Source organism: Christiangramia sp. OXR-203 (assembly GCF_034372165.1).
Classification (GTDB): Bacteria; Bacteroidota; Bacteroidia; order Flavobacteriales; family Flavobacteriaceae; genus Christiangramia.
Map to the genome: position 1 here is coordinate 2,017,774 of NZ_CP139698.1, position 115,343 is coordinate 2,133,116.

The 115,343-nt window shown below is 38.0% G+C and carries 128 protein-coding genes and 2 pseudogenes (2 of these 130 only partly in view); 46 read left to right on the top strand and 84 right to left on the bottom strand.

The genetic code is table 11. The features are described 5' to 3' along the window. Both T8I65_RS09200 and T8I65_RS09205 read left to right on the top strand, forming a co-directional pair. Positions 1–175: the 3' end of a phosphatase PAP2 family protein gene (locus T8I65_RS09200; protein WP_011709106.1), read on the top strand. Its footprint begins 413 nt before the window's first position; the window shows 175 of its 588 coding nt (coding positions 414–588); its start codon lies beyond the left edge, outside the window; the stop codon is at positions 173–175. Between the two features lie 4 nt (positions 176–179). Continuing rightward, complete coding sequence (locus T8I65_RS09205; protein ID WP_011709105.1) at positions 180–386, top strand: hypothetical protein; 207 nt, start codon at positions 180–182, stop codon at positions 384–386. Between the two features lie 271 nt (positions 387–657). Here the strand turns inward: T8I65_RS09205 and T8I65_RS09210 are convergent, their stop codons facing one another. The 66 genes and pseudogenes from T8I65_RS09210 to T8I65_RS09535 all read right to left on the bottom strand — a co-directional run bounded on the left by T8I65_RS09210 (position 658) and on the right by T8I65_RS09535 (position 57,620). Beyond that, positions 658–1,149, bottom strand: coding sequence for an asparaginase domain-containing protein (locus T8I65_RS09210; RefSeq protein ID WP_011709103.1), 492 nt, complete (start codon positions 1,147–1,149; stop codon positions 658–660). A 447-nt stretch (positions 1,150–1,596) separates the two neighbouring features. Next, positions 1,597–2,418, bottom strand: coding sequence for a universal stress protein (locus T8I65_RS09215; protein WP_011709101.1), 822 nt, complete (start codon positions 2,416–2,418; stop codon positions 1,597–1,599). Positions 2,419–2,475: 57 nt separating this feature from the next. Then, positions 2,476–2,832: an STAS/SEC14 domain-containing protein gene (locus T8I65_RS09220; RefSeq protein ID WP_011709100.1), complete on the bottom strand. Its 357-nt coding sequence runs from the start codon at positions 2,830–2,832 to the stop codon at positions 2,476–2,478. 18 nt (positions 2,833–2,850) lie between these two features. Then, positions 2,851–3,027 carry a hypothetical protein gene (locus T8I65_RS09225; protein WP_008615607.1) on the bottom strand — a complete coding sequence of 59 codons (177 nt, stop codon included), beginning with the start codon at positions 3,025–3,027 and terminating at the stop codon, positions 2,851–2,853. A 9-nt stretch (positions 3,028–3,036) separates the two neighbouring features. Next, entirely contained in the window at positions 3,037–4,353 is a 1,317-nt protein-coding gene (locus tag T8I65_RS09230) for an APC family permease (protein WP_011709099.1), read from the bottom strand. Positions 4,354–4,371: 18 nt separating this feature from the next. Continuing rightward, positions 4,372–4,557: a hypothetical protein gene (locus tag T8I65_RS09235; protein ID WP_011709098.1), complete on the bottom strand. Its 186-nt coding sequence runs from the start codon at positions 4,555–4,557 to the stop codon at positions 4,372–4,374. Positions 4,558–4,560: 3 nt separating this feature from the next. Then, positions 4,561–5,559, bottom strand: coding sequence for a sodium:calcium antiporter (locus tag T8I65_RS09240; RefSeq protein ID WP_011709097.1), 999 nt, complete (start codon positions 5,557–5,559; stop codon positions 4,561–4,563). 2 nt (positions 5,560–5,561) lie between these two features. After that, entirely contained in the window at positions 5,562–6,242 is a 681-nt protein-coding gene (locus T8I65_RS09245; protein WP_041250265.1) for a lipoprotein signal peptidase, read from the bottom strand. A 48-nt stretch (positions 6,243–6,290) separates the two neighbouring features. Next, positions 6,291–7,091 carry a cation transporter gene (locus tag T8I65_RS09250; RefSeq protein WP_011709095.1) on the bottom strand — a complete coding sequence of 267 codons (801 nt, stop codon included), beginning with the start codon at positions 7,089–7,091 and terminating at the stop codon, positions 6,291–6,293. Between the two features lies 1 nt (position 7,092). Beyond that, on the bottom strand, positions 7,093–8,442 hold the full coding sequence (gene nhaA, locus T8I65_RS09255; protein WP_011709094.1) for a Na+/H+ antiporter NhaA: 1,350 nt from the start codon (positions 8,440–8,442) through the stop codon (positions 7,093–7,095). 97 nt (positions 8,443–8,539) lie between these two features. Further along, a complete protein-coding gene (gene lpdA / locus T8I65_RS09260) occupies positions 8,540–9,943 on the bottom strand; it encodes a dihydrolipoyl dehydrogenase (protein WP_011709093.1) in 1,404 nt (467 codons plus the stop codon). Between the two features lie 89 nt (positions 9,944–10,032). Further along, positions 10,033–10,461 carry a Fur family transcriptional regulator gene (locus tag T8I65_RS09265; protein ID WP_011709092.1) on the bottom strand — a complete coding sequence of 143 codons (429 nt, stop codon included), beginning with the start codon at positions 10,459–10,461 and terminating at the stop codon, positions 10,033–10,035. A gap of 46 nt (positions 10,462–10,507) precedes the next feature. Next, positions 10,508–13,060: a heavy metal translocating P-type ATPase gene (locus T8I65_RS09270; protein WP_011709091.1), complete on the bottom strand. Its 2,553-nt coding sequence runs from the start codon at positions 13,058–13,060 to the stop codon at positions 10,508–10,510. 1 nt (position 13,061) lies between these two features. Continuing rightward, positions 13,062–13,502 (bottom strand): MgtC/SapB family protein, encoded by a 441-nt coding sequence (locus tag T8I65_RS09275; protein WP_322300393.1) that lies wholly within the window; start codon positions 13,500–13,502, stop codon positions 13,062–13,064. 6 nt (positions 13,503–13,508) lie between these two features. Further along, positions 13,509–14,399 (bottom strand): bestrophin family protein, encoded by an 891-nt coding sequence (locus T8I65_RS09280; RefSeq protein WP_011709089.1) that lies wholly within the window; start codon positions 14,397–14,399, stop codon positions 13,509–13,511. 57 nt (positions 14,400–14,456) lie between these two features. Further along, positions 14,457–14,522: a zinc-ribbon domain-containing protein gene (locus T8I65_RS15765; RefSeq protein ID WP_416173215.1), complete on the bottom strand. Its 66-nt coding sequence runs from the start codon at positions 14,520–14,522 to the stop codon at positions 14,457–14,459. Positions 14,523–14,716: 194 nt separating this feature from the next. Next, entirely contained in the window at positions 14,717–15,478 is a 762-nt protein-coding gene (locus tag T8I65_RS09285) for a helix-turn-helix domain-containing protein (protein ID WP_011709087.1), read from the bottom strand. Positions 15,479–15,536: 58 nt separating this feature from the next. Next, positions 15,537–15,629, bottom strand: a complete 93-nt coding sequence (locus T8I65_RS09290) for an SHOCT domain-containing protein (RefSeq protein ID WP_011709086.1) — start codon at positions 15,627–15,629, stop codon at positions 15,537–15,539. A gap of 156 nt (positions 15,630–15,785) precedes the next feature. Beyond that, on the bottom strand, positions 15,786–15,962 hold the full coding sequence (locus tag T8I65_RS09295) for an STAS/SEC14 domain-containing protein (RefSeq protein WP_373284026.1): 177 nt from the start codon (positions 15,960–15,962) through the stop codon (positions 15,786–15,788). Between the two features lie 255 nt (positions 15,963–16,217). Then, positions 16,218–16,760 carry a hypothetical protein gene (locus tag T8I65_RS09300; RefSeq protein WP_011709083.1) on the bottom strand — a complete coding sequence of 181 codons (543 nt, stop codon included), beginning with the start codon at positions 16,758–16,760 and terminating at the stop codon, positions 16,218–16,220. Further along, entirely contained in the window at positions 16,760–17,056 is a 297-nt protein-coding gene (locus tag T8I65_RS09305) for an SHOCT domain-containing protein (protein WP_011709082.1), read from the bottom strand. The genes T8I65_RS09300 and T8I65_RS09305 overlap by 1 nt, the downstream gene beginning before the upstream one ends. After that, positions 17,032–17,391, bottom strand: coding sequence for an STAS/SEC14 domain-containing protein (locus T8I65_RS09310; RefSeq protein ID WP_011709081.1), 360 nt, complete (start codon positions 17,389–17,391; stop codon positions 17,032–17,034). The genes T8I65_RS09305 and T8I65_RS09310 overlap by 25 nt, the downstream gene beginning before the upstream one ends. A gap of 26 nt (positions 17,392–17,417) precedes the next feature. Next, positions 17,418–17,840, bottom strand: a complete 423-nt coding sequence (locus T8I65_RS09315) for a Fur family transcriptional regulator (protein WP_008613756.1) — start codon at positions 17,838–17,840, stop codon at positions 17,418–17,420. Positions 17,841–17,855: 15 nt separating this feature from the next. Continuing rightward, entirely contained in the window at positions 17,856–18,194 is a 339-nt protein-coding gene (locus T8I65_RS09320; protein ID WP_008613762.1) for a P-II family nitrogen regulator, read from the bottom strand. A 96-nt stretch (positions 18,195–18,290) separates the two neighbouring features. Beyond that, positions 18,291–19,529, bottom strand: coding sequence for an efflux RND transporter periplasmic adaptor subunit (locus T8I65_RS09325; RefSeq protein ID WP_011709080.1), 1,239 nt, complete (start codon positions 19,527–19,529; stop codon positions 18,291–18,293). A 22-nt stretch (positions 19,530–19,551) separates the two neighbouring features. Continuing rightward, on the bottom strand, positions 19,552–23,985 hold the full coding sequence (locus tag T8I65_RS09330; RefSeq protein WP_011709079.1) for a CusA/CzcA family heavy metal efflux RND transporter: 4,434 nt from the start codon (positions 23,983–23,985) through the stop codon (positions 19,552–19,554). A 138-nt stretch (positions 23,986–24,123) separates the two neighbouring features. Next, complete coding sequence (locus T8I65_RS09335) at positions 24,124–24,450, bottom strand: DUF6660 family protein (protein WP_041250263.1); 327 nt, start codon at positions 24,448–24,450, stop codon at positions 24,124–24,126. A 169-nt stretch (positions 24,451–24,619) separates the two neighbouring features. Next, entirely contained in the window at positions 24,620–27,367 is a 2,748-nt protein-coding gene (locus T8I65_RS09340; protein ID WP_322300394.1) for a heavy metal translocating P-type ATPase, read from the bottom strand. 156 nt (positions 27,368–27,523) lie between these two features. Next, positions 27,524–27,844 carry a four-helix bundle copper-binding protein gene (locus T8I65_RS09345; RefSeq protein WP_083645398.1) on the bottom strand — a complete coding sequence of 107 codons (321 nt, stop codon included), beginning with the start codon at positions 27,842–27,844 and terminating at the stop codon, positions 27,524–27,526. A 115-nt stretch (positions 27,845–27,959) separates the two neighbouring features. After that, the gene (locus tag T8I65_RS09350) at positions 27,960–28,964 is read right to left on the bottom strand and encodes a potassium channel family protein (RefSeq protein WP_322300395.1); all 1,005 of its coding nucleotides are present in this window, start codon (positions 28,962–28,964) and stop codon (positions 27,960–27,962) included. 149 nt (positions 28,965–29,113) lie between these two features. Next, positions 29,114–29,371 (bottom strand): hypothetical protein, encoded by a 258-nt coding sequence (locus T8I65_RS09355; RefSeq protein WP_322300396.1) that lies wholly within the window; start codon positions 29,369–29,371, stop codon positions 29,114–29,116. After that, positions 29,305–29,775, bottom strand: coding sequence for a hypothetical protein (locus T8I65_RS09360; RefSeq protein WP_322300397.1), 471 nt, complete (start codon positions 29,773–29,775; stop codon positions 29,305–29,307). The genes T8I65_RS09355 and T8I65_RS09360 overlap by 67 nt, the downstream gene beginning before the upstream one ends. 154 nt (positions 29,776–29,929) lie before the next feature. Continuing rightward, positions 29,930–30,115, bottom strand: a complete 186-nt coding sequence (locus T8I65_RS09365; RefSeq protein WP_241552028.1) for a hypothetical protein — start codon at positions 30,113–30,115, stop codon at positions 29,930–29,932. A 199-nt stretch (positions 30,116–30,314) separates the two neighbouring features. After that, entirely contained in the window at positions 30,315–30,701 is a 387-nt protein-coding gene (locus tag T8I65_RS09370) for a DUF302 domain-containing protein (protein ID WP_241552027.1), read from the bottom strand. Continuing rightward, positions 30,698–30,895: an SHOCT domain-containing protein gene (locus T8I65_RS09375; RefSeq protein WP_241552026.1), complete on the bottom strand. Its 198-nt coding sequence runs from the start codon at positions 30,893–30,895 to the stop codon at positions 30,698–30,700. Before T8I65_RS09375 ends, T8I65_RS09370 begins: the two co-directional genes overlap by 4 nt. A gap of 11 nt (positions 30,896–30,906) precedes the next feature. Beyond that, the gene (locus tag T8I65_RS09380) at positions 30,907–31,512 is read right to left on the bottom strand and encodes a hypothetical protein (protein WP_322300398.1); all 606 of its coding nucleotides are present in this window, start codon (positions 31,510–31,512) and stop codon (positions 30,907–30,909) included. Between the two features lie 83 nt (positions 31,513–31,595). Next, entirely contained in the window at positions 31,596–32,732 is a 1,137-nt protein-coding gene (locus T8I65_RS09385; RefSeq protein WP_322300399.1) for a multicopper oxidase family protein, read from the bottom strand. 15 nt (positions 32,733–32,747) lie between these two features. Then, complete coding sequence (locus T8I65_RS09390; RefSeq protein WP_241552023.1) at positions 32,748–33,278, bottom strand: multicopper oxidase domain-containing protein; 531 nt, start codon at positions 33,276–33,278, stop codon at positions 32,748–32,750. 110 nt (positions 33,279–33,388) lie between these two features. Continuing rightward, positions 33,389–34,695, bottom strand: a pseudogene (locus T8I65_RS15770) (APC family permease). A 335-nt stretch (positions 34,696–35,030) separates the two neighbouring features. After that, positions 35,031–35,525, bottom strand: coding sequence for a DUF305 domain-containing protein (locus T8I65_RS09405; RefSeq protein WP_322300402.1), 495 nt, complete (start codon positions 35,523–35,525; stop codon positions 35,031–35,033). 32 nt (positions 35,526–35,557) lie between these two features. Further along, positions 35,558–36,103 carry a DUF3347 domain-containing protein gene (locus tag T8I65_RS09410; RefSeq protein ID WP_322300403.1) on the bottom strand — a complete coding sequence of 182 codons (546 nt, stop codon included), beginning with the start codon at positions 36,101–36,103 and terminating at the stop codon, positions 35,558–35,560. A 901-nt stretch (positions 36,104–37,004) separates the two neighbouring features. Further along, a complete protein-coding gene (locus tag T8I65_RS09415) occupies positions 37,005–37,190 on the bottom strand; it encodes a hypothetical protein (protein WP_236995810.1) in 186 nt (61 codons plus the stop codon). 370 nt (positions 37,191–37,560) lie between these two features. Beyond that, entirely contained in the window at positions 37,561–38,799 is a 1,239-nt protein-coding gene (locus T8I65_RS09420) for an MFS transporter (RefSeq protein WP_322300404.1), read from the bottom strand. After that, a complete protein-coding gene (locus T8I65_RS09425) occupies positions 38,800–40,902 on the bottom strand; it encodes a copper-translocating P-type ATPase (RefSeq protein WP_322300405.1) in 2,103 nt (700 codons plus the stop codon). It lies immediately after the preceding gene. Between the two features lie 18 nt (positions 40,903–40,920). Next, entirely contained in the window at positions 40,921–41,214 is a 294-nt protein-coding gene (locus T8I65_RS09430) for a hypothetical protein (RefSeq protein WP_015266947.1), read from the bottom strand. A 7-nt stretch (positions 41,215–41,221) separates the two neighbouring features. After that, positions 41,222–41,866, bottom strand: a complete 645-nt coding sequence (locus T8I65_RS09435) for a hypothetical protein (RefSeq protein WP_241552017.1) — start codon at positions 41,864–41,866, stop codon at positions 41,222–41,224. Then, a complete protein-coding gene (locus T8I65_RS09440) occupies positions 41,863–42,756 on the bottom strand; it encodes a ribose-phosphate pyrophosphokinase (RefSeq protein WP_026754852.1) in 894 nt (297 codons plus the stop codon). Before T8I65_RS09440 ends, T8I65_RS09435 begins: the two co-directional genes overlap by 4 nt. A 10-nt stretch (positions 42,757–42,766) precedes the next feature. Beyond that, positions 42,767–44,269, bottom strand: coding sequence for a thymidine phosphorylase family protein (locus T8I65_RS09445; protein WP_083645385.1), 1,503 nt, complete (start codon positions 44,267–44,269; stop codon positions 42,767–42,769). A 28-nt stretch (positions 44,270–44,297) separates the two neighbouring features. Further along, positions 44,298–45,674: an MBL fold metallo-hydrolase gene (locus tag T8I65_RS09450; protein WP_322300406.1), complete on the bottom strand. Its 1,377-nt coding sequence runs from the start codon at positions 45,672–45,674 to the stop codon at positions 44,298–44,300. Positions 45,675–45,688: 14 nt separating this feature from the next. Next, positions 45,689–45,943: a hypothetical protein gene (locus tag T8I65_RS09455; protein ID WP_322300407.1), complete on the bottom strand. Its 255-nt coding sequence runs from the start codon at positions 45,941–45,943 to the stop codon at positions 45,689–45,691. A 59-nt stretch (positions 45,944–46,002) separates the two neighbouring features. Further along, positions 46,003–46,845, bottom strand: coding sequence for a restriction endonuclease (locus tag T8I65_RS09460; RefSeq protein WP_083645382.1), 843 nt, complete (start codon positions 46,843–46,845; stop codon positions 46,003–46,005). 2 nt (positions 46,846–46,847) lie between these two features. Continuing rightward, positions 46,848–47,678, bottom strand: a complete 831-nt coding sequence (locus tag T8I65_RS09465; RefSeq protein ID WP_156284544.1) for a universal stress protein — start codon at positions 47,676–47,678, stop codon at positions 46,848–46,850. 67 nt (positions 47,679–47,745) lie between these two features. Next, the gene (locus T8I65_RS09470) at positions 47,746–48,804 is read right to left on the bottom strand and encodes a class I fructose-bisphosphate aldolase (protein WP_156284546.1); all 1,059 of its coding nucleotides are present in this window, start codon (positions 48,802–48,804) and stop codon (positions 47,746–47,748) included. An 11-nt stretch (positions 48,805–48,815) separates the two neighbouring features. Beyond that, the gene (locus T8I65_RS09475) at positions 48,816–49,829 is read right to left on the bottom strand and encodes a type II glyceraldehyde-3-phosphate dehydrogenase (protein WP_241552014.1); all 1,014 of its coding nucleotides are present in this window, start codon (positions 49,827–49,829) and stop codon (positions 48,816–48,818) included. A gap of 19 nt (positions 49,830–49,848) precedes the next feature. Beyond that, positions 49,849–51,204 carry an APC family permease gene (locus T8I65_RS09480; protein ID WP_241552013.1) on the bottom strand — a complete coding sequence of 452 codons (1,356 nt, stop codon included), beginning with the start codon at positions 51,202–51,204 and terminating at the stop codon, positions 49,849–49,851. A 7-nt stretch (positions 51,205–51,211) separates the two neighbouring features. Further along, a complete protein-coding gene (locus T8I65_RS09485) occupies positions 51,212–52,567 on the bottom strand; it encodes an NAD(P)/FAD-dependent oxidoreductase (protein WP_241552012.1) in 1,356 nt (451 codons plus the stop codon). After that, complete coding sequence (locus tag T8I65_RS09490; protein WP_322300408.1) at positions 52,564–53,025, bottom strand: universal stress protein; 462 nt, start codon at positions 53,023–53,025, stop codon at positions 52,564–52,566. Before T8I65_RS09490 ends, T8I65_RS09485 begins: the two co-directional genes overlap by 4 nt. 12 nt (positions 53,026–53,037) lie before the next feature. Then, a complete protein-coding gene (locus T8I65_RS09495) occupies positions 53,038–53,748 on the bottom strand; it encodes a lycopene cyclase domain-containing protein (protein WP_241552010.1) in 711 nt (236 codons plus the stop codon). 4 nt (positions 53,749–53,752) lie between these two features. Then, positions 53,753–54,553 carry a helix-turn-helix domain-containing protein gene (locus T8I65_RS09500; protein ID WP_241552009.1) on the bottom strand — a complete coding sequence of 267 codons (801 nt, stop codon included), beginning with the start codon at positions 54,551–54,553 and terminating at the stop codon, positions 53,753–53,755. Positions 54,554–54,642: 89 nt separating this feature from the next. Next, entirely contained in the window at positions 54,643–54,918 is a 276-nt protein-coding gene (locus T8I65_RS09505; RefSeq protein ID WP_156284558.1) for a DUF5676 family membrane protein, read from the bottom strand. Between the two features lie 18 nt (positions 54,919–54,936). After that, positions 54,937–55,155 carry an SHOCT domain-containing protein gene (locus T8I65_RS09510; RefSeq protein WP_156284560.1) on the bottom strand — a complete coding sequence of 73 codons (219 nt, stop codon included), beginning with the start codon at positions 55,153–55,155 and terminating at the stop codon, positions 54,937–54,939. 24 nt (positions 55,156–55,179) lie between these two features. Continuing rightward, positions 55,180–55,386, bottom strand: coding sequence for a heavy-metal-associated domain-containing protein (locus tag T8I65_RS09515; protein ID WP_241552008.1), 207 nt, complete (start codon positions 55,384–55,386; stop codon positions 55,180–55,182). After that, on the bottom strand, positions 55,383–55,631 hold the full coding sequence (locus T8I65_RS09520) for a hypothetical protein (RefSeq protein WP_241552007.1): 249 nt from the start codon (positions 55,629–55,631) through the stop codon (positions 55,383–55,385). The genes T8I65_RS09515 and T8I65_RS09520 overlap by 4 nt, the downstream gene beginning before the upstream one ends. 34 nt (positions 55,632–55,665) lie before the next feature. After that, positions 55,666–56,265 (bottom strand): WG repeat-containing protein, encoded by a 600-nt coding sequence (locus T8I65_RS09525; protein WP_241552006.1) that lies wholly within the window; start codon positions 56,263–56,265, stop codon positions 55,666–55,668. A gap of 171 nt (positions 56,266–56,436) precedes the next feature. After that, positions 56,437–57,018 (bottom strand): helix-turn-helix domain-containing protein, encoded by a 582-nt coding sequence (locus T8I65_RS09530; RefSeq protein WP_241552005.1) that lies wholly within the window; start codon positions 57,016–57,018, stop codon positions 56,437–56,439. Positions 57,019–57,197: 179 nt separating this feature from the next. Beyond that, positions 57,198–57,620, bottom strand: coding sequence for an HYC_CC_PP family protein (locus T8I65_RS09535; RefSeq protein ID WP_322300409.1), 423 nt, complete (start codon positions 57,618–57,620; stop codon positions 57,198–57,200). A gap of 279 nt (positions 57,621–57,899) precedes the next feature. Between T8I65_RS09535 and T8I65_RS09540 the strand changes: the two genes are divergently transcribed. The 37 genes and pseudogenes from T8I65_RS09540 to T8I65_RS09720 all read left to right on the top strand — a co-directional run bounded on the left by T8I65_RS09540 (position 57,900) and on the right by T8I65_RS09720 (position 92,082). After that, positions 57,900–58,316 carry an HYC_CC_PP family protein gene (locus T8I65_RS09540; protein ID WP_416173196.1) on the top strand — a complete coding sequence of 139 codons (417 nt, stop codon included), beginning with the start codon at positions 57,900–57,902 and terminating at the stop codon, positions 58,314–58,316. Positions 58,317–58,421: 105 nt separating this feature from the next. Continuing rightward, positions 58,422–62,174: an efflux RND transporter permease subunit gene (locus tag T8I65_RS09545; RefSeq protein ID WP_322300410.1), complete on the top strand. Its 3,753-nt coding sequence runs from the start codon at positions 58,422–58,424 to the stop codon at positions 62,172–62,174. Then, positions 62,171–63,388: a TolC family protein gene (locus tag T8I65_RS09550; RefSeq protein ID WP_322300411.1), complete on the top strand. Its 1,218-nt coding sequence runs from the start codon at positions 62,171–62,173 to the stop codon at positions 63,386–63,388. Before T8I65_RS09545 ends, T8I65_RS09550 begins: the two co-directional genes overlap by 4 nt. Before the next feature lie 71 nt (positions 63,389–63,459). Further along, entirely contained in the window at positions 63,460–65,832 is a 2,373-nt protein-coding gene (locus T8I65_RS09555) for a multicopper oxidase domain-containing protein (protein WP_322300412.1), read from the top strand. 3 nt (positions 65,833–65,835) lie between these two features. After that, complete coding sequence (locus T8I65_RS09560) at positions 65,836–67,143, top strand: APC family permease (RefSeq protein WP_322300413.1); 1,308 nt, start codon at positions 65,836–65,838, stop codon at positions 67,141–67,143. A gap of 33 nt (positions 67,144–67,176) precedes the next feature. Then, positions 67,177–67,737: a hypothetical protein gene (locus tag T8I65_RS09565; protein WP_322300414.1), complete on the top strand. Its 561-nt coding sequence runs from the start codon at positions 67,177–67,179 to the stop codon at positions 67,735–67,737. A gap of 160 nt (positions 67,738–67,897) precedes the next feature. Continuing rightward, positions 67,898–67,987: an SHOCT domain-containing protein gene (locus T8I65_RS09570; protein ID WP_322302793.1), complete on the top strand. Its 90-nt coding sequence runs from the start codon at positions 67,898–67,900 to the stop codon at positions 67,985–67,987. A gap of 4 nt (positions 67,988–67,991) precedes the next feature. Continuing rightward, positions 67,992–68,381, top strand: coding sequence for a DUF302 domain-containing protein (locus T8I65_RS09575; protein ID WP_322300415.1), 390 nt, complete (start codon positions 67,992–67,994; stop codon positions 68,379–68,381). A gap of 7 nt (positions 68,382–68,388) precedes the next feature. Then, on the top strand, positions 68,389–68,862 hold the full coding sequence (locus T8I65_RS09580) for a DUF302 domain-containing protein (RefSeq protein ID WP_241551996.1): 474 nt from the start codon (positions 68,389–68,391) through the stop codon (positions 68,860–68,862). A gap of 23 nt (positions 68,863–68,885) precedes the next feature. Further along, positions 68,886–69,422 carry a DUF3347 domain-containing protein gene (locus T8I65_RS09585; protein WP_241551995.1) on the top strand — a complete coding sequence of 179 codons (537 nt, stop codon included), beginning with the start codon at positions 68,886–68,888 and terminating at the stop codon, positions 69,420–69,422. 17 nt (positions 69,423–69,439) lie between these two features. Next, positions 69,440–70,054: a DUF3347 domain-containing protein gene (locus tag T8I65_RS09590; RefSeq protein ID WP_241551994.1), complete on the top strand. Its 615-nt coding sequence runs from the start codon at positions 69,440–69,442 to the stop codon at positions 70,052–70,054. Beyond that, complete coding sequence (locus T8I65_RS09595; RefSeq protein WP_241551993.1) at positions 70,055–70,507, top strand: heme-binding domain-containing protein; 453 nt, start codon at positions 70,055–70,057, stop codon at positions 70,505–70,507. It abuts the gene before it with no gap. Positions 70,508–70,530: 23 nt separating this feature from the next. Continuing rightward, positions 70,531–71,091, top strand: a complete 561-nt coding sequence (locus T8I65_RS09600; RefSeq protein WP_241551992.1) for a DUF3347 domain-containing protein — start codon at positions 70,531–70,533, stop codon at positions 71,089–71,091. A gap of 637 nt (positions 71,092–71,728) precedes the next feature. After that, complete coding sequence (locus T8I65_RS09605; protein ID WP_241551991.1) at positions 71,729–72,376, top strand: DUF2231 domain-containing protein; 648 nt, start codon at positions 71,729–71,731, stop codon at positions 72,374–72,376. 22 nt (positions 72,377–72,398) lie between these two features. Then, positions 72,399–73,904 carry an FMN-binding glutamate synthase family protein gene (locus T8I65_RS09610; RefSeq protein WP_241551990.1) on the top strand — a complete coding sequence of 502 codons (1,506 nt, stop codon included), beginning with the start codon at positions 72,399–72,401 and terminating at the stop codon, positions 73,902–73,904. Beyond that, complete coding sequence (locus tag T8I65_RS09615; protein ID WP_241551989.1) at positions 73,901–74,449, top strand: ion channel; 549 nt, start codon at positions 73,901–73,903, stop codon at positions 74,447–74,449. The genes T8I65_RS09610 and T8I65_RS09615 overlap by 4 nt, the downstream gene beginning before the upstream one ends. Positions 74,450–74,467: 18 nt before the next feature. Next, positions 74,468–74,950, top strand: a complete 483-nt coding sequence (locus T8I65_RS09620; RefSeq protein ID WP_322300416.1) for a nuclear transport factor 2 family protein — start codon at positions 74,468–74,470, stop codon at positions 74,948–74,950. Positions 74,951–74,956: 6 nt separating this feature from the next. After that, the gene (locus T8I65_RS09625; RefSeq protein WP_241551987.1) at positions 74,957–75,511 is read left to right on the top strand and encodes a DUF2911 domain-containing protein; all 555 of its coding nucleotides are present in this window, start codon (positions 74,957–74,959) and stop codon (positions 75,509–75,511) included. Positions 75,512–75,551: 40 nt separating this feature from the next. After that, complete coding sequence (locus T8I65_RS09630; RefSeq protein ID WP_322300417.1) at positions 75,552–76,259, top strand: PepSY domain-containing protein; 708 nt, start codon at positions 75,552–75,554, stop codon at positions 76,257–76,259. Positions 76,260–76,283: 24 nt separating this feature from the next. After that, positions 76,284–76,781, top strand: coding sequence for a DUF305 domain-containing protein (locus T8I65_RS09635; protein WP_241551985.1), 498 nt, complete (start codon positions 76,284–76,286; stop codon positions 76,779–76,781). A 31-nt stretch (positions 76,782–76,812) separates the two neighbouring features. After that, on the top strand, positions 76,813–78,624 hold the full coding sequence (locus T8I65_RS09640; RefSeq protein WP_241551984.1) for an efflux RND transporter periplasmic adaptor subunit: 1,812 nt from the start codon (positions 76,813–76,815) through the stop codon (positions 78,622–78,624). A 243-nt stretch (positions 78,625–78,867) separates the two neighbouring features. After that, on the top strand, positions 78,868–79,434 hold the full coding sequence (locus T8I65_RS09645; protein WP_241551983.1) for a helix-turn-helix domain-containing protein: 567 nt from the start codon (positions 78,868–78,870) through the stop codon (positions 79,432–79,434). Between the two features lie 122 nt (positions 79,435–79,556). After that, positions 79,557–79,928 carry an ArsR/SmtB family transcription factor gene (locus T8I65_RS09650; protein WP_008610939.1) on the top strand — a complete coding sequence of 124 codons (372 nt, stop codon included), beginning with the start codon at positions 79,557–79,559 and terminating at the stop codon, positions 79,926–79,928. A gap of 12 nt (positions 79,929–79,940) precedes the next feature. Continuing rightward, the gene (gene merTP / locus T8I65_RS09655) at positions 79,941–80,564 is read left to right on the top strand and encodes a mercuric transport protein MerTP (protein WP_241551982.1); all 624 of its coding nucleotides are present in this window, start codon (positions 79,941–79,943) and stop codon (positions 80,562–80,564) included. Further along, entirely contained in the window at positions 80,565–81,911 is a 1,347-nt protein-coding gene (locus T8I65_RS09660; protein ID WP_322300418.1) for an NAD(P)/FAD-dependent oxidoreductase, read from the top strand. It abuts the gene before it with no gap. A gap of 9 nt (positions 81,912–81,920) precedes the next feature. Next, a complete protein-coding gene (locus T8I65_RS09665) occupies positions 81,921–82,145 on the top strand; it encodes a GDCCVxC domain-containing (seleno)protein (RefSeq protein ID WP_147864582.1) in 225 nt (74 codons plus the stop codon). 25 nt (positions 82,146–82,170) lie between these two features. Next, complete coding sequence (locus T8I65_RS09670) at positions 82,171–82,551, top strand: metal-sensitive transcriptional regulator (protein ID WP_256946172.1); 381 nt, start codon at positions 82,171–82,173, stop codon at positions 82,549–82,551. Positions 82,552–82,665: 114 nt separating this feature from the next. After that, the gene (locus T8I65_RS09675; protein WP_241551979.1) at positions 82,666–82,938 is read left to right on the top strand and encodes a thioredoxin family protein; all 273 of its coding nucleotides are present in this window, start codon (positions 82,666–82,668) and stop codon (positions 82,936–82,938) included. Positions 82,939–82,940: 2 nt separating this feature from the next. Next, positions 82,941–83,555: a mercuric transporter MerT family protein gene (locus T8I65_RS09680; RefSeq protein WP_241551978.1), complete on the top strand. Its 615-nt coding sequence runs from the start codon at positions 82,941–82,943 to the stop codon at positions 83,553–83,555. Between the two features lie 229 nt (positions 83,556–83,784). Continuing rightward, on the top strand, positions 83,785–84,351 hold the full coding sequence (locus T8I65_RS09685; protein WP_241551977.1) for a helix-turn-helix domain-containing protein: 567 nt from the start codon (positions 83,785–83,787) through the stop codon (positions 84,349–84,351). A 79-nt stretch (positions 84,352–84,430) separates the two neighbouring features. After that, positions 84,431–84,751 (top strand): four-helix bundle copper-binding protein, encoded by a 321-nt coding sequence (locus T8I65_RS09690; protein WP_241551976.1) that lies wholly within the window; start codon positions 84,431–84,433, stop codon positions 84,749–84,751. 172 nt (positions 84,752–84,923) lie between these two features. Continuing rightward, positions 84,924–87,182, top strand: coding sequence for a heavy metal translocating P-type ATPase (locus T8I65_RS09695; protein ID WP_322300419.1), 2,259 nt, complete (start codon positions 84,924–84,926; stop codon positions 87,180–87,182). 20 nt (positions 87,183–87,202) lie between these two features. Further along, complete coding sequence (locus T8I65_RS09700) at positions 87,203–87,415, top strand: heavy-metal-associated domain-containing protein (protein ID WP_147864577.1); 213 nt, start codon at positions 87,203–87,205, stop codon at positions 87,413–87,415. Positions 87,416–87,429: 14 nt separating this feature from the next. Next, a pseudogene (locus T8I65_RS09705) lies at positions 87,430–88,208 on the top strand (zinc-dependent peptidase). Positions 88,209–88,431: 223 nt separating this feature from the next. After that, positions 88,432–88,806 (top strand): hypothetical protein, encoded by a 375-nt coding sequence (locus tag T8I65_RS09710; RefSeq protein ID WP_086047670.1) that lies wholly within the window; start codon positions 88,432–88,434, stop codon positions 88,804–88,806. 93 nt (positions 88,807–88,899) lie between these two features. Further along, complete coding sequence (locus T8I65_RS09715; RefSeq protein WP_322300420.1) at positions 88,900–89,760, top strand: DUF3347 domain-containing protein; 861 nt, start codon at positions 88,900–88,902, stop codon at positions 89,758–89,760. A gap of 30 nt (positions 89,761–89,790) precedes the next feature. Further along, positions 89,791–92,082, top strand: a complete 2,292-nt coding sequence (locus T8I65_RS09720; protein ID WP_241551973.1) for a multicopper oxidase family protein — start codon at positions 89,791–89,793, stop codon at positions 92,080–92,082. A 582-nt stretch (positions 92,083–92,664) separates the two neighbouring features. Here T8I65_RS09720 and T8I65_RS09725 read toward each other — a convergent pair. From T8I65_RS09725 to T8I65_RS09760, 8 genes are all read right to left on the bottom strand, one after another. Further along, complete coding sequence (locus T8I65_RS09725) at positions 92,665–92,964, bottom strand: hypothetical protein (RefSeq protein WP_083645358.1); 300 nt, start codon at positions 92,962–92,964, stop codon at positions 92,665–92,667. 103 nt (positions 92,965–93,067) lie between these two features. Next, positions 93,068–93,316 (bottom strand): hypothetical protein, encoded by a 249-nt coding sequence (locus T8I65_RS09730; protein WP_083645357.1) that lies wholly within the window; start codon positions 93,314–93,316, stop codon positions 93,068–93,070. 287 nt (positions 93,317–93,603) lie between these two features. Continuing rightward, positions 93,604–93,924 carry a four-helix bundle copper-binding protein gene (locus tag T8I65_RS09735; RefSeq protein WP_083645356.1) on the bottom strand — a complete coding sequence of 107 codons (321 nt, stop codon included), beginning with the start codon at positions 93,922–93,924 and terminating at the stop codon, positions 93,604–93,606. 114 nt (positions 93,925–94,038) lie between these two features. Beyond that, complete coding sequence (locus T8I65_RS09740; protein ID WP_083645355.1) at positions 94,039–95,046, bottom strand: potassium channel family protein; 1,008 nt, start codon at positions 95,044–95,046, stop codon at positions 94,039–94,041. A 250-nt stretch (positions 95,047–95,296) separates the two neighbouring features. After that, positions 95,297–96,628: a phage integrase SAM-like domain-containing protein gene (locus T8I65_RS09745; RefSeq protein WP_322300421.1), complete on the bottom strand. Its 1,332-nt coding sequence runs from the start codon at positions 96,626–96,628 to the stop codon at positions 95,297–95,299. A 294-nt stretch (positions 96,629–96,922) separates the two neighbouring features. Next, on the bottom strand, positions 96,923–99,136 hold the full coding sequence (locus T8I65_RS09750) for a xanthine dehydrogenase family protein molybdopterin-binding subunit (protein WP_322300422.1): 2,214 nt from the start codon (positions 99,134–99,136) through the stop codon (positions 96,923–96,925). 1 nt (position 99,137) lies between these two features. Next, positions 99,138–100,124, bottom strand: a complete 987-nt coding sequence (locus tag T8I65_RS09755) for a xanthine dehydrogenase family protein subunit M (protein ID WP_322300423.1) — start codon at positions 100,122–100,124, stop codon at positions 99,138–99,140. A 3-nt stretch (positions 100,125–100,127) separates the two neighbouring features. Next, positions 100,128–100,574, bottom strand: a complete 447-nt coding sequence (locus tag T8I65_RS09760) for a (2Fe-2S)-binding protein (RefSeq protein ID WP_322300424.1) — start codon at positions 100,572–100,574, stop codon at positions 100,128–100,130. A 356-nt stretch (positions 100,575–100,930) separates the two neighbouring features. Between T8I65_RS09760 and T8I65_RS09765 the strand changes: the two genes are divergently transcribed. Further along, positions 100,931–101,923, top strand: coding sequence for a TerC family protein (locus T8I65_RS09765; protein WP_322300425.1), 993 nt, complete (start codon positions 100,931–100,933; stop codon positions 101,921–101,923). A gap of 4 nt (positions 101,924–101,927) precedes the next feature. Continuing rightward, positions 101,928–102,881, top strand: coding sequence for an aldo/keto reductase (locus T8I65_RS09770; RefSeq protein WP_322300426.1), 954 nt, complete (start codon positions 101,928–101,930; stop codon positions 102,879–102,881). A 1-nt stretch (position 102,882) separates the two neighbouring features. On the opposite strand, the gene hisS is transcribed toward T8I65_RS09770, so the two are convergent. After that, positions 102,883–104,253, bottom strand: a complete 1,371-nt coding sequence (gene hisS / locus T8I65_RS09775; RefSeq protein WP_322300427.1) for a histidine--tRNA ligase — start codon at positions 104,251–104,253, stop codon at positions 102,883–102,885. Positions 104,254–104,388: 135 nt separating this feature from the next. On the opposite strand from hisS, the gene T8I65_RS09780 reads away from it, so the two are divergent. Then, complete coding sequence (locus T8I65_RS09780; protein ID WP_322300428.1) at positions 104,389–105,624, top strand: ABC transporter permease; 1,236 nt, start codon at positions 104,389–104,391, stop codon at positions 105,622–105,624. Positions 105,625–105,626: 2 nt separating this feature from the next. On the opposite strand, the gene T8I65_RS09785 is transcribed toward T8I65_RS09780, so the two are convergent. The 4 genes from T8I65_RS09785 to rpsF form a co-directional block, all read right to left on the bottom strand. Continuing rightward, positions 105,627–106,106, bottom strand: coding sequence for a DUF6495 family protein (locus T8I65_RS09785; RefSeq protein WP_322300429.1), 480 nt, complete (start codon positions 106,104–106,106; stop codon positions 105,627–105,629). 63 nt (positions 106,107–106,169) lie between these two features. Continuing rightward, positions 106,170–106,619 (bottom strand): 50S ribosomal protein L9, encoded by a 450-nt coding sequence (rplI, locus tag T8I65_RS09790; RefSeq protein WP_322300430.1) that lies wholly within the window; start codon positions 106,617–106,619, stop codon positions 106,170–106,172. 12 nt (positions 106,620–106,631) lie between these two features. Then, positions 106,632–106,931, bottom strand: coding sequence for a 30S ribosomal protein S18 (gene rpsR / locus T8I65_RS09795; RefSeq protein ID WP_026916063.1), 300 nt, complete (start codon positions 106,929–106,931; stop codon positions 106,632–106,634). A gap of 2 nt (positions 106,932–106,933) precedes the next feature. After that, positions 106,934–107,272 (bottom strand): 30S ribosomal protein S6, encoded by a 339-nt coding sequence (gene rpsF / locus T8I65_RS09800; RefSeq protein ID WP_322300431.1) that lies wholly within the window; start codon positions 107,270–107,272, stop codon positions 106,934–106,936. 146 nt (positions 107,273–107,418) lie between these two features. Here rpsF and T8I65_RS09805 point away from each other — a divergent pair, with 146 nt between their 5' ends. Beyond that, a complete protein-coding gene (locus T8I65_RS09805; protein WP_322300432.1) occupies positions 107,419–108,147 on the top strand; it encodes a LytTR family DNA-binding domain-containing protein in 729 nt (242 codons plus the stop codon). 52 nt (positions 108,148–108,199) lie between these two features. Here the strand turns inward: T8I65_RS09805 and priA are convergent, their stop codons facing one another. The 5 genes from priA to nadC all read right to left on the bottom strand — a co-directional run bounded on the left by priA (position 108,200) and on the right by nadC (position 113,580). Next, entirely contained in the window at positions 108,200–110,653 is a 2,454-nt protein-coding gene (gene priA / locus T8I65_RS09810; protein ID WP_322300433.1) for a replication restart helicase PriA, read from the bottom strand. 129 nt (positions 110,654–110,782) lie between these two features. Further along, positions 110,783–111,208, bottom strand: a complete 426-nt coding sequence (locus T8I65_RS09815) for a DUF2147 domain-containing protein (protein ID WP_322300434.1) — start codon at positions 111,206–111,208, stop codon at positions 110,783–110,785. Between the two features lies 1 nt (position 111,209). Further along, positions 111,210–111,770 (bottom strand): chalcone isomerase family protein, encoded by a 561-nt coding sequence (locus T8I65_RS09820; protein ID WP_322300435.1) that lies wholly within the window; start codon positions 111,768–111,770, stop codon positions 111,210–111,212. A 26-nt stretch (positions 111,771–111,796) separates the two neighbouring features. Continuing rightward, positions 111,797–112,720, bottom strand: a complete 924-nt coding sequence (locus tag T8I65_RS09825; RefSeq protein ID WP_322300436.1) for a YihY/virulence factor BrkB family protein — start codon at positions 112,718–112,720, stop codon at positions 111,797–111,799. A 2-nt stretch (positions 112,721–112,722) separates the two neighbouring features. After that, the gene (gene nadC / locus T8I65_RS09830; protein ID WP_322300437.1) at positions 112,723–113,580 is read right to left on the bottom strand and encodes a carboxylating nicotinate-nucleotide diphosphorylase; all 858 of its coding nucleotides are present in this window, start codon (positions 113,578–113,580) and stop codon (positions 112,723–112,725) included. Positions 113,581–113,631: 51 nt separating this feature from the next. Between nadC and rlmH the strand changes: the two genes are divergently transcribed. The 3 genes from rlmH to T8I65_RS09845 form a co-directional block, all read left to right on the top strand. After that, a complete protein-coding gene (gene rlmH, locus T8I65_RS09835) occupies positions 113,632–114,105 on the top strand; it encodes a 23S rRNA (pseudouridine(1915)-N(3))-methyltransferase RlmH (RefSeq protein WP_322300438.1) in 474 nt (157 codons plus the stop codon). Between the two features lie 8 nt (positions 114,106–114,113). Continuing rightward, positions 114,114–114,686 (top strand): non-canonical purine NTP diphosphatase, encoded by a 573-nt coding sequence (locus tag T8I65_RS09840; RefSeq protein ID WP_322302794.1) that lies wholly within the window; start codon positions 114,114–114,116, stop codon positions 114,684–114,686. 173 nt (positions 114,687–114,859) lie between these two features. After that, on the top strand, positions 114,860–115,343 hold the 5' end (the start) of the coding sequence (locus T8I65_RS09845) for a DEAD/DEAH box helicase (RefSeq protein ID WP_322300439.1). Its footprint extends 1,304 nt past the window's final position; only the first 484 of its 1,788 coding nucleotides appear in the window; the start codon lies at positions 114,860–114,862; the stop codon falls past the right edge of the window.

Here is a 115,343-nt window from a genome sequence, read left to right on the forward strand (position 1 = left end):
AGCCGCAAGTCGTATAGATTCCAAGAAACATGATATCCTGGATGTTCTTGCCGGAACAGCAATTGGTTTGGGAAGCAACTTAGTCTTCACGACAGAGTATCAACAGGAGCACATGGAATTAACTTATGATAATTTTGAAGGGAATCATTTGATCGGCTTTAAATACAAATTTTAGAAGTATGAATAAAATTGAAACATCTATTTCCACAACAAATAGAAGAAACTTTATTAAAAATGCCGTGCTGGCATCTTTAGGTTTTTCAATTTTATCTAGCTGTAATACAGAAGAACTATTTTGTAAACAAGAGGCTGTGGAAGGTATTATACCCGATCCAAATGATTATTTAAGCTTACCCCCTGGATTTTCTTATAAAATAATATCATAATCTTTGAACAGGTAATAAATCATATATAGGCATAATGCAATGGCAACCCCATAAGTAATAATGTACTGGAGAATAAGTGGATCGGTTAAATTTTCAATAGGCAAAAATCCCCCGGTGGCATTGTAAGCGATGTACAGGAGGCCGAGAATTATATATCTGTGGAAACTAAGGTGCTTAAGATTAATGTTTGCAATGGTAGCAATAACTACAATAAAAGTATCTATCAGCAGGTAAAAAAAGGTGGTCCAATGTATTGAGGTGCCGAACATTTTTATTCATTTTTAGGCTCAAACTTGTTTGATTCCAGATTTTTGGTAACATTGCTCCAATGAAAAATCCTGCCATTCATAACCACATAAACATCAGGTTTTAAAAATTGTAAAGCGCAGATTGCATAGCCTAAATTGAATGAAGCATCGGTGTTTGCAGATGATCCTAAAATAAAGGAGCCGACAAGGACGATAGTCTTTTTAAGTTCTTCCTTTCCAAAATAAGTCGCGGTATCTTCCATAGTAAAAGTCCCATGGGTTATTAAAATTTTTTCTGCATTGGAAGCTTTTATTTTTTTTAACAAAAAATTCCTGTCTTCATCGGTAATTGATCGGCTATCCTTAGAAAATGCCCTTTCGATAATATAGGGAAACGAGACATTGGCCAGGTCAAGAAATTCTCTAATCGCTATTTCGCTTTGCTCTGTTTTATTTTCTGGGTTTTCATAATCCAAGCCTTCAATGGTTCCTCCTGTTGTAATAATATGTATCATAATTTTATTTTTTATAGAAATTAATGTTTATGGATATTCCCTTTTAACACAAAAAAGTAAAGCAGAAAAGCAGCTATGATCAGAAGGACAAGCGCGATAATCCCCTTCACCTTATCTTTTTTTGTGATTTTGTTCTTAGATGGTTTCTGAACTTTTTTCTTTCTTCTATTTCTTCTATTTTGGGACATTACATTTTGTTATACTATTTCCAATCCATTTTCTGTAAACGGATTGCTTTTAGGACGGCCTATAAAGCTACGCCAACATTGGCAAATACGGTGTGAAAAAAGCACTTATGACTTAAAGCCGAATGGCAGAGTTATAATGTAACAACAGCTGCCTAGTTTTTCTAAAAACATGCCCTTTTGGAAATTTGTTTAATTTCCAGAAAATAACTTCATAGGACTTATAAAATCTGATATAATTCATTAAAAGCGGGCACTACCATTATTTTAAAATAAGTACAGGAATTTCTGATTTGAAAATCATTTTCCTTCTCAGCCCCAGTTCAGTTAGTTTTTCTATAAAGTCATGTTTCCTGTAAAGTAGCGCCAAAATATCTATGATATTATCTTTCAAAAAACCGGTTATTTTATCTTCGGTTTTCCCTTCGGAAAAAAGATGAACAGAAATATTCTGCAGATTAAAAAACTCCTCATAATAGTTTTTAATCTCCTGTTCATTAATAACTTCATCTTTAATTTTGGAAAAATGAAATATAAAAAGGCGTGCGTTAAATGCCTTTAATAGATTAGCCAGAACCTTTAGTTCCCTATCAGGTTTCAGATTATCTGAATCCAGCGCCAGACAAACTCTTTTTAAATCAAAAGTTTCTAAATCTTCCGGTACTACCAGCACAGGGCAGGGTACATCCTTGCTCACTTTTTCACTGGTAGTTCCTGCGAGGTAACCTTCTACCTCACCTGCACCTTCTGTCCCCATAATTATCAAACTGGCTTTTTCTTCTGTTGCTAGTTGATAAATTATATCTGAAGGTCTTCCTGGGGCTACCATACTCTTATATTTTATTGTCGCCAGACGTGGAAAATTTTCGAGAAATTCCAGCATTTTTTCTTTGTACAATTTCTGATAAGAACTAAAATTGTCGGGAACCGGATAAACTATAGCCCCATATCCGGCATATTGATAACCTTCAGAATAGGCATGAACAAAGATAATTTCTGAATTTAAAGATTCGGCCACCTTTGCGGCATACTCAACTCCAATTTTGGAACTTTGACTAAAATCAATCGGTACTATTATTTTCATGGTTTTTTAATTTTAATTATACATTCAGTTTTTCAATTAATTATTTAAATAAAAGGTTTATTGTTTAATCCACTTTTTGGCAATTTCCTTTTCCTCTAAGTCAAAATATTTTACTTCAGCATTGGTAAAAGGTTTCATGAATTTTGTAATCCAGTCCTGCCATTTTTTGTTGCCCACCATCGCGATTTTCTCATAATCTTTTGCATGGGCAGTATCCATTTTTAGATCTTCCCACAGGCCTGGAAAATCCCAGCCGGTAAAATTCTCCATTTCAAAATACCAGCGTACGTTTAATCCTTTGTCCAAAATAGCATGAATAAGGGGATGTACCTTCTCAATATCCATCTCGGTTAAATCTCCCGATGCTCTGGTTGCAATAATATTATCTCCTGAAATCTCAATAATTTGTAACATATCTATTTTTATTAATTATTAACCGCCTAAATCGTAAAACCATTCTTCAGCTTTCATAATTCCTTCTTTTATGGCATTTCCCTTAGTATAATTCTTTTCTATAACCAGACTTTTAGCAATTTCCAGGGCTTTTTCCTTCACTGCAGGATGGAGGCCATCCAAACTGGTTTTAAATTCTTCAAAGGTCCATTCCATAGCTTCATTTTAATGGTTGAACAGTTCTTTTTCTTTTTCGGGATCTATCTCATTCTTTGACTTTTTGTCCAAAAAATAATCCAGTACGATGCCCACTATAATTGCTCCCACAAAAGCAACATACACCTGCCAGTTAAACTGAACTACCAGAGACAGGCTAATAATTATGGCCAAAATGGGTAGGATAGGTACTTTCCCTATGGAAAGGGGAACTTTAAAAGGTCTTTCTTTGTCAGGTGCTTTATAACGCAAAACGATGAGTGCAATATTCACAGCTACAAAAACGAGTAACGCCCCTAAAGAGGACATTCCTGCGACAATTTTAATATCTCCCAATAATAAAAATGCCGCTACCGCAGCCATAACCACCAGTGTAGTTACCCAGGGTACTTTCTGCGCATTGGTCTTGGTCATAAATTTTGGAAGCTCGCCCACGCTTGCCATACCGAAAAGCAACCTGCTAATGGAAATAATGCCACTAAAAGCCGCATTAGCCGTAGCAAAAAGTGCCGCAACTGCCAGGGCTACGGGCAACCAGGAATTTAAATTTGAAGCGGCCAGCGACAATGGGGAATCTACCTTTGCTATTTCTGCGGGGTCACTTATATTGAGTACCGTAAAAGATATTAGTAGGTATATAATTGTGGTAAACACCATTGTCAATAAAAATGCCCTCGGAATAGTCTTGCCCGGATTTTTTACCTCGGAACCCAATGCTGCCATATGCTCAAAGCCGGTATAAACAAAAAATAAGGTAGCAGTCGCTGCCAGGGTGCCGGAAAAGGACTCCACTTTAAAAAATTCTGATTTTGGTGGTCCTGTTTCCAAAAGTCCGACCGCAATAAGAATAAACAATCCCAATAGCTGAATACTGACCATAATGATATTGGCGGTAGATGATTTTTTGATGCCCGTAATGCTTATCAATGCAAGAATCAGTAGCACAGCATAGCTAACCAGTAAGGAAGGGATGTTAAAAAACGTATTGAAATACCCTGAAAAAGCAAGTAGCACCGCGGCGATGGTGGCCGAACTGTGAAATGCAATCGTCCAACCTGTTAGAAAAGATGGAATGTCGATTTTTGGAAAAGCTTTCCGTACAAAAATGAATTCTGCACCGGCATTAGGATAGGTAGAGGACAGCTCTGCATACGACATTGCCGAGACACTGGCCGCAATGGCGGCAAAAATAAAACTCAACCAAAGGTCTGTTCCCGCCTGTCCAGCGGCTGCACCAATTACAGTATATATTCCAGCACCAACAATGGTACCTACACCATAAAAAGTAAGGCGAAGAGTACCCAGAGATTTTTTTAATTCTGCCATAATACTATTAGTAATATATTATCCATTTCTATCTAAATTCCTTTTTTCCATCTCTGCCTTTACGATACCACGCTCAATAGCCTCTTCTTTTGAACAATTTTTGTTCAAATAGAAATCTCTTGCATAATTTAATGCTACTGCTCTAATATTTTCATCCAGCACATTTAGCCTCTCCTGGTAATCCTTAAATAAGTCCTCCTTCATTTTTTAAAATAGTTTTAGAACAAAAAACACCATAGTTAAGAGATATACAATATACGCTGCATCGAAAACGAATATCTGCCATCTGCTGAACCCGTGAAGCTCCTTGCTTTGATGAACAAATACCGAATATAAAAGCGGCATCAGTCCTACAAAAGCCAGGTTGACCCAAAACAACTGGAAATCTTCGATAGGTGTTGTTACCAATGCCAAAGGAAAAAATGCTATCGTCATGGTAACAGCATTATCGGCAATTACGCTCGTGGTGCCCGCGGTCACTTCACCTCCTTTTACCACACTCCATGTTTTAAATATTTCTGGGGCAGTCGTCATTATTCCGGTAATAAACAGCCCTCCAACAATTTCGGAAATGTTCAACACCGAAACAATATTTTCCGTAGCCTTAACAATAAAAAAAGCACCCACGGCTATTGCCATAGCTCCGGCTACTGATAACCACACTTTCTTCTTATCCCACTCCACACTTTCCCCTTTTTTCCTGCCTTTTATAATGGCACGCATTAAAAAAGCCGCATAGGCCGCCAGCATAATCCACCCATCAATGGGTTGTAACCCACGCCAGGCTTTTGGAAGGGTTAGTATAGCTACCAAAGCAATGATTGCCAGATAGGGGATGGACAATACCGAGACAGAACGTTTGTTCAGGGCCAGCAGGTTGGTATCTAAATGTTTTTGATGTTCCTTATTGTTTTTAAATTGTTTTCTGGAAGCGAAATAGGCGATGGTTACCATGAGTGGGATGGAAATTATATTGGAACCAAGCAAATTTCCTAATCCGATATCAGATACTCCCCGGGCAGCACTTGTAATATTTATCGCCACTTCCGGGCTCGCTGTTACAATAGCTAGGAAAGCTGCTCCTGCAGAAGCTGTAAGCCCCCATTGCTTACGCAGCATTTTCAAAGGTGTTAGGAGTTGATCAGCACCCCAATGTGCGGCCCAAGCTGCCAATCCCAATACTACTACCCAGAGCCAAACGTTCATAACTAATCGATTTTTATAATTGTCCTGTTACTTTCAGTATATTTCAACTTTTTCTTATCCGATATTTTCTGGTCTTTTTTTTGTTGGCTTTGAAAGATCAGGAGTAAAATCACTCCCGTGCTAATCCAAACATCTGCGGTATTGAATACAGGGTCGAAAAAAGTAAATTCATTGCCTCCCCATAATGGCAACCATTCCGGAAGCCTTGTATCAATAATAGGGAAGTACCACATATCCACCACATTGCCATTTAAAAATCCCGCATAACCACCGCCTGAGGGGAATATTTCTGCAATGTTGCGAAGTGCGGGATCACTTTTTTCAAAAAACAGTCCGTAAAATGCACCGTCAATCAAATTGCCCAATGCACCTGCGTATATAAATGCGGCACAGATTATAAAGACTTTTGCATATCCTTCACGTATCATCTTTTTGATATAAAAGGTCCCCCAAATAATGGCTGCTAAGCGAAATAGTATTAAAATAAATTTGGCCACATATCCCTCCCCAAATTTAAAGCCCCAGGCCATTCCGGAATTTTCCAAAAAATGCAAGCGAAACCAATCCAAGCCAAACACGTAGTACTCCTCGCCATAATAAAAATGGGTCTTCACATAAATCTTTATGGCTTGGTCTATTGCCAACAACAGTAAAATCAATAATGCTACATTTCTTTTATTCATAATCATTATGTTGTTAGCAATACATATTGTGTCGATCACATATTTAAATTATTTCGAAATTTTCAATATCCTTATGGCGCCTCGCATTACAAAAGTGAACACGATTCCACCAATGATCAAATCTGGCCATTTGCTATCCAGAAAATAGACCAAAACACCGGCCAGTATCACCCCACCGTTGACGATGATATCATTCGACGTAAAAATGGCACTGGCCTGCATATGCGCCTCCTTACTTTTGGCCTTATTTATCAACCAAAGCGAAATAAGGTTACCCAGAAGGGCGAAAATGGAAACAATGATCATCAATTGGAAAATTGGTGTTTCACTACTGGTAAAAAACCTTCTTAATACCTCTGCAAAACCAAGTGTTGCCAAGGCCATCTGAAAATACCCGCTGAATTTTGCCACCTTCTTTTTTCTGGAAATGGCACCACCTACTGCAAATAAACTTAGCGCATATACTATCGAATCTGCCAGCATATCCAACGAATCTGCAATAAGGCCCATAGAAGAAGAAATCCACCCCGTGGTCATTTCGATAATGAAAAAGCCGAAATTTATCCCGAGGACCCACCAAAGGATTGTTTTCTGTTTGGATTGGTCTTCTATTTCAGGAGGCTCGGCTTCTTCTGTCCCTTGGAAGGAATCCCCAAGGTTTAAACCGGCTATTGATGTTTGTATATCTTCGATTCCATTCACATGATATACTTCCAATTTCCTGTTGGGAATATCAAAATCCAAATATTTCACTTGTGTATAAGCCTCCAACTTCATCCGGATCATCTGTTCTTCTGAAGGACAGTCCATTTGACTTACTATAAAGGTACTTTTGTTCATTTCTCCCATATCACTTAACTATATTTTTCCTTCCTTTATTGGAAGTTAATAAGAGAATTACCGCACCGCCAATAGCTGCAAGTAACGAAGCTATCAAAATACTTATTTTCGAAATTTTAATCAATTCCTGATCATTAAATGCGAGATTGGTAATAAAAAGGGACATGGTAAAGCCAATTCCCGCAATCATACCAATTCCAATTATATGTTTCCAGTTTAGTGTAATATGTAATTCGGAAACTCCAAGTTTTTGCCCAATCAATGTAAAAATACCAATCCCTGTTACTTTACCAATTGCTAATCCCAAAAGGATCCCCAGCCCCAAAGAACCGGAAACAACCTCAATTAAATTTACATCGAGCTTTACTCCCGCATTCGCGACTGCAAAAATTGGAATGATAAAGAAAGCATTGAAATCAACAAGGGAATTTTCCAGTTTGAGCAAAGGAGGCCTTGAATTCTCAGTATCTGTTTTAATGGCTTTTAAAATTATTTGTTGTTTTTTATCCTGAAGGGGATTTAATTTTTCCAGCTCTGTTTTCTCAAGATTAGTAACGTTTGTGGCAGTCCTTTCTTTTAATATTTTACTGTCTAATTTGGGCACTATTGGAATGGTAATGGCAAAAAGTACCCCCGCAATAGTTGGATGGATCCCCGAATTAAGGAAGCAATACCATAAGATGATCCCAATAATAATATACCAAATCAAATTTTTGACCCCAGTCCAATTCATTAATAATAATAACCCAAATGCCCCCATGCCCGATCCAAGGTATATCCAGCTCAACTCGTTGCTATAAAACAATGCTATCACCAATATGGCCCCTATATCGTCAGCAATAGCGAGGGCTATTAAAAATGTTTTTAACTGCCTGGGGACATTTTTCCCCAGTAGGCCAATAATCCCTAGTGAATATGCGATATCGGTAGCCATAGGGATGCCCCAACCCTTTATATTTTCAGTGCCTAAATTTAGGCTAATAAAAATGAGGGCCGGAACTGCCATACCACCTAAAGCTGCCAACAAGGGGGCTGAGGCTTTTTTAATTGAAGATAATTCCCCCACCATAACCTCCCTCTTCAATTCAAGGCCGGCAACCAAAAAGAAAATTGCCATTAGGCCATCATTGATCCATTCTTCAATTGTTAGCCCAAAACTAAGATGCTCGGAAAATTCAAAAAGCAATTCATCGCCAAGAAAATGATGATAGGCACCTGCCCACTGTGAATTAGCTAAAAGAAGGGCAACTATAGTAGCAATTATTAAAAAAATCCCCCCAGCTGTTTCCCTGTCGAGGAACTTTGTTGCCGTTTCCCTGATATACCCAATAGTGGATTGATTTCGAACTGATTGCCCCATTTGATCTTATCTATTTTTTGAGTTAATTATTTAAACCTTAATATTTCAAAAAGCTCAGTAGCGTCTTAATTTTTAAGAACTTACTGTTAGGTCAACTTTAAATATGTAATGCCCTATCATCTGTAGCGGCCAGACACGCCTCTTTAAAGGTCTCTGAAAATGTGGGATGCCCGTGTGACATTCTTGCAATGTCTTCAGCAGATGCCCTAAATTCCATTGCTACCACCGCTTCGGTATAACTGTCTGCAATGCGAGGGCCTATCATATGCACGCCCAGTATCTCATCGGTCTGCTTATCTGCGATTACCTTTATAAAACCATCGGTATCCATACTTATCTTTGCCCGTGCGTTTGCCTTATAGGGGAAAGACCCTATTTTTATATTTTTATTGGCCTTTTTCAATTCTTCTTCCGTCAAGCCTACGCCGGCGACCTCGGGCTGGGTGTACACGATATTTGGGATGAGCGAATAATTAATATATGGCTTTTGACCAACAATAGTTTCGGCTACAAAAACGCCTTCTTCACTTGCTTTATGGGCAAGCATCGCCCCCCTGATTACATCCCCAATGGCATATATTCCTTTGACATTGGTTTCGAGATTCTCATCTACGATTATCTGTCCTTTTTCATTGATTTCCACTTCTATGTTTTCAAGTCCTAAATTTGCGGTGTACGGTTTTCGCCCAATGGCCATAAGGCAGTAATCGCCATCTAAACTCATTTCTTCTTTATCGGAAAGGTTTTCCGCTTTCAACACCACTTTGTTGTCCGTTGCTGTTGCATTCGTCACCTTATGTTTTAAATAGAATTCAATTCCCTGTTTTCTTAGGGAACGGTGCAATTGATGTCCCAATGCACCATCCATAGTGGCGATGAGGCTATCAAAATATTCTACTATAGAAACCTTTGAACCCAGGCGGGCGAATACGGAACCTATCTCCACACCGATAACGCCACCGCCAACGACCATTAAATGCTTGGGGATTTCCCGTAGGGCAAGGGCTTCGGTAGAAGAGATGATGCGCTTTTTGTCGATTTTAATATTGGGCAATGAAGCGGGTTTGGACCCTGTGGCAATGATGATTTTATCGGTTGCTATGGTTTCCGTTTTATCTTCGCCCTTAATTACAATCGTATTTTTATCCTTGATGGTGCCGTGGCCTTCATAAACGGCAACCTTGTTCTTTTTCATCAAATAGTCAACACCATTGATAATTTCCTGTACCACGTCCTGAACCCTTTGGTTCATTTTTAGGATATCGACATTGGCCTCTTTTACGTTGATCCCAAATTTTTCGAATTGATGCTTGAGCTTGTAATTATGTTCAGAGGCTTCCAACCAGGCTTTTGACGGGATACAGCCCACATTAAGACAGGTTCCTCCCAGGGTGCTATACCTTTCAACTATAGCCACTTTTAAACCTAATTGGGCACAACGGATTGCACCTACATACCCGCCCGGGCCAGATCCTATTATAGTTACATCAAATTTTTCCATATTCACATTTTTTTAAGTTAGTTACGGTGGAAAAAACCTTAAGCTTGACCATTGGGGGCTGGGATTCAGGCTTAAGGCACTTCCACCTATTATTTTTTACTACAATTTTTACATATCCCTTTTAATACCAGGTTCACATCGTTCACCTCATAATGGTCTGGCAAACTCTCTTCCGATATTTTATTTGGTAAACAGATTGTTTTCTTACAATCGGTACAATGAAAGTGCATATGTAAATCTGTACTGTGTTTAACATTGGTGTTTTCATCAGAAAGCGCATATTTTGCAAAAGCAGTTCCATCGTCAATTTGGTGCACCATGCTTTTTTTCTCAAAGAGCTTTATCGTCCTGTAGAAAGTGGTCTTATTGGCCGTTTTGATATTTTTATTGATAAAGACTTTTTGCATTTCATTTAAACTTACTGCATAAGTTTTCCTTTTGAGGTATTTGTATATCTTCGACCGCATTTGAGTAGGTCGAATACCGTGATTTGTTAATATTTTTTCCGTTTTTGTCATTTAATATTCTTTCAAAAAAGCTGGATTCTTCTAAGTCCCAATTTTTCTAATCTTTTTTATAAGCCAAAAGGCGTAGCGCATTGGCCACGACCACCAAGGTAGACCCCTCGTGAAATGCCACGGCTATCCCTATGTTTGCCCAGCTCAAAATGGTGGCCGGTATCAGCAGTGCCACAACCCCAAGGCTTACCCAAAGGTTCTGCTTGATAATAGCTTTTGCTTTTCTACTCAAGCCAATAGCAAAAGGCAGGGTTTCCAACTTGTCGGCCATTAGGGCAACATCCGCCGTTTCCAAGGCCACATCGCTTCCAGCCGCTCCCATTGCTATGCCCACGGTACTGTTCGCCATTGCGGGTGCATCGTTTACCCCGTCGCCTACCATTGCCACCTTGGATTCCTTTTCCTTTAGCTCTTTTATGGCATCCACTTTTTCCTCTGGTAACAAGCTCCCCCAAGCATCGGTCAATCCTATTTCTTTCGCCACGGCATCGGCAACCTTTTGGTTGTCACCAGTAAGCATAATCATTCGTTTGATACCGATTTCCTTTAATTTTTTGAGGGTTTCCTTGGCAGCTTCGCGAGGGGTATCCATTAGGGCAATAACACCTATATATTCTTGGTTTTTCCGAATAAGCATCGTAGTATTTCCCCCACCTTCGAGGTCACGGACTTTCGTTATTATCTCTTCGGAAGGGGTGCTCTCATCAAGCCCTTCGTACAGGTCGAGGTTACCGACATAGATTTTGTCATTGCCCAATGACGCTTTTATACCTTTGCCAAGCACGGCTTCCAAATCGGTTGCATCAGGTATTTCCTCGCCTTCCATCCGCTCCTTTCCATCGCGAACTACAGCTTTTGCCAGGGGATGATCACTCAAACTTTCCACAGCTACTGCAATTTTGAGAAGTTCATTTTCTGAAATATCCCCAAGTGGTACTACTTGCGTAAGTTTTGGCTTTCCTTCGGTCAGGGTACCCGTCTTGTCAAAGGCGAGCGCGGTAATAACCCCCAAGTCTTCCAAAGGACGACCCCCTTTGATAAGTACCCCGCCACGGGCCGCTCGTGCAACACCGCTCAATACCGCACTCGGGGTCGAAATCGCAAGGGCACAGGGACTGGCAGCTACCAATACGGCCATAGCCCTATAAAAGCTGGCACTAAACGGTTCATCGATGACCAGAAAAGCAAAGAGCAACAACACTACCAATACCAGTACGGAAGGCACAAAATATCTTTCAAATTTATCGGTAAGCAACTGGGTGGGCGATTTTTGGGTCTGGGCCTCGTTCACCAATTTTACCAATCGGGACAGTGTAGAGTCCTTTGCCTCTTTGATTACCTTTATTTCAAGCGTATTGTTGCCATTGATAGTCCCGGAAAAAACGCGGTTTTCGTCCTTTATATCATCGTCTGCCGAATAATCCTTACTCGTATCTTCCACAGGAATTTTATCCACCGGTACGCTTTCCCCTGTGATGGGGGCTTGGTTGACACTACTTTTACCATCGACCACAACGCCATCGGCAGATATTTTACTGTTTGGCTTAACTACAATAATATCGCCTTTATTCAACTTTTCAATACCAACTTCTTTGGTCTTTCCATCTTTTTTTAGCAAGGCCGTTTTCGGTGCTAAATCTGCCAGTGCCGCAATAGATTTTCGGGCTTTCTCCATCGCATAATGTTCAAGAGCGTGCCCGAGGCTGAACAGGAACAGTAACAAGGCACCTTCCGCCCAAGCGCCCAAAGCAGCGGCACCGATGGCGGCGACCAACATTAAAAAGTCGATTTCAAAACCACCTTTGGCCACTGTCTGTATGGCCTCTTTCGCGGTAAAATAACCTCCAAAAAAGTAGGCGCCTATGTAGAGGGACAAGCTGACCCAATCCGGTATCGAGTCCACGTAGGACAATCCGAAACCTATTCCGAGAAGGGCACCGCAAATGATGGCAAAAATAAGTTCGGTGTTTTTTCCAAAAACACCACCGTGGGCGTGGGAATGTTCTTCCCCGGCCCCGTGGCTTTCACCTTCCATATGATTCTGGACTTCGTTATCTTTATGCTTTTGTTCTTCTTTGCCCTTTGCCTTTTTTTTATTTAAATTTTGAGGATTCTTTTCCGCAGGTTCAAAGCCTTTATTCTCAGCAGAGGAGCTTTTATTAACTTTTATGTTTTCTTTTTCTAACTTTGCACTTATTTCATCAAAACTGGTCTCACGCTTATCATATTCTAAACGGATCATTCCTCCCGCATTGGCGGAAGCTTCCAAAACGCCTTTGATATTCAGCAGACTCTTTTCTATAGTCCTTGCATGCCGGGTATGTCTAATCCCCTCAACCTCTATAAGCAAATGTCCATATTTCTCGGTAATTTCAGCCCCGGTTCTTTCTGCCAATGATTGAATTCGGTCAATAGAGATAATGTCCGGATCATAATGAAAGCACAATTGTGGAACCGTATCTTCCTGATCATCTTTTATATGCACTTTTTCAAGACCTTCTTTGGCTTCTAATTCCTCAATAAGTCTTTGTACACAGGTATCTTTTTCATTTGGCACCTGAGGTAGCAGTACCGGAATTTTAAGTTGTAATTTTTTCATTTTAGGTATTGTTTGTTTTATATTTTTTCAAAAAAGGGAAATGATGTGAAACCAATAATAGAATAAGAAAAGCGGATGTAACACTTCCAATGAGGTACATACCAAACCCAATTGATATACCAACCGCGGCAGTGGCCCAAATTGTAGCTGCGGTAGTCAAACCGGAAATTAAATTTTTCGCGCTATCCCTAAAAATAATTCCTGCACCAAGGAACCCAATACCGGAAACAATATTGGCGACAATGCGGGTTTGGTCAGTTACTTCAATATGAGTATTGATTATTGTAATTAATGCGGCCCCAAGGCAAACGGCTGCATACGTTCTAATTCCTGCCGCATTTCCGTCAATTTCCCTATCGAGTCCTATCAGGACACCTAGTAAAAGAGCGACAAATAATCTCGGTATCAGTGTTATTTCAGTTTGAAAATCCATTGTATTCATCTTGTATTATAAAATATAATAATCTGTTGGCTCTTTCTTTACAGGAACATCTGTTTCACCTATCATTTGTTTAATGTTTATTTCTATCGTTTCGGCCAAATCAGTCATGGGTGTATCCAAAGGGTCGTTTTCAAAGGGATCCTGCATGAGTATGGATGTTTTTTCAATGGCAATGAAAATGACTGGTATAATAAATGTTATAGCGATTTCAACTGCTATATTTTTATCGTCCAATCCAAAAGGCAACATTGTAGCAAAAACGTAGATGATCAAATGAATCAATAAGCTGTGTGCTTTGGGGAAGACAGTATTTTTTATACGTTCGCATTTGCCCATTGAATCACATAACCTGGCTATAGTACTGTCTATCTGTACCTGCTGAAAATCATTGACCATACCAATTTCTTTTGCCTTTAACAAAGTTTCAGAGTGTTGTGACAATAAAGCATTAGGAATATTAAATGCTTTAATCCCATAGGATTCTGAGTATACCTTAACCCGAGTGGAAAAGGGTAGTTTCCTCAACGATTCCCCTAGGGCATAGCACCAGATTACCTGACGATCGGTCATCTCTTTCACCATCTTTTGATAGCCTCCTTGACCCCTTGCAAAAAAAGACACACACTGCCTGACCAGTGTTCTGGAATCATTGACAATAGCCCCCCAAATAATACGGGCTTCCCACCACCGTTCATAGGCTTGATTGGTTCGAAAACCCAAAAGTAGAGCCACCGCAGTACCAAAAACGCCGGTTATTGCAATTGGAATAGAGATTTTTGACAAAAAACCATATTGGTCCATATAGCCAACCAGAATTGAATAACTACCGATAAATATCAGGTCAAATTTTATGGTTTTCAAGAAGTCAAAAATTGATATCCGCTTATTTAAGAGCATATTTAAAAATTATTTAAGTCCGTTCAATAAGTTGTTTGCTTATTCTCATAATGTAAACTATACTTCATTGCTACATTTAGAACAAAATTTTGCATCCATAGGTATTGGTTCTTGACAACTTATGCATTTTACTTTACCTAAAGGCTCGCCACAATGTTGTCAAAAAGAAGCATTTTCAGGATTGTTTTTGCCGCATTTTGTACATCTCACAACAACCTTGGGTTCATTAAATCTTGGGGCATTATTTTTACGTTGATGCTTGTTGGAATGATGACCATAATTTCCTCTTAATAAATGTTTTAAAAATCCCATATTGTTTAGTTTAAGTATGTTTCCATATATTCCAACGCCTCGGGCATATCCAACTCGCGGGTTCCGTTCCCGGTTCTGATAAAGAAATGCGAACGATCGCCCAAATTCAAATACACAGGTTTTTGTGATTTGTGAACCCTTACATAACAGATATCCTTTTCTTCAAATTGGTGAAAAGACACTTTAACCAAAGTGCAAAAATGGGTACCCAACTTGAGGGACACCAATTGCATTATATATTGCTCAAACCCGTCCTTGCCAGGTTTTTTTAAAGTACCATAATCCTGTTCCAGCCCCAGAATACTACCTTCATCATCAATTCCGATAATTAAATGCCCTCCTTGGGTGTTCATAAACCCGGCAATTGTTTTTGCTATTACGTCTTCCAAAGCCTTATTCGGTTTAAACTGCCTCAAATCCCATCTCAAGGTAGATTTAAATTCTACTTGCTGGTTTTCTCCTGCCGCAATCAGCTCTCTGATCTCCTCCAGCTTATCTCTTCTTCCGGTCAATTGAAATATTCTTTGCCTGACCATAAACATAAGCGACAAGGCAATGCCCAGCAGTCCAAATAGCAATTTGATTATGGCTTGATCCAAATCCCATACTCTAAATTCCTGCTGATATGAAGCAAGCAGGTATTTCCACCATTCGCCATTATCTCCCTGCATGTCATACATGTGGAGTGAAATAGCCAGGGGCTGTATTATAAATAAGCCAAGGGCTAATCCAATGAATATAAAAACAAATACTTTCCGTTTTTTCATTTTTACCTTCTTTTATATGCCATAGGTGCCATCGGCTTCGATACCTGTGGCCTTATAACTACTTCTTCTTATCCTGAAGGACTTTCTTCTTTTGTTCAAATTCCTCATCGCTTATCTCGTCCCGGGCGTATCGATCTCTCAGGGCTTCCATAGCCTTATCTTTCCGTCTGTTTTGTCCCGGCGTGGGGTAAGGAATTAAGAATATCCAAAAGATAAGGATTATCCAAAGCCCCCACCATATCCAGTGCATTCCCCCAAAATATCAGTCGTCCATCATAATCTTTCTGTTTAAATTTATTTAACTTTTTTAATGATTTCCTTTCTCCATCCATTCCTTGGCCAAATCTTTTTCTTCAGGGCTAAAGAATTTAATATGTGCCTTTGTAAAGGGTATCAAAACTTCCGTAAACTGTTCCTTCCATTTTGTATTTCCCACCAATGCAACCTTTTTAACGCGTTCTTCGTTCGGAAGTTTCAGTTCAATGCCCTTCCAATACGCACTTGCGGTCCACCCCTCAAAATTTTACATTATTAGTAATAAGCGAAAAATGATAAGACGGAAATATTTATATATCACATCTATCTCCCTAATTGCGGTACAAATTTTGTACGGCAGGAGGATATTTTATTTACACTTATTACATCTCCCCAGCGCTATTTTAATAAGGCACTACTGGAAGAGGATGGGATTCTATTTATACTTTTTCATCTTTCTATGTTATTTTGAATTAAATGGCATTCACTCTTTCTTTAAAATAAGCTGGGCAAATTTTATTTCTATGGATCCTTCAAGTCCAGGAACCACTTGATTTAAGCTTGGGCTTATAGTTTTCTCTATAAATCCACCGGCACTTAAAAGACAGGAAAATGTAGGACCTTGGGGGATGTGGGTCAATGTCGCTTTAAAGTAGTTTTGCACTTCTTTATTAGGAAGCCTGATCGTTACCAACCAATTAAAATCAATTGGTTCATGTGGGCGCAAAAGGAAATCCTCAACCGGGACCTTCCCGGTAAATCTTATCCATATAGGTGCTTGAGTACTTTTAAGATAGGTGGCTAGCTGTGGATTATTTGTGTCTATAGTTCTCAAATTTATGGAACCCGTAATTTCTTTACTTGTGTAATCAAAAAACATGGAAAGTTGATGGCTTTCCGCCTTAAATGCCTTGCCATCTATATTAGCTTTTATAAGGATATGCCCCTCCCGTGTACTGTATATAGTTTGGGTATGCAGGATAGGAGCCAGCATTAAAAAAAATATAGTTAGTTGTCCTTTTCCCATTATTTTTCCTGCCTAATTTTTTTCTGGTCCTTTGGTTCATTTTTATTTTGAAGAATATTTACCCGGTGTTTATATTCTTCCTCGCTTATTTCGCCCCGTGCAAAACGCTCCCTTAGAATTTCCATTGCTCCGTCTTTTTTCCGTTTTTGTCCAGGGGTGGGGTAAGGAATTAAAAATATCCAAAAGATAAGAATTATCCAAAGTCCCCACCATATCCAGTGCATTCCCCCAAAATTCCAGTTGTCCATCATAATCTTTCTATTTAACTTTTTTAATGATTTCCTTTCTCCATCCATTCCTTGGCCAAATCTTTTTCTTCAGGGCTAAAGCATTTAATATGTGCCCTTGTAAAGGGTATCAAAACTTCCGTAAATTGCTCTTGCCATTTTGTATTTCCCACCAATGCAACCTTTTTAACGCGTTCTTCATTCGGAAGTTTCAGTTCAATGCCCTCCCAATACGCACTTGCGGTCCACCCCTCAAAATTTTCCATTTCAATATACCAGTACACTTTATGGTTTGACTGTATATGGTTTTTTAATTGAGATATCAAATTGTCATAATCGGTAGCATCCAATCTATTTTGAGCTACCATATATACCTTGCTTTCTTTCTTATAAATTTTCATCATTGTTCCAATTTTTTAAATCAAAAAACTTAATCCAAGTCATTGCTACATTTCTCACAGACTCCCTTGGCCACCAGATTGATATCCTCTGCCACATAGCCTTCGGGCAGGTTTATCTGAGGGATTTTGTGCTCTGTAAGGCACACGGTTTCCCCGCAACTATTGCAATGAAAATGTAAGTGAAGGTCGTTTCCCACCTCACATTCACAATTGTCTTCGCACAGGGCATATTTAATGATGCCGGTGCCATCCTCAATTTGATGCACGATTCCTTTTTCTTCAAATGTCTTCATAGTACGGAAAAGCGTACTCCTTTCCGAGCTTTCGAAATCCTTTCCAAGGTCGCCTAAGCTAACGGCCACATTCAGTTGTGCCAGCCGTCTATAGGTCATCAAGCGCATTGCCGTAGGGCGGATGCCTTTGCTTTCCAACTTTTTTACTATTTTTTCCATTTGCTATAAAAGTATTTAGGGGTCGTAACGCTTTATGGATTCCCCGGTTTTTATCTGGAAGGCATCTTCAATATCGGAAAGATAAATTATTCCGTCACCGGGTTCAGTTGTTTTTGCATTCTCAAGGATAATATCTATTGCTGATTGTGCTTCTTCGTTTTGACATACCAGTTCTAACTTTACAACCGGACTGTCTGTTACACGGAAATCTAAAGAAGGTGATGCGCCTTTTGCTTTAAAAGCCCCGGTACCTTCCCCCTGGGAAAGCGTCATACTTTTGAATCCACTTTCACTAAGGGATTCTATCACTTTTTGAACTCGTTTCGGTTTTATAAATGCTTTTATTTCTTTCATTGCTGTAATATTAATTTTAGTATTAAGGATGAACCCTCTGGAATTTTAATTAAGACAAACATTTAACAGAGAGTCCATCCATCTAATTTTTTTAATTTAATGACCATGGGAAGTCTGGCTTTTCTGCATTTCAGAAACCAGATAATAGGCATTATTATAGGCAACCAACGTACCTTCAGGCAGAGGCTCCAGCAGTTTAATTTCAACCCAACCATCTTCATTTATTCCCGTTCTAACCTGCACTGGTTTCAATTCCCATTCGGTTTCACCATCTTCCTGGTGTTTTTGGGCCGTAAAGATGTAGGGATTTCCTTCTTCTTCAATTATTGCTTCTTCCGGTAAGGCAGGAACAGCTTCTTCACCGGTCCTGATTTTTCCGTTTATATACATCCCCGGAATTAGAAAATCTTCTTTATTATCGATTTCTGCATGCACATGTACCGCTTTGGGGTTTTGTTCAAATTGTTTCCCCACTGAATAAATTTCCCCGGTTAAATTACTGCCTGGAACCGATTCCAGTGTAAACGCAATCTTTTGGCCTTCTTTCACCTTATAAATATCTTTTTCAAAAACCATTAGATCGGCATGCACATGTTCATTATCAACTACCATAAACATACTGGTCTGAGGGTCTACATATTGTCCTACCTGTACCAGTACTTTTTCAATATAACCTCCAATTGGGCTTACTACCGGAATATATTCATATAATTCACCGTCTCTAACCTGGGAAGCATTTAGGTTTAACTGCCGTAACTGTGATTCATACCCCCGCACTTCACCTTGTACAGACTGGTAATCTGATTGGGTTTGTTGAAAAGATTTTCCAGATCCTACCTCTGCTTCATATAAACGTTTCTGTCTTTCAAATTCCTTTTCCAAAAATTGCATCCTACTATATGCATTAATATAATCAGACTGCATTCTGGTTAAATTTGGGTGAGAAAGATAAGCCAACACCTGACCTTTATTTACCTTATCCCCCTCAATAACCTTTATAGAAGTTATATTACCGCCTAAAATTGCCGTAACGGTAGCTTCATATTGTGGCGGCACTTCTAACTGGCCATTGGCTTCCACAATACCGGACAAAGCTTTTTTAGGCAAGGTATCTACTTTAATCCCCAGACTATTGAATTTCATTTCTGAAAGATGTACCGAACGCATCCCTCCTTCTTCTTCATCTCCTTCCTCACCGTGATTTTCACCTTCTTCGGTATTAGTAGTTGCAGTTTCACTGGAAGCATCTTCCCCTGCCGCAGGATTTTCTTTACATCCAAAGAATATGCTGAGCGTTAAGGCAAGCATTAGAATATTTATTGATCTTGTATTCATATCGATTTTCTTATTTTAATTTTTAATTTGAATTCTTAAGGTAATATTCCAGTTGGTAACGGCTGTCGAGATAATCGTTAAAAGCACTCCAGGCATTTACCTCGATTCTAATGGCATCTCTTATATTTTGGAGAAATGTCACATAATCGATAGCGCCTTCCTTAAAGGCCAGCACTGATCCATCTTGTTGCTCTTTAGCCAAGGGAAGCGCTTCATCCTTATAATAATTCCATGAATTTCTCCATTTGATGAATTCTTCCCGCATATTTTTATAGGCGGTTTCCAATTCGAGTTTATCCTGGTAAAAATTTTGCTCTGCAATCTTTCGATTCACTTTTGCTTCCTGAGTACGGCCTAATTCAGGCCCAAAGAATAACGGAATTTGAATTCCTATTTGATATTGGAAGAAACCCGATTGCCCGGCTATTTCCTGCCTACCGTACTGACCCTGAAATTTGGGCAAAAATTCAGATTTTCGTTCTCTGGTAACCGCTTTGGCAACATCTATCCTTTGTTCCGAAACCTGTAGCAACGGATGATTTTCAAGCGACTCTACCAGAAAGTTTAAAGGTTTGTCTAAAGTTTCAACAGGCAAATCTGGTACATCATAAATCGTATCACTAACAAACCATAGGTTTAAACGCTGTATTGATTTCAGGTAATTTCGGTATGACTGTTCCAGCTGTATTTTAACCTCGTTCGCCTGGTTGGAGGTAGCAAGATATTCCAGTTTAGAGGTAGCTTCTGTCTCATACCGGATTCTTGCAGCCCTTTCAATATCTTCAAAAATTGAATCCATTTTTCTATATACCTGATACGCCTTTTTAGTTGTATAAACAGATGTCCAGGCCCTGCTTACTTCACGTTCAATTTCAATAGTAGATAGCTCTAAGGCATTTTCAGCAAGTGCCACCCTTTCTTTCTGTAATTTCAAACGGGGAGCTATTCCAAAAACATCTATGCCTTGTTGTTGAACACCAATTTGGGTATAGATCCCATCAGAACCATTTCCTACCTCTTCTTTTCCTGTAAAGATTTGGGTATTCCCAAAATCATAAGCGGTTTTACGCAATACTTCCTCACTTTCAATTTCAAGTTGGGCAGCTTTTAATTGTGGAAAGTTTTGGATTGCCATTTCTTTAGCCTCTTCCAAACTAATAGTTTGTAAAGAATCCTGTATTGGATTTTCCGATGACATTTCATCAGATTGTGCATTTACGGAAAAGGTTCCGCCTAACATCAATCCAATTATCAAAATTGTGGCTAAAGATCGTGAATTGGAAGAACCAAGCTTGTTCTGTTCCTTTTTCTCTCGTCTCTTCTCTACAAATGTATAAAGGACAGGAAGAACAACCAGAGTAAGTAAGGTAGCTGTAAGCATGCCTCCAATAACAACCGTAGCAAGGGGTCGTTGTACTTCAGCTCCTGCTGACGATGAAAAAGCCATCGGCAGAAATCCAAAAATATCTGTTGTTGCTGTTAACATAATAGGTCGTATTCGTTCTTTGGTTCCTGTAAAAATTCTATCTTTTATACTGGTTACCCCTTCTTCTTTTAAGGAATTAAACCTGTTAATAAGCACCAGCCCGTTTAAAACGGCAACCCCAAACAATACAATGAAGCCTACACCAGCTGAAATACTAAACGGCATATCTCTTAACCAAAGAGCAAATATTCCTCCAATAGCCGCCAGTGGAATGGCTATATAGATCATAATTGATTGGGAAAAAGATTGGAGTGCAAAGTACAGAAGCACGAATATCAGAAATAGAGCGATGGGCACTACTATTTGTAAACGCCCTTTTGCTCTTTGAAGGTTTTCAAACTCCCCACCATAAGTAATGTAATATCCTGGAGGTAAATCTAACTCTTCATCCAATTTTTGCTGGATGTCATTTACCACAGATTCCACATCCCTCCCGCGGGCATTAACTCCCACATAGGTTCTTCTAAAGGTGTTATCCCTGGAAATTTGCATAGGACCCGGTACATAACTAATATCAGCTACTTCCTTAATCGGAACCTGGGTTCCATCCGGCAGATCTATATAGAGGGTACGTAAATCATCAATGCTTTGGCGGTGCGCCTCATCAAAACGTATAACCATATCAAACCGCTTTTCCCCTTCAAAGATCACTCCGGCCGTTCCTCCGGCAAAAGCTGCACTTATATAATCGTTAATCTTTTCAATGTCCAATCCATATTGCGCAATTTTTTTACGATTAAACCGCACCGTCATTTGTGGAAGACCAGATGTTCGTTCAGGGTTCACATCTCCTACGCCCGGTATAGTCTGTATTATTTCAGCCATTTTATCAGCTTTTTCAGCAAGAAGGTCTAAATCTTCACCATATAATTTTACCGCAACATCTTCCCTGACCCCGGTAAGCAGTTCATTAAAACGAAGCTCTACAGGCTGGCTAAAAACCAGGTTGACTCCCGTAAGTTCTTCATTAAGTTTCTCTTTGATCTTTTCTATCAATTCCTCTTTAGAACTTGCCGAAGTCCAATTATCCATATCCTTCTCTAATACAATAAACATATCGGCAATATCCATAGGCATTGGATCAGTAGGGATATCGGCAACCCCAATCCTCGCTACGGCGGTTTCTACTTCCGGGAAATTCTCAAGAAGGATATCTTCTATTTTTGTGGAAACATCAATTGCTTCACTCAAACCACTTCCAGGTCTTATTAAAGCCTGCATGGCGATATCCCCTTCATCAAGTTGAGGGACAAATTCCCCTCCCATTCTGGAAAAGATAAAACCGGCTACTATAAGTAAGACAACCGCAGACCCCAATACTATAAACTTCAATCTTAAAGCTCCTTTTAATAAAGGCATGTATCCTTTTTGAATCCCTCCAATAATTTTATCACTAACTTTTTCCAGCCAGCGTTCAAACTTTCCAAACCAGTTCTTTTTATTCTGAATTGGTTTCATAAATAAAGCAGACATCATAGGGACATAGGTAAGGCATAAGAAAATAGCACCTATCATAGCAAAACCAAAAGTAAATGCCATTGGCCGAAACATTTTCCCTTCTACCCCCGTAAGAAAAAGAATGGGCGCAAATACGATAAGAATGATAATTTGTCCAAAAAAGGCCGAACCCATCATCGTACTTCCGGCATCATAGGCTACTTCATCCATTTTAGCCTTATTAAATTTTATTTTGCCGGAACGCATCCGTTTTTGTATTTCATATACCGTACCCTCAATGATGATCACAGCACCGTCTATAATAATTCCAAAGTCAATAGCTCCCAAACTCATTAGATTGGCCCAGACATTAAATTGCTTCATTAATATAAAAGCAAAAAGAAGTGATAAAGGAATGGTCGTAGCGGTTATAAGTCCACCTCTTAAGCTACCTAATAGTATCACCAGGGCAAAAATCACGATTAAAGCACCTTCCAGAAGATTCTGGGTCACGGTACTCGTAGTTCTTTCAATTAAAACACTTCTGTCAAGGAAGGGTTCTATTGATAAACCTTCAGGCAAAGATTGTTCTACCGTCTCCATACGATCCTGAACATTTGCAATTACTTTATTAGGATTTGCACCTTTCAACATGAGCACCATACCGCCAACAGCTTCACGGCCATCCTGGGTAAAAGCACCATAGCGTACCTGGCTACCAAACTGGACCTCTTCAGCTGCATCTCCAATTGTTACAGGCACTCCATTTTCATTCTTGATAACAATAGATTTTATATCATCTAGTGACCTGATTAAACCCTCACCACGGATAAAATTGGCCATATTATTTTTTTCTATATATGCACCGCCTGTATTAACATTATTTTTTTGCAGGGCATCGAAGACTTGGGAAATAGAAACGTTTAACGCATTCAGTTTTTCGGGATTAATGGCAATTTCATATTGTTTTATAGAGCCCCCAAATGAATTTACCTCTACTACACCTTCGACGAGGGTCATTTGACGCTTTACGATCCAATCCTGGATGGTACGCAATTCCGTAGGGGAATAAACAGTGTCATACTCTTTTTGTGGCTTTATCGTATATTGATAAATCTCACCCAAGCCTGTAGTAATGGGTCCCATAGCGGGACTTCCAAATTTTTCAGGTATTTGGTCCCTGACTTCGTTTAGTTTTTCCTGAACCAGTTGACGGGGTTTGTAAATGCCCATATCGTCCTCAAAAACAATTGTAACCACGGAAAGGCCAAATCGGGAAACAGATCGTATTTCCGTAACCCCAGGTAAATTACCCATCGAAAGTTCAACGGGATAGGTTACAAACTGTTCAATATCTTCAGTGGCAAGATTTGGTGACTGGGTGATCACCTGAACCTGATTGTTAGTAATATCTGGTACCGATCCCAGGTTTACGGTGGACATGGACCAAATACCCATTCCTATAAGCGCTAAGGTAAGTAGCCCAATAATAAATTTATTATTAATGGAAAATGCGATTATCTTATTAATCATATAAATAAAAATTTAATTCAGTTAAAATTCTTGATAATAATTTTGTGCCTAACAAAATCTATCAATAGGACCAAGGATCTAGTATGAGAACCAGGATTTGGTCAAAAAAGAATATAATTATCCTTTAAAAAAACTGAATTAAACTTTTGGGGGATCTAAAAAGGAAAGAATAGGTTCTTCCACTGAGCTGTCAAAATAGACAAAGGCTTTTGATGGAATTTCCTTAATCAAAGCCTTGAAATTTGAAGAACCGAAATCTACCGTATGCACATGGCAGCAATGACAACTACAAAAAGGAGGGCATAAATCTACTACTTTATCATGAGAATGGTCGATATCTAAATTCTGAGCAGCAACCACTGTAACTTCTGAATCAGCAATCACTTGTGAAGTATCACTATCATTACAGGCTAATAAGTTAAGCCCGAATATATACAGAGATAATATGACAGCGATAATTTTCACACTACAAAGATAAAAAAAAATCAATGCACAGATTGTGCAAAAGACAAGTGCGTATATTGAATCAAGGATTTTTATATGGTTTAATATGTTACTAAAATTTTTCGATATCCTATTTTCGTATAACTAAAATAATCCGTGTGTCTCTCACTAGAATTAGATTAAATATATTCTACAACAATTTTGCTCCTCTTAACCTCAAGGCATTGGCAATAACTGAAACCGAGCTAAAACTCATGGCCAGAGCCGCGATCATAGGAGAAAGTAATAACCCAAAGAATGGATATAATACACCCGCAGCAATTGGCACACCCAGGGTGTTATAAATAAGAGCAAAAAACAGGTTCTCTTTAATATTCCGCATTACTTTTTCGCTGAGTTTGATTGCCTTAAGCACTCCTTTTAAATCTCCTTTTACCAGAGTGACCTCGGCACTTTCAATCGCTACATCGGTTCCTGTACCCATAGCGATGCCAATATCCGCCTGTGCTAGTGCAGGTGCATCATTAATACCATCTCCAGCCATGGCCACTTTTTTACCTTCCGCCTGGAGTTTTTTTACTTCCTCCATTTTATTCTGCGGGATCATACCCGCTTTAAAATCAGCCAGGTTTAATTCCTTTGCCACGGCTGAAGCTGTTTTCTCATTATCTCCGGTAAGCATGATCACCTTAATACCTTCATTTTGAAGTTCGAATAATGCTTCCCTGCTGGTTTTTTTTATCTTATCTGAAATGGTTACAAATCCTACAATACTTGAATCTATTGCCAGATATGAAACTGTTTTCCCTTTTTCCTGTTCCGCAGTAACCTGATTATTTATTTCTTCTGAAATTTCAGCATTTTTAGCCTGCATTAATTTTTCATTTCCAAGCGCCAGTTGTTTTCCTTCAAAATTGGCCGTAACTCCTTTCCCGGTAACCGAATTAAATTCTGAAGCTTCGCCATATTTAATTTTTTCCGATTTCGCATAATTAACAGTTGCATTAGCCAGCGGATGTTCACTTTGTGCATTTACAGAAGCGATAAGGCGGGTGAGCTCCTTTTCAGAATATTCTGAAGAAACCGAAACAACTTTTTCTACGGAAGGTTTACCCTCGGTGATAGTTCCTGTTTTATCTATTATAAGCACATCGATCTTGTTCATTTCTTCCAGCGCACGGGCGTTCTTAATCAAAACCCCGTTTTTTGCACCTTTACCAACTCCTACCATCACAGACATGGGTGTAGCCAGACCTAAAGCACAGGGACAGGCAATGATCAATACCGCAATAGCATTTACAAGCGCATAAACATAGGCAGGATCGGGGCCATAGATTGCCCATACAGTAAAGGTTACTACAGAAATAATTACCACGATAGGCACAAAATAGGCTGAGATTCTATCAGCCAGTTTTTGGATAGGCGCCCGTGACCTGCTGGCATCATTTACCATTTTTATGATTTGCGCAAGCAGCGTTTCATTTCCTACTTTTTCAGCAGTCATGGTGAAACTTTGATTGCCATTTATGGTACCAGAATTTACTTTATCGCCTTCCTGTTTATCTACAGGAATCGGTTCCCCTGTGATCATGGATTCATCGATACTGGATTTGCCTTTTTTGATGATCCCGTCTACCGGGATTTTATCGCCGGGCTTTACTCTTAGAACATCCCCTTTCTGAATCTTATCTACGGAAATTGTTTCTTCTAACCCATCAACCACTCTTACAGCCTTATTCGGTGCCAGCTTTAGTAATTCCTTTATAGCTGAATTAGTTCTGCTGTGAGCACGTGCTTCCAGAACCTGTCCCATTAAAACCAAAGTGAGTATTACGGTGGCGGCTTCAAAATAAACATGTACGGTTCCCATTTCCGTCTTAAACTGATCAGGAAAAAAATTGGGGAATAGCATACCAAACACACTGAATATCCAGGCTACCCCCGCTCCAATACCTATAAGGGTAAACATATTCAGGTTCCATGTTTTAATGGACCTGTAAGCACGTTCAAAAAACATCCAGGTTGCATAAAAAACCACCGGCAGGGAAAGTCCGAACTGTATCCAGTTCCAAATCTTCATATCTGCCAGGTCATACAGTGGATTATCGGGAATCATTTCAGACATCGCTATCAGGAAAATAGGAAGTGTAAATGCTACTGCGATCCAGAATTTCTTCAAAAGTGTATTATAACCTTTTTCCTCAGCAGACTTCTGTGGTTCTTTGGGAACCAAATCCATCCCGCAAATAGGACAATCTCCTGGTTCATCTTTTATTATTTCAGGATGCATGGGACAGGTATATTCATCCCCTCCTGAAGAAGGAGAACTCAAATCCATTTGCTCCACCAGATCCATTCCGCAGACCGGGCAATCGCCAGGTTTATCATAAGTTTTTTCTCCTTCGCAATGCATGGGACAATACCATGTGCCGGTTCCTTTACGTTTTGGTGTTTTATCTTCAGACTGATGCTTATGTTTTGCTTGTTTCTCCCCGGGGAGCATGATATGATAATTTCCTCCGTGCTCTTGTAGGGCTTTTTCAAAAACATCAAGTTTAATGTGTTCTTTCATACTGATCTCTGCCTCTCCTTTTTCAAGATTTACAGCAGCATTCACAACACCTGACACCGTATTTAAGGTTTCTTCAACATGAGATCTGCAGCCATTACAGGTCATTCCCGTAATCTTATAAGAATGTTTCATCAGTTGTCCGGCAGGTTGCTCTGTATTTCCCGGCATCATTATATTATAATTACTTCCTTCTAAAGCACGCTCAAATCTCTCCAAAGGAACATATTCCTTTATTTCAATCACTGCTTCCTCCTTATTTAGATCAACAGAAACCTGAGTGACCCCATTGACCTTGCTCAAGGATTTTTCTACATGTGACCTGCAACCATTACAAGTCATGCCGGTAATTTTATAAGTATGTTTCATCTTTTTGATTTAAACTTTCTGAATTAGGAATTTCAGACGATATTAAACTTTGTAAAGTTAAGGGAGTGATGAAAGAAAGAAATTTCGATTTGATTTAAATCTAGTGAATTAAAAAACGCCTGAAATTAATAGATTAAATCTCAGGCGGTAATACTATTAGGCTGTATAAGCCTCACACGCACTTACGCACTCTCTACAGGCCTTTGCGCAATCTTTACAATGTTGATGATCATGCTTTTCACATTCATCCGCACAAGCCTGACAAAGCTTTTTACAATAATCTACCAGATCCTGAACATCATCATACTTAGTTGCTAAGATCTGACTTAAAGAAGAGCAAGCTTCTGCACATACCCTATCCAGTCTTATACAATCTTTCATCATTTTAACATTATCTTCATCCAGACATGCATCTGCACAATAATTACAATGATTAATACAATTTCCTAAAGCCTTAATTAATTTTTCATTTCTCATAATATATTAATTTATTGTTTATTCATCTAAAATAAGTATGAATCTTGAAATTCGCTTATAGAATTATGCTAAGACCTTTCAGTTTTAAATGATTTTAACTTTGAGATGTTGATAATTAGGAATTTTTTATATCCACCAATTCCCAGTTCCAGCCATCCTGTTGTACCAGTGTCATAAAAGTTCGCCTGTTGTGTTCTATTTCGCCTGAAAAACCATTTTTACTTAGATTGATAATTAGTTTTGCATCTAAAAGCTTCTTGATACTCGGAACGGGAGGTGCTGATGGTTCCACAGTCATATGGGTAACTTCAGAAAGTACCTCAAAATAATTTTCATAGGCGATTAACAGTGGTTTGATCTTCTGAAATTCCAGTCTTTTATCTTTGTCTATCTGGTTTGAAATGATCAATAAAGCTTCGTAAAGTCTTGCCAGCTGAAGGATAATCGCGTTTTTCTCTTTGTTATTATGGAAATAATGAATTACCGGGTAAGCACGATGTTGCTGACTGTATTTGATAATAGAATCTGATAAAGCATCTACTTTACTGATAAGTGGTTCAAAATTCTTCCCATTCCAAGATGTAAGAACAATTTCCTCAGGGCTGCTTCCAAGCGTACCCAACGTTATACCAAGTTTGCGCTGATCTATTACCGCAGACAATACCGGTATAAAATAAGTGACAGACATGGTGAGTAGAATAAGTCCCGTAAATGAATAAATACTCGTCAATACTCTCCATATATCCCCGGAAGGCACATAATCCCCCATTCCCAGGGTTGAAAGCGTAAAACCGCTATAGTATATAATTTGCCAGATATTGGCCGCAACTTTAGTAGTGCTATCTATAATAGCTCCAGGCTGAGAGTAAAGAATACAAACCAGACTCAGCCACAGGCCCATCACCCAAATAAGTACAATGGCAATCATTAAGAAATATCCTGCATGTGCCAGAATTTTAGACTTCCCGTTCTTACCTGAAAGAAAAAGAAAAAGCTTCCAGAAGAAATGAGAATACCTGCTAGTTAACCAACCTCCTCCTTGCATGGACAACGTCGTTTGAAGTATATCCAGTACTGTAGCTATATAAATAATGAGCCCTAAAGCCAGAAATATTGCCATATCATTAATTATTACTCAAATCGTTTTAAATAGAATTTAATCCTGTCAATATAAATTACACTAGTAACGGTTAACTTTTAAGTATAGTTATTTTGTAAACCCATATCTAACCATGTTTAGTAAATGATATAAGTAGGAAAATACAGGTTTTAATGTCCATGACCTTCAGATTCGAGATATTCACCTTGAGGTCCCACTCCTTCTATATATACCAGCTGGGAACCATAATGTCCTGCTTCTGAAACCGAATAGGCTGCAAATCCCAGAACAAGGAAGACCAATATTTCAAAAATCTTATTTTCCCTTAAAAGAAAAAGACTTCCCAGTTTTAAAACAGCCCCTAAAGCACTCGCATAGATGGTCCATTCAGCATACCTATCATGTTGTTCAAGTACTTTTTTAGCCATCTCAGATAGATCGTGGGTATGAGGGTGGGCATATACTCCGGCAATATATGCTCCAATAAAACCAGTCCCGACACATAAAAGAATAACCCAGTCCAGGTTCCTTTTAAGTACAAATTAAGTACAAAAAGCTGAATTAATTGTAATATCCCACCTAAAAGTAAAAGTACTATTGGAAAATGTACTACTAAAGGATGCAGGTTAGGAAAGTCATCCAGATTAGCTTTAACTGGTTTATCCTGATTATTTTCAAGTTTGGTTGATGCATTAACTTCTTTCTCCAGATCTATAGTGTCAACCTGTTGGATGGTATCTTCTTCATGGTTATGATGATAGTGCTCATCATCCTGTGCCCCTCCCAGTATGGGTAAGAACATCAAAAAAAATATAAGAACGGTTTTTTTCATAAAATTTAATTTTAAAATAACCAATACCTGTGTCCTATTGTAATTGGCCTGATTAAGTAATAGTTACAGAAGCTAAAAATGAAAGAAAAGGAGGGAGAAAAAGAAATTCAACTAATTAATACTTAAGACCATCCCTCCATTTTCCTCAAACTTATTATTCATGTTCATCGTCATGGTCCATAGACTCATGATGATCCATTTCCATATCATCATCTTCCATTTCTCCATGTTCCATTTCCATATCATCGTGGTCATCTTCAGTAGTTTCCCTGCAGGAGAGCATAGTAAGATTAAAAGCTCCCACAAATAAGACCAACATTAGAATTCTTAATTTTTTCATGATATTTATTTTTAAAGGTTTATTAAAATATTGCTTGTATGTAACGTATTTTTAATTGAAAAATAACTTCATTCTGGACCCGGTTCAGAATCTTATTTCAAGATAAATCAGGGTAATTTGCCGACCTTAAAACTCCCTAAACATCAGGACAGGATGATAAAAGCACTTTTAATATAGAAAAACGGCTAATCAATAAAAACTATAGATTATGAATAACTTTTTCCAGTTTCTCCTTAATCTCTTCGGCTATCTCTCCCAAATCTCCATTATCAACGGCCTGCATAGAAGCTATAGGGTTCACTGCGGCTACTTCTATCTCCCCGGCTTCCTTTTCCTGAACAATAACGTTGCATGGTAGCATGGTACCAATCTTATCTTCTGCTTTTAATGCTTTATGCGCATAAGGAGCGTTACAAGCCCCCAGAATGCGATAATTCCTAAAATTTACATCCAGTTTCTTCTTTAAAGTCTCGGTAACATTGATTTCGGTTAAAACCCCGAAACCTTCTTTTTCGAGTTCCTGGGTAACTTTTTCGATTACCTGCTCAAAATCTCCTTTTATCGTTTTATTAAAATAGTAATTCATGATCTGTTTTTTTTAAGAATACTTTTTTGCTCTTCAAACTCGTCTTTACTTATTTCACCTTTTGCATACCTTTTTTTAAGGATTTGCAAAGGCTCTTCGAGGTTGTTTTCATTCTTTGTTTTCCAACGACTAACGGGCAATAAAATCGCGGCCAAAACAACAGCTCCTATTAAAATCCACCAGTACATCATCATAATTTCAAAAATTATGGTTTCTGTTTATGGTCTTTATGCTTCTCCCCTTCTTTTTTGGATTTGTTCATATGTTGTTTCATTTTTTCCATCATTTCAGGATCGTCATGCATTTTTTCCATCATTTCCTTCATCATTTCAGGGTTTTCTTTCATTTTTTTCATCATTCCCTGCATCATTTTTTTTCTGAATTCAGGATCATTCTCCATGGAATGCATCATCTCATGCATCATTTTTTCTTTCATTTCTGGATTTTCCTTCATTTTCTTCATCATCATTTTCCCCATCATTTCTTTCATTTCGGGATCTTTTTCCATCTTTTCCTGCATCATTTTTTTCATTTTCCCCTTCATCTCAGGATTCTTCTTCATCATGGCTTCCATTTTCCCTGATTCCATCATTTGCATATGGTTCTGCATCAATGTTTTCTTTGCCAATTCATTGTTGGCAGCCAGATCCAGAAGCTCATTGAATTGAGCCGGATTGCTGATGATTTCCTGATAAACCGCATTTCTGTTTTGCTGTGTTTCCATCGCTTCGCTGGCATTAAAAGTTGCATTACAACTTATAAATGTAGCAATAGTTCCTACTAAAAAAGTTACTTTTAAAATTGTTTTCATTGTAATTTGTTTTAAATGGTTGATAAAAGTTTTTGTTTTAAATAATACTAAGCTTTCAAGGATAACCTCGATTCCGGTATTTGCTAAACTATTTTAAAGTTTCTCATCATGCCCATATCCTCATGCTCCAGATTGTGGCAATGGTAGAGAAACAATCCTTTAAAATCTTCAAATCGCATGATCAAATCCATTTGCATACCTGGCAATAGATAAACACTGTCCTGCCAGCCTTCGTTAATAAAACCGTCTTTAGTAAGCTCCCAGAGTTTCTGGTCTACTTCTTCAGTCTTCCGGTTAAGAATATTAAATTGTAACTGGTGAATATGAACCGGGTGTGGCATTTGCATCATATTTCCCATACCTCCTTCACCGCCCATCATTCCGCCATTGCCATGCATTCCTCCGCCCATCATTCCACTGTCATCATCAGAATCTGAAGAAAACTGGTTTCCATTATTGATACGCCAGATTTCGGTAGTATCTAATTTCACAGTCTCTTCTTCGGCTACTTCAGTGCCGTTATAGATACGCCCATTAATGGTCCATTTCATCATTCCGCCCATAGCAAAAGTGAAAGTTCTGGGATTGCTTTTATTAATGGCATCTGTAGCCGCTAATGAATCCAAAGAACTGAGCTCACCAGGCAGTTGAGCATCATTTTCTGCGGAAGCCCCCACCTTTATTTCCAGAATATCAAACTGAGTGTCATAAGGCAAGTGCTCGCTACTGCTATTTCCCATCATACCGCCATTCATCATGCCACCACCCATTATATTATCCAATGGCATGGGTAAATGAACCAGTTTAAAGTTGCTATTTTCTGCTTCCGCAGATAAATCCAGCCAAACATCTACCCGCTGTGCAGGCCCTAAAATTAGATAGGGCAAATTTTTTGGCGCATCCAGCAGACCTCCATCTACACCAAATACAGTTATCGCTTCGCCATGATCCCATGCCAATTTATAGGCGCGGGAATTGGAACCGTTTAAGAGTCTTAGCCGATATTTCCCGTTTGCGCTCAGGTCCAGGGTATTATCAATTTTACCATTGATCAATATTTGCTCACCTAAAAAACCCTGCATTCGATCCATCTGACCATCGCCAAGGTATTGGAGTTGCTTATTATCATCAAAAGTCCTGTCCTGTATCACCACAGGAATGTCATATTCACCCTGGGGTAGATTTAATTTTTCTTCTTCTTTATCAGAAACGATAAACAAACCTGCTAGCCCCTGTTAAACCTGTTCCCCGGTATGCCTATGCGGATGGGGATGAAACCAATAAGTACCAGCCCTGTTCATCACTTCAAACTCATAGTAATAGGTGTCGCCTTCACCTATTACATGCTCTGGGTGGCCATCATTCTCGTGAGATACATGCAGGCCGTGCCAGTGTACTATAGATTCAGCGGGAATCTGGTTTTCATACCTCACCCTAACCTTATCCCCTTTCTTTACCCGAATAACAGGTCCTAAATAGCTACCCTCTATATTTTGTAAATTATCCTCACTTCCTTTTATAATAGATGCTTTATAGGAATATGTATTGGTACTTTTGTCTGGAAAGATGTTGGTCTGAGAAGGTGATGCGGTTAGTTGTATATCTAAATCGGCAATAAAATCCTTATTCATTTTATTCCCCGTCTCTGGATGCCGGGTGGATGTATCAGATTTACAAGAGGCAAAAAAAGGCATTACATAGAAACCTGCTGCTGCCAGGCTTGCAGTTTGTATAAAATTCCTTCTGTTTACGTTTTTTTTCATCATAATAAAATTTTGAATGGCATCCGTAACAATCTCAGTTTAAGAAGGGTTACAGCCCTCCTTAAATTTTAGGTAGCTCGACAATTTAAAAAGTCGTAACTAACTAACAGCTCCTAATTCGCCAATCCTTTTTCCGGAAGTTTTCGATTTAAAAACCATCTTTCACCTAGAAATATAAGCAACATAGAACCAAATGCTATCCAAATAAGTGCAGGATCCCTTTCTATTTTAATAAAAACAAAAGAACTTAATACCACTAGATCCAGAATTATGGCACTAATTACGATCCAAGCTTTCGCCTTTATATCTTCTCTCATTTTGGTAAGCACCCCCCAGTGAATAATAATATCCATAACCAAGTAATAAATTGCCCCAAGAGAGGCTATCCTGGAAAGATCGAAAAAGATAGTAAGCACAATAGCAATTACTATAATATACACCAGCATATGCTTTTGAATACTTCCTTTCATGCCAAAATGGCTATGTGGGATTAGCTTCATATCGGTAAGCATAGCCGTCATTCTTGACACCGCGAATACGCTGGCAATAACCCCTGAAATCGTAGCGATTATGGCTATAGAAACCATAAACCAAATTGGCCAAATAAAGGCCTCGATGCTTCCGCAAGACTATAATCCTTTGCTTCAATTATTTCAGGAATACTTAAATTGGAAATAACCCCCCAGGAAACCAGTAAATAGGTCACCCCGCAGATCAATAAAGATATGACAATGGTCCTGCTTACATTTTTATGCGGATTAACAATTTCACCTCCACTGTTGGTGATCGTCGTAAAACCCTTATAAGCGAGGATCGATAAGGCAAGTGCTCCAAGATATTCCATAACTCCCCTTTCCCCGCCGGTATCTCCTGAAGGTACTAAATCTGATACTACAAAACCCGAAGCATATATAGCTCCTCCGGCAAAGATCAATAATCCACCGGTTTTGAGGATCGCCATGGCTAGGGAGGATTTCCCTATTACTTTATTACCTGAAATGTTAATTACAAAGGCTAAAATGAGTAAGCTTACTCCTAAAACGGGAATGAGATAACTGTCTTTTGGCGCATCGAACAATTGCAAAGTATAACTACCAAAGGTCCTGGCCACCAGACTTTCATTAATAATCATAGAGAACGTCATCAGTAAAGCTGCAAAAGCAGTTACAAGTCCCTTTCCATATGCTTTCTCCAAATACATGGCGATACCTCCTGCAGATGGCGCATTAGACATCTTGTTATAGGAATAAGCACTAAATCCTGATATAATTCCACCCACAATAAAAGCTATTGGAAAATACTCACCAGAAAGTTCTGCCACTTGACCAAGAAGCGCAAAGATTCCTGCACCAATCATAACATTGGTACCCATAGAAATGGCTCCTATCAGACTTAAACTGTTTTTTTTGTAATTTGACATATTGTATATCTTAAAACCAGATTTCTAAACCGGTCCCGCCCGAAAGCGGTTATCATAACTACCAATTACCTGGATTGTTTTGCTCACTACATATTCCATCCCCACTTGCCAGATAGTTTCATTTTCAAAATTTGAACCTTCAGGAAGATCATTCACCCAGCCAAAATCTATCTGGTATTCGTCTTTCCTGTTGACTAAAAACTGTACTTACTCCCATAAGAAAGAGATCTAGCAAATTCATTTTTATCAGTTCTCGCATATAATTTTCTTAATTTTTAACTTCACTCTCTCCAAGAGATTTCCTTCCTTAATGTAAGAGCTGTAAAATATTCAGATTAATTCTCCTCGTTTTTCAGTCGATAAATGATCTTCTTCATTTGGGCAATTTCGCGTTTCTGTGCTTCAATGATCTCCTCGGCTAGTTTTTTGGTTTCAGGATCTTTAATATCTGCCCTTTTACTGGTTAATATCGCAATGGAATGGTGGGGGATCATAGCCTTCATATATAAAACATCCCCAATAATAGGTCGTTGTGCTCTTACCAGACCTAAGGCTGAAACAAATAACACGAGGCTACCGATATAAATAGCGATATTCTTCTTCTTACTTTTATACATTTTCAGCATAAGAGATAACATGATTACTGCCATAGCCGCTATTCCCAGACAGGTCATATAGAAACGGGTTAAACTAAAGTACACATGATCATATTCATAAGTATTAAGATACATCGTGATATACATGGCTACGAAAGACAGGCCGAGCATTAGGAAAAACCGACCATAATTGCTTCCACCAGAATTGTGGTTATTGTTATTTTCTGAATTCATCTAATTGGGTTTTTAAGGTTTATTGGGAAATTTTACTTTTCTATAGTTTTTTTTACGGAACCACAATTCAGCATTTTATCACCGAAATATGGATTTTTAATCTCCTCTACATCAGCATACCAGTATGCACCATCATTATTAAAAGCCATAGGACAGAATTTCTTGTAAATGGTCCCACCGGATAGGGCTTCCTCAAACATAGGCCCAGCCAATTCTGTAAACTTTGAAAATAATCTTCTCTGCTCCCCAATATCATCAGTGTCTCCCAATTGCTCAGCGATAGATTTTAATTCTGCACGCTCTTCTGAGAAAGAATCGGCCATACTTTTCGCTGCATCCTTTGCCTGGCCGGAGTCATCATTGGTAAGTGCCATTTTAATTTCCAGGTAATTATGCCAGATCTTCCCCGTCATACCATCTATAAAATCCTGATCGGCAACATCTGCGGTTTTTTCTTCATTTTTTTTCACTTCCTGAGGCGTGTTTACTTCGACAGATTGGGTTTCTTTTTTATCCACACAGGAAGCTAATAGTAAAACTAATAAGGGAGCAATTCCCAACTTAATGATAGATCTCATAATATTAATGGTTTGGTTAATTGGTTAGGTTGATTTTTTTACACCTCTATTTATTTAAATTAATTAAAAAATTGTAGTATTTGTTATAATTCTCAACATCGATTGAATTGAGAGAGATAAATATATTTTAGCTAAAGGTTAATTAAAGTGAGCTTGCTTCTAAGGAATAGCAAAATTAAAAATCGATGAAATCAATTTCTTATGTTTTTATGGGAAAAACTTTCACAATTAAGTTTATTTAACAAAAAAGTGACATTTTATAAGAAATGAATTATAGATTCTATGGAGAAGGAATAATAAATTTCAAATTACCAAATCAAAAATTGATAACACTATCCAAAGCTTCATCAGCATCCCTATGGATAAAATTTGCCTGATAATTTAAAGTGGTTTTTAAATCACTATGTCTATATAATTTTTTCAGCATTAAAGGGTGAATTCTATCACCTGCAATATTTCCAAAACTATGACGGGCTATATGATTCGATAATGTTTTATCAATGCCACAGAGTTTAGCTATTCTTTTTAAATATTTATTGAGAAGTTTAGTGGTGCTCTTTGTCCTTGTATAAATTCGTTCAGCTTGGGTTTGATCTACTTCCCGTAAAAAAGGGAATAAATATCCGTTATTTAATTTCTTATCTGGGCGATAGTAATCAATTATAATCCTAGCTTTATTCAGGACTAGTCAATAAATTCTTAAATATTATATATTATAGCGCTTTAGCAACTGAATAACTCTGGGGTCATATTTATTCTGAATATGTTCGGTGGCATTGGCAAAGAATGATTTAGAACCATCTGCCCTTTTAATTTTTGTTTTATTTGCTTCGGAATAATTTTTTCTTGGAATTGAAATAATTATCATTGACTTCAAACTTCCTTTTCATCAAAAAGTTATTTAACTTCTTAAAATCCGGATGAGTCTTTTTATCTTACCAGAAACGTCATCCCAATCTTTTTCAAAAACAGATTGTTCTCGCCAGACATAATTCGTTTTATAATTTTGGCTAATTCTTAAGGCCAGAGGTATTCTTCCTTCTTTCTTTTTCATGTTTTTTCTCAAAATAATCTTTAAATTTGCCATACAGTTAAGATTTAAAACCTTGTAAAACAAGAATTTATTATAGAATCAGTTGATTTTTTTTATCAAGCAGAATTTCCCGCTGAAATATTTTTCATAGGAACAGCTCAAATACCTTTAAAATACAAATATTGTGCAGGCCGATTGTGCGCCTACTAATGTTGATAGTGCAAAAAATAAAAAAATCTGGGTCTGGTCCATTATTATTTCGATGCTATGCCTGTACCGAATGATTTAGTTTTTTTGGAAAATCCAACCTAGAGATGGGACCACCTTACTACCAAACCGCCTGATTCACAGATAACAATGTTCTAGGGGACCGTGGTATTTAAGATAAATTCAAAAGAGGACAGATCTATTGGAATAAATTAGGTTATAAATCCAAATCTGTATCTCTTTGCCGGACACTGTTAAAAAAATATAATAATCCAATAGCAACCAAAATAATAATACCAGCAATAATAAATGGATAATAAAACCCTCCCACCACTAACCAAGTTCCTATAACCGGGCCCAAAATCTGGCCTATGCTATTGGTTGAGCTTTGAATAGAAATATTTCTACCCGTATTTTCTTGTGAGATTAATGAAACAGCGGACAACAGATTTGGCGTGACCATAGCACCACCAGCAGCAAACACCACAATTAAACCGTACACAACAGATTCATTTTTGAAAAAAGGAAAGACAATTAATGAAATTCCTGAAATGAATAACCCAATGCCAATTTGCTTTTTCACAGATAGAATCTTTTCCCCATAACTGGCAAATACAGGCTGCAAAACAGCCATTATTGAACCACACAGCATAAAACCAATACCAACCTGATTGCTGTTAAACCCTAATTCGTCTTTACCGTAGATTGAAAAAACAGTTTCAAACAAGGTCACTACAAATTGGATAACAAATGACAAGGCCAATAGAATAAGGAAATATTGGCTGAACGAGAAGTGAAAACTGAATTTTTGAGTTGTAAATTTATGGATGCGAACTGAATTTTTTAACCATTTTACAACAATGACTAAAACAATAAAACCTAATAATGCAGCAAATAGAAACGGCGTGGAAAATCTACCTAAATGTAGTTGACCAATTGCATACTCAAAATGAAGGTCTGATTGCGAAAGAAAGCCACCGATAACGGGTCCAAAAATAACCCCTGAACTAATGGCTACACCAGACCAGGCCATTATCTTCGTTCTGCGTTTTTCTGAAGTAATATCACTTAAATATGCGTTGCTTACAGGAATAACTGATGAAGTAAATATGCCGCCAAAAATCCGAGCGATATATAGCATCGTTAGTGATGTTGCAAGCCCAGTTAGCAATTGCATTATTACAAAGCCAATCAAACCAATAATAATGACGGGTTTACGACCATATCTGTCAGATAACTTTCCCCAAACGACAACAAAAATTAATTGAAATAGTGGATAAATGCTGGTAAGCACCCCAATATGGAAGTTGATTAAATCGGTGTCGAGATTGTCTTTTAAAGCTAATCTTTCGGTATAGTAGGGAAGGGTTGGCAATAAAATACCATAACCCAACATCACTACAAATAAACTCAACAGGATTAAAGATATCCTGTTGAGTTTTTCTTTTCTATCCATTTATTTTTTACCGATTTTTCGCTTCAATAACTGCGCATTAATAGCCACTATAATTGTACTCAAACTCATAAATACCGCACCAACCGCAGGACCTAAAACAAAGCCTGAAGAATATAATACACCAGCTGCTAGAGGAATAGCCACGACATTGTATCCCGTAGCCCAAATCAAATTCTGAATCATTTTATTGTAGGTCGCTTTTCCAAATAAAATTAGGTTGGCAATATCTTGTGGATTACTGTTGACCAGAATAATATCGGCAGTTTCAGCTGCTACATCTGTACCTGAGCCTACTGCAATTCCTACATCGGCTTTTGCGAGCGCGGGCGCATCATTTACACCATCACCCGTCATAGCTACAAAATCACCTTTGTTCTGTAACTCTTCTACAATTTCAACTTTTTGATGTGGCAATACCTCGGCGTAGTAACCATCCAATCCAAGTTTTTCACTCACAGCTTTAGCGGTTTTTTCATTATCACCAGTTGCCATTAGAACTTTAATGTTATTCGTTTTAAATATTTTGATTGCCTCGGCAGATTCTGGTCTTATTTCATCAGCAAGGGCGATGTAACCGGCCAATTTTCCATCAATTAAAACAAACACTACAGTTTCCGCTGCATCGCTGTAAGCATCTTCAGGAATAGTAATTTTCTCATCTCTTAGATAGCCTGGACTTACTACCTTAACTTGTTTGCCTTCCACATTTGCCTCTACACCTTTACCAGTAATAGCATTGAAGTTTTCTGGGCTAGGGATAGTAATATTATCTTCTTTTACTTTTTTGATAATACCAACTGCAATAGGGTGTTCTGAGCTTTGTTCCAATGCACTTGAAAGTCTTAAAATTTCCTCTGTTGAATAAGTCTCGTTAACAGACTCAATTCGAGTGACACCAAAATCACCCTTGGTTAGTGTTCCTGTTTTATCAAAAAGCAAAGCTGAAATTTTTCTGGACTCTTCAAAAGCTGTTCTATTTCGGATAAGCAATCCATTTTGAGCAGATACAGCGGTAGAAATAGCAACCACAAGCGGAATGGCAAGCCCTAATGCGTGTGGACAAGCAATTACCATAACAGTAACCATTCTTTCTAAAGCATAGACAAATGGAAAGCCTAAAATCAGCCATACTGCTAATGTTCCAAAACCAATAGCCAAAGCGATATAGGTTAGCCATTTTGCAGCCCTATCTGATAGGTTTTGCATCTTCGATTTGGTTTTTTGCGCTTCCTCGACCATCTTAATGACCTTGTTTAGATAGCTGTCTTTTCCAGTATGTTCAACTTTTACTTTTAAGGTGCTATTGCCATTTACAGAACCACCAATAACCTTATCGTTTTCATCTTTTTTTACAGGTTTGGATTCGCCTGTAAGCATAGATTCATTTAGGTAACTTGAACCGTCTACTATAATCCCATCAGCGGGAACTTTTTCACCTGGTTTTACCAAAATCACATCATCTTTTAGTAAATCTTCCAAAGGAATGTCTTCTATGGTGTCACCTTTTACCCTGTGCGCTTCCGCAGGCATCATACTTACCAGTAACTGCAAGGCTTTTGATGCACCTAACACACTTTTCATTTCTATCCAATGACCAAGCAACATTATGGCTATAAGTGTTGATAGTTCCCAGAAAAAGTCTTCACCTCTTAAGCCAAATACAGTAGCTGTACTATAAAAATAAGCTACGGAAATTGCCATAGAAATCAAGGTCATCATTCCTGGTGCACCTTTTTTGACTTCAGACCAAAACCCTTTTAAAAATGGCCAACCACCATAAAAATATACAACAGTGGAAAGTGCAAAAAGGATGTATGGATTTCCTGGAAGTAAAAATTCATAACCAAAAAATTCCTGAATCATTGGTGAGAAGAACAATATAGGGATGGTAAGCACGAGTGTTACCCAAAACCGTTTTCTAAAGTCTGCAATCATCATTTTATGATGGTCGTGACCCATTTGACCGTGACCCGGATTGTGACCCGAATGGTCCCCACCTTTGTGGTTCATTTTAGAATGGTCTTCTTTTTTGTGTTTCATCTTCGAATGGTCCATTTTAGAATGGTCCATTTCATCGTGATTGTGGTGTTCGTGATTTTCCATTATTGTCTTGTTTAAGTGTTATCGTAATTTTTTTCTCATAGCTTCCGAAATGTTTTCGGCATAGACGCCATAGGCATCTACCAAAAGTCCTTTAATCCCATTTTTTGATGAAATAGCATAAAGCACACTGTTATCATCGGTACTGCTCATACCTTCAAAACGATGCATCTCGTCAACATTAAAATCTTCTGGGTGTATTTCAATTTTTAGTGAGGCACACTCCAAACATTCTGGTTTTAGGTTAAAATCGTATGTATAACCTTTTCGCTGTAAATCGTTTATTGCTTCTGAAAGGGTGTCGTAATTGTTCATTTTTATTTTATTTATAAGTCATTGTAAAATAACTATTATCTTCTTCTGTAAATTTCTGAAAGGTCAATAAACCATTCCCGTTTAATTTTTCGTTAACGGTATAGTTGAGTTGCTTAATGCGAATGCCCCAAGCATAAGCCTTAATATTTATTTTTGAATTAATGTTGGTTTTGTTGTCCTTCAATGTTCGGTCGTAAATCTTTATGATGCTTTTTGAACCAAAAAAATCCAGCAGTCCTGAATCAAAAGTCATTTCCAATTCTATATCTTCAAGATTGTCCAAATCGTAGAGGTCTTTAAATTTTTTAGAGGTGGTATTAATTTCGGTCTCCTTTGATTTTGGGTTTGAAAAAGGAAAAGCCATTACCCTTATACTCGCTTCATCAGGTTTACAGCGATAGGTTGTGGTGTATTTATCGGTCGATTTTTTGTCACGATCAAACAATTCCGTAACCACCTCAATTTCATAGTATCCATTTTTCTTTATTGTTTCACCAGCTTCAAAAGTTTGTTTGTTTAGAAAAGAGCCTTCTTCATCAAAATTTTCTCGAACAACAACTCTACCCGAAATCTGCCCAATAAGCATTTCAGTTTGTCCAGTCATTGTGATACTGAATAAAGTGATTAGTACTATGAAGCCTTGTTTTCTCATATGTGATGCATTAATTTTTTTACCTCTTTCGCCATAATATCACTCAAATCTATTCCATTTGAAGAATGTGGGATGGTATTGCACGTCACTATTTTTTCCACTCCGGAATCCAATAAATCTTGATAGGCATTTCCTGAAAAAACGGCGTGAATACCGACGCAAATAGGTGGTTTCATTCCTGCCTTTTTAAGATGTTGTACGGTTTCAATCATTGTTCGGGCTGTGGAAATAATATCATCTACCAAAATGGGTGTAGCATCTTTATAGATATCCACATCGGGAACAGAGACTTCTACATCACGGTCACCGTGACGCACCTTTTGTAATACTGTAAATGGTGCTCCTGCATTTTTGGCGACTTCTGAAACCCATTGTTCACTTTCAGAATCGGGACCGATAAGTACTGGGTTTTCGATGTTTTCTTTTATCCATTCTGAAATGGCATCGGCAGCGTGAATCACTTTATTTGGAATTTGATACACTTCTCCCAACGAACTAATTCTGTGCAAGTGAGGGTCAACCGTGGTAATGCTATCGGCAAAACCTGAAATCAATTTTCCAAAGAAACCAGAAGTTACCCCTTCGCCTTCATTAAATACTTTGTCCTGCCTCATATATGCCAAATAGGGCGCTACCAAACAGGTGCACATTGCCCCTAATGATTTGGCAGTATGACTTAAAAAATAAAGGGGCAATAGTTTTTCGTCTGGTTCGTGCAAGGTGCATACCAGTACAACACATTTGTCTTTAACATCAGATAAGATACGTGTATAGGATTCCCCATCAGGGAATTTACGCAAAGTGGCTTTGCCCACTTCAGCATCCATTTTTGTAGCCATTAGTTCTGTGAGTTCTTCATTTCCGGGAAGACTGAATAATATTGTTTTCATAGTATGTTCTTTAATTTATAGTTATGATGTCGTTATGGTTGTTTTCATATTCCAAGGCATAATTAAGTTCACCTTTGGATTCAGCATATATGGTATAAAGCAGTTGGTTCTCTTCGATTTGTTCTCCCAAATGCACATTTAGAAGAATCCCTGCCGATTTAGATTGTGGTGCTCCAGAAAGCTTGGCCAGTTTTGCAATTTTACGGTTATCAATTCGTTGCAAAACGCCTGACTTTTCAGCTTTAATTTCAATTTTATAAGGTGCTAAAACTGGTTTTGAAAATTGACCTTGCGCCTTACAAATGGCTACGAATTTTTCATATGCTTTTCCAGATTTGAGAATTTTATGTGCGGTTTCCTGTCCCTTTCCTTTTTCTACTTTTCCAGAAAGTTCTAATAGTTCAGTAGCTAAAAGCAATGCTCTTTCTGTTAAGTCTTTAGGTGCATCTTCCTCATTTTTCAAAACTTTTAATATATCTATGGCTTCTAAAGTTGGACCGATACCCCTTCCAACAGGCTGCGTGCCATCCGTAACTACAACTTTTACATTCAACCCAACAGCAGTTCCAACGGTTTCCATATGATTTTTTAGTTTTTCTCCCATTTCGGTACTGCGAACCTTGGCGGTTTCTCCCACGGGAATATCAATGACCACGTGAGTAGAACCAGCTGCTGCCTTTTTAGAGAGTACTGAAGCGATGAGCTGACCTTCGCTATCAATATCCAAGGCTTTTTCAATTTTAATGAGCACATCATCGGCAGGACTTAACTGCGCTGTACCGCCCCAAACAAAACATCCGCCTTCTTTTTCTACTACGGTCTTTATTTCCTCGGAAGAGAGCGTAACATTGGTCAGTACTTCCATTGTATCTGCTGTGCCTGCTGGCGAAGTGATTGCCCGTGAGGATGTTTTTGGCATAGTAAGCCCATACGCGGCAACAATGGCAACTACCAATGGTGTTGTCCTATTGCCAGGCAATCCACCAATGCAATGTTTGTCGACCACGATATCCTTGTTCCAGTTCAGTTGCTTTCCGGAAGCAATCATTGCTTTCGTTAGGTCGGATATTTCATCAATATCCATTCGGTCGCCAGCACAGGCAGTAATAAATGCCGAAAGGTGGATGTTGGAATAATCGCCTTCCACGATATCGGTTATGATGTTGTTATAGGCCTTATAATCCAGTTTTTTGTTATAGATTTTTGCCCTGACGTGGCTTAACGATTCTATAGGTTCTAAATGGGAAACATACAATGTATCATTTTGGGACACATTGAGTTTTTTCGCAGCAGCATCTGATAGTCCGATTTCATTGTGCAACAAGATATCAGAATTCAAAACATTAAGACTTGCCACGATTGATGTACTTGCGTTGGATATTCTTATTCGGGTAAGTGCCTCAAACCCTTCTGAAATACAGACGTGGCAATCTTCGCGCATATACACTACATTTTCGTTTTGGGTATAGATTCCGAGATGTTTATATTTTAATATGTTTGAGTGTGTGTCCATATTTTATTGGTTGTTGTGATTTTTCGATTTATTCTATTTCTTCGATGGTGTATAATTGCGGAATTTCTGCATCCCACCCATAGGTTTCCTTGATGCCTTTTTGCAATGCTTCTGCACTCTCTTTTTCACCGTGTACAATGAAAATACGTTCGGGTTTGTTTTTTATACTGTCCATCCAGTCCATAAGCTCTGCGTGGTCTGCGTGTGCCGAAAGCCCTTCAATTTCTGCAACTTCCATATGAAACGGCACCCATTTTCCGTACACTTTCAATTCCTTATCACCTTCCAATAATTTTCTTCCCCGAGTACCTTCGGCCTGATAACCCACAAAGAGCAAAGTGTTGTTTGAATTTTGTGCTTGGGTTTCGAGATAGTTGAGCATTCTTCCGCCAGTAAGCATTCCGCTTCCTGCAATCACAATTTTTGGTTTGTTATCGGTTCGTAATTCCATAGTTTCCCGATAACTGCTTACGACCGTAAAATGTGAACACATTTCATCACATTCATTCTCATCTAGTCTGTGCCAGTCCCTTGTGCGATGAAACAATTCCAATACACTAGCGCCCATTGGGCTGTCCATTATCATTCGTACTTTTGGGATTTTCTTCTCTTTCAATAATTTCCAAAAAATCACCATCATCAGTTGGGCGCGTTCTACTGAAAAACTTGGAACAAATAGGCTGCCACCTCTATTGATAGTGTCATTGACCAATTTTTCAATCTGCGGAAGTGCTTCTATTTCATCGGGATGAAACCTTCCACCATAAGTGGATTCAATGAAAAGCACATCCGCTTTTTTTGGTTTAAGGGGTGGATAGAGCAATAAATCATTGGTTCTACCAATGTCTCCTGAAAAGACAAAACGTTTTCCGTGCACATCCAACTCAATATAGGTTGCACCAAGAATATGTCCGTTGTATTGGAAGCGAGCCCTAATACCATCAAATAACGGAATCCATTGTGATTGTGGAATTCCTTTAAAGTGTGGGATAGTTTTTTCTACATCCTTTAAATCGTATAATGGTTCTGCGGGACTGTGTTTGGAATAGCCTTCCTTATTGGCACGTTCGGCTTCTTGCTCCTGTATTTTTGCACTATCATTCAAAATGATTTTTGCAATGTCCAAAGTAGGATTCGTACCATAAATGGGACCATTGAAGCCTTGTTTTACCAATCTGGGTAAATAACCTGTATGGTCCATATGACCGTGGGTAAGCAAAACAGCATCAATATCACCTACATTAACAGGTGGGTACTCCCAGTTTTTAAGGCGTAATTCCTTTAACCCTTGGAAGAGGCCACAGTCTATAAGTATCTTTCTATCTCCTGTATCCACCAAATATTTTGAGCCAGTCACGGTGCCTGCCGCCCCCAAAAAGTGGATGTTTAATCTATTATTTTTCATCTTTATATTATTTATTAATGTCCACCACAACAGGAAGGCAGGTTTCCTTTATCCTGGGTCGATCTATATACCTGTACTATTTCATTATATAGATTGCGGGAATCTTGTTTTATAAGAAGCGCCAATTTTTTTATGGATTTTGGCTCGGAGTTTACCATTTCCAATAATATTTCCAATGCTTCTTCAAGTATTTTCGGGTCATCTTCCAAGGCCTGGTAAAATGGCTCTAGATCTAGGTTGTTCTGTTCTTGCAATTCTTCTGTTTTCATCTGTATTGTTTTTTTTGTTATTAGTTGTCATTCCCGCTCGGGCAGGAAATCTTGTTATTTTAATGGGTTCTACATAGCTCCTTTGAATCTTCAAGGATTTTTTTTCGTCTTGGATTACTGATACCGATTTGTCCCAAAAAGCCTGGATTTTCGACCAGCTCTTTACAGAGCACGATTCCTTTATTCAGTAATTGGACCTTCTCTGCTTTGGTTAGGCTCGTAAGGGCAGTTAATGGATGTAGGCCTGCTTTATCTATTCTATCTTTAAGTCCATTTCCCTGAGGATAATCCCAACTTGTCAATAACAGCCCAACACAAGTACCATATTGAATGGCATCTGTCGTAAAACGGGTATTGGTATAAACCTCTCCTTGATGTAATTTGCTTTCGTGCCCTTTGTGATGTTCCCATTGTCTTTCCACGTCCAAAAACCGTGAATGGATATATAAAGGAATCTTTACGTTGCAAAACCTGCCTTGGTCACTGTGGTATTTACATTCAATCATATAATGTTTATTGTCTTTCTGTGCAATCACATCTACTTCATGTTGTACGCAATTTCCCTGGACAATAACCCCAACCTCTGTCTTGTAGCCTTCAAATTTAAATAGCTTACCTACAAATTTTTCAAACGGAAATCCTGAAGGCCCCAATTCCATCAGGGCTTTTTTAAGCTTATATTTTGATGCGCTTACCCGTGACCTGCTTTTAAGCATTTTAAAAGCCAATTGATAGATTTTTTTGGTGGTCATCCCTTCTTCAATGAGCCCTTGTACCTCACGGGCTATCTCCTGAACATGATTTTCATCTGCTTTTGAGCGCCGTAGGGAGTTGATGAGCTTATTTATATCAAAAACCTGATACTCACCTGAATATTTTTTTATCAGAACTGATTTATTCATAACTATAATTTAATGGTCATCACCGGCAATTCGGAATGATTGGTTACACCCTCAGCGATACTTTTGGAGAAAAGACTTAAAAATCCTGTACTCCCGTGAGTACACATAGCGATCAAATCAGCATTTTTATACTTTAAAAAATTATTTATCCCTGTTTCAACAGCAGGTTCGTTATATACATTCATTGAATACTTCTCCAATTCCGGAAAATTTTCTAGGAACTTCTTAATGGGTTTCAAACCCCTATCAATACTATTAAAATCAGTTTGTGTGTTGACTCTCAATAAATGGATATGTGCACCGCATTTTGTAGCAAGCGAAATAACCATTTTAAAGGCTTCGCTCACATCTTCCAGAAAATCTGAAACAAAAACGATATCTTTAAAAGGAAAGGATATTTCTTTGTTCTTGACCACGATTACAGGTACATCGGCTTTTCTTACGATTTTTTCTACATTGCTTCCCAGTAGTTCCCGAACTCCACCATGGGTGCCGCTACTTCCTGTAACAATAAAATCGTGATGAAAATGTCCTGAATGTTGTAGGATATTTGCTTGTCCGCCATCAAATTCAAGAAAAGTCCTACATTCCAGTCCTTCGCGTTCCGCTTTTAACTCCAAAGCCCTCAAATCAGCCCTTGCGCTTCCTATTTCTTTTACTGTTTCTGGATATCTCTTTTCTTTTTCCTTACCCAGGTCAACCCAGTTTACCGGGGTGTTTATTAAATGAAAAAAATGAATTTCGGAATTGTAAAGCTTTGCCATTTCAATGCCGAGTTCTTCTGCTTTCTTGCAATTTTTTGAAAAGTCTGTTGGTACGAGTATGTTTTTCATAATTTATTGATTTTGAAATGTTTTCGTTATAATTACATAATTTGACTATTGAATTTTTTTGTTATAATTAAGCGATGGTTATACTATCTTCCAGATATACCTGTTGCACGGAATGCAATAACTCAATCCCCTTATTGAAAGGTTTTTGAAATGCCTTTCTTCCCATTATCAGCCCTGAACCTCCGGCTCTTTTATTGATGACGGCAGTTGTTATTGCCTCAACTAAATCAGATTCACCTTTAGACCCACCTCCTGAATTAATCAGTCCTATTTTTCCCATATAGCAATTTGCCACCTGTAGCCTGCAAAGGTCTATGGGGTGTTCTGTGGCAAGGGTCTCATACATCGCATCATCACATTTGCCAAATCCTATATTTTTAAAGCCGAAATTGTTTACAGGTAATTTTTGCTTGATGATGTCAGCCTGGGTGGTGACACCCAAATGATTTGCCTGTCCTGTTAAATCGGCAGCCGAGTGGTAATCTTCTTTCTCTGTTTTAAAAGCTTCGTTGCGCAGATAGCACCATAAAATAGTAGCCATTCCCAGATTGTGGGCTTCTTCAAAAGCTTCGGCTATTTCTTTAAGCTGCCTGTTGCTTTCTTCGGAACCAAAATAGATGGTAGCCCCCACAGCAACGGCTCCCATATCCCAGGCATTTTTTACTTTTCCAAATAAGGTTTGGTCATACTTATTGGGATAGGTAAGCAATTCGTTATGGTTAATTTTTACGATAAAGGGGATTTTATGGGCATATTTTCGAGCATTCAAACCCAATACACCAAATGTGGAGGCCACACCATTGCAACCGGCTTCCATAGCAAGTTTTATGATGTTTTCAGGGTCAAAATAATCCGGATTTTTATAGAATGAGAAGGCTGCGCTATGCTCAATACCCTGGTCTACCGGAAGAATGCTCAAGTAGCCTGTCCCGCCCAGATTGCCGTGGTTATATAATTGGGAAAGGCTACGCAACACCTGCGGACTGCGATTACTCTTCACAAATACCTTGAGAAAGTTCCTGCCAGGTAACTGCAATTCATCTTTTGTGATCTTTTCGCTAACGTGATCAAGATAGAAGGATGCTTTTTCCCCTAAAAGCTCTGTAATATTTTCGTTTTTTTTCATCTTAATAGTGTTTAATGAATGCCTAAACTTTCATTGGTTTTGGAAATTGATGTTGCACCATCTGTTTCAATTCCGGTAAGTGCCCTAATAGCATCAATAGTTTCGGGAATTACAATAGCCTGGTTATCGACTACGTAAGCGTAAAAAAGTTCGTCCCCCTGTACTTTCAGCATATCTTCCCAAAGGGCAACTTCATACATATCGCCCCAGGGCCTTCCCATATCCAGGAACATTTCCTTAATGGTATTGTTAGAAACCAGGCCTTGGTCATATTGAATTAGTTTAATACGACTTGAAGTTTTGAAAGCATTTAGCACTTCTTCCTTTGTCGCCTGCTTTTTCAATTTCACATTCCAGTAGTGCATATGGCTCAATGTTTCGGGTACTTTTACCGCTGCGGTGATGACATCCAATTCTGGGTCAACACTTTTAGCATCTGGACCTTGATGGCTTGGGATATCTTTTTCGGGAACCATCGTATTCATAATACCACCTAAATGGCTTTCCCAAGGATCTGTTGCCCTTCTTAAAAGCGTGCCCCTGGCATAGTCCAATAAATCGGCCCTTTTTAACGCGGTCAACGTACGAAGAATGGAGGTGGTGTTGCAGGAAACTACTCTTGTCGCATTCAAGTTTAAAGCCGATTTGTAATTATTTTCAGCACTAAAGGAATGACCTGTAGTTTCGTGTTTTTCACCTCCTTGTACAATAAATTTGATGTTTTGCTCCTTGTAGATAACGACATTTTGAGCGGCAATCTTTTTGGGTGTACAATCAACAACCAGGTCTGATTTCTTTAAAAGCTCCTGTAAATTTCCTTTTACTGAAATTCCTTCGGATTTCATTTTACCTTCAGCTTCCTGGGTAGCTGCATAAATATCGTATTCCTTTCTTACGGCATTTTGAATTCGCCAGTCGCTAATGATATCACATACTCCCGAAAGCTTCATATCGTTTTGTAAGTTGATGGCATCTGCCACCCTTTTTCCAATGACTCCGTAACCTATAACTGCTACATTTTTCATATAAATTGTTTTTAATTAATTATGTTTTTTTGTTTTTGTCACTTGTATTCTTCATTCCCATTGGCATATTACCTTCATCGTCTGTGTGTGAAATCATAAAAAGGCGTTCTGCAACAAGTATTAGAACAATCCCAATCGCTGCTACGATAAGCACCAAAGGATCGTTCAGATATTTTATATAAAGAAAAGCTGCCAATACCGCAATGTCCAATACGATGGCTATTAATGGGATGATAGGCTGAAAAACCACTTTGTTTTTAAGGTGACGGAACAGCCCCCAATGGATAGCGATATCCATAATAAGGTAAAAAATAGCCCCAATGGATGCTATCCTTGTCAAATCGAAAAGCACGGTCAGTAAAATGGCGAGGGAAGACGTGAATACTAGTGCTGGATTTTTTAAGCTACCAAGTTTGGTTAAAGAAGGCACCTGTTTCATATTGCTGAGCATTGCCAACAAGCGTGAAGAGGAAAAGATACTGGCAATGACCCCAGAAACCGTGGCAATAATGGCAATGCCAATGGTAATCCAGGAACCCCATTCCCCAAAAACAGGTTTTGCGGCGGCTGCAAGGGCATAATCTTTAGCTTCGATTATTTCAGGAATGCTTAAACCTCCCGCAACAGCTAATGCCAAGGCTACATATATCAGTGTGCAGATAAGTATGGAAAACACGATAGACCTACCAAGATTTTTATGCGGGCTTTTAATATCGGCTCCTTGGTTCGTGATTGTTGTAAATCCTTTATAGGCAAGGATTGCCAATGCCAATGCAGCCACAAAGCCAAAGCCCTGTGGTAAAGCTTCGGTATTTTGAGGAATATAGCTTCCTGTAATGTCTGCAAATCCAGAAACTATTAACCCTGCAATGGCGAGCAATGCAATACCAAAAACTTTGATAACTGCTGTAAAGGTAGCTGTTGCACCAATAACCTTATTGCCCAGGATATTCACTATATAAGCAATAACAATAAGTCCCACTCCAAGAACAGAGGCATAATTTGCGTAGGAATCTGGAAATAGCCTAAGTGTATAAGCCCCAAAAGTGCCGGCCACCAAACTTTCTGAAACTACCATTGATACGTACATCAGTAAAGAATAAAACCCAGTTGTTGTTCCAGGCCCATAGGATTTGTTAAGAAATTTAACCACACCTCCAGACGACGGAAAAGCATTTGAAAACTTGACATAGGAATATGAACTGAACCCCACCACAAAGGCTCCCGCAATAAATGCAATGGGAAATAGATCACCCACCAACTCTGCTATTTGCCCCATAAGGACAAATATGCCAGCACCAATCATTACGCCAGTACCAAGAGATATGGAACCTATTAGGGAAAGCTTATTATTTTTATCTGTGGTGTTTTTCATTATTAAATTATTTTGTTCTGTTTTTAACCGAAGATTTCGGTTTAAAGTTTCTAATAATCAGGCGGTTGCTCTTTTCATAAGTGAAATAGCTAACCGCCCAATTAAAACCAACCATCAATCTATTTCTAAATCCACTTATGGACATCAAGTGAACAACGGACCACAGCAACCAGGCGAAATAGCCTGCAAATTTAAATTTGCCCAAATCGGCAACTGCCTTGCGTTTACCTACGGTTGCTAAGGAACCTTTATCTTTATATTTGAAAGGTTTTATGGATTTGTTATTTATGATATTTAATATCGAATCGCCCAGGTATTTACCTTGTTGAATAGCGGTCTGTGCTACTTGTGGATGTCCTTTTGGGGTTTCTTTGGAAATGAGTGCTGCGATATCACCTATGGCAAAAATATTTTCGTAGCCTTCTACTTTTAAATTGGCATTGGTTTTAATACGGTTGCCTCTGACTACGTGTTTTCCATCAATACCATTTGGGAATTGTCCTTTTACGCCAGCCGTCCAGATAAGGTTTTTAGCCAAAATGGTCTTATCACTTTTGGTAGTGACTTCCTTTCCATCATAATTGCTTACAGCTTCATTTAATAATACCTTTACATTTAAATCCTCTAAATATTTGAGGGTTTTCGAAGATGCTTTATCAGACATTGTACTTAACAACTCATCAATGGCTTCTATTAAATAAATGTTCATAATGGAAGCAGGATACTCTGGATAATCTTTGGGTAGAATGTATTTACAGAATTCAGCCAATGCTCCTGCCATCTCTACACCGGCAGGACCACCACCTACAATTACAAAATTTGTTAGGGCGTCCCGTTCATCATCATCACAGGTAATGGCAGCCTGTTCTAAATTTTGCAACATCATATGGCGGATGTTGAGGGAATCGCGAATATCCTTCATCCCCAAACTATTTTCGGCCATAGAATCCATCCCAAAGAAATTGGTGGTCGTGCCAGTAGCCAACACTAAATAGTCATAAGAAACACTTCCCTTATTGGTCAATATAGTATTTGAATCAGGTTGAATTTTCTCAACTTCAGCCAAACGAAACAATACATTTTTATATCCATTAATTTGTTTTCTGAATGGAAATACTATGCTATCAGGTTCCAACGCACTCGTTGCCACTTGATATAATAAAGGTTGAAATTGATGGAAGTTATTTTTATCGAGTAAAACCACTTGAACTTCTTTGTGTTTCAGTTTTTCAACCAATGCCAAACCTGCAAATCCTCCACCAACGATAACCACACGAGGTAATTTGGTATCGGGAAGACAGATTTCATCTGTTATCTTACAAGTGGATTCTAATGTAATGCTATGTGTTTGCTTTTCTTTCATTTTTTATTTCTATCTCTTGCAATGAGTACTGAACATTTGGCATTTGTGGTCAAATATTGGGATACAGAGCCCAATACTAAGCGAGAAAAAGCACCGTGACCCTGAGAGCCTACTACAATTAAATCTGCACCCCAATCTTCTGCTTTTTCATAAATAGTACTTTTGGGCAGGCCACTAACAACACTTGTGGTTATAGTAAGTGCCTTGTTTTCGGCCTTGATTTTATCGGAAGCTTCTGAAACAATTTTGTTTCCCAATTTTTGAGCGTTACTTCTAATTTCTTCTATGTAATTTCCTATCCTGCCGCCCATAGTATGCAATCCCAGGCCGGTTGTTTTCGGAACTTCATAAACATTTATAATATGAATTTCACTATTTGAGGATAGGGTCATTTTTATAAGTTCGTGAATGGCTACTTTACTGAAATCTGAACCATCTATGGCCAATAGTATTTTCATAGTTTGAATGTATTAGTTGGTTGATATTTCTTTTGATTTTATAAGTTTTCTCCAATACAAGTGTTCATATAATCCAGACCAATACATACCAAAGGTGAAAGCGAATAATAATTCTTCAATTGGAATTCCTAAAACAAGAATATGGGTCAGGTTGTCCATATTCCAGTACAGCTCCACATATTGCGGATAAAACGGAAGGATGCTTCCGAAATAAATGAAGTACAGTATGGTAAACAGAATTCCCCCAACCCATATCTTTCCTTTTAAATCCGGACGACAATAAAGTGTTGCCAAGCCACCTATGAACAAAGCTATAATACCGCAATAAATGTGATTGAACGACGTAAATAGCGCTAGAATGATGAACACGTATGCTGGCGTAAAAAGTAGAAAAATATGCAATCGGTGCCTGCTATGACTTCGTTCGCTATGCGGTATTTGGGCAAGTCTTCTTTTAAAAATAAGATTGTAGAGTACCGTCCCTATTCCGCCAATGGCAAAAGAGAAGATAAGGCTCTCAATATCAAAACCTATTCTTTCCGCTAAATGGAATAAGGAAGGTGGCATCCAATATTCTGGTACAAATAATGGTTCTGTTAAACCAAAGGGCATCGTAATAAGGCTCATTTTAAGCATTTCTTTTCTATTCCCTTTTTTAGACAAGAAAATAACTGCCCAAAGTGCAAGGATAATGAGAGACCATATAAACCAGACGTATTGCATAGACCTATTGCTTTCTATTTTCTAAATAATTAACAGCTTCTTTAACAGTCAATGGGTAGGTTGCATTGCCAGTACGCACATAGAATGTGGTGTTTTCGGTATCGTTGACATAAATGGGTTTTTCCGAAGGTTCGATATCCACTACGCACACATCTTTTTCATTAATACTGTAAAATGAAATATGGTTGCTGAAACAAGCCTCGTGCCCCAATTGCGTAGAAATAATCCTGAACACCGCACGTTCATACCCATCCATGTTTTTATGCTTTAGGGTTTTATAATCTTTTTCCAATCCCAGAACATTTCCTTCGTCATCAACACCAATTATAAGTTTTCCACCTTTTGCGTTCATAAACCCTGTGATGGTTTTGGCTATGATAACTTCTAGGTCGCGATTGGTTGATTTACGGTAATAGTCATAACGTATGGAAGACTTCAACTCGACCCGTTCATTTTCGCCAGCTTGGATTAATGCCTCGATATCTTGAACAAGTAATCGTTGTTGTGTTCCAATGAGTTCATTTTTCCTTTTAAGGTTTATCCAAAACAAACCAGACAGTAGTCCCAACAGACCACCTAAGAGCGTGAGTAAACCTCCCATTCCACTCATATCAAAAGTGAAAGACTCTAAAAATCGGGTTTTTAAAACATCTTGAAACAGGGAAAACGAAAACACTGTGTTACTATATTCAAACCAATAGAGCACCATTGTAAAAGGGTGTACCAGGAAATAGAAGATGCCTGCCCAAATTAATACTGGAACAGCTATTGTTTTAATATTTCTAAGAGGTTTCTTATTCTGCATTATTAAGGATTTAAAACTTATTTTATATAGTTATGTTCTAATTAAAGAGGTTTATTGCCAAATGCTTTTAAATTTTCCCTGATAAAAAATTATCCCCTTTTAATTTGGGCATTGTAAAATGCTGCAATGCACGCTCCAATTAACCAACCTAAAATGAAGGTTTGAACAATACCGAAAAATGCTTCCAAAAGGGGAACGTCCATTCTTATTATATTGCTTGTGTCCAGACCGTGTAAAAGACTATTGAAAAATATAATCGTTCCTTCTTGTCCCGCTGTTGCCATCACGATCATACAGCCCAAATAAATCAAAGCTCCAGTAAGACCGAGGGCAAAACCAAATTTTTTTACGTTCAATCGATACATAGTTTATGTGTTTTTAGGTTAGTTATCTGGGTTTATTAATTTTTTATATTCTTCAAATTCCTCCTTTGAGATTTCACCCCTGGCAAACCTTTTTTTTAGGATATCCAATGGCTTTTCTTTTTTTGATTTTTGGTAGGGAATATCTGTTGGGATAAAGAAAATCCAAGCCAATAAAATAATCCATATAATCCACCATATTAGGTGCATTCCTCCAAAATGTCCGTCGTATAAATGCATAATTTTTGGTTTTAATTAATTTATTTATGTAATTGTGTACCCGTTAAGTTTGCTGAGCTGCTTTTGCAATTCAGTAATTGAAAGATTTTCCGTCATTGTGATGAGCGTTGCTCCTTTTGGTTCCAGAAAAATTTCTGCCTTTTCGATATTGGGGTGTTCTTCTAAAGTCTTCTTGACCCTTGTTACACATCCACCACAACTGATTCCCTCTATTTGAAATTTTTGTTTCATCTTGTTTTTGTTTTAGTGATGTTCCCTTCTTGATCGTATTTCTTATCATTTTTATCCAAATTTTTATCAGATAATCCATGGGTGTGAGTTCCGTGTTGCATTGGCATCATTAGGTGTATGGCGAACATTAATAAAATGAATGCAAAAAGCCAGGTTCCGCCTCCAATACCAATTGAAGGAGCAAAAAAGATGAGTAACAAGGGAAGGCCACAACCAATGACCATCCATAACCAGTGATTTTTCATTGTTTTTGTTTTTGAAATTGAAATTATATCTGTTTTAATTTATTTTTTTGATCTTCCATTTTTTATTGATTCCCTCAATTGCAATAAGGTCTTCAGAAATAAATTTTGAAGTTATATTAGGAGCCACTTTCAAATACCTCTTTGAAAGTGTAATGTGTATCGGATCTTCATTTAAATACTGACGAATTTCTCCATCCTTATCAATAATTACTTCGAAATAGTGGTAGTTCACCACGTTCTTCATAAGTTCGTTGCTCCCAAGTTGTTCCTTGACCAACTTCAGTACAATGGCCGAACCATTTTTAAAATTAGAAGCGTTCAGGAATTCAGGTGTAATAACTGTTACCCCATCTTTATTTATATATCCGTAGTAGAGAACCCCATCCTTATGATGTGCAATCAAGCATCTATCGTTTTTGAAAATTGGATAATTGGCGTTATCCGTTTTTGTGAGAACCAAATCATTGCGAAAATCAATCAATAAGCTTCCGTCTTTGGCAATAAAACCCCATTCGTTTCCTTTTTTAACGGCGGCGATGCCATTGTTAAAAGGTGATATATAATCTAAATTTTCCAAGGTTTGCGCAATTCCCATAAAAGGAATTATTAAAATCACTATTAATATTTTTTTCATTGTTTTATTTTTTTTGGTTAATTCTTACTTTTCATCATTCGAAGGGCCTGAACTGGCTTGTGAGATAATTGAGGGGTTATCAACACAAGCCGTGAGGAGATGTCCAGGCTTAAATTGAATGTAAACCTACCTACTTTTAAAGTATTTCATCTTCATAATTTTCTTTCTTATTTATATGATTTCATCATAGAACCTACGCTTCCAATTTCCTATGTTTTTGTAATCTGTCATACTCATTCCTACGACTTCCTTAAACTGCCTGGATAAATGATTTACACTGCTATAATCCAGTAGATAGCCTATATCTGAAAAGGTATGTTGCTTAAGTTGGATAAGTTCTTTAACCTTCTCTATCTTCAATTTGATAAAGTACTTTTCAATGGTTGTTTTTTCATTGGTTGAGAATAGTTTGCTTAATGTCTTGTAATCCTTGTGAAGACTTGATGCTAATAGTTCAGATATCTTTACTTTAATATGTAACGGCAACTCTTGCAGTTGTTCAATTAGAATGATCTTCATTCTTTCAACAAGCATCTCTTCTTCTTTTTTTACTATTTCAAAACTATTGGCGTGTAGCACCCTTGTTACGTTATCTGTAATGGCAACTTCATTTAGGTTAGGTGCTTCTACCATTAACCTTCCCAACTCTAATGAGAGTACAGTAATATCTAATTCTTGAAGTTCTTGTTTTATAACTTTGAGGCATCTGCTACAAACCATATTCTTAATCCAAAATTCTTTTCGTGAGCTCATTTTAGTATAGGTATTGCTATTGGGCATGGAGCTCAATAGATCATAAGGTTTTGGCCTTACATGTTTAAATTGATGAAATGTGTTGTGGAATAACGGTTTACAACAATCTTTAACCAGAAGTGGTTCTTTGATTATAAGATAGAATACAGATTGATACGTTCAATCTACAGGGAAGAAAATCAAATTAAATAAATCTCGTTGAGAACTTGTAAGTCCTTAGATAGCAAAGGCGGCCTATAGTGTTTGAAAGGGACGATGTTTGCTTCAAGCCCTTCAAACAGATTAAGGTAGGTATAAAAGAAGGTTCTAAGAAAGAATATATCTTCAGACTCAAGTTGGGTATTAACCTTTTTTATGGTATCATCGCCTGTTTTGACCAAAGTTTGATTGCTGCAGCAGTCTTTTTCTTGAATAGAAGTGCATTGCTTAGTGGTGGAATCTTTCTCTAGTTCCTTGTCTTGACAGACTTTGGCTTTACCCAAAAGTGCCATATCCACCAATTTATTACAGCAGAAGTGCATATCTACTGTAAACGAAGAAGTACTAAAAAATATAGTAGCTGCTAAAAAGAAGGCTAATATTTTGGTAAAAAAAGATTTCACGTAATAAATTTAATAATTTTATATCAAATATTTAAAATATATGTTAAATAATTAGATTTTAGTATTATATTTTAGTTAAGAGTAGATTTTAGTTAACGTTACGAATGTAAATTAGTTGACTATGAAAAAATATGACTTCCGTCATATAAAATCGATTCTAACTTTATGTTATTTGCAGTAATCTTGATCCAGATGTAAAATAGTCTCTAGGTTTTTATAAACTAAACTCTTTGTTAAATAAAAGAAATCTTCTAATTTTTTTTTAGCTTTGTATTCTTAATGAAAAAGGTTTTCTTAAAATTATCATCATTTTTTATGGCACTTTTAGTGCTGTTTTCAACGTTTTCTTTTACGTTGGCGAGTCACTATTGTGGTGATGTTTTAGTTGATTCTTCATTGTTTGGAAAAGTAGAAACCTGTGGTATGGAAGTACAAAAAACTTCCACTTCTTTAAATTGTGATATTACCAAGAATAATTGTTGTAGTGATGAACAACTGCTTTTGGAAGGACAAGACACCTTAAAAATTTCCTTTGAAAAGTTGGATAAAGAACACCAAATATTTGTTGTTTCATTAGTCCAATCTTATTTATATTTATTTGAATATGAAAACTCAGATAAGAAAACATTTATAAATTATTCCCCACCACCCCTCATAAGAGATGTTCAAGTCTTAGACCAGACTTTCCTCATTTGATTTTTAAGTAAATAACTCTTAAGTCCAATCTTAACTTGTTTGGACTAAACTGCTTATATCTTGTTTCCTCAACAAGTATTGTTATTACTTAAAACTCATTTTTCTATGCTGAATAAAAGCATCAAATTTCTAATAGAAAATAAATTAGTAGCTGTTTTACTATTAGCTTTGTTCGTCGGTTGGGGCGTTGTAAACGCACCTTTTAATTGGGAGACCGGTATTTTGCCTACTGACCCTGTAGCTGTGGATGCCATTCCCGATATTGGTGAAAACCAACAAATTGTTTTTACCAAATGGCAAGGGCGCTCGCCACAGGATATTGAAGACCAAATTACGTATCCACTTACAACTTCGCTTCTAGGTATTCCAGGCGTGAAAACTATTCGTAGTTCCTCTATGTTTGGGTTTTCCAGTATCTATATCATTTTTGAAGAAGATGTGGAGTTTTACTGGTCACGTAGTCGCATTCTCGAAAAACTCAATTCGCTTCCTTCCAACTTGCTGCCAGATGGCGTTAACCCAGCTTTGGGCCCTGATGCCACAGGTTTAGGACAAATATTCTGGTACACCCTAGAAGGTCGTGACAAGGATGGTAATGTAACCGGTGGTTGGGATTTACAGGAACTGCGTAGTATACAGGATTATTATGTGAAATACGGATTGTCATCAGCAAGTGGTGTTTCCGAAGTAGCGTCTATCGGCGGTTATGTTCAGGAATATCAAGTAGATGTGGACCCGGAGAAAATGCGCCAATACAATATTGGATTAAGTGCCATTGTCAAAGCCGTTAAGCAGAGCAACCAAGATATTGGTGCACAAACATTGGAAATCAATCAGGCCGAATATCTGGTTCGTGGTTTGGGCTATGTAAAATCCGTTGCAGATATTGAAAATGCCGTGGTCACTTCAGAGAATTTTACGTCTATCCGAATAAAAGACATCGCAACTGTTCATTTGGGACCGCAAACTCGTCGTGGTATTTTAGATAAAGAAGGTGCCGAAGTTGTTGGTGGTGTTGTGGTAGCGCGATATGGCGCCAACCCTATGGAAGTTATCAATAATGTAAAAGAGCAAATCGCTGAACTGTCATCTGGGCTTCCAACAAAAGTTCTGGCAGATGGCCGCACCTCACAAGTGACCATTGTCCCCTTTTACGACCGTACCCAGCTTATTCAAGAGACCCTACACACGCTTAATGAAGCACTCACGCTTGAAATCTTAATAACCATTCTGGTCATTATCGTAATGGTGTTCAACCTACGCGCATCCATCTTAATTTCAGGTTTGTTACCCGTTGCAGTATTAATGGTTTTCATTGCAATGAAACTTTTTGATGTAGATGCAAATATTGTAGCATTGTCAGGGATTGCCATTGCTATAGGTACAATGGTGGATGTGGGCGTTATACTGGCCGAAAATATGATTCGGCATTTGGAAGATGAAAAATTACGCTTTCGCGAAAGCGGAATCGAGTACACCACAAATGAAATCATCTACAATGCAACTGCTGAAGTTTCTGGTGCAATTTTAACGGCAGTATTAACAACCATTATCAGTTTTATTCCTGTATTCACTATGATAGGTGCTGAAGGAAAGTTGTTTCGTCCACTCGCATTTACAAAGACAATGGCGCTCACGGCGTCTTTGGTTATCGCCCTTTTCTTGATACCACCATTTGCCGCATTCCTTTTCAAAAAGAGTACTATTAGGGAGCACGCTAAATATATTATTAATGCTGTTCTCATCGTCCTTGGTATCACAGCCATCTTCTATGGTTATTGGTTGGGTATTATATTAATTGCCTATGGAATCGTTGCAATTTTGAGTGTACGCGATATTATCACGGCAAAAAGAGCCAATCTAATACATATCGTTATTTCTTGTATTGCTATTGTTTTCCTTCTAGCCGAATACTGGCGACCACTAGGTTTTGACCGCGGTATTATAATGAACTTGATTTTTGTTGCGATTATCTGTTTCGGATTACTGGGGGCGTTTTCAATTTTCCAAAAATATTACGACACTATATTACGTTGGGCACTTCAAAACCGATTACTGTTTTTAATAATTCCGACCACAGTGTTGATTTTAGGGGCCATAATAATGCGCAACACGGGTAAAGAATTTATGCCATCGCTCAACGAAGGCTCATTCCTGTTAATGCCAACATCCTTGCCACACGCAGGTGTTGAAGAAAACAAGCGTGTGTTACAGCAGCTTGATATGGCCGTAGCCAGTATTCCTGAAATCGAAACGGTAGTAGGTAAATCGGGTAGAACAGAATCTGCTCTTGACCCTGCGCCGCTCTCGATGTATGAAAATGTGATTCAGTATAAGTCTGAATATATGCGAAACAAGAATGGCGAGAGACAACGCTACCGCGTAAACGATGATGGTTTATTTGTTCTGAAAAATGATAAATTCATTATTAATCCAAATAATGAAATCGATGATGACGCTAATTATGAGGCCTCGCAACTAAAAACAAATGCAACCCATAACGATTTAATTGAAGACGGCAGCGGTGAATATTACCGAAACTGGCGGCCAGAAATCGACAGCCCAGACGATATCTGGAATGAGATTGTGAAAGTGACAAAATTTCCAGGGGTGACTTCTGCACCAAAACTACAACCTATCGAGACAAGGCTCGTAATGCTTCAAACAGGTATGCGTGCGCCTATGGGTATAAAAGTTAAAGGGCCAGACTTGAAAACAATAGAAGCTTTTGGTCTACAGCTCGAAGACATTTTAAAACAAGCTGAAGGTGTAAAAGAACAAGCTGTCTTTGCAGACCGTATTGTGGGCAAGCCCTATTTACTAATTGATATAAAACGAGACCAATTGGCACGCTATGGAATTTCCATAATGGATGTTCAGGAAGTACTTCAGGTAGCTGTGGGCGGTATGCCGCTTACTCAAACGGTGGAAGGTCGTGAGCGGTATGGAGTAAGAGTGCGCTATCCGCGTGAGTTGCGTGCAAACTCAGAAGATTTAAAAGATATTTATGTTCCGGTTGAGAAAGGAAGTCCGGTTCCCTTAAGCGAGTTGGCCACCATAAGATACGAACAAGGGCCGCAGGTCATTAAAAGTGAGGACACCTTTTTAATTGGCTATGTTCTTTTCGATAAGTTGGACGGTTTCGCCGAAGTGGATGTAGTGGAAAATGCCCAAGCGCTCATTCAACAAAAGATTGATAACGGTGATCTAATTGTACCAAAAGGAATTAACTATCGCTTTACAGGTACCTACGAAAACCAACTGAGAGCCGAAAAAACTTTAAGCGTGGTTGTGCCATTAGCATTAGCTATCATATTTCTAATTCTGTATTTCCAGTTCCGTTCTGTTTCCACCTCGTTGATGGTATTTACAGGAATCGCAGTTGCCTTTGCAGGTGGCTTTATAATGATTTGGCTTTACGGTCAGGATTGGTTCTTCAATTTCAGCTTTTTTGGTGAGAATATGCGGGATTTGTTCAATATGAAAACCATCAATCTAAGTGTTGCTGTCTGGGTTGGCTTTATTGCGCTTTTTGGTATCGCAACAGATGATGGTGTAGTTATGGCTACCTACCTCACACAAACTTTTGACAGAGAGAATCCCAATGATAAAAAAGGAATCCGACTTGCCACATTAGAAGCTGCTGGAAAGCGAATTCGTCCGTGTTTGATGACTACTGTTACCACCGTGCTTGCACTCTTACCTGTACTTACTTCTACGGGAAAAGGAAGCGATATTATGATACCTATGGCAATCCCCATTTTCGGTGGGATGATTATAGATATTACATCCTACTTTTTAGTACCAGTATTATATAGCTGGAAAAAAGAGTACCAACTTAAACGAGCAAACAAATGAAAAATATAAAAATTATTACCTGTCTTTTGTTTGTTTCCGCTTTCGCGAAAGCGCAACAACTACAATCATACATTGAAGAGGCACAATCTAACAACCCCGAGATTCAAGCCTTTGAACTGCGCTATAACATCGCCGAAGAAAAAGTGAACGAAGCCGATTGGTTGCCCAATACGCTTGTTGGAGCAGGTTATTTTGTGAGCGAACCCGAAACCCGGACGGGTGCACAACGTGCGCGCTTTTCGGTATCCCAAATGCTGCCTTGGTTTGGCACTGTTACCGCGAGGGAAAATTATGCGAGTTCAATGGCAGACGCACAATATGTGGATATTGTTATTGCGAAACGAAGGTTAGCACTATCGATATCACAATCCTATTACAAACTATATTCAATCAAGGCAAAACAACTTGTTTTGGATGAAAACATTCAATTATTGGAAACCTATGAGCGGTTGGCATTGACATCGGTAGAAGTTGGTAAGGCTTCAGCTGTGGATGTTCTTCGCCTTCAAATACGTCAGAATGAACTGGTTCAGCAAATAGAAGTGCTGGAACAAGATTTCTTAGCAGAACAAACGGTATTCAATAATCTATTGAATCGGGATGAAACAATTGTAGTCGATGTTCCTAAAGAAATGACTATTCCTGCTGAAGAACCATTGGTCTCTAATGAGAACCTTAAACTGAACCCAGAACTTTTAAAATATGATAAGCTGTACGAATCTGTTGAGCAGTCAGAATTATTAAACCAAAAAGAGAGTTCGCCCAATATAGGTTTTGGATTGGATTATGTTCCGGTATCAGAACGTCCTGATATGAATTTTTCCGATAACGGAAAGGACATCGTGATGCCAATGGTTTCAGTGTCAATCCCAATTTTCAACAATAGGTACAAGTCAATTACCAAGCAAAATGAACTGAGGCAGTTAGAGATTACATCGCAAAAAGAAGATAGGTTGAATAAACTTGAAACGCTTCTGGCGCAGGCCCAGTACAACCGAAACAGTATGAAAATTAAGTTCAATGTACAGCTAAAGAATTTGCAACAGGCTAATGATGCAGAAGAAATATTGATCAAGAACTATGAAACAGGCACGATAGATTTTAATGACGTATTGGATGTTCAGGAACTTCAGCTGAAGTTTCAGATAAACCTAATTGAATCCATAAAAGGCTATTATACAGAATATGCTATGGTAAATTACCTAAGCAGTTAAGGATAAAATTAAAAAGGATAAGCTATTTAATCGCAATGCCTTAAAGTAATATAAAATAAATACAGAGAACAATGCTTAGAAAAATGACAATGTTACTTGTACTTCTCATTTCAACAAAGAGTATAGCACAATATGTAGCTAACAAGAGTGAAAAAAATATAGATAATTGGCCAGAACGAGTCTATGACCTTACCATTGACTACGAGACTGTAAATTTTACTGGCAAAGATGTCAAGGCTATGACCATAAATGGCGGTATTCCAGGACCTAACCTGGAGTTTAATGAAGGTGAATTTGCCATTATTAACGTAACCAATAAAATGGACGAGGAAACATCTGTACATTGGCACGGTTTAATTCTTCCAAACTTTTACGATGGGGTTCCTTATCTCACTACGCCACCCATTAAACCGGGTGAAACCCAACAATACAAATTTGCATTAAAACAATCCGGTACGTACTGGTATCATTCACATACAGGTCTACAAGAGCAAAGAGGTGTTTATGGCTCAATTCAAATCAATCCTAAAGAAACCAACATAGAATATGATAAGGATTTAGTGCTCGTCCTATCAGACTGGATGGATGAAAATCCCAAGACACAGCTTAGAAATTTAAAACGTGGCAACGAGTGGTATCTCATCAAGAAAAACCAAGTACAAAGTTGGGACAAAGTTATTGCCAAGGGAGCTACTGGCGCAAAGCTAAAAATGATGTGGCAACGTATGCCCGATATGGCAATTTTAGATAATTATTACGACAAGTTTTTTATTAATGGAGGGGCAGAACAGAATTATCCCGATTTAAGTCCTGGCGAAAAGGTTCGTGTACGTTTTGTAAATGCCGCAGCCGCCTCTTATTTCTGGCTCACATTTGGAGGTGAAGACCCAATGCTGGTTTCTGCGGATGGACTGGATGTTGTGCCTGTAGAGAAAAATAAAACCTTAATCGGTGTTGCGGAAACCTATGACTTTATAGTAACCATCCCGGAAAGCGGAAAATTAGAAATACTTGCTACCTCACAAGATGGTTCTGGTCAAGCATCAGCTTATTTAGGAAATGGTAAAATTTTGAATGCGCCTGAAGTTCCAAATCCTGACCTGATAAAGCAAATGCAAGAAATGATGGCCATGGATATGAAAATGGGCGCACCTGCAGCCAAGTTCAATCCTTCAAAGAACGATTCCATTGAAAAGATGAAAAAATACGCGATGAAAATGGATGGAATGCAAATGGACGGAATGAATATGAAAGACGATAATATGCAGATGGATGGGATGCAGAAAGACAAAGATTCCACGAAAATAAAGCTTGACAAAATGGCTCACGAAGGTATGAAAATGGAAAGTGACAAAGGGCAAATGGACGGCGGAATGAAAATGGGCTATATCGTGCCGCAAGACAAGGTTATTGGCGACAATATGAAAACGGGTGGAAATCCTGAGTTTAACTATAACTATTTAAAAGCACCGGGAAACACTGAATTTGAAGATGGAAAACCTGTGCGCGAAATGCTTTTCAACCTTACGGGAAATATGAATCGTTACGTATGGTCTATCAACGGTGTGCCGCTTTCGGAAACTGATAAAATTAAAATCAAGCAGGGCGAAGTGGTTCGCATTACCCTTAACAATATGACAATGATGCATCACCCTATGCACTTGCACGGTCACTTTTTTAGGGTGTTTAACGAAAATGGCGAGCGTAGTCCGTTAAAGCATACTGTAAACGTTGCACCTATGCAGAAAGTGGTTATCGAATTTGATGCCGTTGAGTATGGCGATTGGTTTTTCCATTGCCACGTACTTTACCATATAAATAGTGGGATGGCAAGGGTCTTCAGCTATGATACACCACGGGATGAAAGATTAAAAGGCTATCCACTTACTAATTTGACCACAGAAGCAGACCATATGTGGACTTGGGGAGAAGTTACTGGCGCAAGCCATATGACAGAATTGTTTTATACAGCAACCAATATACGTAACCAGTTCATAGTAAGAGGAGAATATGGTTGGAATGAAAATTTAGAAGCAGAGTTTACATACGAGCGTTGGCTCAATGGTTACTTCAGGGTGTTTGGTGGTGTAAATGTTGAAAATGAAGGCGAAGATAGTCTTGATGAGATTTCCACTACGGGTGTAGTTGGTGTGAGGTATCTACTTCCATTGCTTATAGATTCCGATTTGAGAATAGATAATAAACTAAGACCAACAATCTCTTTCGCCACAGCAACAATGATATTTAGAAATGTTGCACTGTACGGTGAGTACGAATACCAAATGGACTTTGGTTGGGTTACAGATTTTGAGGAAGGAACTGATTTTAAAGAAGAAACTACTTGGCAAGTAGGTTTAGAGTTCGTTTTGAGTCGTGATTTCTCGTTAATGGGGAGCTATGACAACCGATTTGGAGCAGGTGGAGGATTATCGCTAAGATTTTAAGAAATGGCACAATACAAGAAAAATAGTTTGAGTTTAACCGGAGCGGTATCGCTTGGTACTGGTGTAATGATAGGTGCAGGAATATTTGCCTTATTAGGACAGGTAGCTGAGTTATCAGGGCAATGGTTTCCGTATGCATTTCTTGTAGGCGCTATCATTTCAGGATTTAGTGCATATACGTATGTGAAACTTTCCAATGCATTTCCATCTGCTGGCGGTATTGCTACCTATCTAAAAAAGATATATGGTAAGGGTGCGGTAACAGCTTCTGGAGCGTTACTAATGGCACTTTCAATGGTCATTAATGAAAGTTTGGTAGCACGTACTTTTGGTTCGTACACGCTTCAATTATTCGATATAAATGACAATAGTGTTTGGGTGCCTATCCTTGGGGTAGTGCTGTTAATCGTTGCGTTTTTAATCAATATTTCTGGAAACAATATCATTGGCAAATCTTCCTTTGCAATGGCTATTTTAAAAATTGGAGGTATTGCAATTTTTGCCATTGGTGGATTATGGGCGGCAGGATTTTCATTTTCTGAAGTTGTCCCTTCAGAAAGTTTGACAGAATACCCTATTACCAATTATTTAGGAGCCTTGGCCCTTTCAATCTTAGCTTATAAGGGCTTTACCACGATTACGAATAGTGGTGAGGAAATCACCAACCCCAATAAAAATGTAGGGCGTGCAATTATAATATCACTGGTTATCTGTACCGTGGTATATCTACTTGTTGCATTTGCTGTTTCTTCTAACCTTACTATTGAAGAAATAATCAAAGCTAAGGACTATTCATTGGCCGAGGCATCAAGGCCTGCTTTCGGAAAGTACGGATTGTGGTTCACGGTGGGTATCGCAATCATAGCTACTATCTCAGGTGTGGTAGCAAGCATTTTTGCAGTGTCAAGGATGACTACAATGTTAACTCAGATGAATCTAATTCCCCATAAACATTTTGGGTTACCTGGTAAGTTGCAAAAACATATGCTCATTTACACCGTGGTTTTGGCACTTACAATGACCATTCTTTTTGACCTTACAAGAATTGCCTCACTAGGTGCTATTTTCTATCTAATTATGGATATAGGAATTCATTGGGGCGTACTTAAAAATATGAGAAAAGAGATAAACGCCCGTGCCTCTATTCTATATACTGCTATATTATTGGATTGTATTGTTTTGGCCGCGTTCTTATGGATAAAGGCTTCTAGCGACCTACTGGTCGTAATTGTAGCTGCAATACTGATGGTATTGATTTTTTTAGGCGAAAAATGGTTTCTAAAAAATAAAAGTGAAGAAAAAGAAAAATAGATAGACGATTTATAAATTTTAAAAAATAATAAAATGAAAACAACAGTAAAACTTTTAATGGTAATAGGAATAATAGGAACATTCGTTGGTTGCAAATCAACTTTCAGTGCAAGTGAAACTATGCAGGTTGAAGAAAATAGAAATGCTGTTTATGAAGAAATCATTTCAAACCCTGTTCAATTTACTGCATTCATAAGTGAGGCTCGGAAAAATGAAGAAGCCAAAATGATATTGATGAAATCTCATATGGAACAAATGGAATCTGGCAATATGAAAATGATGATGCAGAAAAATCCTAAGATGAAAGAAAAAATGCAATCGCATATGCAAAATATGATGGATAAAAATCCAGAAATGAAGAAGAAGATGCAAGAGAAGATGCTTAACCAAGTGATGCAGAGCGAAAAAGGGAGAACCATGCTTATGGAAAAAATTCATGGTAATGACGATATGAAAAAAGAGATGAAAAAAAGAATGTCACAGATGATGGATGAGAACCCCGAAATGATGAAAGAAATGATGCAGAAGATGATGGAAAAAAATCCAGAATTGATGCAGAAGATGAAAGAAAATATGAAGAATAAAGGGCAGTAAATCTCCGAATCCTATTGGTGATGAGAACAGTTTTTTTAGCAATTAAAAAGATATAGTTATGATGATGTGGTGGTGGATACTAATACCGGTTATTTTGATATTGGCCATATTCCTTTTTAGAGAAGGGAGATTTCGAAGCTCTGGTAGAAAGGGAAATCCTATGGATATACTAGACAATCGTCTTGCAAAGGGCGAAATATCAAAAGAGGATTACGAAGAACAAAAACGAACAATTAACTCTAAAAACTAAGAAGATGAACTATTATTTCAATAAAACTCTGAACGAAGACTTTGACAAAGTAATCGAAAAGGTTACCGAGGAACTGAAAAAAGAAGGTTTCGGAATACTCACAGAAATCAATGTAAATGAAACGCTAAAGAAGAAACTTGATGTTGATTTTAGGAGATATCAAATATTAGGTGCTTGCAACCCACAATTTGCTCATAAGGCCCTGGAAGCAGAAGATAAAATAGGTACGATGCTGCCTTGCAATGTTATTGTTCAACAAAAAAATGAAACTACAGTAGAGGTAGCGGCAATTAATCCGCTAGCATCGATGCAAGCAGTTGAGAACAAAAAATTAAATGATGTTGCCAATGAAATTACAGAGAGGCTCAAAAAAGTAATTAGTCGATTAAAATAGAAATAGTATGGAAAATAGTGCGGACAAAAAACAACGATTACAAAGTCAAAATTATACAGAGAGCCGAAACACATCTTACAGTATTGTTAGACGCTACGGTTCCATAACTTTTGATGAGGCACTAACACAGTTAAGAGATGTTTTAAAGGACAAAGGATTTGACATCATCGGAGAAATGGATGTTAAGGACTACCTGAAGGACTATAACATCGATATGTCTCACCTAATAATTATGATGGTTTGTCATAAAGAAACGGCTGCCAACTTACTGTCCAACGATATCCAAATGACCTCACTCGTGCCTTGTAAAATTAGCATCAAAGCAATCGAAGATGCTTCTTTAATCGAGGTTTCCATCGAAGACGTTGAGACAACTTGGGGCATCTCTGACAAATCCGAAATAGAAGAAATAGCAAAAAGCGTAGGACAAGATTTAAAAGAAATCTTAGACCATTTAGGTCCAAAACATTTTAAACTATAGATTAATAATTTAATTCAAAAACAATGAAAACACTATTAAAAACTTCAATTCTAACCCTTGCACTCATTGCAATTGTAAGCTGCAAGGAAAAACAAACCGTAGAAATTAACACCCCAGAAGAGGTGAAGGCGGCCAAGAAAAAAACCGCAGATATCGCAGACCAAGGTTTTATTGACGGAATGACGGGAAAAGTATGGCACAATTACCTTGAAATTAAGATGGCGCTTGTGAGAGGTGATGCAGCAAAAGCAAAATCCATAAGTAAGGATATGGCCGCGTCTTTTGAAGAAGAAAGGATGGAGATGAAAAATCTCGCTCAAGAGATGGCAGATTCTGATGATATAGAAACGCTACGAAAACTGTTCGCCAAATTTACCGAAAAGGCCGGGCCGATGTTTGAAGACGCATTATCTGAAGGAACCATATACAAAAAATTCTGCCCAATGGCATTTAACAATGAGGGTGCCTATTGGTATGCCGATGTTAAAGAAATAACCAATCCCTATTTCGGAGATAAAATGTTGAAATGTGGGTCGGTAAAGAAAACTATTAATAAATAACCCTTAAATAAACAAAGATGAAAACGATTAAACAAAAATTAATTATACCCATAATCGCTATAGCTTTAGTTAGTGTTACTGCTTGTAAAGACGGAAGTAAAAATGAACCGGCAGCACCAATGAGCAATGAAATGCATAAGGAAAATCCAAATCACGATAATAGTGATGGTCATCACGATGGTCAAAATATGGAGATGGCTATGAACGGAGATGGGAATGGGCAAGCAGTACTAAATGACTATTTCAATTTAAAGAATGCCTTGGTGGGAGATGATAATGGTAAAGCCAAAGAACTTGGGGCAACCCTCGCAACATCCTTAGGAGATTTTGACGCTTCACAATATACCGATACCCAGCAATCAGAATTAAAGGATATTGTTGAAGATGCAGTTGAACACGCAGAACACATTTCAGAAAGTGATATAGCACACCAGCGAGAGCACTTTAAAATATTGAGCAAAGATGTAACCGATATGGTTGCTATTACAGGAACAGAAAACACGCTTTACCAACAGTTTTGTCCAATGTACGATGGCGGTAGTGCTTGGTTAAGTATGAGCAAAGACGTTAAGAATCCTTATTACGGAAGTCAAATGTTGAATTGTGGTAAGGTGCAAAAAGAGATTAACTAAATGAAAATTGTAAAGATTATAGCAATAGTACTACTGGTAGCGTTCGTGGGAATTCAATTTATTCCCACTACACGCAATCAAAGTGATACTGTACCGTCAACTGATTTTATGCTGGTCAATAATGTACCAGAGACTATTCAAAAAAAGTTACAGGTATCCTGCTATGATTGCCACAGTAATAATACTCAATACCCTTGGTATAATAAGATTCAACCTGTTGCTTGGTTTTTGGAAGACCACATTAAAGAAGGCAAGGCCGAACTTAATTTTAACGAATGGGATTCATTATCCAGCCGCAGAAAAGCAAGTAAGTTAAGGTCTATTATCAAGCAGATTGAAAATGGCGAAATGCCTTTGGATTCTTACACTTTTATACATAAAGATGCTAAGTTTTCTGAAGCGGAGACAGAAGAATTAATCAGTTTTATCACACAATTAAAAGATAGTTTATAAACAATAATTTAAAAATAATAAAAATGAAAAATCTAAAAATGAGTATAGCAGCAATGCTATTGTTAGCAGTTTCTTTTACCAATGCACAGGAAAAAGAAAAAATGAACCACGATCACGGTGATATGAAAATGGACCATAGTAAAATGATGGACGACAAAAGCGATATAAAAGCAGAAGCCGTATTAAGTGACTACTTTAATTTAAAAGATGCTTTGGTAGGAGATGATACTAAAAAAGCGGCACAGTCAGGCACTAAATTGGTAGCCTCACTTAAGGCATTTGACACGAAAAGTTATTCCAAAGAAGAACAGGAAGAACTGGCCGATATCATAGAAGATGCCACAGAGCACGCAGAACATATTTCTGAAAGTGCCATAGACCATCAACGGGAACATTTTAAAACCTTGAGTAAAGATATTACAGATATGGTGGCGATAACAGGTACAAAAAACACGCTGTACGAGCAGTATTGCCCAATGTATGATAAAGGGAGTGCTTGGTTAAGCTCAAGTAACGAAGTGAAAAACCCATATTACGGAAGTAAAATGCTGAAGTGCGGGAAAGTTCAAAAGACTATTCAATAGGTAATCCCTTCCCTAAGCATCTTTTTTTGCTCTGGTTTATTAGTTAACAGAAGTAAATAAGATGTCTGGGATATCTTGGGTAGTCATTAAGTCCTGTCGTGGGAAGGAAAAATAGATGATGGTTAGTGTTAGTTCCTTCCCAGGTCAGGCAAAAATTTAAGTCCTAATAAGAGAGAGGGCACATACTTTTGGTTGGTTAGTGAAGCCCTTTCTCTTAATTAGGCACAATAGATTTTAGGAAAAAGGAAGTTGATTTGGTTGATAGCGGCCTGAAAAAAAGGAAGAGATGTCAAATCGTTAGAATTGATTGTAATGCTATACCTGTTTCAGGCAAAATAGAAAAATTTTGAAAAAGAGAAGTTTAGTGAAGAGTACTTGATTTTGAGGGGTAAACATTTTGGTTGGTTTATTGGTTAATAAAGGTTGCCTCTCATTTTCAAGTATTATTTAAAGGATTTTGCATATAAAAAAGGAAGATATAACAATGAAATAATGTTGCAATTCAGGTAATAGCAAAGTGCAAAATAAAAACCCGCTAAAGAAGTGGTTCAATTATATAATGTATGCTATTATAGCCCTCATAGTTTTTTGGGCTTTAGCACTACAACTCATAGGGGACTAATTAAAACCGTAAAATATGAAAACAAAACATTTTTTTTCAATCATTTTGGTCATTGCCTTCTTAGGTAGTTTGACCAAAGCCCTTGCCTTAAATGAAAAACGAAATAGCCTTGATGAAACTGAATTATCGGTCAGCATAACATCGCCCGCACAATCAGATTCTGTAAAAGCAGACTTTGATGCATTCCCCAATTTGCATCCTATGGTCGTACATTTTCCCATAGTTTTATTGTTGTTAGCGGTGGTCTTGCAGTTGATACAGCTGTTTATTTTGAACCGGACAATGGATTGGGTCATTCTTTTAATGGTAGGGTCTGGGTTTATCGGGGCATACGTTGCTGGAACATTTGTACACCCGCACACAGAAGGCCTTACCGAAATGGCAAAAAGCGTACTGGAACAACACGATAAATATGCCAATTGGACACTATGGTCCAGTGCCCTTGCCGCTATTCTGAAAATAGCAAGTCTGTTTTGGGTCAAACTAAAGCGCGGTTTCGAAATAGCAGTTTTTGTAGTAATGGCTTTTTCGGCCTATTCCGTTTCCGAAGCAGGACATTATGGTTCGCAGCTGGTGTATATAGAGGGAGTTGGCCCACAAGGAAATTATATCGGAACCGAAAGCGAAGAAGGCCACGAGGAAAATGGTGGACATTCACATTAAACAAGAACTATAAACAAGAGCAATGAGAAAAGGATTTATCATAACGAACATCATCTTGGTTGTGGCATTAGTTGCCATAATCGTCTTGTATCCATTGCTATGGTGGCTCGCCTTAGTAATACTTCCTTTCCTAATTTTAGGACTTTTGGATTATTATCAAAAATCCAATAATATTAGGCGAACCTATCCCTTGCTTGGTAGAATCACAAATTTTCTTGAGGAGCAGCGCCACGTTATTCAGGAAACATTATTGCTCAACCGTACGGAAGGACAACCCTTTACTTGGATACAAAAGGAAATCGTCTATAAGCGTGCCGCAGATGCCAATAAAAGTCAACCTTTTGGCACACAAATACCGTACGATGAAGTTGGTCGTGAATGGTTTACACATTCCACCTATCCGGCAAAAGAAGTCAACGATGATTTTAGAGTAACATTTGGAAGTTCCAAGTGCGACAAACCCTATTCTGCAAGTATTCTAAATCTTGCGGGAATGAGCTATGGCTCAATAAGCAAAAATGCGACCTTAGCCCTTAATGGCGGTGCTAAAATAGCTGGTTTTGCCCAGAATACGGGTGAAGGTGGCTTTACACCCTATCATCAACAATACGGTGCAGATATTATCTTTCAGTTTGGAACTGGATACTTTGGATGTCGTGATGCAGAAGGAAATTTTGACGCCAAAAAATTCGCCGACATCGCAACCAACGATGTAGTGAAAATGATTGAAATAAAAATTTCACAAGGAGCCAAACCTGGGTTTGGTGCCATACTACCTGCAAAGAAAAACACAAAGGAAATCGCAAAATTCAGGGATGTTGAAAAGGGAACCGAAATTCTTTCGCCACCGCACCATTCAGCATTTGGAAACGATGAAGAAATGATTTCGTTTGTTGAAAAATTGAGAAAACTTTCCAATGGCAAACCAATTGGTATTAAACTATGTATTGGGCAAAAAGATGAATTTGAAAGAATGGTTCAATCTTTCGCTGAAAAGCAAAATTATCCAGACTTCATTGCCATTGACGGTGCCGAAGGAGGTACGGGCGCTGCCCATATGGAATCACTTCATTGGGCAGGGCTGCCGATCGTTGAAGCTATTCATTTCGCAAACCGGATTCTTAAAAATTATGACTTGCGAGATGAGATAAAATTAATGGCAGCTGGTAAAATCATTTCGGCTTTTGATATCTATAGAATGTTGGCACTCGGCGCCGATACCTGTTATAGTGCCAGAGGAATGATGTTTGCCTTGGGGTGTGTGCAGTCCTTAAAATGCAATTTAGATACTTGTCCTACCGGCATAACCACAATGGTACCGTCGAGGGTAGCGTCATTAGTTGTGGAAGACAAGAAGAACAAAGTAGCCAATTACCATAAAAACACAATGCAAGCCTTTAAAGAGTTACTGGGTTCAATGGGACTTGAAAATAGAACGGGCGTACATAGAAAATACATTGTTAGACGTATAAACGAAACCGAAACAAAGACATATCAAGAAATTTTTATAAAACCCTCAAAAGAATGAGTGAAGAAAAGGATATAGAAACCACGGCTGCCTTTTATGGGCAACTTTTCAATAGTTCAAAGTACGTACTATTGGTAGTGCTTATTGCTACAGCTATCGGGCTGTATGTCTTGCCTAATATTAATGCTATCTGTGCTGTGGTTATACTATTGGCCCTTACGCTAATAAAGATAGGATTTATCATAGCCTTATCCTTTAATCAATTAATGAAAATTATCGGACAGAGCCATTTGCTGAGCCACGTTTTAGTGTTATTCGGATTTTTAATTGTCCTGATTGTACTTTCATTCGCTATAGACTATACAGCATTACATTTTTTTGATTCTACTCATTTCAAGATAAATAATAGTTCGGGAAATAACGGGCTGTTGGTATTTTTCGATATGTCCTATTTCAGTCTAATTACATTTTCATCTGTAGGCTACGGCGATATAATCCCGATAACGGTTACAACTAAAACCTTGGTGGCACTTGAGGTGGCCCTCAGATTTTTTGTCCTTGTATTTGGTATCGCAAATGTGAATAGAATTCGAGTAAATAAATAACCCTTAATAACTAAAATTATGAAAACTCTAAAATTAACAACAATCCTAATGCTACTTACGTTTGCCACAGGCCAAATGTTTAGCCAAAATGTAGATTTAGGCACCGAGAAAGAAGCTGTTCTAAAAGTAATGAAAACCTATAAGGATGCGCTGCAAAACCTGACGACTGAAGGCACCTTTGAGTTGTTTACAAAAGACTCAGAAGTTTTTGAATCTGGCGGTGTTGAAGGCTCATACGCACACTATATAGAACATCACTTAGGGCCAGAATTAGGTCATTTCAAGAAGTTTGAATTTTCAGATTATGAAATTGATGCAGAAGTAGATTTGCCCTACGCCTTTACTACCGAAACCTATATCTACACTATCGTTCTCAACCCAGATGATGAAGGCAATAGTAGAACGATAAAGAAAAAAGGGGTGGCAACTTCTGTCCTTAAGAAGATAGATGAGAAATGGAAAATAATTAAAACGCACTCTTCATCAAGAAATACAAAGTAAAATATAATGAAAAAACACATCTATTTTTCTGTAGTATTAATCATTTCTCTAATAGTCTCTTGCAAACAAGAAAGTAAAGAGACCAAAGAAGTTGTGAAGGAAGAAATAGAAACAGTTTCTCAAACCGCTGAACCCGACAAGAAAAAACCATTAAGTCCGCATACCGAAACAATGGCAATGGTTGGCGATGCTCATATCCATATAGATTACTCTTCCCCAGGCGTAAGGAATAGAATAATTTTTGGTGGACTGTTGGCGTATGACCAAGTCTGGCAGGCTGGTGCCCATATGGCCACTTGGTTGGAAACAGATAAGGATTTAGAAATTGATGGCAAGGTATTGAAAGCCGGAAAATATGGATTTTTTGTTATTCCAAATCAGGAAGAATGGACTGTCATTTTCAACAGAAATTGGAACCAACACGGAAAGGATGACTATGATGCGAGCGATGATGTATTACGAATTAAAGCAACGCCTAAAATTTCCGAAGAAATCAAGGAACATTTAGAGTACAAAATAAACAAAACAACAGAGACTTCAGGAACAATCTCAATGAGTTAGGAAAAAGTAACGATTGAGTTTCCTTTCGAAATAAAGTAATATGGTCAACAGAAAAACAGCGAAATGGATTAGAAAAGCACACCGCTACTTGGGTATCTTTTTAGGTATTCAGTTCTTGATGTGGACGATTAGTGGGATGTATTTCAGCTGGACGGACATCGACGAGATACACGGTGACCAATTTAAGAAAGAAGCACCTGTACAGACCTCATTTAATGATTTGCTCGGCACATCCCAACTCGCTACTAAAGAACCCGTCCAATCTTTGGAATTACTGGAAATAGCAAATGAACCTTACTATTGGATAAATGAAGCACAGCTTTATAATGCCAGAACAGGACAAGGGAAAAATGGAATTACTAAAGAAGAGGCTCAACAAGTTGCAAATAGGTATATGTTGAACGATTTTGAAATAGCAAAAATTCAATTAGTCCATTCTGTAGGAGCACATCACGAATATCGCGGTCGCCCACTTCCAGTCTATGAAATTTCTTATGAGACACCACAAAACTTAAAAGCCTATGTGGCGGTTGAGAATGGCGCTTTTCAAACGGTGAGACATAGGGACTGGCGCTGGTTTGATTTTCTTTGGATGACCCATACAATGGATTATCAGGGAAGGGATAATTTCAACACGTTGCTATTAAGGGCATTTTCACTTTTGGGATTGATAACAGTCTTAAGTGGTTTTGTACTATGGTACATCAGTTCCCCATCAATCAGAAAATTAAAGAAGAAGCTTAAATAGATAATAACTTAAAAACCAAAAACAATGGATTCAAAAGAAAACACACAAGACGGAATGAAGAAAAATACTTACGGAAAGTTTATGGCTATGCTTGGGCTTTCATTTATAGCAATGTACATCACAATGTACCTAAATACCTACGAATGGGACCACGTTTGGTTTAGCCTTACAAGATTTTATATGGTTTGCCTCGGTATAGCTGCAATGGCAGTAATTATGTTGTCATTAATGCTAAATATGTATAAGAACAAGAAAAAGAACATAGCTATTTATTTGGGGAGTTTAATACTTTTTGTGAGTGCATTGGGTCTGGTACGCGAACAAAAATCAACTGTAGGTGACGTTCTCTGGATGAAAGCAATGATTCCACACCACTCTATTGCAATCTTAACAAGCAAAAGAGCCGACATAAAAGACCCAGAAGCCAAAAAACTTGCCGAGGAAATAATCGAGGCACAGTTGCGTGAGATTGCACAAATGAAAAAGATTATTTACAGATTGGAAAACAAAAAAGAGGAATAGTACTTGCGCTATTTCTTTTAAAACTAATATTATGAAAAAGAATTTAATATTTATTGGCCTTGCCTTAGTAGTAGGGCTATTGGGAGGATGGCTCATATTTGGAGGGTCAGGAAATGATGAACAGGCGATAAAGGACTTGTCCGATATGTCAGATTCGCACGATCATTCAGGTGAAAGTGCTGAGCAGATGTGGACTTGCTCAATGCACCCACAAATTATGCAACCCGAACCTGGCGATTGCCCAATCTGCGGAATGGACCTCATTCCAGCTGAGGCTGGAGCAGACGGTCTGTCTGCAGATGAGATTAAGATGACCGAAAATGCAATGGCACTGGCTAACATACAAACATCGGTCGTAGGACAAGGTCAGATGGGTAGTGGCACATTAAAACTATCTGGAAAGATAAAGCCCAATGAAGAATCCAACGCTGTGCAGGTCACCTATTTTGGTGGAAGAATTGAAAACCTCTATGTTAATACTACAGGAGAACGTGTAGGTGCCGGACAGCGTTTGGCAACTATTTATTCACCTGAATTAGTTTCTGCCCAACAAGAATTACTCACGGCTGCATCGTTGAAGGAATCACAGCCAGCACTCTATAAAGCTGTGAGGAATAAACTAAAGCTTTGGAAACTTTCTGAAAAGCAAATTAATGCTATAGAGACCGCTGGAAAAGTACAAGAAAATTTCCCTGTTTATGCAACCGTTTCTGGGACAGTAACGCATAAAATGGTAGAAGAAGGTGACTATGTAAAACAAGGACAACCCTTGTATAAAATTGCCAACCTCAATACGGTCTGGGCAGAATTTGATGCCTATGAGAATCAGATTGCTTCCTTGAAAGTTGGTCAAACTATTAAAGTGACTACCAATGCGTATCGCAATGAAGTATTTGATGCAAAAGTTTCATTTATTGACCCTTTATTAAATTCTTCTACACGAACCGTCGTAGTTAGAGCGGTGCTAAATAATAAAAATGATTTGTTCAAACCAGGAATGTTCGTCGAGGGTAAAATTGAAGGTGCTCAAGAAAGCACTTTAAGTAAAATAACAGTTCCTGCTACAGCTGTGATGTGGACTGGTGAACGTTCTGTGGTTTATGTTAAAACTAATCCTAACGAAGCTATTTTTGAAATGAGAGAAGTCTTACTCGGTAATGCCAATGGAGACACCTATACCATAATTGAAGGTCTTCAAAATGGTGATGAAGTGGTAACTAATGGCACGTTTACAGTAGATGCTGCTGCACAATTACAAGGCAAAAAATCTATGATGAACACAGCTGGTGGCAAAACAATGACCGGTCACGAAGGGCATTTAGGTATGCAAGGAAACAATTCTGGAGATAGTAAGGGGAATACTGACCATTCAGAAATGAAAGAAAGGATAGCTGTTTCAAACAAATTTCAAGGCCAGTTAAAACAGGTGTTTGAGGATTATATTCTTTTGAAAGATGCTCTGGTTAATGATGATGCCAAAAATGCACAGCAAGCGGGAAAACAAATAATACGATCCCTGAAAAATGTAGATATGAAGTTGTTATCCGATGAAAAAGCACATAACCATTGGATGACAATTCAAAAGGAATTAAATACTTCGGCAAACGCAATTTCAAGTAATACGGATATTTCAAAACAAAGAGGGCATTTCAAGCATTTGTCTGCGCATATGATAAGTAGTGTACAGCTCTTTGGGGTCAATGAAAATGTTTATATCCAGTTTTGTCCAATGGCAGACAATAATAAGGGAGCATACTGGATAAGTTTAGAGGAAGAAGTCCGTAACCCATATTATGGCGAAGCAATGTTAACCTGTGGTGAGGTTAGAGATACGTTAAAATAATCAGGGTTAGAGTTAATTGGTAAAAGCGGATTCCTCAGCCTTTAATATTTTAAAGAGGAGAAAGATGATGAGTGAAAGTAGAAGAAATAGAAGAAAAAACAAGAAAAATACATATAAACAGAAAAATCCGATTACAAAAAAAGATAAGGTTATCGGAATTTCAGCGATGATAGGATTATTTATTGCTGCTGTAATACTAATCATATATCTAAATTTAGATTTTATTAGGCATTTTTTCAACCTATGAATAATACCATCCACATTAAAAATATGGTCTGTCCGAGATGTATATCCGCAGTTTCCCAAATTTTGGTAGGATTGAACATTGATTACAAAGCTGTCAAGTTAGGAGAAGTAGAATTGGTATCGATGCTTAACGAATTCGAAAAAAAATCTTTGCAAAAAAAGCTACAAAATGCAGGATTTAGTTTGATTGACGACCGTAAAAGTCAGCTTATCGAGCAAATGAAGAATTTGGTAATTGAGAAGATACATTATTCTAATGAAGAGACCGAATTAAAATGGGCCAATATTATAAGTTACGAGCTGAACTTAGATTATAAATATTTAAGTTCCCTATTCTCATCGGTAGAAAGCATCACGTTCGAGCAATACATCATCAACCAAAAAATTGAACGTGTAAAAGAACTTATTGTCTATGATGAATTAACCTTGAGTGAGATAGCTTTTCAATTACATTATAGTAGCGTTGCGTACTTAAGCAATCAATTCAAAAAAGTAACGGGAATGACACCCACGCAGTTCAAGAAATCTGTGACAAAAAACCGAAAATCCTTGGATGAGATTTAATTAAAGAACATTAAAAAACAAAGGTTGTTTAAAAGTTCAAAGTTACTTGTTGCGTTATTATTTAAGTATTTGCTTAAATAATATAATAATGATATATTTGTGGCCACTTTAAATCAAAAAAGATGAGCTTGGAAATAACCTGTACACGGAACGAAGCAGACAAGAAGCAAATATCGAGATGTAAGGAAACCATAGAGAATTCTTCAGGTAGCTTAGAAGCAATAAGCAAAATTTTGTCTCTTGCGGGAAGCGAGGTACGACTGAAAATTCTATTTCTATTGAACATAGAGAATGAACTGTGTCCTTGCGATATTGCTGACATTCTTGAAATGAGTGTTCCTGCCGTATCCCAACATATCCGTAAAATGAAGGATGCGGGAATTATTACATCGAGACGTGAAGGGCAAACATTGTATTATTCGCTGGTAAAGAGTGAGGACAATGTTTTGAATGGAATTTTCAATTCAATTTCAGCAAGAAAGAAAACAGCTTAGAAAGTTTACATTATGGCACCGAATAAAACTTCAAATACCGCGGCCTATACCGGCATTTTTACCGCAGTTGCAGCATCAATATGTTGTATAACCCCTGTCTTGGCATTAATTGCTGGAACAAGCGGAATTGCATCTACATTCTCTTGGGTCGAGCCATTTAGACCCTATCTTATCGGCTTGACCATTATTGTTTTGGTCTTTGCCTGGTACCAGAAACTACGACCGAAAACACAGGAAGAAATAGATTGCGCCTGTGAAGATGATGCGAAACCATCGTTTTGGCAATCCAAACGGTTCTTATTGATAGTAACACTATTCGCCGCATTGATGCTGGCCTTCCCGTACTATTCCAATCTATTTTATGCACAGCCCGCCAAGGATATCGTCTATGTCTCTCAATCCAATATCAAAAAACAGACTTTTGAAGTCGCTGGAATGACCTGTGCAGGTTGTGAGGCACACGTAGAAAGCGAAGTCAATAAATTGGACGGAATTATTTCTGTCAAAGCCAGCTACGAAAATGCCAACACCATAGTGGAATTTGACAAGACCAAAACCGATTTGCCCGCAATCCGAAAAGCCATAGAGAAAACAGGATACAAAGTAGTCGAGAATACCACCAAAGAAAATAAGTAGATGAAAAAATATGATGTTTTCATAATCGGCTCGGGTATGGCCGGTATGACAATCGCTAATAAATGTGCCTCAAAAGGTCTTTCGGTCGGCATAACCGATGAACTACCTTATGGTGGCACCTGTGCCCTACGAGGCTGTGACCCAAAAAAAGTGATTATCGGTGCCACGGAAGTACGCGACTTCGCGCAAAGACTTAAAGGGAAAGGCATTGATACCATTCCGAATATCAACTGGAAGGATATAATGGCGTTCAAACAGACCTTTGTCGATGAAATGCCGAGGAAAATAGAAAAGGGGTATAAGAAGAACGGCATCGACACCTTTCACAGTTCCGCTACGTTTAGAAATGAAAATACCTTAAGTGTAGGTAACGAGACCATTCAAGCTGATAAAGTTGTAATTGCGTCAGGTTCAAAACCAAAAGTTTTAGATTTTGAAGGCGGACAGCTTGCGAAAACGAGTACGGATTTTCTAAACCTTAAGGAATTACCCCAATCCCTGCTTTTCATCGGTGGTGGATATATCGCCTTTGAATTCGCCCATATTGCCGCACGTTCTGGTGCCGAGGTAACAATAGTACATCGAGGCAAACGTCCATTGGAAAACTTTGACAAGGATATTGTAAAACATTTGGTCGATATCACACGTAATTTAGGGATTAAGATTGTTCTGGAAACTGAAGTTTCTAAAATTGAAAGTAAAGATGGCCACTACATAACCACAGGAATTTCAAACGGAAACGAAACTACCTACAAAGCGGCAGCGGTATTTAATTCCGCTGGTCGTCCCCCAGCCATTTTTGATTTAGAATTGGAAAAAGCAGGTATATCCTTCTCAAAAAAGGGCATAGAGGTCAACGAATACCTTCAGAGCACAACTAACGCGAACATATATGCAGCAGGCGATGCAGCGGACTCAAGAGGATTGCCCCTAACACCTGTAGCTGTTTTGGAAGGACACGTCGTAGCTTCAAATATCATTAAAGGAAATAAGAAAAAAGTCAGTTATCCCCCCATGCCTTCCGTAGTTTTCACTTTGCCCACTATGGCAACCGTTGGCCTATTGGAAGATGAGGCTAAAGAAAAAGGATATGATATCAATGTCAATTTTGAAAAAGTGGATAATTGGTTCAATGCGAGACGCCTGAATGTGGATGAATATGCTTATAAAACAATCATCGATAAAAATAATAATACCATTTTGGGCGCGCATCTGATCGGGCCTCATTGTGAAGAAACAATAAATCTTTTTGCAATGGCGATAAAGACCAAGATGACCATAAGCGATTTGCGAACAATGATATTTTCATATCCTACAATGGCATCTGACCTAACCTATATACTCTAACTATTATTTATGGAAACTACAATATTAAAATCTACGATCACCTGCCCTGAATGCGGCCACAAAACAGAAGAAGAAATGCCGACGAACGCTTGTCAATTCTTTTACGAATGCGAGAATTGCAAAGAAGTATTAAGACCAAACGAGGGAGATTGTTGCGTATTCTGTTCTTACGGTACTGTGGCCTGCCCACCAATTCAAGAAAATAAAAGATGTAATAATTCAAGTTGTTGCTAAACATTATAATGGACAAATTATGAATATGGAACAGCACAAATTACCCACTGATTTAATCTTGGATATAAAAACAAGATTAAAAACTTTGAGTGGTCAATTAAGCGGCATTGTTAAAATGCTTGATGAAGGAAAGGACCCCGAACAAATAAACATACAGTTCAAATCCATTGATAAGGGGATTCAAAAAGCACATTACTTACTGCTGGATGAAGTTTATCGAAAAGCACTTGCTATTGGAATTGTAAAGGCCGTGGACTCTTGCCCAGGAAATTGTGGTAATGAAGATAAAATTGAATATTTAAAAAGTGAATTTCCCAATTTGGAATTATCCGATTTGACCAATCGCTTAAAAGAAATCCAAACCATTGAAACCAGATTAAAAGACTACAACGAAAAAAAAGGTTAAAAAAAGTTTGGTGATCCCCTACCTCACGTTCTCATCTTTGTTCCATTATTAATTTGAACTTAAAATAAGATGAATTGTGCAACAATCACGAATTCATTGAAAAAAAAGAACATTATGAGTAAACGACAAATCGAGATTTTTACAGCAGGTTGCCCTGTATGCGAGCCTGTGTTACAATTAGTAAATGAGACAGCAGGAAAGGACTGCGAAATCACACTTCATAATCTGTCCGAGCAATGCGAAAGTAAAATCTGTGTTTCAAAAATGAAGGAATATGGGGTTACAAGAGTTCCCGCCATTGCTGTTGACGGAAAACTACTGAATTGCTGCACCAACATCGAAATCACAAAAGAGGATTTGGTAAACGCGGGAATAGGAAGTTGTTAGGTATGGCAATTACTAAATGGAACAAAAAAGCATCTATGGGGACTGCTGTATTTTCAGCAGTTTCCCTTAAACTATGCTGCTGGGGTCCTTTGCTACTTACAAGTGTAGCTGGTATTAGTGGAAGTTCTGTCTATATTTCTTGGCTTATCGCCTTGAAACCTTATCTGTTGGTTATACCATTTTTGTCATTGGGACTGGCCTTTTATCAGGTTTATAAAAAAAAGAAGGTGGACGATTGTGGCAGCTGTGATACTGCTAAACCATCATTTTTTAAATCAAAAATCTATTTGTGGTTAGTTACAGTGTTTGTTGTTGTAATGACATTGGTTTCTTATTATCCGCAAATATTTCACCCAATGGCCACAAAAGGAATTGTTGCAACAAACAATACACATATTCAAACTGTAAAGTTGAATATTGAAGGGATGGTATGCTCTGGTTGTGAAAAAAATATCAACCATTCTGTAAATAAAATTGACGGGGTTACAAATGTATCTACGTCTTATGAAGAAGGGACTTCAAATATAGAATTTGATACAACTAAAACGAATTTCGATGAGATAAAAAAGGTTATTCAATCAAAAGGGTATTTGATTACAAATACTAAAGACCAATAGACACGTTCCCATTGTGATGACAAAGACATAAATCGAGAACAACTTATTCCAATTTGTTGGTAATAATTCGTGAAGAGCAAATTCTACAAATCATTCAGCATATTACGTAACACATTAAATTCTTTTAATCCTGATATTTGCATTATAAAAAATTAATATCAAAGTGTAGCCATCAACATATTGGATACTATCGTCAAAACTTCCTAATAAGGGTATTTTATAAGCTCCTATGATTAAAGAAATTTTTATACGCAATATGGTCTGTGACAGGTGCATCAAAGTGCTTAGAACAGAATTTAAAAACGAGGATATTGACTTAATCGAAATCGAATTGGGTCGTATTAAAGTGGGAATTAAAAATGAATCTCAATTTGAACGTATAATAGCTATCTTGGAAGATGATGGCTTTTCAATAATTAAATCCCCCAAGAAAAAATTAGTAGAAAAGGTAAAGATTGAACTGATTCACATATTGGAACAAGTGCCATTCGGACTTGAAGAAAATCTATCAAGTTTCCTCTCAAAAAAATTAAAAAAAGAATATTCGAAAATCAGTAAAACATTCTCTTTCATTGAAGAGGTAACTATCGAAAAATATTTTATCAAGCTAAAAATAGAGAAAGTCAAAGAACTCATTCAGTCTCAAGAATATAATTTCACGCAAATAAGCCAAATGCTCGATTATAAACACTTAAACCATTTAAGCAAACAGTTTAAAAATGAAACAGGTATGAGCTTAACGGACTATAAGTTAAATCGAAAGGGAGGTAGAAAATCACTGGACAAAATTATATAGATAATAACCAATATTATAACATACAAATTATCTGTCAAAATCTAAATTTGAGGAATTAATAACTAAAAAATTATAAAATATGAAACATTCAAGGTTAATTGATGCACTAAATAATTGTGCTGCCCACTGTAATTATTGCGCAGATGCCTGTCTTGACGAAGGCGACATTAAAATGATGGTTGATTGTATTAGGACCGATAGGACCTGTGCTGAAATCTGTAGCGCCACGGCAAATTTACTTGCTTCAAATTATTCCGATGTAAGGGGTATGGTAGAGCAATGCCGTGATATCTGTAAAAAATGTGCAGATGTATGTGAAAAACACGACCATAAACATTGTCAAGAATGTGCAGATGCCTGCAGAAAATGTGCTGAAGCTTGTGAGGATTTCTTAAGCTAAAAAGTAGAAAGCTTATTTGCTAAGCAAGACGCTATCAAGGACTACAAGATGATTGTAGTCCTTGATTCGTTATAGGTGATATGGGAGAATTCTACAAATCATTCAGCATATTACGTAACATATTAAAGCCTATTAATTCCGAAATTTGTATTGTATAAATTAGAATAGGTTTATGGAAACAATCAACATATTTGAAACCGAAAAAAAGAATCATAAAAAGGGAATAAAAAAATCCTTTCCAGTAACAGGTATGACCTGTGCGGCCTGTGCATCCAGTGTTGAATCTATACTCTCACATACCGAAGGTGTGAACAAGGCCGAGGTTAACTTTGCCAGCAGTTCGGTATTGGTGGATTACGACGAAGCCACTACCGAAGAACAATTGCAAAACGCTTTAAGACAGGTCGGTTACGATATTATAATTGATGCCGCAGACCCTTCGGAAGTACAGCAAGAACTTCAGCAAAAGCATTATCAGGACATAAAAAACCGAACCATCTGGTCGGCGATACTTACGCTACCCATTTTTGTGTTGGGAATGTTCTATATGCAATGGGAACCAGGCAAATGGATTTCATTGGTATTGGCCTTTCCAATTCTTTTTTGGTTTGGGCGCAGTTTTTTCATCAATGCCTTCAAGCAGGCCAAACACGGTAAAGCAAATATGGATACCTTGGTGGCGTTGAGTACCGGAATCGCCTTCCTCTTTAGTGTATTCAATACCTTTTTTCCTGAATTTTGGTTAAGTCGTGGCATCGAGCCTCACGTATATTACGAAGCGGCTACCGTGATTATCACCTTTATTTCCTTGGGGAAACTATTGGAAGAAAAGGCAAAATCAAATACATCTTCAGCCATTAAAAAACTAATGGGGCTTCAGCCTAAAACCCTTAAAATTATTGAGAATGGGGAAGAGAGGGAAATCCCTATTTCATCCGTACAGGTGGGTCAGACCATTTTGGTGCGTCCCGGAGAAAAGATTCCGGTGGATGGCGAAGTTTCCAAGGGAAGCTCGTATGTAGATGAAAGTATGATTACGGGAGAACCTGTTCCAGTTCAGAAATCCCAAGGGGAAAAGGTATTCGCCGGTACGGTTAATCAGAAAGGAAGCTTTCAATTTACCGCTGAAAAAGTTGGTGGAGAAACCTTGCTTTCCCAAATTATTAAAATGGTTCAGCAAGCGCAAGGGAGTAAGGCACCGGTTCAAAAACTGGTCGATAAGATTGCCGGTATCTTCGTTCCCGTGGTATTGGGTATTTCCTTTGTAACCTTCATCGTCTGGATGTCTATAGGTGGCGACAATGGCTTTTCACAAGCCTTGTTGACCTCTGTAGCCGTGTTGATTATTGCTTGTCCCTGTGCCTTGGGCTTGGCAACGCCTACCGCCATAATGGTAGGTATCGGCAAGGGAGCAGAAAACAATATTTTGATAAAAGATGCCGAAAGTTTAGAACTTGGCCATAAAGTGAATGCAGTAATCCTTGATAAAACGGGGACGATTACAGAAGGAAAACCATTGGTAACCAACATACTTTGGAAGGACAAGCTTGAAAATCAGAACGATTACAAGAAAATTCTCTTGTCTATCGAAGCACAATCAGAACATCCCTTGGCAGAAGCCGTCGTCAATCATTTAAAAGAGGAAAATATTGTACAAGCAGAAATTATTTCCTTCGAAAGTATCACAGGAAAAGGCGTAAAGGCCCAATCAGAGAAAGGTTCAAAATATTATGTGGGCAACCATAAACTTATGGTTGAAAAGAATATTCAAATCGACGCTTCTTTGATACAAACAGCAGAAAGTCTGGAAGAGAAAGCAAAAACAGTCATATTTTTTAGTAACGAACATCAAGTTCTTGCGATACTTGCCATTGCGGACAAGATTAAAGAAACTTCAAAAAAAGCCATAGCTACGCTTCAAGAAAGAGGCATCGAGGTCTATATGCTCACGGGAGATAACAATAAAACGGCTTCTGCCGTGGCAAATCAAGTAGGGATTTCAAATTACCAGGGCGAAGTAATGCCTTCGGACAAAGCGGCTTTTGTCGAAAAATTACAGGCGGACGGAAAAATAGTCGCAATGGTTGGCGATGGTATCAACGATTCGCACGCTTTGGCGCAAGCCAATGTAAGTATTGCAATGGGTAAAGGTTCGGACATAGCAATGGATGTCGCAAAAATGACCTTGATAACGTCAGATTTGCAATCCATCCCAAAAGCATTGGAACTGTCAAAAAGAACCGTGTTGGGCATACGTCAAAACTTATTTTGGGCATTCATTTATAACATCATCGGTATTCCAATTGCAGCGGGAATTCTGTATCCCGTAAACGGTTTTTTATTGGACCCGATGATTGCAGGCGCAGCAATGGCATTCAGTAGTGTATCTGTTGTTGCAAATAGCTTAAGACTTAAACGAGTAAAACTTTAATAATAAATAAATTCAATACTATGAAAACTTTAAAATTTAAAACAAATATCAATTGTGGTGGGTGTGTATCGAAAGTAACCCCTTTTTTAAACAAACAAGAAGGTGTAGAAAGTTGGGAAGTAGATACTGCCAATCCTAATAAAATCTTAACCATTGAAAGCGATGGTGCAACTAAAGAAGACGTAACATCTACTTTGCAAAAAGTAGGATTTAAAGCGGAACCTGTAGATTAATAAGTTTTTTTAATATGGCTTATATCTTAATTTCGGTTGTGATTGTTCTTTTTGCTGTTCATTTTTACAGAAAAGCAAAACGTCATAGTGTAAAGCCATTTCCAGAACATTGGCATAAATTATTGACGGATAATGTGCTGTTTTATAGAAATCTATCAAAAGACGCACAGCTAATTTTTCAGCAAAAAATGATGCTATTTTTAAGTGAGGTCTATATCGATGCTGTGCAGTTTGAACTGGAAGAGTTGGATAAGGTTTTAATTGCAGCAAGTGCCGTCATTCCAGTTTTTGGCTTCAAGGAATGGCACTACACCAATTTAAGTGGTATCCTTTTATATCCAGATAATTTTAATGAGGATATGCAATTCAGCAGTAAGGATAACTCACGGAATATTGGTGGAATAGTTGGTAATGGAAGGTTCGAGAAACAGATGATACTTTCCAAAAAAGCATTGTATCACGGCTTTAAAAATACAACCGATAAAAGTAATACTGGTATACACGAATTCGTACATCTTATAGATAAGTTGGACGACAGAACAGACGGTGTGCCAGAACAGCTAAGGGAACATCAATATGCAATACCTTGATTAAATTTAATCCATGAAGAGATGAAAGCGATAAATGATAACCATTCTGCTATTAGAAAATATGGAGGAACCAATCAAGCTGAATTCCTGGCCGTTGCTTCAGAGTATTTTTTTGAACGTCCAGACTTCCTAAAAAAGAAACATCCCGAATTATTCAAAATGTGATTAAATGTTTTAATCAAAAAATGACTGATGTTGCCTAAAGATGTGAGGTCTTAAAATGGATTGATAAGAACAGAATGAAGAGGAGCACATTCATTAATTCTATCGTTTTTTGGTACTAGAAGCTTTTCCCAAAATGTTGAGCTCTGAAATTGTCACTGATGAAGTTGGATAAACTTTAAGAGTAAAAGCATATTTAATTCTACAGAAGACCGAGCTGTAAAACGGATTGCTTTTTTCACTAAATTCGCTGCGCTATTCAAAATGGGAAAAAAGATTCAAATAGTGATAATTGTACTTACCCTTGGCATTTTTTTAGTGCCAACGAGCGTATGGGCACATATTGATCTTTCCCACCCATCTGAAAAAATCAGTTGTGCAGATAGTGCAGAACACTCAAAGAGCGATTGTTGCAAGGGTCATAAAAGCCAAGACAAGAAAGAAAAGGATTGCGATGGAACCTGTGGAAGTATTTCCTGCCATTGCCCATCAACCACAATTTTACCAATAAATTATTCTTCAACTTCAGAAGCATCAAATCCTGTTGCTATGGCTGCTTTCAAAAATCTTTGGAACTATGCAAAACAACAGCCAAAACCAGTCTATTTCCAGATTTGGTCCCCGCCAAAATTAAGTTAGTTCATCTACCTTGACAGCCAAAGCTATGTCAGATTGAAAACGAACTTCTTGTTTTCAAAATTAAAACGTATCAAATAATTCAAATCTTTTATAATGAAATCAATATTTAACATATTGATAGTGCTATCGGTGGTGCTATCAACAACTACGGGCTTCGCCCAAATTAAAAACCCAACAAGGGAAACTGTAAAAATTCTCGGTAACTGCGATACGTGTAAATCAGCTATCGAAAATGCGGGAAAGCTTAAAAATGTGGCCAGCGTTACTTGGAACAAGGACAGCAAAATGGCAGAAATAAGCTTCGATTCCGAAAAAACAAATCGGGACGAAATATTAAAACGCATCGCGTTGGCAGGTTATGACAACGACGAATATCTGGCACCGGATGCTGCTTATGCACAACTTGCCGAATATTGCAAGTACGAAAGACAGCAAAAGCAGCCCATAAGGGCTATGGACCATACCAAAATGGAGAAGAAAAAAAATAAACCAATGGAAGAAATGACAATGCCTGAAATGACGGAAACAAATCCAATGGAAGCCGTGTTCAATAATTATTTTGCTATAAAAGATGCCCTGGTAAAAACCAATGCGACGATAGCGAATGGAAAATCTGCGGAATGGTTGACTATATTAAAAAACTTGAAAACAGAAGCGTTGACGGCGGAAGGGCAAACCGCTGTAACCAAGGTAATGCCATCTTTAATGGAAGCCGCAAAAAGCATTACAGCAACCAAGGATATTGGCAAGCAACGGGAAACATTCAAGGTTCTGTCAAAATATATGCACGATATAATTTCTGTTTACGATACCAATGAGACCCTTTATTACCAATACTGCCCAATGCAGGATGCCAATTGGTTGAGCAAGGACAAGACCGTTAAAAATCCCTATTATGGTTCTCAAATGTTAAGCTGTGGCTCTACCGTGGAAACTATTGACACTAAAAATTGAATTCAATAAAATTTGATTTTTGATACCAAAATGAAAAAAATTATAATAATAATCCTGTTTCTCGAAACGCTTTCCATAAAGGCACAAAATATAGTGCGCTACGACCTATATGTTCGTGATACCATCGTAAATTTTACGGGTAAGGAAAAACGTGCCATCGCAGTGAACGGACAAATACCAATGCCAACGCTAACGTTCACAGAAGGCGACATTGCCGAAATTTATGTGCACAATGAGTTGGATGAAGAAACAGCCCTGCATTGGCACGGTCTGTTTTTGCCCAATAAGGAAGATGGCGTACCTTACCTTACCCAAATGCCCATTCCGCCGCATACCGTCCATAAATATACCTTCCCAATCATACAGCACGGGACCCATTGGTACCACAGCCATTTTGGGCTTCAGGAACAGATTGGTATGTATGGTTCTATGATTTTGAACAAGAGACCGGACGATAAGACCTTCAGAAAAGGCATTGACGACCTGCCCACCATTCCCATAGTATTGAGCGAATGGACGGACTTGAAACCAGAAAATGTGCATCGTATGCTCCACAACGCATCCGACTGGTTTGCCATACAAAAAGGGACTACACAGAGTTATGCCGAGGCTATTAAAAAGGGGCACTTTAAAACAAAACTTCATAATGAATGGAAACGGATGCTTGCAATGGACGTGAGCGATGTGTATTATGACAAATTCCTCATCAATGGCAAAAGTGAAAATGAAGATACATCCCTCAAGGGCTTAAAAGCTGGCGATAAAGTACGGCTGCGCGTTTCAAATGGCGGTGCTTCCAGTTATTTTTGGCTTACCTACGCCGGTGGTAAAATAACCGTGGTGGCCAACGACGGTAATGATGTGGAACCTGTGGATGTTGATAGAATGTTTATTGCTGTATCAGAAACCTATGATGTGGTTGTTACCATTCCTGCGGACAATACTGCCTTTGAATTTTTAGTAACACCGGAAGACCGTACAAAATCGGCTTCCATATATCTTGGAGAGGGCATTAAAAAACTTACGGAACGGCTTCCAAAACTGAAATATTTTGAAGGTATGGAAATGATGAACGAAATGATGAAGATGAACGGCGATCTGGACCAAATGGGAATGAGTATGAGTATGCAGCAAATGGATATGAACGTGGTGATGTATCCTGAAATAACCGGTCCTGAGGATAACGGAAAAGACAAGAAAATGGAAATGGATGGCGAAGATCCTAATGGCCACAAAATCGATGGAAAACAGGATATGGATGGAATGAAGATGAGCGAAGCTATGTACAAGAGCAACGAACTTGCAAACATTACGACCCTCAACTACGCTATGTTGAAATCGCCTACGGTAACAAAACTTCCACAGGATGCACCCATAAAGGAACTGCACTTTACGTTAACCGGCAATATGAACCGTTATGTTTGGAGCTTGGACAATAAGGTTATTTCAGAAAGCGATAAAATATTAATAAAAAAAGGGGAGAAAGTAAGGATTACCCTGTATAACAATTCAATGATGCGACACCCGATGCACCTGCACGGCCACGACTTTAGGTTGCTCAACAGCCAAGGCGAGTATGCACCGCTAAAAAATGTAGTGGATATTATGCCTATGGAAACCGATGTTATCGAGTTTGAGGCCAATGTAGAAGGCGACTGGTTTTTTCACTGCCACATATTGTACCATATGATGAGCGGTATGGGCAGGGTTTTCAGTTATGAAAACCAAGAGCCAAATCCTTTGATACCAAACCCTGAATTGGCGTTAAGAAAATTAAAAGGTGACGACCGGGATTTCCACCTGATGGTAGAAAACGATTTTGCGACCAACGGAAATGATGGATTGCTGATGGCTCAAAGTACACGATGGAGTTTTGGCACCGAATGGCGTTTGGGCTACAATGATATGCACGGTTATGAAACAGAAACACACATAGGAAGGTATATTGGAAAAATGCAGTGGCTGATACCGTTTGTTGGGTTTGATTGGCGCTATAGAAAATTGGGACATAATGAGGTTGAGGAAAATTTGTTTAGCCAAAAAAACACCAAAGATAAACGCTCTTTAGTGAGCATAGGAGTCAATTACACCCTACCGATGTTGGTAATGGCACAAGCAGAAATATTTACGGACGGTAATATCAGGTTACAATTTGAGCGCAATGATATACCCGTAACCCAAAGGTTGCGTATGAACCTGATGTGGAATACAGATAAGGAATATATGGCAGGTTTGCGTTATATCACAACACGTAATTTGGGGATTACCACTCATTTCGACAGTGATATGGGTTTTGGAGTCGGTCTTAATTTAAATTATTAATGGAAAATTATGTCCATTCCATCATTGGTAAATTCAAAAATAGAATTTCTACGTCATCAAAAAGGAAATTAGGTTTTTCATACGGCGTTAGATTTCCAACTTGTAAAAATTAATGAATTAACAATCGAAAAAGATGGCAGATGTTGTTTTTTAGAAGTTCACCACACTATTCAGTACATCATCTGCTTCTTTATGGATAAAATTGCCCCATAATTCAAGGTGGTTTTTAAATCACTATGTCTATATAATTTGTAGCATTAAAGGATTAATGGAATCGCTGGCAATCTTGTATGTCTGGCGGTGTGATTAGAAAGACTTTTATTTTTTCTTTTTAGCTATTTTTTTTAATGTTTTTTAGAAGGTTCGTAGTAATCTGATCATAAATAAAATTGTTCAGTTTCTCTGTTTAAAGGTTCACGGAGGCATTAATCACTCCATCTTCCTCTGATGGGATTCTATTGCACGGAACCGTCAATAGTTGCAGCTAAATTCCAGTTTTTTATAATTATGTGTCATTCTGCTTTACCTTTCATTTTATTTTAAACCGACCAGATAATTTTTGCAAATTCCTTTTTAAAGCATTTAGGATTTCATTATTCGTGTAAGGATTGACACTCCCAGCATAGGGACACCAAAAACCCCTATTACTTTTTTGTGTTCGTAAATCTGATCAAAGGTACTATAATCCTGCGCGCGGTCCTTAAAATCGCCATAAATACCCGGATCGCCTGGTACGGGTTCCCAAAGGTTATCTTTTCTGTGTGGATCTTCTTGCTCATTTGTTAACTGACCCTCAATCCCGTATTTTGCCATATAATGGTCAAGAAAATCGGGCACTAATTTATTTCGTAAAATTGTTTGAATCGTAGGGTATCCTACCATCCTTAGCCGATCTACTGTTTTTCGACTTCTACAATGGCCCTGGCCGCAACTTCCGGCTGGTATATTTTTCCCACAGGCATAGGTTTTTGGATAAACCTTGTTTTTACCCAGACTGCTCCACTTCAAAATCCTGTAATTCTTTCAGAAGCCTTTCGGTGCCTTCCACAGTAATTTTTTGATAAAGAGGGCTGGATTCTCCTGAAAAATCATAATAAGCCGCAAGATGCACCACAGAGGCAATTCTATTTCCATAGGCAAAACGTACTCGTTCAAAGGCATTTTTTATACTGGTATCTGAGGTGAAGTCTATACATACACATTCTGCCGTGGGTGGAGGAAAGGGATAACCCACATTATCCAGCCCTACGACAAGATACTTTTTAGCAAGTTCGTTAATATGGTTAGCCCACTGCTTCCACTCACAACAATAACTTCTTTATTTGCCTGAATTGCCGGTTTGTCCATGCCTTATATTATACTATAAATTTTATACTTCGTCCATCTACCCTATCTCTTTTATGGGATTTAAATTCATATGCTTCACATCAGGATCGTCACACCAACTTCACTGTCACCTTTCAAATTTTTTCAAAAAAACCCGGACGTGGCCGGGTTTTTAACAAAACTTGATTTAAATCTTTAAGCTTTAAAAGTAGCACAAGCTTCTGCACATTCGCGACATGCTTTCGCACAATCCTTACAGTGCTGTGCATCATGTTTATCACATTCCTGAGCACATTTTTCGCATACTTTTTTGCAATAATCAACTAACCCCTGTACATCTTTATAACTGGTTGCTAAAATTTGACTTAAGGCAGAACAGGCTTCAGCACAAACATGGTCTATACGAATACAATCTACCATCATCTTTACATCATCTTCATCAAGACAGGCATCTGCACAAAAATTACAATGGTTAATACAATTTCCAAGGGCTTTAATTAGTTTTTCATTTCTCATAATTTATTAAATTTTTTGATTCTACATAAAATTAAGCATGCACATTAAAAATTACTTTTAAAATTATGCTAAGGTCTTTCTGTTTTAAATTATTTTAACTTAGATGTAAAATAATTAAGAATATTTTGTGTCTACATGTTCCCAATTCCATCCTTCCTGACGCACTAAAGTTTTGAAAAATAGACGATTTTTGCTCACCTTTGCTGAAAACCCATCCGTATCAAAATTCTCCAGTATAAGTTCCTTTTCTAAAAGCCTATGAGTAGTTGAAGCCGGAGGGCCCGAAGGTAAGAGCCTCATGTGGGTTACCTCGGCGATTACTTCAAAATAATTATCATAAGCTACTATTAGTGGTTTTATGTCTTTAGAATCAGGTCTGAATTCCTCTTTAATTTGATCTGAAATAATCAACAAAGCTTCATAAAGCCTTGCCAGTTGCAGAATAATCGCATTTTTCCCTTTATTATTATGAAAATAGTGAATTACCGGGTAAGCCCGGTGTTGCTGGCTATATTTGATTATGGAGTCTGAAATTTCATCAATTTTACCTGTTAGCCGATCGAAATTTTCACCATTCCAGGCACTCATTACAATTTCTTCGGGACTGCTTCCCAGTGTACTTAAACTTATGCCAAGTTTACGCTGGTCTATGACTGCTGAAAGGACCGGAATAAAATAGGTGACAGACATGGTGAGGAGAATAAGCCCTGTAAAGGAATATATAGTGGTAAGTACCCTCCAAAGATCGGTGGAGGCTACATAATCCCCCATTCCTAAAGTTGAAACCGTAAATCCACTATAATACGTAATTTGCCAGAAACCGGCCGGAATTTTTGTGGTACTATCTATAATAGAGCCAGGAGAAGAATAAAGTATAAAAACCATGCTCGCCCATAAAAAGAATACCCAGATTAGCACAATAGAAATTAGTAGAAAATAACCCGCATGGGCCAGCAATTTAGAATTACCGTTCCTGCCAGAAATCAGCAATAAAAACTTCCAGAAAAAATGTGAAAAACGGCTGGTAAGCCAACCCCCGCCCTGCATGGATAAAGTGGTTTGCAGAATATCCAGAACTATGGCGACATACAGGATTATTCCGATAATTAGATAAATTTCCATATAGGTATTTTTGGTTAGTTAAATAGGCCGAAAAATTAAGGCATTCAATTATTTTGATAGAGAACTAAATAAAATTTGGTCTAAGTTCATGCCGTATCGAGCCATTCTATTCAGGATATTAAAATTTTTAAATGATGGTGAAAAATATCCGGTGTCAAAATTAAAGCTTAGATTTTATATAAGAAATCAAGTAAAGATTACATAATGTAAGGATTATCATAAGATTAAACTTAAGAAAGATAATCTCAAATTAAAAGTTAATAACACTATCCAGAGCTTCATCAGCATCACGATGAATAAAATTTGCCTGATAATTTAAAGTGGTTTTTAAATCACTATGTCTATATAATTTTTGCAGCATTAAAGGGTGAATTCTATCACCTGCAATATTTCCAAAGCTATGACGGGCTATATGATTCGATAATGTTTTATCAATGCCACAGAGTTTAGCTATTCTTTTTAAATATTTAATGAGAAGTTTAGTGGTACTCTTTGTCCGTGTATAAATTTGTTCGGCTTGAGTTTGATCTACTTCCCGTAAAAAAGGGAATAAATATCCATTATTGAATTTCTTATCTGGGCGATAGTAATCAATTATAATCCTAGCTTTATCAGGAATTTTTAAACTTAGAGGTTTACCATTTTTTTCCATGACATAGTATAAACGTTTATCCTTGAAATCAGACCATTTTAATTTAATTACATCTGAGATTCGCATCCCGGCAAAATAAAAAGAAAACAACCATATGTTGTGAGTATGCCATATAGTTGAGTACTTCTCTAATTCGAGTGATTCTATCTTCTCAATTTCTTCTACATTCAATCCAATTTTATTACCTGAGGATATTCTAATTTTCTCTTTCTCACCAGCAAAAGGATAATATTTCTGGGCAATTACTCCTTCTTTAATTGCAATATTATAAAGAGTTCTAATGAAAATAAGCTGATTGGTTATTGTCCTTGGTTTATGATTCAGGTAAGAAGAACAAAATGTCTTATATTTTCTAATAAAAGATTCGTCAATATCCCTGAATCTTAGGTTATCATTTTTTTTAAAATATGCAACGCCATCCATCCAGTGATATTTAGATCTTCTTGCCTCGCTCACTCGCTTTAACCGTCTTTGTTTAATTTCTTGGATGATTTTTGCCTTACTTCTCGAATTCTTTAGTTGTATAAATTCTTCAATATTATATAGTATTGATAACTGCGCTTTAGCAACTGAAAAAACTCCCGTGTCATATTTACTTTGGATATGTTCAGTGGCAACAGTAAAGAAAGATTTAGAGCCATCTGGCCCTTTTAATTTTTGTTTTATTTGCCTTGGCGTAATTTTTTTCTCTGCATTGAAATAGATATCATTGACTTCAATCATCCTTTTCATCAAAAAGTTATTTAACTGCTTAAAGTTTGGATGAGTCTTTTTAACCTTACAAGCAACGTTATCCCAATCTTTTTCAAATACAGAATGTCCCAGCCAAACATAATTCGTTTTATAATTTTCGCTAATTCTTAAGGCCAGAGGTATCCTTCCATCCTTCTTTTTCATGTTTTTCCTCAAAACAATCTTTAAATTTGCCATACAGTTAGGATTTAAAACCCTGTAATATAATAATTTACACCTAAAAACTAGTACAGAATAAGTACAGAATAAGTACAGAATCGGTTGATTTTAGGCCATATTATATAATATCAAAATTTATCAAAACAACATTAACTAATTGATTTTCAGGTGTTTTAGATAGATTTGACTTCTAGCAGAATATTTTCATAACCCGGAGGTCCCGAGTTCAAATCTCGGTCTCGCTACAAAAAAAAAAGGGATTTCGTATTTTCGAAATCCCTTTTACTTTTTATCATTTTTTTATTTCCTGATCTACACTAACTTATCAAGTGTGATGGGCAATTCTCTCACTCGTTTACCGGTAGCGTTATAGATCGCATTGCAAATTGCAGAGGCAACTCCTACAATACCAATTTCACCAAGACCTTTGGCTCCCAGCGGATTCACAATTTCATCATGCTCCGGCACAAAGATCACTTCAAGATCCTGAATATCTGCTTGTACTGCTACATGATATTCAGCAAGGTTCGCATTCATGATTCGGCCATTACGACTATCCATCATTCCTTCTTCCTCAAGCGCCATACTTATTCCCCAGGTAATTCCACCCAGAATCTGACTTTCAGCAGTCTTAGGATTAAGTATTTTACCTCCTGCTATAGCACTCACAACTCTAGGAACCGTGATCATTTTAGTATCCTTATCTACATGAACTTCTACCATAACACAGGAATGTGAATAGCATGAATATTTACTACGATCATCTGCAGGTTGAGAATTAAAGCTTGTTTCCACAGATTTTTGTCCGGAAGCAGCTAATATTTCAGAATAACTAAGTCTGGTAGATTTTACACTCAGATGTCTATTGCTGAACTCGGCATCTTCGAACATTGCACCCTTCAACTCTTCTAGAAAACTCTGTTGAGCGTATCCAAATATTTTCTTCTGAAGTGCATGACACACAAGTTTTACTGCTGAACCTACTGAAGATGCTGTCCAGGATCCTCCTTCAATTGGAGCTTTCGGCAAACTAGAGTCTCCAAGTTGAAATTCTACATCTTCCAATGGAATACCTACAATTTCCGCAGCTATCTGGGACATGATCGTATATGTTCCAGTACCAATATCTGCCGTTCCACTACTAACCGTTAGTTTTCCTTCAGAAGTTAAAATTGCTTTCGCCGAAGATTCCTGCTGTAAAGCTTCCCAGACTCCGGTGGCCATTCCATAACCTACAAGATTATTACCATCATGCATGCTTCCAGGCTTTGCATTTCTATTATCCCAGCCAAAACTTTCTGATGCCTTGAGAAAAGCAGCTCTTAATTCTTTGCTCGAATACGGCTTACCTTCATTTTGATCAATATCAGCATAGTTTATTAAACGGAACTCCAGTGGATCTACCCCAGCTTCAATTGCTAGTTCGTCTATAGCGCATTCCAGCGCATACATTCCTGTAGCTCCTCCGGGTGCTCGCATATCCATAGGCGTATAAACATCTAAAGGCACGAGTTGATAATCCAGTTTAACGTTATCACACTGGTACATCATTCCAGACCAGTCCACAACGGTTTCGTTGAACATTTCGAACCTTGATGTTTCTCCAAATGCCTCATGATTAATTGATTTCAATTTACCAGATTCATCAGATGATAGTTTTAATCTCTGTAAACAGGCAGGCCTGTGTCCAAAAGTGAACATTTGAGTTCTGGTCATTACAACCTTCACTGGCAAATTGAGGACTTTTGAAGCCATTGCAGCACAGAATAACTGGTATTGTGGTCTCAAACCAGACCCGAATCCCCCACCTACGAAAGGAGAAAGTACCCTGACCTTTTCTTTTTCCAGATTGAAGATCCCAGCAATATATTGCTGACTACTTCCAACTCCCTGTATTTTATCATAAATGGTAAAGCCCTGCTCCCCTTCATTCCAGATCGCTACGGTCGCAAAGGTTTCCATAGGATTTTGATAATGTCGAGGCAAATAATATTCTACATCTACCTTATGTTTTGAAGAGTCGTAAGCTTCATCGGCATCACCCCTTGGCTCTGGTGGTTCAGGAACGCCCTCTCTGGTTGCATTTTGAAGATTAGCCTTAAGATCAACCTCGCAACCCTCCTCTTTTTTATAATCTATTTTAACCAGTTCGGCGGCATAAGCGGCAGTTTCAAAAGTATCTGCAATGATTAGCGCAACCGGCTGTCCATTATACAGAATATCCTCATTATAAAACGGTCTGAAAGGATTACCGGGAGGAGCCAGAGGATCTGTATAATCTGAATTTATTTTAACTTCCTCCGGGATATTTTCATGGGTAAATACCTGTCGAACTCCTGGTACTTTCAAAGCTTCCTTATCATTAATAGCAACAATTTTACCTCTGGAAATCGTACTATTGATAATATATCCATGTACTAAATGCTCAGGATTGAATTCAGCGCTATATACAGCATTACCTGTTACTTTCTTTATCCCATCTACCCTTCTGGTAGGTTTCCCTATATATTTTGTCTCTGCTATCATGCTATTTGTTCATTGCTTCTGTTAATGCTCTAACAATAGATTTTCTTACCAGTGGAATTTTAAAATCATTATCACCGTATCCTTTAGCTCCTTCAGTAAGTTTATTCGCTAATTGCTCGAAATTCTCCGTATTTGCTCCTTTTCCAAAAAACTCTTTTTCTACGGAAGGTTTTCTCCAGGGTTTGTGTGCAACTCCACCCAAAGCAACTCTAACATCTTTGATAGTGGTATTTTCTAATTCAATTGCAGCAGCTACTGAAACTAAGGCGAAAGCATAAGAAGGCCTGTCTCTGACTTTTAAATAATGATAGTTCTTCTCAAAACCCTTTTCAGGAAGTTCGATTCCAGTAATGACCTCTCCCGGTTCTAAATTGGTTTCTATATGTGGGGTGTCACCAGGAAGTTTATGGAAGTCAGTTACGGCAATTGTTCTATCACCCTCAGATCCACTAACATGAACTGTCGCATCCAGGGCCGCAAGCGCTACCGCCATATCTGAAGGATGAGTCGCGATACAATGCTCGCTTTCTCCAAGAATTGCATGTAAACGGTTAAATCCTTCTAATGCGGAACATCCACTTCCAGGCTCTCTCTTGTTACAGGGGGTTGAAGTATCATAAAAATAAAAGCACCTAGTTCGCTGCAATAGATTCCCGCCATTGGTCGCCATATTCCGTAACTGCGCTGAAGCAGCGGAAAGCATAGCCTCAGAAAGTAGCGGATATCGCTTTTCTACTTTCTCGTGATAAGCTGTATCGGCATTGGTCTTGGTCGCTCCCAATATTAAACCTCCAGAATCTGAGTTTTCGATTTTGGAAAGATCCAGGTGGTTTATATCAATTAAATGCTCAGGATTCTCAACCCGATATTTCATCAGGTCCAGCAAATTAGTTCCTCCACCAATAAATCTGCTACTCTCTTTTTCAGAACCTATTTGTTCGATCGCGTTTTCCACGCTTTCTGCCCTTTTATAAGAAATATTATTCATAGTCTAATTGCTGTTTTTGGATAAAGCTTCGGTATTTCTGTCTTTTAATTCTTCCACCACTTTATAAATGTTGGCGTAAGCTCCACAGCGACAAATATTTCCACTCATGAGATCTCGTAATTCCGCAGGATCACTTCCTTTATTCATATTCAGCAGTCCAATGGTAGAGCATATCTGCCCGGGTGTGCAATAGCCACATTGGAACGCATCATGTTTGATGAATGCTTCCTGCACAGGGTGCAATTCATCTCCACTGCCTAATCCTTCCACCGTAACAATTTCTTTTCCTGTTTGCATTGCGGCAAGGGTCAGGCAAGAATTAATATGTTTTCCGTCTATTAGCACTGTGCAGGCTCCACACTGTCCATGATCACAGCCTTTCTTAGTTCCTGTAAGCTGCAAATGTTCCCGCAAGGCATCAACAAGAGTTGTCCATGCAGAAATTTTCATACTAACATCTCGCCCATTAATATTCAATACCAATTCTACGGTATCAGGATGTTGTTTAATTTCCATTTTATATGGTTTTGGTTGGTAATTGGTTTCTAATAAATACTAGAATACCTTTTAAAGCTAAAGAATAATTTGGACAGAAATATTTATATCACTCATCTTAATATTTTTTTATGATTTTTGTTTAGTCAATAAAATAGTTCTAAGTCATTAGTATTATGAATATTACATCGACCCTTCAAGTGTTTCTCATCGAAGTCAAATTAAAAAAAGACGATTCAATTTCTAATTGTTATAGTTGTTGTAAAATCAAATCTCATATCCAATTTTGAGTTTTATTTGCTTAAAAAATCGTGATAATAAACGCATCTAATTTTGCCGGATACATCAAGCCTGTAGCAGCTGCTTCCGAAGATTTCATGGTAGATCCATGGGTATGGATAGCCTTTTCAGCCTTTATCATCCTTCTTCTCATCGTAGACCTAAAACTGGTGATGAGAAAGCCACACAAGATAAAAACTAAGGAAGCTGCGTGGTATAGCGCCGGCTGGATAAGCCTGGGGCTTCTATTTACAGCTGTGATCTATTGGTGGCAGGGTTCTCTCGCCGCAGGAGAATATCTCGCTGGGTATTTGATCGAGAAATCACTGTCCATGGATAATGTCTTCCTATGGGCAGTATTATTTAACTATTTCAAAGTGCCAAAGGAATTTCAGCATAAAGTTTTGTTCTGGGGGATTTTCGGCGCCCTTGTTCTAAGAGTCATTTTTATTTTCGGCGGAATTGCCCTGATCGAAAATGTACATTGGATCATATATGTATTCGGCGCATTTTTGCTGTATACCGCTTATAAGATCTTTAAAAGCGATATTTCTGAAGCCAATCCTGATAACAATAGGATTTTCAAATGGGTACGAAAAGTGATTCCTCAAACTGAAGGTTATAGGGAAGACAACTTTTTTGTAATAGAAAACGGTAAGAAGATTGCCACTCCTCTATTAACCGTTTTGATCATCATAGAACTAACCGATGTGATCTTTGCGGTAGATTCTATCCCGGCAATATTAGCGGTAAGCCGGAATGAATTTATTATTATAAGCTCAAATGCATTTGCCATTCTGGGTCTGCGTGCTTTGTATTTTTTACTGGCAGATATGAAAGACAGGTTTATTTATTTGAATGAGGGTCTGGGAATTATACTGGCTTTCGTAGGAATAAAGTTCCTGGTAAGTGATCTTTACGAAATACCAATCTGGATATCTCTTTGTTTTATAGCTTTAATTTTAATAGGTTCGATATTATTATCTCTACGACAAACTTCGACGACCGAATTAGATAAAACTTAGATTTATGAAAAGACAAAAATTAGGAAATACAGAATTATATACTCCTCCTATCATTTTCGGCGGAAATGTATTCGGGTGGACGATCGATGAAAAAGAATCTTTCAGAATGATGGATCAACTGCTGGATATGGGATTTGACTTTATTGATTCTGCAGATGTTTACTCCAGATGGGCTGAAGGTAACTTTGGTGGTGAATCTGAAAGTATTATTGGAAAATACATGAAGTCCAGAGGTAACCGACATAAATTGACCATTACCACCAAAGTAGGCTCCAGTATGCAACAAGGTGGCGATAAGGATATTTCCAAAACACATATTCTTAATGCGGTAGAAGATAGCCTGCGAAGATTACAAACAGATCATATCGACCTTTATTTCACCCATTGGGATGATAATAAAACACCTGTAGAAGAAACCCTTGGTGCCTATCAGAAATTAATTGAGCAGGGAAAGGTGAGATATATTGGAGCTTCAAATTTGAGTCCTGAAAGATTACAGGAGTCTTTAGACGCTTCAAAAAATGATGATTTACCAAAGTATCAGGTTTTCCAGCCGGAATATAGTTTGATGCAGCGACGCAAGTTCGAAGGGAAAATTCAGAAAATCTGCCAGGAAAATAATCTTGGAGTCACCTCCTATTTCAGCTTAGCCAGCGGATTCCTCTCCGGAAAATATCAAAGTATCGAAGACATAAAAGGAAGTGATCGTGAACAGTTCCTTGGAGATTATTTTGACGATCGTGGTAAAAAAGTACTCAACGCACTTAAAGATATATCGGACCATCACAATATTTACCAGGCAGGAATTGCTTTAAGATGGATCATGCAACGCCCGGGAATTACCGCTCCAATTGCAAGTGCAACAATAGCTGAGCATCTAAAGAGTTTCGAAGAAGCTGTCAACATGGAACTTACCAAAGAAGAAATGGAAAATTTAAATGCAGCAAGCAACCATTAAGTTACGAAAGCTTCGAGATAAGATCTTTTAGACGAAGTGTATCCTGCTCACCTGATTTCATATGCTTTAGAGTGAAGGTTTGCTGCTCAATTTCCTCTTCGCCTGCAAGTATGACAAATGGAATATCTCGTTTATCGGCATATTTCATTTGTTTACCCATTTTGGAACTGTCCGGATAAAGTTCAGCAGTAATTCCGGAGTTCCTTAAAGATCGGATGGACTTCATCGCATATAAAGATTCCTTATCTCCAAAATTTATAAAAAGCACTTTGGTATTCTCCCGTACGGCTTCAGGAAACAGATCCAATTCTTCAAGGACAAGATATATTCTATCCAAACCAAACGAAATTCCTATTCCGCTCATATTCTTCAAACCAAAAATTCCGGTAAGATCGTCATATCTTCCTCCTCCACCAATGCTTCCCATCTTAACTTTTTTGGGAGCAGCAACTTCAAAAATAGCTCCGGTGTAGTAATTGAGTCCGCGTGCCAGAGTCACATCAAGGTCGAGAGTAGCGGTTTTCAAAGGCATTTCAGCTACAGCATTCTGTATGAATTGTAATTCTTCGATACCTTTCAATCCTGTTTCTGAACTTTTCAGAATAGATTGTAAACCTGAGATCTTTTCGGCAAAAGAACCCTTGAGATCAAAAATTGGCGATATTTTTTCAATAGCCTTTTCAGAAATACCTTTTTCAAGCATTTCTTTCCGAACACCAGCTTCACCAATCTTATCAAGTTTATCCAGCGCTACAGTAAAATCTATAAGCCGATCCTGTTCTCCAATTACTTCAGCAAAACCGGATAAGATCTTTCTATTATTGATCTTAATTACAACATCTTCCAGACCTAATTGAGTAAATACTGCATCATACAATTGTATGAATTCCACTTCCTGCCATAGACTATCGCTTCCCACTACATCTGCATCACATTGGAAAAACTCTCTAAACCTCCCTTTTTGAGGACGATCTGCTCTCCAAACTGGTTGTATCTGGTAACGTTTGAAAGGGAACTCGATCTCATTTTGATGTTGAACCACGTACCTGGCAAAAGGAACCGTAAGATCATATCTTAATGCTTTCTCGCTAATAGAAGAAGTTAATGTTGTACTATCCTTGAATTCCAGAGCTTTCGCATCAGCTTTTTTAAGATAATCACCTGAATTAAGAATTTTAAAAATCAGGCGATCTCCTTCTTCACCATATTTCCCCATTAGGGTCGAAGAGTTCTCAAAACTTGGAGTTTCGATAGGTTGAAAACCAAAACTTTTAAATTGAGTTTTGATAATATCGAAAATGTAGTTTCTTTTTGCTACTTCTTCCGGAGAAAAATCTCTGGTACCTTTTGGAATTGACGGTTTTTGTGCCATATAGTTCTAAGCTGAAATATGATTTTTAAAGGACTGCAAATATCTTAATTTTTGAGTGAACCCAAACAAATTTGATATTTTAAGTAACAATCCTATCATTTTATAGTCTAATCGTTAAGATCGAAAAGTTAGCCCATGTTTTCACTCCTGCGGGAAAATATTAGAATTGCTCTAAGTTCCATAAGAAATCAGTCACTAAGAACTGTATTAACCGTTCTCATCATCGCTATTGGTATCACAGCATTAGTTGGAATCCTTAGTGCTGTAGCAGCACTGGAAAATACTATAAGTCAGGATTTTGCTTCAATGGGCGCGAATACTTTTAACCTGCAACGTTACGAGTTCAGAGAGAGAATAAGCAATGAGGACCGGAAGGTAAATCCAACAATCAGCTATAGAGAAGTGACAGAGTTTAAGGAGAAATTTCAATTTCCTTTTACTGAAACTGCTATATCATTTACGGGAACGGGATCTGCAGAAATTAAATATCAGAATGAAAAAACAGATCCGGATATTTCAGTTCTCGGGGTAAATGAATATTATTTAGAGAACTCCGGACTGGAAGTTGAAGAAGGAAGAGAGTTTAATATTTTCGATATTAACAATAATAATAATGTTGCGGTGATTGGTGCCGACTATAAAGACGGCATTTTTAATGGAATGGATCCCGTTAATAAAACAATTAGTATTCGCGGGGCGAAATTCAAAGTGATTGGAATTCTGGAAAGTAAAGGAAGTACCTTCGGAAACAATCAGGATCTAAGAGTTTTTATCCCTATTCAGCATGCTCGCTCGATCTTTTCTCAGCCAAATATCAATTACAGCCTGAGCGTAAAGGTGGACGATAAGGAAATGCTGGAATCAGCAATGGATGAAGCTATTATCACCTTCAGAAATATTAGAGGATTAAACCCAAAAGAAGACAACAATTTTGGAATAGAAAGAAGCGATGATCTTATTAATCGTATTCTTCAAATCACTGGCGCTTTAAATATCGCCGCCTGGATCATTTCGATCATTACCATATTTGGATCTTCCATCGCCTTGATGAATATCATGCTGGTAAGTGTTACCGAGAGAACACGGGAAATTGGAGTTAGAAAAGCCCTAGGCGCCAAGAAAAACACTATTGCAATGCAGTTCTTCCTGGAAACCTTAGTAATTGGTCAGCTTGGTGGACTACTAGGTATATTACTCGGAATTCTTATTGGCTGGGGTGTATCGTCTTCCCTGGATTTCGATTTCACCACACCATGGAAAGCCATGTTATGGGCTACCGGGATTACTATATTCGTAGCTATACTCGCAGGCAGTTACCCTGCTGCTAAAGCTGCAAAACAGGATCCTATAGAATCACTTAGATACGAATAGTTCTAAGCATCTTTGTCTACAATATTCTTAAAATAAGCGTATAGTTCACCTTTTGTAATATTTGCTCCCTGTTTAATCAAAGCGAAAATATCCTTGTTTCTGTCCTCACTAAGAACTTTTGAAGAGGTATAGATATTAACCATCTCATTCATAAGGTTAGTTTGTAACCATTGATAACCTTCCCGGGTTGTAATATCTACAGATTCATTTTCTACCTTAATCGCGATAAGATTGATGGATACTTCAGAAATATAAAAAAGGAAAACCTGATTTGGTGAAAAATGCTCCAGATATTCAACCTTATTCAGGACTCCTTCCCATACGAGATCGCTAAACAGATCCATTTCATCTTCCGCAACCTTTGGCTGTTCTTTTTTGATCTTATCCCATTCCTCACCGGTGATAGACTGAGTTGCCAGGAAATTAATGAATTCCTGATGCATCTCTTCAAATTGTTCTTTTGTTAATCGAGCGTATTTCATTTTTGTAAAAATAAGAAAAGCCCACTCATAAATGAGCGGGCTTTTTGCTATAAAATTATAATATTAAGCTTCCCCTACAACGTCAAAACTTAGGTTTGAAACTACTTCACGATGAAAACGCAAAGTTGCCTCGTATTGTCCTAAACGCTTGATGTTTCCACCTGCGATGTTAATATATTTTTTCTCAATTTCTACACCTTCTTTAGCAAGAGCATCAGCTAGATCACCATTAGTGATAGAACCAAACAACTTGTCACCAGCACCTGCTTTAGCAGTCATCTTGATCTCAATATTGTTAAGTTTCTCAGCCTGTTTCTTAGCTTCGTCAATGTGCTTTTGTTCTTTATAGGCACGCTGCTTTAAAGTTTCAGATAAAACTTTTCTTGCAGAAGGAGTTGCCAGTTCAGCGTATCCATGAGGTATAAGATAATTTCTCCCGTAACCGTTTTTAACAGCCACAACATCATCTTTAAAACCTAGATTGTCTACGTCTTTTTTAAGTATTACATCCATAACTGCCTCTTTTTATTTTAATAAATCACCTACGTAAGGCATTAGTGCTAAGTGACGAGCACGCTTTACCGCAGTAGCCACTTTTCTCTGAAACTTCAAAGAAGTACCTGTTAAACGACGAGGTAACAATTTACCCTGCTCGTTTACAAACCCCATAAGAAAATCTGGATCTTTGTAATCAACGTACTTAATACCAGATCTTTTGAATCTACAGTATTTTTTCGCTTTGGTAGTTTCTATATTAAGAGGAGTTAGATACCTGATCTCTCCGTCTTTTTTTCCTTTTGCTTGTTGTTCAATAGATGTTGCCATGATTACGCTTTTTCCTTGTTACGTTTTCTTCTCTTCTCAGCCCAAGCGATTGCATGTTTATCTAACTTAACCGTTAAATAACGCATCATACGTTCGTCTCTTCTGAATTCTAACTCTAAAGGTTCGATAACCTCACCAGGAGCTTCATATTCAAATAAGTGATAAAAACCACTCTTCTTGTGTTGGATTGCATAAGCCAGTTTTCTTAGGCCCCAATCTTCTTTAGCTACCATCTTAGCCCCTTTAGAAACAAGAAAATCTTCGTATTTCTTAACTGTCTCCTTTATCTGCTCATCAGATAAAACGGGATTCAAGATGAAAACAGTTTCATAGTTGTTCATAAAATTCTACTTTAAATTTAATCGGCTGCAAAAATAGAATTTATTATTCATATTTCAAAGCTTAATCTCCAGGTAAAACTTTTAATTTTAACCAGCATAAACAATATGCACCTTGCATTTGTTATATATAATGAGTAATATTGTTAATGTCTAACCTAATTATCGTGGAAGAAGTTTTACTTAAATGTGCTGTTGTTGATGATTCGAGCCTGCAAAGGTTATCGATCGTGAAATTGATAAAAGACCATCCTAATCTTAGCCTGGTTGCCGAATATAACAATGCTATAGAAACTAAGAATGGCTTGTTGGATACCGAAACAGATCTTATCTTTTTAGATATCGAAATGCCAATTCTTTCAGGTTTTGAATTACTTGATAATCTTCCAAACAAACCGCAAATTATATTTGTGACCGGCAAGACCAAGTATGCATTCAAGGCTTTTGATTATGATGCCGTAGACTATATTCACAAACCAGTAACTAAAGACCGTTTTAACAATGCAGTGAATAAAGCGGTAAATCTTTATAAACTTAAACATCAGGCTCCAATTCAGGAGGATGATGATTTTATCTTTGTAAAAAGTAATCTCAAGAATCGCAAAGTATTTCTAAATAAGCTGAAGTACATCCAGGCTCTTGGAGATTATGTCAAGTTCGTAACCGAGAAAGATAACTTTGTAGTTCTCGCGACGATGAAATCTTTTGAAAAAGAACTTCCCAGTGAAAGATTCCTGCGTACTCACAAATCCTATATCGTGAATTTGGATAAGATCGAAAGATATAATAGTAAGAATATAGAGATCGATAAAGAATTACTACCGCTAAGCCGACATAAGAAAGCCAATCTGGTAGAAGCACTGAGTGCTATACAATAAGAAGCACGATCAACACTCCAATAATATATAGCCATCCTAACCGGTGGCTTTTTTATTGGGGATCTACGTTTACGATCACTCTAACCGACCTGAATGCGCCAATAGCCTGGTAAGATTTTAAAATTCTTGTGATCATCGCTTTCGTTTTTCCCAGATTTTGTTTCTGCGGAATCTTGATAAGAATATTCTTATAATATTCATTACGAATACGTGCCACCGGAGGGAATTCAGGTCCCAGAACATATCTATCGAACACATTTTCCAATGCTCTCGCCAGCCACTCTGCTGCTTCATTGGTTTTGGAAAAATCCCTGCTTTTTAGTGTCAACCGTACGAGACGATAAAATGGCGGGTATTGATACTGGTAGCGATCCTCCAGTTGCTCCTCATACATCTCTTTATATGCGCCAGTTGACACCTGCTGAATGATCTGGTGGTGTGGGTTGTAGCTCTGTATCAAAACCTTTCCTCTTTTTTTAGTTCTGCCCGATCTTCCTGCCACCTGCAACATCAACTGAAAACTTCGTTCATGTGCCCGGAAATCTGGGAAATTAAGAAGATTGTCTGCATTCATGATCCCAACCAGGCTCACCTTTCGAAAATCCAATCCTTTACTAAGCATTTGAGTCCCAATAAGAATATCGGTTTCGTGATTTTCGAAGGCTTCAATGATCTTTTCATAAGCATATTTTCCACGGGTAGTATCCTGGTCCATTCTACCAATACTATGTTTTGGAAAAAGCGCTTTTAGTTCAGTTTCTACCTGTTCAGTTCCAAATCCTTTCGTTGTAATTTCATTGCTACCACAGGCCATACATTGATGCTGCATTGCAATATGATAACCGCAGTAATGACATCGCAACTGGTTATTATGCGAATGATAGGTTAAGCTAACGTCGCAGTTTGGACATTGTGGAGAATGACCGCAGGTATTACATTCCAGAATTGGTGAAAAACCTCTGCGATTCTGAAAAAGTATTACTTGTTCGTTTTCCTTCAGACTGGACTTAATCTCTTCAATCATCCTTTCAGAAAAATGTCCGGTCATTTTCTTTTTCTTATGCGCAGTTTTTATATCGACCACCTCTACTTCGGGCATCAATACATTACCAAATCTGCTATGAAGTTCCACAAGAGCATACTTACTATGAACAGCATTAAAATAGGATTCTATAGAAGGTGTGGCTGATCCAAGAATGATCTTAGCCTCAAAAATGTTGGCCAGAACCACCGCCGCATCACGAGCGTGATATCTTGGTGCAGGATCAAATTGTTTGAAAGTAGCTTCATGTTCCTCATCTACTACAATAAGACCAAGGTTCTGAAATGGTAGGAAAATACATGACCTTGCTCCTATCACGATTTTTCCTTGATCCTTATTTTCTTTTACATGTTTATATATCTCTACCCGTTCATTTACCGAATACTTACTGTGATACACCAGTACTTTATCACCAAAGTAATTCTGTAACCTTTTAATAAGCTGAGTGGTTAGTGCAATTTCTGGTAATAGATATAATGACTGTTTACCTTTTTTAAGAGCTGCTTCAATAAGTTTAATGTAAATCTCTGTTTTCCCGGAAGAAGTGACACCATGTAACAAACACACATTATTTTCAGCGAAATTTTCTGTGATCTCTGTATAAGCTCTTAGTTGCTCACTGCTGAAGTTTATTTCGTGGTTACTAATTTCTGAATTGAATTGAATCCTGTCAGTAGACCGGTATTCTTCAATTAATATTTTCTTCTGAATTAATCCCTTAATTACGGCAGGAGAAACTCCAGATTCATTAGAAAGTTCCTTTAATTTCAGAGCTTTTCGAGATTTTGCAGTTAAACTGAAATAGCTTAGCAAAGCCTCACGTTGTTTCGGTGCCTTGGATAATTCATCCAGCAAGCCATGCATTTCAGCTTCTGCTTCATACATAGGATTAAGACTTACATAACGAACTTCCTTTGGCTTGAACTGCTCATAAATTTCCTGGTTGAGTTCTACCAGATTCTTCGCTACCAGTTTATTGATGATAGGTAATACTTTCTTCCTGTCAAGTAATTGCTCGATCTCCTGTATCTTCATCGAAGACTGCCTTTGCAAAGCTTCAGTAACCAAATACTCATCATCAGTAAGCATTTCATCCTCAATTTTAACTTCAGAAGAAAGCTTTACGATACTTTCGCTTTCGAGTAAAAATGCTCCGGGTAAGGCTGCTCTCATTACATCTCCTTCCGTACATAAATAATAGGAAGCGATCCAGCTCCAGAATTTCAACTGTTTATGGGTAAGAAGCGGAGTTTCATCTATGATCTGATGGATTGGCTTAGCCTCGTATACCTCTGGCGGAGTTCCATGAATTTTAGCCACAATACCTGTATAAATCCTGTTCTTACCAAAAGGAACAGCCAATCGCATTCCTTCCTGGATGAACTCTGCCTCTTCATTTGTGACAGCATACGTAAACCTGTTATCCAGTGGTAATGGTAAAATAAGATCTACAAATTGTGACATATAATCTGCTATTATTAATAACGAAAAGCTGCCTGAACAGCGACTTTTCTAAGAACTCAAAAGTATTAAGAAACTTTAGTTCTATAAAAATAAGTCTGACTTTCCAGGCAGCTTTATGCTTGTAGTTTATTATTCGGCTCTTTGCCAGGTTCTGGTTTGATAAAATAGAGCGATATATCCACGAATATTTAACACATCAGGCTCTTCTTCATCGATCCAGATCTTACAACGGTATTCCTTACCAGTTTTAGGATCTACAATGGTTCCATCACTGTATTCTTCACCATCCTTTACCAGACCTTGCATAATTTCCATGCCTTCCACCGGTTTATTTCGGAGATCACCCTCGCATTTTGTACAAAGTCTATCCCTGTCTTCTTCCCGCATGATTCGATCTACTTTCCCGTAGATCTTACCGTCCTTCTCGTAGACCTCAATAATACTATTTACCACACCTTCTTCGTTTCTATTCTCCCATTTCCCTAGAACATCCTGTGCGCTAAGATCATGAGCAAATAGTGGAAGAATTAAGAGAACTAATAAAAACTTCCTCATATTATTTACCTAACATGGCATCTTTTAGATCATCATCTGCCGGGTTTTTCGACAGCCAGATTCCAAATAACGCTTTCTTAAATTCCATCCCTTTAATGGTACCCAGTTCTTTATCGTTCTTGTAGGCGGTCACTCCAGACCCTGGAAGGTAAACGATGTCAAAAACATCATTCTTAGTAATTTCTTCCATAAAGAAACCTTTGAATTTTTTGATCTCTGCAGCAAGTGGCTTAGTGTTACCATTCATAGAACTTTCAAAACCTTCATTCACAGCATCTACCATCTTATCGCTACTAATTAGTTTGCTAACGATATGTAATTTGATGCTCATTGGCTTGTCTGAAGACATTATAGCATCAGCACTGGAAGATTTTTCAGAAAGGTACAGTCCACCCGCATAAAGGTCGATCCATAATTTTTCTCTGACTCCTGCTCCATTAAGCTGAAGCGTTTTCCCCTGGTAAGTTTCAGAATTTGGAAGTTTTACGCCACCAACTTCTGTTTGAGCCGAAGTTAAGCCGAAGCTCATCATTGCAATAAATAAAACTGCTAGTTTTTTCATATTTGTAAGTTTAGTTTGGTTTAAAGTTATTTAAAATTCCTTTTCAATTTAATCAATGAAGCATTTAGTTCGAAACCGAGTAATAAAAGGTTGGAATTGAGCCATATATAGAACATAAGGATCAATAAAGCTCCAATAGAACCATATAATTCATTGTAATTTGAAAAATTTGTAATGTATAAACTGAATAAAAAGGTAGCAATAATTATAAGAATGGTAGTAAAGGTTGCGCCTACAGAAAAGAACCTTGCCTGTCTGGCTTCCTTTGTGCCAAAATAATAGAGTATCGCCACAGATGTATAAATTAGAATAACAAATCCAATATATTTCAATAGATGTGCTCCTGTTCCTTCTTTACTAACCAATCCCAGATCTGTTAGATCGGCAATAGCATAAGCAGTATACACAGCACCTATTACAGATATAAGCAACAACAATGCCAGTATAAGCGCAACACCCAGAGCAACAGCATACTGCCGGGGTATTGACCTGTTTTGCTTGGTATGATAACTAAATTCGAATCCCGTGAAAATGGCGTTTACACCGTTGGTCATTAAAAATACTGAAAGTATAAATGCCACAGATAAAAGTCCCCCTCTTGGTGTACTTGCTATATCCTCGAAAATAGTCCCGAAGAAATCTGAAGTCTCAGGAGGCAATAGAGAATCCATAAATACTAGAAATTCTATCTGAAAATCATCAATGAACGTGATGTAGGGTATCAAATTCAGTACAAATAACAAAAAAGGAAAGATTGCCATAAAAAAGCTAAAGGCAATGCTACTGGCCCTGGTGGAAAAAGTTCCTTTTACGATCCCTCCCCAATAAATGATCCATAAATTATAAAGTGTTAATCCATCCAGGCCGGGTAAAATAACCCCTTTCGACCAGCGTTTCCACCACGCCGAAAGATCCTTTAATTTGGAGTTGAACGCTTTTTTTGGTGCCATTATTAAACGGCTTTTAAACTCAGATCTAAGTTGTACACCGAATGCGTCAACGCACCACTACTTATATAATCCACTCCGCATTCTGCATAAGAGCGCGCAGTCTCCAAAGTGATCCCTCCACTACTTTCTGTTAAACATTTACCATTTATTAGATCCACGGCTTTTCTAGTCTCCTCATAATTGAAATTATCTATGAGAATACGGTAAATCCCTTCTGACTTTAATATCTCCCTGATCTCGTTCATGTTTCTGGCTTCTACGATGATTTTTAAGTCGAGATTATTATTAGTGAGATACTCTTTCGTTTTATCTATTGCTTTTGTAATACCTCCAGCAAAATCTATATGATTATCCTTCAACATGATCATGTCATAGAGCGCGAATCTGTGGTTCTCGCCACCACCAATCTTAACTGCCCATTTTTCCAGAGCTCGTATTCCCGGTGTAGTTTTACGAGTATCCAGAATCTTAGTTCCAGTGCCTTCCAATTTTTCAACGAATGTTGCAGTTTTAGTTGCGATTGCACTCATTCGCTGCATAGCATTCAAAACAAGTCTTTCTGCTTTAAGAATGGACTGCGAAGAACCTTCTACATAAAATGCAATGTCACCCTTTGAAATCTTCTGTCCGTCTTGAATTCTAAGATCGATAGATAATTCTGGATCAACGTGATGAAATACCTTTTCCGCAAATTTTACTCCTGCTATAAGGCCCTGATCCTTTACAAGCAATTTTGCTTTGCCTTTTGCAGACCCTGGAATACAGGCAAGAGAACTATGGTCTCCGTCTCCTACATCTTCACGAATGGCATTTTCAATAATTAAATCTATTTCTTTTTCGAATTGTTCCGGTGAGATCATTTTCTCTGCTTATTTTTGTAAATGTAGTAAAGTCTGTACTAAAATCACGGGATGACCATAAAATTAGTGTGCGTCGGGAAAACCGATAAAAGGGAGCTAGAAGATCTAATAAATATCTATTCTGAAAGACTTCAGCATTATATCAAATTCGAACTTGATGTGATCCCGGACCTTAAGAAAACCAAGAATCTTGACGAGAACCAGCAAAAAAATAAAGAAGGTGATCTTATATTGAGTGGAACTCAGAATTCAGATTTCCTGGTATTGCTGGATGAGGATGGTAAGCAATATGATTCTGTAGCATTTTCAGAATATATTCAGAAGAGAATGAACACGGGATTGAAGCGATTGATCTTTGTGATAGGTGGCCCCTACGGCTTTTCTGATGCTGTATATACAAGGGCGAACGGAAAAGTATCTCTTTCAAAAATGACCTTTTCTCATCAAATGGTGCGCCTATTCGCTACTGAACAATTGTATCGCGCCTTTACTATACTAAAGAACGAACCTTACCATCATAGATAATGAATACTATCAAATTAGTTTTTGCCACACATAATAAGAACAAATTCAAAGAAATTCAGGCATTAGTGCCAGATCATATTGAATTACTTAGCCTGCAGGAAATTGGCTGTGATGAAGATATCGAAGAAACCGGCGACACGATCGATGCAAATGCGATCATAAAAGCAGAATATGTGCGGAGTCGTTATGGTTACGACTGCTTTGCTGATGATACAGGCCTGGAAGTGGAATCCCTCGCTGGAGCTCCGGGAGTTTATTCTGCCAGATATGCGGGTGAAAAAAAGGATGATGCCGCGAATCGCAAAAAGCTATTAAATCAGCTCGAAGAACGTGATGATCGTACGGCACGGTTTAAAACTGTGATTGCATTAAGTTTAAAGGATAACGAAAATCTGTTTACAGGAATTTGTGAGGGTTCGATCACCAAGGAAGAACGTGGAGAAAATGGTTTCGGATACGATCCAATTTTTCAACCAAAAGGATTTGATAAAACCTTTGCTGAGATGAATCTAGAAGAAAAATCGGGTATTAGCCATCGTGCAAAAGCTTTTAAGGAACTCATAGACTACTTATCTATTTAATATTCAGCCATTTAAATAAATCACTATAAATTAGTTTGCTTCAGATTTAAACGTATCTTTGCGGCTTGAAATTCCTCAGGGTGAGGATGTGTTACTGGAAGTTTAGGTTTAAGTATGTCGATTCGCTTCTTATGTAACACTTACATACGATAATCGAATACTTACAACAAAGAATGAACGCATTCCAAGCACTTGGACTGGACGCAGATTTGCTACAGGCCATAAACGACATGGGTTTCGAAACCCCTAGTGAAGTACAGGAAAAATCAATTCCAATTCTTCTATCTCAGGAAACCGACCTGGTTTCTCTGGCACAAACAGGAACAGGAAAAACCGCAGCTTTTGGTTTTCCACTTATCCAGAAAATAGATTCCAATTCTAAAAAAACTCAGGCTTTAATCTTATCGCCAACTCGTGAACTGTGTTTACAGATCACCAATGAGTTAAAGAACTACAGTAAATACAAAAGATCTCTAAATGTTGTTGCCGTTTACGGTGGCGCTAGTATTACAGATCAGGCAAGAGCGATTGAAAGAGGAGCTCAGATCATAGTTGCAACTCCAGGGAGAATGCAGGATATGATTAGAAGAAACCTCGCAGATATCTCTTCTATTAACTATTGTGTTCTTGATGAGGCAGATGAGATGCTTAACATGG

Bases quoted from the DNA above. Each gene is read 5' to 3' on its own strand.
- T8I65_RS09285 (WP_011709087.1), bottom strand. From the start codon at position 15,478: ATGAAAAAACGGAAAGTATTTGTTTTTATATTCATTGGATTAGCCCTT.
- T8I65_RS09460 (WP_083645382.1), bottom strand. From the start codon at position 46,845: ATGAATAAATCAGTTCTGATAAAAAAATATTCAGGTGAGTATCAGGTT.
- T8I65_RS09490 (WP_322300408.1), bottom strand. From the start codon at position 53,025: ATGAAAATACTATTGGCCATAGATGGTTCAGATTTCAGTAAAGTAGCC.
- T8I65_RS09330 (WP_011709079.1), bottom strand. From the start codon at position 23,985: ATGATTAATAAGATAATCGCATTTTCCATTAATAATAAATTTATTATT.
- T8I65_RS09520 (WP_241552007.1), bottom strand. From the start codon at position 55,631: ATGAAAAATCACTGGTTATGGATGGTCATTGGTTGTGGCCTTCCCTTG.
- T8I65_RS09615 (WP_241551989.1), top strand. From the start codon at position 73,901: ATGAGTGAAGAAAAGGATATAGAAACCACGGCTGCCTTTTATGGGCAA.
- T8I65_RS09375 (WP_241552026.1), bottom strand. From the start codon at position 30,895: ATGATGATGTACTGGTGGATTTTAATAGGAGCTGTTGTTTTGGCCGCG.
- T8I65_RS09710 (WP_086047670.1), top strand. From the start codon at position 88,432: ATGGGAAAAAAGATTCAAATAGTGATAATTGTACTTACCCTTGGCATT.
- hisS (WP_322300427.1), bottom strand. From the start codon at position 104,253: ATGGCACAAAAACCGTCAATTCCAAAAGGTACCAGAGATTTTTCTCCG.
- T8I65_RS09275 (WP_322300393.1), bottom strand. From the start codon at position 13,502: ATGAATACAATGGATTTTCAAACTGAAATAACACTGATACCGAGATTA.
- T8I65_RS09225 (WP_008615607.1), bottom strand. From the start codon at position 3,027: ATGGAATGGACCTTTGAAGAATTTAAAACCAGTTTGGATGGCCTCCAT.
- T8I65_RS09750 (WP_322300422.1), bottom strand. From the start codon at position 99,136: ATGATAGCAGAGACAAAATATATAGGGAAACCTACCAGAAGGGTAGAT.
- T8I65_RS09450 (WP_322300406.1), bottom strand. From the start codon at position 45,674: ATGAAAAATAATAGATTAAACATCCACTTTTTGGGGGCGGCAGGCACC.
- T8I65_RS09755 (WP_322300423.1), bottom strand. From the start codon at position 100,124: ATGAATAATATTTCTTATAAAAGGGCAGAAAGCGTGGAAAACGCGATC.
- T8I65_RS09320 (WP_008613762.1), bottom strand. From the start codon at position 18,194: ATGAAAGAAATAAAAGCATTTATAAAACCGAAACGAGTTCAAAAAGTG.
- T8I65_RS09345 (WP_083645398.1), bottom strand. From the start codon at position 27,844: ATGAGAAATGAAAAATTAATTAAGGCTTTAGGAAATTGTATTAATCAT.
- T8I65_RS09820 (WP_322300435.1), bottom strand. From the start codon at position 111,770: ATGAAAAAACTAGCAGTTTTATTTATTGCAATGATGAGCTTCGGCTTA.
- T8I65_RS09240 (WP_011709097.1), bottom strand. From the start codon at position 5,559: ATGAACGTTTGGCTCTGGGTAGTAGTATTGGGATTGGCAGCTTGGGCC.
- T8I65_RS09620 (WP_322300416.1), top strand. From the start codon at position 74,468: ATGAAAACTCTAAAATTAACAACAATCCTAATGCTACTTACGTTTGCC.
- T8I65_RS09700 (WP_147864577.1), top strand. From the start codon at position 87,203: ATGAAAACTTTAAAATTTAAAACAAATATCAATTGTGGTGGGTGTGTA.
- T8I65_RS09370 (WP_241552027.1), bottom strand. From the start codon at position 30,701: ATGAATTACTATTTTAATAAAACGATAAAAGGAGATTTTGAGCAGGTA.
- T8I65_RS09230 (WP_011709099.1), bottom strand. From the start codon at position 4,353: ATGGCAGAATTAAAAAAATCTCTGGGTACTCTTCGCCTTACTTTTTAT.
- T8I65_RS09560 (WP_322300413.1), top strand. From the start codon at position 65,836: ATGGCACAATACAAGAAAAATAGTTTGAGTTTAACCGGAGCGGTATCG.
- T8I65_RS09430 (WP_015266947.1), bottom strand. From the start codon at position 41,214: ATGAACAATTACGACACCCTTTCAGAAGCAATAAACGATTTACAGCGA.
- T8I65_RS09660 (WP_322300418.1), top strand. From the start codon at position 80,565: ATGAAAAAATATGATGTTTTCATAATCGGCTCGGGTATGGCCGGTATG.
- T8I65_RS09635 (WP_241551985.1), top strand. From the start codon at position 76,284: ATGGATTCAAAAGAAAACACACAAGACGGAATGAAGAAAAATACTTAC.
- T8I65_RS09715 (WP_322300420.1), top strand. From the start codon at position 88,900: ATGAAATCAATATTTAACATATTGATAGTGCTATCGGTGGTGCTATCA.
- T8I65_RS09570 (WP_322302793.1), top strand. From the start codon at position 67,898: ATGGATATACTAGACAATCGTCTTGCAAAGGGCGAAATATCAAAAGAG.
- nadC (WP_322300437.1), bottom strand. From the start codon at position 113,580: ATGATCTCACCGGAACAATTCGAAAAAGAAATAGATTTAATTATTGAA.
- T8I65_RS09245 (WP_041250265.1), bottom strand. From the start codon at position 6,242: ATGAATAAAAGAAATGTAGCATTATTGATTTTACTGTTGTTGGCAATA.
- T8I65_RS09555 (WP_322300412.1), top strand. From the start codon at position 63,460: ATGCTTAGAAAAATGACAATGTTACTTGTACTTCTCATTTCAACAAAG.
- T8I65_RS09780 (WP_322300428.1), top strand. From the start codon at position 104,389: ATGTTTTCACTCCTGCGGGAAAATATTAGAATTGCTCTAAGTTCCATA.
- T8I65_RS09440 (WP_026754852.1), bottom strand. From the start codon at position 42,756: ATGAAAACAATATTATTCAGTCTTCCCGGAAATGAAGAACTCACAGAA.
- T8I65_RS09610 (WP_241551990.1), top strand. From the start codon at position 72,399: ATGAGAAAAGGATTTATCATAACGAACATCATCTTGGTTGTGGCATTA.
- T8I65_RS09505 (WP_156284558.1), bottom strand. From the start codon at position 54,918: ATGTATCGATTGAACGTAAAAAAATTTGGTTTTGCCCTCGGTCTTACT.
- T8I65_RS09760 (WP_322300424.1), bottom strand. From the start codon at position 100,574: ATGAAAATTTCTGCATGGACAACTCTTGTTGATGCCTTGCGGGAACAT.
- T8I65_RS09250 (WP_011709095.1), bottom strand. From the start codon at position 7,091: ATGGGAGAAATGAACAAAAGTACCTTTATAGTAAGTCAAATGGACTGT.
- rpsF (WP_322300431.1), bottom strand. From the start codon at position 107,272: ATGAACAACTATGAAACTGTTTTCATCTTGAATCCCGTTTTATCTGAT.
- T8I65_RS09545 (WP_322300410.1), top strand. From the start codon at position 58,422: ATGCTGAATAAAAGCATCAAATTTCTAATAGAAAATAAATTAGTAGCT.
- T8I65_RS09300 (WP_011709083.1), bottom strand. From the start codon at position 16,760: ATGGGAAAAGGACAACTAACTATATTTTTTTTAATGCTGGCTCCTATC.
- T8I65_RS09470 (WP_156284546.1), bottom strand. From the start codon at position 48,804: ATGAAAAAAAACGAAAATATTACAGAGCTTTTAGGGGAAAAAGCATCC.
- T8I65_RS09510 (WP_156284560.1), bottom strand. From the start codon at position 55,155: ATGCATTTATACGACGGACATTTTGGAGGAATGCACCTAATATGGTGG.
- T8I65_RS09350 (WP_322300395.1), bottom strand. From the start codon at position 28,964: ATGGCAATATTTCTGGCTTTAGGGCTCATTATTTATATAGCTACAGTA.
- T8I65_RS09665 (WP_147864582.1), top strand. From the start codon at position 81,921: ATGGAAACTACAATATTAAAATCTACGATCACCTGCCCTGAATGCGGC.
- lpdA (WP_011709093.1), bottom strand. From the start codon at position 9,943: ATGGAAAAATTTGATGTAACTATAATAGGATCTGGCCCGGGCGGGTAT.
- T8I65_RS09805 (WP_322300432.1), top strand. From the start codon at position 107,419: ATGTCTAACCTAATTATCGTGGAAGAAGTTTTACTTAAATGTGCTGTT.
- priA (WP_322300433.1), bottom strand. From the start codon at position 110,653: ATGTCACAATTTGTAGATCTTATTTTACCATTACCACTGGATAACAGG.
- T8I65_RS09645 (WP_241551983.1), top strand. From the start codon at position 78,868: ATGAATAATACCATCCACATTAAAAATATGGTCTGTCCGAGATGTATA.
- T8I65_RS09235 (WP_011709098.1), bottom strand. From the start codon at position 4,557: ATGAAGGAGGACTTATTTAAGGATTACCAGGAGAGGCTAAATGTGCTG.
- T8I65_RS09580 (WP_241551996.1), top strand. From the start codon at position 68,389: ATGGAAAATAGTGCGGACAAAAAACAACGATTACAAAGTCAAAATTAT.
- T8I65_RS09425 (WP_322300405.1), bottom strand. From the start codon at position 40,902: ATGGAAAATCACGAACACCACAATCACGATGAAATGGACCATTCTAAA.
- T8I65_RS09475 (WP_241552014.1), bottom strand. From the start codon at position 49,829: ATGAAAAATGTAGCAGTTATAGGTTACGGAGTCATTGGAAAAAGGGTG.
- T8I65_RS09445 (WP_083645385.1), bottom strand. From the start codon at position 44,269: ATGGACACACACTCAAACATATTAAAATATAAACATCTCGGAATCTAT.
- T8I65_RS09785 (WP_322300429.1), bottom strand. From the start codon at position 106,106: ATGAAATACGCTCGATTAACAAAAGAACAATTTGAAGAGATGCATCAG.
- T8I65_RS09265 (WP_011709092.1), bottom strand. From the start codon at position 10,461: ATGACAAAAACGGAAAAAATATTAACAAATCACGGTATTCGACCTACT.
- T8I65_RS09390 (WP_241552023.1), bottom strand. From the start codon at position 33,278: ATGATGAAAAAAAACGTAAACAGAAGGAATTTTATACAAACTGCAAGC.
- T8I65_RS09530 (WP_241552005.1), bottom strand. From the start codon at position 57,018: ATGAGCTCACGAAAAGAATTTTGGATTAAGAATATGGTTTGTAGCAGA.
- T8I65_RS09590 (WP_241551994.1), top strand. From the start codon at position 69,440: ATGAAAACGATTAAACAAAAATTAATTATACCCATAATCGCTATAGCT.
- T8I65_RS09815 (WP_322300434.1), bottom strand. From the start codon at position 111,208: ATGAGGAAGTTTTTATTAGTTCTCTTAATTCTTCCACTATTTGCTCAT.
- T8I65_RS09720 (WP_241551973.1), top strand. From the start codon at position 89,791: ATGAAAAAAATTATAATAATAATCCTGTTTCTCGAAACGCTTTCCATA.
- T8I65_RS09365 (WP_241552028.1), bottom strand. From the start codon at position 30,115: ATGAAAAAATTAAGAATTCTAATGTTGGTCTTATTTGTGGGAGCTTTT.
- T8I65_RS09600 (WP_241551992.1), top strand. From the start codon at position 70,531: ATGAAAAATCTAAAAATGAGTATAGCAGCAATGCTATTGTTAGCAGTT.
- T8I65_RS09650 (WP_008610939.1), top strand. From the start codon at position 79,557: ATGAGCTTGGAAATAACCTGTACACGGAACGAAGCAGACAAGAAGCAA.
- T8I65_RS09360 (WP_322300397.1), bottom strand. From the start codon at position 29,775: ATGAAAAAAACCGTTCTTATATTTTTTTTGATGTTCTTACCCATACTG.
- T8I65_RS09515 (WP_241552008.1), bottom strand. From the start codon at position 55,386: ATGAAACAAAAATTTCAAATAGAGGGAATCAGTTGTGGTGGATGTGTA.
- T8I65_RS09480 (WP_241552013.1), bottom strand. From the start codon at position 51,204: ATGAAAAACACCACAGATAAAAATAATAAGCTTTCCCTAATAGGTTCC.
- T8I65_RS09435 (WP_241552017.1), bottom strand. From the start codon at position 41,866: ATGAGAAAACAAGGCTTCATAGTACTAATCACTTTATTCAGTATCACA.
- T8I65_RS09685 (WP_241551977.1), top strand. From the start codon at position 83,785: ATGATTAAAGAAATTTTTATACGCAATATGGTCTGTGACAGGTGCATC.
- T8I65_RS09305 (WP_011709082.1), bottom strand. From the start codon at position 17,056: ATGGATGGAGAAAGGAAATCATTAAAAAAGTTAAATAGAAAGATTATG.
- T8I65_RS09355 (WP_322300396.1), bottom strand. From the start codon at position 29,371: ATGGCTAAAAAAGTACTTGAACAACATGATAGGTATGCTGAATGGACC.
- T8I65_RS09455 (WP_322300407.1), bottom strand. From the start codon at position 45,943: ATGAAAACAGAAGAATTGCAAGAACAGAACAACCTAGATCTAGAGCCA.
- merTP (WP_241551982.1), top strand. From the start codon at position 79,941: ATGGCACCGAATAAAACTTCAAATACCGCGGCCTATACCGGCATTTTT.
- T8I65_RS09640 (WP_241551984.1), top strand. From the start codon at position 76,813: ATGAAAAAGAATTTAATATTTATTGGCCTTGCCTTAGTAGTAGGGCTA.
- T8I65_RS09415 (WP_236995810.1), bottom strand. From the start codon at position 37,190: ATGGCAAATTTAAAGATTATTTTGAGAAAAAACATGAAAAAGAAAGAA.
- T8I65_RS09745 (WP_322300421.1), bottom strand. From the start codon at position 96,628: ATGGCAAATTTAAAGATTGTTTTGAGGAAAAACATGAAAAAGAAGGAT.
- T8I65_RS09725 (WP_083645358.1), bottom strand. From the start codon at position 92,964: ATGGTAGGATACCCTACGATTCAAACAATTTTACGAAATAAATTAGTG.
- rpsR (WP_026916063.1), bottom strand. From the start codon at position 106,931: ATGGCAACATCTATTGAACAACAAGCAAAAGGAAAAAAAGACGGAGAG.
- T8I65_RS09695 (WP_322300419.1), top strand. From the start codon at position 84,924: ATGGAAACAATCAACATATTTGAAACCGAAAAAAAGAATCATAAAAAG.
- T8I65_RS09325 (WP_011709080.1), bottom strand. From the start codon at position 19,529: ATGAATACAAGATCAATAAATATTCTAATGCTTGCCTTAACGCTCAGC.
- T8I65_RS09310 (WP_011709081.1), bottom strand. From the start codon at position 17,391: ATGATGAAAATTTATAAGAAAGAAAGCAAGGTATATATGGTAGCTCAA.
- T8I65_RS09595 (WP_241551993.1), top strand. From the start codon at position 70,055: ATGAAAATTGTAAAGATTATAGCAATAGTACTACTGGTAGCGTTCGTG.
- T8I65_RS09210 (WP_011709103.1), bottom strand. From the start codon at position 1,149: ATGATACATATTATTACAACAGGAGGAACCATTGAAGGCTTGGATTAT.
- T8I65_RS09675 (WP_241551979.1), top strand. From the start codon at position 82,666: ATGAGTAAACGACAAATCGAGATTTTTACAGCAGGTTGCCCTGTATGC.
- T8I65_RS09220 (WP_011709100.1), bottom strand. From the start codon at position 2,832: ATGTTACAAATTATTGAGATTTCAGGAGATAATATTATTGCAACCAGA.
- rlmH (WP_322300438.1), top strand. From the start codon at position 113,632: ATGACCATAAAATTAGTGTGCGTCGGGAAAACCGATAAAAGGGAGCTA.
- nhaA (WP_011709094.1), bottom strand. From the start codon at position 8,442: ATGGGGCAATCAGTTCGAAATCAATCCACTATTGGGTATATCAGGGAA.
- T8I65_RS09735 (WP_083645356.1), bottom strand. From the start codon at position 93,924: ATGAGAAATGAAAAACTAATTAAAGCCCTTGGAAATTGTATTAACCAT.
- T8I65_RS09380 (WP_322300398.1), bottom strand. From the start codon at position 31,512: ATGAAAACAATTTTAAAAGTAACTTTTTTAGTAGGAACTATTGCTACA.
- T8I65_RS09565 (WP_322300414.1), top strand. From the start codon at position 67,177: ATGAAAACAACAGTAAAACTTTTAATGGTAATAGGAATAATAGGAACA.
- T8I65_RS09290 (WP_011709086.1), bottom strand. From the start codon at position 15,629: ATGGAAGCCCTGAGAGATCGATACGCCCGGGACGAGATAAGCGATGAG.
- T8I65_RS09420 (WP_322300404.1), bottom strand. From the start codon at position 38,799: ATGGATAGAAAAGAAAAACTCAACAGGATATCTTTAATCCTGTTGAGT.
- T8I65_RS09825 (WP_322300436.1), bottom strand. From the start codon at position 112,720: ATGGCACCAAAAAAAGCGTTCAACTCCAAATTAAAGGATCTTTCGGCG.
- T8I65_RS09465 (WP_156284544.1), bottom strand. From the start codon at position 47,678: ATGAAAAACATACTCGTACCAACAGACTTTTCAAAAAATTGCAAGAAA.
- T8I65_RS09500 (WP_241552009.1), bottom strand. From the start codon at position 54,553: ATGCAGAATAAGAAACCTCTTAGAAATATTAAAACAATAGCTGTTCCA.
- T8I65_RS09410 (WP_322300403.1), bottom strand. From the start codon at position 36,103: ATGAGATCTATCATTAAGTTGGGAATTGCTCCCTTATTAGTTTTACTA.
- T8I65_RS09495 (WP_241552010.1), bottom strand. From the start codon at position 53,748: ATGCAATACGTCTGGTTTATATGGTCTCTCATTATCCTTGCACTTTGG.
- T8I65_RS09690 (WP_241551976.1), top strand. From the start codon at position 84,431: ATGAAACATTCAAGGTTAATTGATGCACTAAATAATTGTGCTGCCCAC.
- T8I65_RS09740 (WP_083645355.1), bottom strand. From the start codon at position 95,046: ATGGAAATTTATCTAATTATCGGAATAATCCTGTATGTCGCCATAGTT.
- T8I65_RS09280 (WP_011709089.1), bottom strand. From the start codon at position 14,399: ATGCTCTTAAATAAGCGGATATCAATTTTTGACTTCTTGAAAACCATA.
- T8I65_RS09215 (WP_011709101.1), bottom strand. From the start codon at position 2,418: ATGAAAATAATAGTACCGATTGATTTTAGTCAAAGTTCCAAAATTGGA.
- T8I65_RS09770 (WP_322300426.1), top strand. From the start codon at position 101,928: ATGAAAAGACAAAAATTAGGAAATACAGAATTATATACTCCTCCTATC.
- T8I65_RS09270 (WP_011709091.1), bottom strand. From the start codon at position 13,060: ATGAAAAAATTACAACTTAAAATTCCGGTACTGCTACCTCAGGTGCCA.
- T8I65_RS09315 (WP_008613756.1), bottom strand. From the start codon at position 17,840: ATGGAAAAAATAGTAAAAAAGTTGGAAAGCAAAGGCATCCGCCCTACG.
- T8I65_RS09205 (WP_011709105.1), top strand. From the start codon at position 180: ATGAATAAAATTGAAACATCTATTTCCACAACAAATAGAAGAAACTTT.
- T8I65_RS09575 (WP_322300415.1), top strand. From the start codon at position 67,992: ATGAACTATTATTTCAATAAAACTCTGAACGAAGACTTTGACAAAGTA.
- T8I65_RS09540 (WP_416173196.1), top strand. From the start codon at position 57,900: ATGAAAAAGGTTTTCTTAAAATTATCATCATTTTTTATGGCACTTTTA.
- T8I65_RS09605 (WP_241551991.1), top strand. From the start codon at position 71,729: ATGAAAACAAAACATTTTTTTTCAATCATTTTGGTCATTGCCTTCTTA.
- T8I65_RS09485 (WP_241552012.1), bottom strand. From the start codon at position 52,567: ATGAAAGAAAAGCAAACACATAGCATTACATTAGAATCCACTTGTAAG.
- T8I65_RS09340 (WP_322300394.1), bottom strand. From the start codon at position 27,367: ATGAAACATACTTATAAAATTACCGGCATGACTTGTAATGGTTGCAGG.
- T8I65_RS09405 (WP_322300402.1), bottom strand. From the start codon at position 35,525: ATGAATTCAGAAAATAACAATAACCACAATTCTGGTGGAAGCAATTAT.
- T8I65_RS09630 (WP_322300417.1), top strand. From the start codon at position 75,552: ATGGTCAACAGAAAAACAGCGAAATGGATTAGAAAAGCACACCGCTAC.
- T8I65_RS09680 (WP_241551978.1), top strand. From the start codon at position 82,941: ATGGCAATTACTAAATGGAACAAAAAAGCATCTATGGGGACTGCTGTA.
- rplI (WP_322300430.1), bottom strand. From the start codon at position 106,619: ATGGATGTAATACTTAAAAAAGACGTAGACAATCTAGGTTTTAAAGAT.
- T8I65_RS09670 (WP_256946172.1), top strand. From the start codon at position 82,171: ATGGAACAGCACAAATTACCCACTGATTTAATCTTGGATATAAAAACA.
- T8I65_RS09550 (WP_322300411.1), top strand. From the start codon at position 62,171: ATGAAAAATATAAAAATTATTACCTGTCTTTTGTTTGTTTCCGCTTTC.
- T8I65_RS09585 (WP_241551995.1), top strand. From the start codon at position 68,886: ATGAAAACACTATTAAAAACTTCAATTCTAACCCTTGCACTCATTGCA.
- T8I65_RS09625 (WP_241551987.1), top strand. From the start codon at position 74,957: ATGAAAAAACACATCTATTTTTCTGTAGTATTAATCATTTCTCTAATA.
- T8I65_RS09525 (WP_241552006.1), bottom strand. From the start codon at position 56,265: ATGAAAAAAATATTAATAGTGATTTTAATAATTCCTTTTATGGGAATT.